We start from the raw sequence: 113,851 nt of genomic DNA, 5'->3' as shown, positions 1-113,851 counted from the left end.
CGGCGTGCTGGTGCAGTCGTTCGGCTGGGAGTCGATCTTCTGGATCAACATCCCGGTCGGCGTCGCCGCGTTCCTGCTGACCCGGCGCTTCGTCCCCGAGTCCCGCGCCGTCCACCCGCGCCGCCTCGACCCGGTCGGCCAGGTCCTGGTCTTCGTGCTGCTGGCGGCGCTCACGTACGCGATCATCGAGGGCCCCGCCGCCGGCTGGACCTCGCCGGAGATCCTCGGCGGCTTCGCGCTGAGCGGCGCCGCCCTGGCCGCCCTGCTGCGCTGGGAACCCCGCCGCACCGAGCCCCTGATCGAACTCGGCCTCTTCCGCAGCGCCCCCTTCACCGGAGCCACCCTGATCGCGATCTGCGCGTTCGCCTCCCTGGCCGGCTTCCTGTTCCTGAACACCCTCTACCTGCAGGAGGACCGCGGCCTCACTCCCCTTGAGGCCGGCCTGTTCACCCTCCCACTGGCCGCGATGAACATCCTCGCCTCGCCGATCTCGGGCCGCCTCGTCGCCACCCGCGGCACCCGCCTGCCACTCATCCTGGCCGGCGTCGCGATGACCCTGGGCCTGCTCCCGATGACCTGGGCCGGACCGGACACCGGAGTCTGGCAGCTGTTCGCCGGATACCTCGTCTTCGGCTTCGGCTTCGGCATGGTCAACACCCCGATCACCAACACCGCCGTCTCCGGCATGCCCCGCGCCCGCGCCGGCGTCGCCGCGGCCATCGCCTCCACCAGCCGCCAGGTCGGCACCGCACTCGGCGTCGCGGTCATCGGCGCGGTCATGGCCACCGCCACCGCCGGCACCGCGCACGCCGGCTGGTGGATCATGTGCGGCCTGGGCCTGGCGGTGCTCACCCTGGGCATCTTCAGCACAGGCCGTTGGGCAAGATCAACAGCAATGCATGCGTACGCGAAAAAGCCCACCGACCACCCCGCGACAACCGCCTCGCCGCCGCGCGACTAGTCCTCGACGCAGAAGATGTTGCCCTCGGGGTCCTCCATGACGGTCAGCTCGCCCGGTGTCACGACGGTGGCGCCGAGCTTCTGCAGCCTCACCACCTCGGCGGTGACGTCGCCGCCCGGGGCGCGCAGGTCGAAGTGCATCCGGTTCTTCGCCGTCCTCGGCTCGGGGACGCGCTGGAACCACAGGCTCGGGCCGCCCCAGCCGGGTGCCTCCACGAACGCCTTGGCGCTGGTCGCGTCCGGGTCGAGCTCGCCGCCCAGAGCGGCGGCCCAGAAGCGGGCGACGACCAGGGCGTCGGTGCAGTCGAAGGTGACGCTCTTGACGTACGGGATCACTGGCCGTGCACCGACCGGTACCACTTGATCTTCTCGCGGACGCGTTCCTGCTCCAGCCGCAGCTGCGCGACCTTGTCGTCGATCTCCCGGTCGTGCTCCTCGAGGAGGGCGGCGCGCTGGTCGGCGTTGTCCTCGCCGCCCTGCAGCAGCTCGGCGAAGCGGCGCAGCCGGGCGATCGGCATCCCGGAGTCGCGCAGGCAGCGCAGCAGGCCCAGCCGGCCCAGGTCGTCGTCGGAGAACACCCGCCGGCCGCCGGAGTCGCGCCGGATGCCGTGCAGCAGGCCGATCTTCTCGTAGTAGCGGATCGTGTCGATGCTGACCCCGATCCGGTCCGCCGCCTCGCCAGGTTTGTACGGCACGTGCTGCCTCCCCGAAAGTTCCACCACAGCTTGACCTGGAGCGCGCTCCAGCACCCAGGCTATCGGTCATGGCAACGGAGATTTCGATCGTCCTCGGCGCGCTGGCGTTCGGCACGCGGGTGGACGAGGCACAGTCGGCGGACCTTCTCGACCAGTTCACCGACCTGGGCGGAACGTGGATCGACACGGCGAACAACTACTCCTGGTGGATCGACGAGAGCGGCCTCGGCGGCCAGAGCGAGACGATCATCGGGCGGTGGCTGAGCAAGCGGCCCGGGATGCGCACGCGAGTGCTCCTCAGCACCAAGGCGGGTGCGGAGCCGACGGTGCCGGGCGGTTACCCGCAGCACGTGGAAGGACTGTCCGCGCCGGCGCTGCGCGGTGCGCTCGCGGCAAGCCTGGAGCGGCTGCAGACCGGGGCGGTCGACCTGTACTGGGCGCACATCGAGGACCGGTCGGTGCCCCTCGAGGAGACGGTCGAGGCGCTCGGCGGGTTCGTGGCCGACGGGCGGGTGGCGCGGCTCGGCGCGTCGAACCATCCGGCGTGGCGGGTCGAGCAGGCCCGGCAGATCGCGGCGGCGCGGGGGCTGACCGGGTACACGACCATGCAACTGCGCTGGTCCTATCTTCAGCCGCTGCCGGGTGTGGCGCTGCCGCAGAGCGGTCACGTGCACGCGACGCCGGAGACGTTCGACTACGTCGAAGCCACGGGGCAGTGGCTGTGGGCCTACAACACGCTGCTCGACGGCGGGTACACCCGCGCGGACCGGCCGCTGCCGTCGGCCTACGACCACCCGGGTACGGTGCGGCGGCTCGCCGCGCTGGACGAGGTGGCGGGCGAACTGGGCGCGACCCGCAACCAGGTGGTGCTGGCGTGGCTGGCCGGCGGCCCGGCGCGGGTGTCACCGATCGTCGGCGTGACGACAGCCGCCCAGATCAGCGAGGCGATGGGCGCCCGAGCCCTGTCCCTCACCGACAACCAGCGCTCCCGCCTCCACGCAGCCGCCTGACCCACCAGCCGCGTGTGGAGTTGTGGTGCGTGGGTGGGCCGTACTCCACACGCCGGGTGGTCGGAGTGGTCGTGTGTGGAGTTGGGGTGCGGACGGGGGCCGTACTCCACACGCCGGGTGGTCGGAGTGGTCGTGTGTGGAGTTGGGGTGCGGACGGGGGCCGTACTCCACACGCCGGGTGGTCGGTGTCGTTGCGTGTGGAGTTGGGTGCGTGGGTGGGCCGTACTCCACACGCCGGGTGGTCGGAGTGGCCGTGTGTGGAGTTGGGGTGCGTACGGGGGCCGTACTCCACACGCTGGGTGGTTGGGGTGGTTGTGTGTGGAGTTGGGGTGTGGACGGGGGCCGAACTCCACACGCGTTAGGGCTGGTACGGGGGTGCTACGCCCCAGCCCCAGTGGGGGACCGGGGCGTCCGGTGGAGGGGTGGCACCGGGCTGGGAGTTGGCGAGGGCCAGCCGGGTGCCCCACTCGATGTAGCCCATGAACGCCGCCCGGAACTCCGGGTCGTCCGGCAGCCCGACCTCGTCGGCCGCGTCCACGAGCAGGTTCACCCAGCGCCGCCGCTGCGCCTCGGTGATGCCCTTGCCCAGGTGGTGGGCGAGCATGTTCGGGTAGCCGCCGCGCTCTGTGGTGTACCGGTCGGGGCCGCCGAACACCTCGGCCAGCCACATCGCGACGTGACGTGGGTGGCCGGGATCCATGTTGGCGAACAGCGGCCCGATCACGTCGTCGGCCACCACGAGCTGGTAGAACCGCTCGGTCAGCCGTTCGAGCGCCGCGGAGCCGCCCGCCCATTCGTAGAGGGTGGGAACAGTCATACGGCCACCTTCGTAATGTTGTAATTAGACTTACGCCATTGCAGCATAGCGGCGGACGCCAGCACCAGCAGCCCGCCGGCCAGCTGTACGCCGGTCAGTGACTCGCCCAGGACAAGGCCGGCCAGGGTCATCGTCACCACCGGCTCGAAGGTGGACAGGATCGCGGCCGTGGACGGGCCGGTGCGGCGCAGCCCGGCAAAGAACGTGACGATCGCGCACACCGTCGAGACCAGCGCGATGCAGGCCACCCAGAGCCAGCCGCGCGCGGTGAACCCGAGATCCACGCCGCCGGTCACCGCGGCGCGCGTGCCCAGGGCGAGGGTCGCGCCGGTCATCACCAGCGCGGACAGCGTCAGTGGCGGCATCGTGTGCACGACCCGGTCGGCGACCATGATGTACACGGTGTAGGTGACCGCCGACCCGAGCGCCGCCAGCACGCCGGCGAGGCTGAGCGCGACGGCGCCGGTGCCGGCCAGCACCAGCAGGGTGCCGCAGGACGCGGCGACCAGGGCGGTTCCGCGCGCCCGGGTCAGCCGGTCCCGGCCGAGCAGTACAGCAGCCACCGTCACCAGGATCGGGTAGGTGTAGAAGATCAGCGACAGCAGTGCGGCGTCCATCAGCTGCAGGGCGGTGAAGTAGAGGGTCGCCTGTAGCGCGTACCCCCAGGCTCCCAGACCCACCGCGATGAGCAACGCCCGTCGCCCGGGCCGCGCACCCGGTTGCAGGGGGATCAGCGCACTGAGCGCGAAGGCCGCGAGGCCGAAGCGGACCAGCAGCAGTGCGCCGGGGGAGACGCCGGCGTCGAAGGCCAGCTTGCCGAAGATCGCCATCGCGCCGAAGCAGGCGGCCGAGACGAGGCAGAGGAGCGGTCCCATGCCTCCAGCGTCGGGCCCGGCAACCGTTCAGGTCCAGTGATGATTCGTGGAGCTGATTCGTTAGGATAAGTGGATGGTCGAGCTGGATCTGCGCCGCCTGCGCTTCCTGCGCGAGTTCGAGGAGCGCGGCACGCTCGGTGCGGTCGCGGAGGCGCTCGGCTACAGCCCGTCGGCGGTGTCGCAGCAGCTGACGCTGCTGGAGAAGGAGGCCGGGACGCCGCTGTTCGCCAAGGCCGGGCGAGGCGTGCGGCTCACCGACGCGGGCCGGCTGCTGGCCCGGCACGCGAGCATTCTGCTGGGTGCGGCGGAGGCGGCGCGCGCCGATCTTGCGGCATTGGCAGAAGAGGTACGCGGAAGCGTGCGCGCCGGCGGCGTGCAGTCCGCGGCGAGGCGCCTGCTGGTCCCGGCCGTCGCCGCCACCACGGCCGCTCACCCGCGGGTCCGGCTGGAGATCTCCGAGCTGGAGCTGGAACAGGCCCTGCCCGGCCTGCGCCTCGGCAGCGTCGACCTGGTGATCAGCGACGAGTACGACGGTCATCCCCGGCCCCGCCCGCCCGGCCTGCGCTTCGACCCGCTGCTGTCCGAGCAGCTGAAGCTCGTGCTGCCCGCCGATCACCGGCTGGCGGCGCCCGGCGGCCCGGGGCCCGGTGGCGCGGGGCCTGGCGGAGCGGTGGCCGGTGGAGCGGTGGCCGGTGGGGCGGTGCCGGTTGCGGCGCTGCGTGACGCCGTGTGGGCGACCTCGGAGGAGACGACCGGGCACCACGCCATGCTGGTCGGCACGTGCCGCTCGCTCGGCGGGTTCGAGCCCGACATCCGGCACCGCTCCGGCGACGCCGACGTCCAGCTCGAGCTGGTCCGGCTCACCGGCGCCGTGGCGCTGCTGCCGGCCATGACACTGCCCGTGGACGACCCGGCGCTGGCCGTGCGCGACGTCGCGGAGACCCGGCTCGGCCGGCGGCTGTTCCTCGTCACCCGTGACGGGCCGCGCTCACCCGCCCTCACGGCCTTTGTGGACGCGGTCGTGGCGGCCAGCCGTCGACTGTGACCACGCCCGGGTGGTCGATCAGGAACGACGCCACCCGGTCCTGCGCCACCGCGGTGAAGAACCTGCCGGTGGCGGGAGGAAGCTTCTCACCGAGGTATTTGCCCCTCTCGAACAGCGCGCTGCCGGGCAGGTCGATCGAGCGTACCTCCGTGATCCTGATGTCTTTGAGCTCGGCGGCCCAGGCGGCGGCTGTGTGGCCGCCGCCGAGGAACGTCAGGTCCTTGCCGGCGGCGCTGATGACCGAGGCCAGCTTCTCCGGGTGTTTGCGCAGCTTCTTCGCCACCGCGGTGAGGAACTGGCGCTGGTGACGCTGGCGGTCGTAGTCCGAGCGCGGCAGGCCGTAACGCTGCCGCAGGAAGTCGAGGGCCTCCCACGGTTCGAGGCGCACCGGCTTGTCGCTCTTCGGGTAAATCTTCTGCGGTCCGGTGTACGGGCGCAGGCAGTTGTGGTCGCCGCGGCACTCGGGCAGGCGGTCGCGGGCGGTGCCGTCGGGCCTGCGGTGCTCGGAGACGACGTCCTGGTCGATGGCCATGCGGATCCCGCCGAGCGCGCCGACGATCTTCGTGAAGCCGCCGAACGTGACCACGGCACCGGCGTCGAACTTCGCGATCCCGGTGACCTGCCCGACGGTGCGGGACAGCAGCTCGTAGCCCTGTTCGGCGCTGGGGTCCCGGCCCGGGGTGACGCTGCCCAGCGCCATCGCCGCGTTGATCTTCCGGCGCTCGGCGGCGGTGCCGGACGGCGCGAAGGCGGGAATCCGCACGACCAGGTCGCGGGGCAGGGAGAAGAGGTACGCGCCGTCGCGGTCGGCGGGGATGTGCGCCACGATGATCGAGTCGGCGAGCGGGATCGTGTGCGTGCCGCGCGGGTCGATGCCGACCAGCAGCAGGTTGATCGGCCCGTCGATGCCCTGCGGCACGGCGGCGTGCGCGCCGGTGGCGGTGATCAGCAGCAGACATCCGGCCGCGATTCGCAGCAGCGCTTTCCCCGGCTTGCGCACGTGTTCCCGCCCTCCCGTTTCGGTCAACGGGCGGATGATTCCACGGCTCCGGATGCTTATGGGTGGTTTTGCGCCGAGTGCCCTTCTCAGGAGGCCAGCGGGACCGTACCGAACTCCGCCTCGAACGCCTCGGCGGTCATCGGGCGGCCGAAGTGGTAGCCCTGGGCGAGGGTGTACCCGGCCCGGTGCAACCGCGCGGCCTGGTCGGCGGTCTCCACGCCCTCGGCGACCGCCTCGATGCCGAAGTCGGTGGTGAAGCCGATGATGTTCCGGACGATGATCGCGCCGGGTCCGTCGGCGGTGTCGCCGCTGACGAACGACTTGTCGACCTTCAGCACGTCGACCGGCACGGTGAGCAGCAGGCTCAGCGAGGAGTGCCCGGTGCCGAAGTCGTCCAGGGCGATGCGCAGCCCGAGTGCCCGCAACCGGTGCAACTGGTCGGCGGCGGTCTCGGCGTTGAGCACCGCGGTCTCGGTCACCTCGATCAGCAGCCGGGCGGGGTCGGCGCCGGTCTCGCGGACCGTGGCGGCGACCGCGTCGGCGAACCCGGGGTCGGCGAGCTGGCGGGCGGAGACGTTGACGCTGATCCGCCCGGGTGCGGCCGGGCCGTACCGGCGCGACCAGCCGGCACTCTGCCGGCAGGCCTGTTCGAGCACCCACGCCCCGATCTCGTTGATGACGCCGATGCGCTCGGCCACCGGGATGAACACGTCCGGTGGCACGAGCCCGCGCTCGGGGTGCCGCCAGCGCAACAGGGCCTCGGCGCCGGCCGGCACGCCGTCCGGCAGGCTCACGATCGGCTGGTAGACGAGGAAGAACTCCCCGTTGCCCAGCGCCTGGCGCAGGTCGGCGGCGAGCCGGGCGGCGTCGTCGGCCGCCCGGTCCATGCCCGGGTCGAACCACTGCCAGCGGTCGCCGCCGCCCGCCTTCGCGGCGTACATGGCCACGTCGGCGCGGCGCAGCAGCTCGGCCGGGTCGTCGCCGTCGCGGGCGGTGGTGATGCCCACGCTCGCGGCGGCGACCACGGCGGTGCCGTCCAGGTCGGCCGGCTGCCCGACCATGCCGACCAGGCGGTCCAGCAGGGCGGGCAGATCGCCGGTGCCCGGCAGGATGATCGCGAACTCGTCGCCGCCCAGGCGGGTGAGCCGGCCGCCGGCGCCGAGCACGGCGGCGAGGCGGTGGCTCGTCTCCCGGATCAGCAGGTCGCCGACACGATGTCCGAGGCGGTCGTTGACCGCCTTGAAGTCGTCCAGGTCCAGCAGGGCGACGTGGAACGTGGCGCCCTCGGCGAGCAGCTGCCCGGCGCGCTCGTCGAACAGCGCCCGGTTGCCGGCGCCGGTGAGGCTGTCGTGGTTGGCCTGATGAGCCAGCCGGTCCTGCAGCCGGTGGTTGTCGCGCAGCACGATGATCTGCCGGATCACCACGAGCGCGGTGAGCGCCACGGCGATGACCTCCATGATGCGGGTCTGCGCGGTGTCACCGGGCTGGGTGGCCAGCAGCAGGGTGTCGGTGACGGCGACGGCGAGGTACGGCACGACGCTGATACGCCGGCGCGACGGCCGCGGCCGGGGCTCCCGGGCACCGGCCCGCTGCTGGCTGACGGCCGCCAGGTGGACGCTGGCCGCGGCCAGGGGCACCGCGATCAGGCTGCTGGACAGGTACGGCCGGTCGACCAGCAGCGGCGACAAACTGCCGAAACAGCCGCTGACCGCGCTGCCGGTCGCCAGGATGTACGTGGCGCGCCGGTCGAGGCGACCGGCACCGGCGAAGGCGACCTTCACGAACGTGGCCATCGAAAGCCCGGCCACCACCGTGATCACGAGCATCGCGGCGGCGCCACCGGTCTGCGCGATCCACTGCTGGTGGTTGCGCAGCGAGAAGTGCCAGACCAGCGCGCCGACCGTGAGCAGCACGATGCCGGCGTCGAGGCCGAAGCGGATCCAGTCGGCGCGGCTGCGCTGCCAGGACGGCAGGCGCAGCAGGGCGAACAGCACCACGGCCAGGACAGACACGTACCCGGCGATGGTGACCGCGCCGATCCGCTGGGACGGCTCCGGACCGCCGACCGCGTCGGCGATGTTGGCGAGGATCGCGGCGGTGAACAGCGCGCACGCCAGCGTGAGGTGCCGCCAGAAGCGGCGGGTGCCGGCGTCGAGCCCCGGTGCCCGGCTCGCCGCCAGGCACGCCTGACCGGCCAGCACCGCTCCCACCGGGACCGGCAGCCAGCCGACGACCGGATGGGCCCAGACGTGCACGAACCCGACGGCCAGCCAGGCGCCGCAGAACAGCACGATCGCCGACGTGCAGAACAGCAGCAGAGCACCGGTACGGCCGGTCGGCTGTGCTGGCACGCCTTTCCCTCCGTCCGCTCGCTGGTCGACGGTCTGTAACGTCGGCTCTTTCGCGAGCGGGCTGAGGGAACGCGCTAGACGGCTTCGCCCATCCGCCGGCGCAGCTTGGCCAGGGCCTTCGCGAGCAGGCGCGAGACGTGCATCTGGGAGATGCCGATCTGCTCGGCGATCTCGGTCTGGGTCAGGTTGCCGTAGAACCGCAGGCTGATGATCTTCTGCTCGCGTTCGTCGAGCGCGGCGATCGCCGGGCCCAGCGCGATGCGCAGCTCGGCGAGCTCGAACGCGGAGTCCTCCTCGCCGAGCGTGTCGGCCAGGGTGCTGCTGCCGTCGGCGTTGGCCGGCGTCGACAGGCTGGTCGAGTTGTACGCGCGGGCACCCTCCAGCCCTTCGAGCACCTCCTCCTCGGAGATGCCGAGGTGGGCGGCGATGTCCGCGACCGTCGCGGAGCGGCCCAGCGTGTGCGTCAGCGAGCTGTTCGCAGCGGTGATCGCCAGGCGCAGCTCCTGCAGGCGGCGCGGCACCCGGATCGACCAGGTGCGGTCGCGGAAGTGCCGCTTGAGCTCGCCCACGATCGTCGGGATGGCGAAGCTGGCGAACTCGCTGCCGTGGCCGGCGTCGAACCGGTCGACCGCCTTGATCAGGCCCATCACGGCGACCTGGTGCAGGTCGTCGGCCGGCTCCCCGCGCCCGGCGTAGCGGTTGGCGAGGTGCCGGGCGAGCGGGAGCCACGCCTCGATCGCCTGGTCCCGCAGGCTCGGCCGGGACGGGTGCCCGGCCGGCAGGTCCGTCATGGCCGCGATCAACTCACTGGCCCGGTCGGTGGTCGCTGTGGCGGTCATGGAGGCTCCTCGCGTCTGCAAAACTTGCTGCGAGGCAACTAATGTCCGGCCCTTCGCCGATTCAAACCCCTCTCACCTCACCAGGTGAATTCCGGCCCACGGATGGTGCCGCCGGGCAGCAGCGGCCGGCCGGTGTACTCCCAGGTCTGCACCACGACGTACGTGTACCCGTGCGGCGCCTGCAGATCGCCCGGCCCGCACTCGTGCTTGATCGCGAAGTCGGTGAACATCAGTCCCCGGCACCGGTACGGGCCCGACACGATCTCGTCGGTGGCGGCGTCGTGCACCGACAGCGAGATGTCGACCTGGATCCCCGGCGCCGCCTCCATCGAGCCCATCACGCGGATCGCCGGGCCCAGCGCGTGGCACGGCTGGGCCAGCACCGGATGGCCGAGATCCCACGAGTACTTCTCGCCGCACCGCCACGGGCCGAACGCCACCTTGCCGCCGGCTCGGCCCGGTCCCACGGTGGCGCCGATCTGCCCCGGCCCGGCCGTGATCCCGATCCCGGCCGGGCCGGCCGCCGCCTCCGAGCGCCGGCCGCCGGTGCCGGCGGCGCCGCTCCCGCCGGCCGGCGGGGCCATCGAGGTGACGCCCGCGTCGCTGCCGGAGACGGCCGGCGCGGGCGGCTGCGCTGAGGCTCCGGCCACCGCGGACGGTGCCACGGCGGCGGCACCCGCTCCGCCCGGCCCGGCCGGCGGTGTGGCGACGGCCTGCGCCGGGCGGGACTGCGCGTCCCGCAGCTGCCAGGCGTGGTAGCCGCCCGCGCCGGCGGTGAGCGAGCCGGCGAGCATGGCCACCACCAGACCGTGCCTGCCCCAGAGCCAGGTGCGCGGGCCGTTGCGGCGCCGTTTGCGCGGCGGGCGGTTCAGTCCGGGCCGGGGCATGCCGGTGGAGAGCAGGCCCCGCGGCTCAGTGGGCATCGTGTCGTTGCGTACCGGCAGTGCCGGCACGCCGGCCGTGCGGCGCGCGAGCCGGCGGAACGTCTCCTGCAGTTCGGCGGCCGCCGGGCGCCGCTGCGGGTCCTTGTCGAGGCACTCCTCGATCACCTCCCACACCTCGCCGGGCATGCCGGCCGGGCGCGCGGGCGGGTCGTTGAGGTGGCCCTGCAGCACCGCGAACGGCTCTCCGGTGAACGGGGTGCGGCCGCAGACCAGCTCGTACAGGGTGATGCCGAGCGCGTACACGTCGGCCGAGGGTGCGGCTTCACCACCGCTGACCGTCTCGGGCGCCATGTAGTGCGGCGTTCCGATGATCGCGTGCGGGGTGGTGAGCCCGGCCGCGTCGAGCACCCGGGCGATGCCGAAGTCGGTCAGGCGTACCTCCGCGTCCTCGCCCGGACCGCTCAGCAGGATGTTGTCGGGTTTGACGTCGCGGTGCACCACGCCCAGCGCGTGCGCCTCGGTGAGCGCCGCCGCGACCTGCGCCAGCAGGCGCGTGGCGTCCGCTGCCGGCAGCGTGCCGGACGCGCGCAGCCGGTCCCGCAGGCTGCCGCCGGCCACGAAGTCCATCACCAGGCCGATCGACTCGCCGACGCTGAACAGGTCGCGCACGCCGACGATGTTCTCGTGCCGCACCATCATCAGGATGGTCCGCTCCTGCACGAAGCGGGTGACCAGCTTGGGCTGCCGCAGCAGGCCCTCGTGCAGCAGCTTCACGGCGACCTGCTCGCCGGTGGACCGGTCGACGCCACGCCACACCGTGCCGGTGGCGCCCTGCCCCACCGGGCAGACCAGGACGTAGGAGTTGCCGACACAGCGGTTGCTGAGATCGACGGTGCCGGGCTCCCCGGACGATGACGGGGAGCCGGAACCGGTGAGAGAGGGGGACGAGTGCACGTTGGCCTTCCGCGACGAAGGGGATCGAAGCGACGCCGATCGTCACGGTGACGGCCGCGGATGGCAACGATTTCACGCCCGAACACCCAGGAAACGGCCATCTTGTCGGCCGGTCGTCACCGGGCGGCGGACGGCTCGTTAGCCCGTTACTCGGTCACGGTCAGCAGCCGTTGCGCTGGCTCGAGACGGCCACGTCGTCGTACCAGAGAGTGTCGGTGCCCTCGCCGTAGCTCTCCCAGCCGAGGCGCAGGTCGGTCAGCGCCGGCCGCCACGTCCGGTTGAGCCACTGGCTGTCGATGTCGTGGGTGGGCACGCCGTCCTCCAGCAGCCCCGGCACCGACGTGTTGTTCAGCCAGGTCTCGATGGTGCCGTCGCGGCCGTCCACCTTGAACTCCACGCAGTTCCACGTGTTCACCGGCAGCGGGGCGGACAGCGCCACACCGGCCGGGCTCTGCTCGGGCAGCGTCGCGTCGTCCGAGGCGCGGTTGAACTGCAGGGCGCCGTTCTGGCCGCCGAAGCGCAGGTCACGGTTGCCGTCCGCGGAGTCGCGCATCGCCACGGTGGTGATGTGCGAGGTGGGGAGGGCGGTGGTGTGGCGTACCCAGTAGCGCACGTACCAGACCGGGCCCGCGGTGCCGAGGATCCGGGTGTTGGCGGCGAAGACGTGGTTGCAGTAACCGGCGGCGCCGTTCACCCGCAGCGAGGTGGATCCGGAGCGGGCGACCGTACGGTCGACGGCCACGGTGCCGGCGCCGCTGCAGTCGGGGGCGGCGATCGACCAGTCGCCGCCCGGTGCCGTGCCGGTCTGCGTCTCGAAGCCGTCGCAGATCGCGGTCGCGACGCAACCCTGCTGCGGCGGTGTCGAGGTCGAGGGCGAGACCGACGGGGACGGGGACGGGGGGTTCGAAGGGCTGGGGGACGACGGGGTGTCGCCGCTGCAGGAGACGCCGTTGAAGGAGAAGGCGGCGGGCTTGGTGTTGGTGCCGGAATACGTCCCCTGGAAGCCGAAGCGGGTGGACGCGCCGGTGGCGAGGGCGCCGTTCCAGCCCACGCTGGCGGCGGTCACGTCGCTGCCGGTCTGGGTGACCGTGGCGTTCCAGCCGTTGGTGACGCGCTGGTCGCCGGCGAACCGCCAGGACAGCGTCCAGGAGGTCACCGGCGCGCCGCCGTTGGTGACCTGCACGTCGGCGGTGAAACCGCTGGACCACTGGTTGACGGTCCAGTCGACGGTGCAGGCCGGCGCGGCGGTCACCGCGGGCGCCCGCAGCACCACGAACCCGGTGCCGGCCAGCGCGGCCGCCACCACCATCGGAATCAGTCGACGTCGCACGGCTCGTTACCTCCTCCAGGTCTGGGAGCGCTCCCAAACATTGAGGAATGTAACTATCTTCCGGTGGCCGCGTCCAGTTCCTGGAGCAGGTCGTGCGCGGCCAGCTCGACATCCTTGTGGTGCCACTCGGCGGCCCGGTAGACACAGGCGATCAGCCCGGAGCGGTGCAGGCGGCGGAAATCCCCGTAGCCGAACGCGTACCGCGCCTTGGTCTCGTCCGTGGCGCCGTCGGTGAGGGCGAGGTGCCACCGGGCGTAGTCGTCCCAGGAGTGTTTGTCCAGGTAGGTGTTCTCCGCGTCGGCCCGGGGCTGTGCCTCGCCCCAGTCGCTGTCCAGGACGTACTGCTTGGCCTTGATGAGTTCGCGGGCCTTGCGGACGGCCGCGTCGTTGACCAGATACTTCGCCATGCCCGGCTCTGTACCCGAATCCCCGCCCCTCCTAGACCTAGATCTTTCGGTTGCGGCGGATTGCCCAGGTGACCAGGGCGGTGCTGATCGCGGTCAGGGTGAGAGTGGCGGTGGTGACGGCGTTCTCGAAGGCGTGGACGGACGCGGGGCCGGCGGTGATGTCAGTGAGGGAGCCGGTCAGGGCGGCGGCGACGATCGTGCCGGTGACGGCCATGCCGATGCTGCTTGCCACCTCCTGGCCGGTGTCGTTGAGGGCGGCGCCGGTGGAGACCTGGTCCTCGGGGAAGCCGCGCATGACGGTGACGCTGGCGATGACCATGACCACGCGCATGCCGGCGGCGGTCAGGGTCAGCGCGATCGCGATCCAGATGTAGTCCTGGCGGCCCAGCAGGGCGTAGACGAGCAGGCCGGCGATGACGGCGGCGGCACCGAGCGGGCCGGCGCGGTGGGTGCCGAGGCGGTCGACCAGCTTCTCGACGAACGGGCCCACGGCGATCATCGTGATGACCTGCGGGAGGTTGCCGAGGGCGGCCTGGGCCGGCGACCAGCCCCAGACGAGCTGCAGCTGCAGCGAGACACTGTAGGCGAGCACGGCCATGCTCAGGCCGAGTGCGGCCTGATAGGCCAGGCCGGCGGAGACCTGAGGGCGCTTGAGTACGGCGAAGTCGAACATCGGGTGGGCCGTGCGGCGCTCGTGGCGGACGAAGCCGGTGGCGCTGAGCAGCGTGGCGAGCCCGGCCAGCCACGGCGTGCGGTGTGCCCACCCGTCCTCGACGGCCAGCGTCGCGGTCCACAGGGCCAGGACGATCGTCGCCGTGCCGAGCAGGGCGCCGAGCAGGTCCAGGGGTGCGCTGTTGCGGTTCGAGGCGTCGTCGGCGGGGATGCCGCGGCGGATGCAGACGATCGCGAGGACGGCGATCGGGACGTTCATGACCAGCAGGGTCTGCCACGGCAGGACCTGCAGGACGAGCCCGCCGACGGTGGGGCCCACGGCGAGGCCGGCCAGTCCGACCGTTGAGATGAACGCGGTGGCCCGCATCAGGAGGTTCTCCTGGTCGAACAGGCGGAAGCAGAGCGCCATGGTGCCCGGCGCGGTCATGGCGGCGGTGATGCCCAGGACGGCGCGGACGGCGACGAGCTGGCCCGGGGTGCGCACGGCCAGGACGGCGAGGCTGGCGAGGGCGAACAGCGAGAGGCCGATCAGCATCACGCGGCGGGTGCCGTACCGGTCGGCGATGGTGCCGAAAGCGATCATCAGGCCGCCGAACAGCAGCGAGTAGCCGGAGGTGATCCATTGCAGGTCGGAGGCGGTGGCGTTCAGCTCGCGGGCGATCGTCGGCAGGGCGACGTTGAGGACCGAGTTGTCGAGCATCTCCACGAGGAAGACGACCGAGAGGCCGAGGATCGCGGGCCAGACCGCCCGCAGTGAAGCCGGACGTTCCAGGGTGGTTGCGCTCATCCTTACCGCCTACCTTTCTGGAACGGCGTTCCACAGAACCAAGATTGGAACGACGTTCCAGGCATGTCAAGATGGGTGCATGAAAACTGGTCGTCCGTCACTTTCTCGCGAACGCATCGTCGAGGCCGCGATCGTGCTGCTCGACAGCGCGGGCGAGGGCGGGCTGACGTTCCGGGCGCTCAGCGCGCGGCTGAGGACCGGAGCCGGCGCGATCTACTGGCACGTGGCGAACAAGGACGAACTCCTCGCCGCGGCGACGTCGGCCGTCCTGGCCGGCGTGATGGACGCCGAAGCTCCCGGCGGCCCCGAGGAGGCGGTCCGGGCGGTGGCGCTCGGCCTCTTCGACGCGATCGACGAACACCCGTGGATCGGCACCCAGCTGTCCCGGCTCGCCTCACAGACGACGACGCTGCGGGTCTTCGAGCGGCTCGGGCAACAGGTGCGGGCATTGGGCGTGCTGGTCGAGGCCCAGTTCGACGCCGCCTCGGCGCTGCTGAACTACATCCTGGGCGTGGCGGGCCAGAACGCGGCCAACGCCCGCACCCAGGAACCGGGCACGAGCCGCGCGGACGTGCTGGGCGAGGAGTCGGCGGTGTGGTCGAGCCTGGACCCGGGGGAGTTCCCGTTCCTGCGCGGCGTGGCGGCCCAGCTGCGCGACCACGACGACCGGGAGCAGTTCCTGGCCGGAGTGAACCTGATCCTGGCCGGGATCAGCCGCCACACGTGACCCACGGGGGCTGGTGCGCGGGGCCCCGGGGTGTTACGCAAAGGCATGGAACCCGCACCGCGCGTCCCGGGGCTGCGGCCCCGCGTGCATTTCGCCCCGCGTACCGGCCGGGTGGGTGATGTGTTCGGGGTGCTGCCGGTGGGTGGGCAGTACCACGTCTTCTATGAGCACCGGCCGGATCCGCCGGTGGCCGACGGTGTGTCCGGGTGGGGCTACGCGGTCTCCGAGGATCTCGTGCTCTGGACCGAGCAGGGTGTGGTGCCGCCGGCGCTGGAGCCGCGCTGTGGGACCGTCGTCGCCGGGCCGAGCGGGCCGATGATCTTCTCGGCGCGGGCGGGGCAGGTGCGGCGGGCGGTGGCCGGTGCGGACCTGGCCGGCTGGCACGTCGAGCCGGTCGCGCTGCTGCCCTCGGCGGCGGAGGCGCGGGATCCGTTCGTCTGGTGGACCGGTGACGAGTGGCGGATGCTCGTGGCGGCGGGCGGTGACGTGCTGCAGTACCACTCCGCCGACCTCGTGACCTGGGAGCACGACGGGATCCTGATCTCGGTCTCCGGGGACTGGGGCTGCCCGCGGTTCTTCGCCCTGGACGGGTCGTGGGTGCTCATCGTGTCGACGGGCACCGGGTTGGCGTACGCAATCGGGGATTATGACGGCCGTGAGTTCACCGCCCGGGCCCGCGGCGTCTTCGGCCGGGGACATCTGGGCCCGGCCGCGACGTTCGCCGACGCCGCCGGGCGGCGCTGCGTGCTCGCTCGCCTGGGCGAGGAGGCGGCACCGCCGGGGTCGGCCTGGGCGGGCACGCTCAGCCTTCCATGGATTTTGACGGTACGCGGTGACCGGCTCATCGCCACGCCGCACCCGCATCTGGACCGCTACCTGATCAACGGAGCGACCGGGTTGTCCGCCTCCGGTGGCGAGGTCCGCGACAACGGTGAGGTGATCCTGCGGATGCCGGCGGGCGGGGAGACCCTCGTGCTGGCCGACGCGGACATCGTCGAGGTGATCGTCGAGGGGGTGAGCGGCCTCGGCGTGGCTCGCCGGGTGGCCACGGGGCCCGCCGGGGTCAGGGTCGCGCGTTTCGGCAGCCGCTAGCCTCAGTTTCGGCTTCGTGATGCCGATCACGTTTTTGTCCGGAGGGACCGGACGGAAACGGAGATCCGATGCCCCGCCGCGCCGTCCTGGCCGGAGCCGCCGCCGTCCTGCTGACCGCGCTGTCCCCGGCGCCGGTGGCCCGTGCGGACGTTCCCGACGACCTGCCGTACGAGCCGTGGCCCGAGTGTTCCGGTCCGCGCGTGACCTACTGCCTCGTCTCGGCGGGCATCGTTCCGGACGGTGGCGCCCCGGCGTCGCTGACGGATGCGGGGCTGACCCCGGTGCTCAACCCGTTCGAGAGCGACACCGGCACCTGGCTGCGGTGGGGCGTCGACGGCTGGGCGGGCAAGCCCGCGGAGGTCACCGGTGGCGAGGTCACGCTCGTGGTGAACACCGGCGGCTTCGTGCCGCGGTTCACCAACGCGATCGCCGCCGGGCTGCGGATCAGCCGTACCACCGATCAGTCCGGCAACTACGTGCTCACGGTGACCGGCCGGGCGGCCGCGGTCGCGTGGAATCTCAACTCGCTCGAGGACTGCAAGTTCGCGGTGGACTGCGGCGACACCGACTCGATGGCCGACGCCGACGGCACCGGCTGGTGGTTCGGCGGCCGCACCCAGGACCTGTCCGGCAGCGACGGGCAGTACGTGAGCGCCATGGACGGCGTGTTCGTCGCCTCGAACGCGCAGTCCCGCGCGGACCTGCCCGCCTACGACGCCGGTGCCGGCACGGACCGGCTCGGTCTGCCCGGCTTCGGCAACCCGCACCTGGACCTCGAAGGCGCGGCGGTGCGCAACTTCCTCACGGTGCATCTGCCCGCCGGATACTTCACCGCGATCGGCACCACAGCGTCGGCGGCCCTGGCGACCGGGTTCGACGTCCTCCTCGCCGGTGCCGGTGGCCCGGTGCCGTACCCGGTGACAGCCACGTCGTCGTCCGGCGGTGTCCGGCTTGAGGTGCCCGACCTAGGCCCCGGTTCGGACCTGTCCCGAGTGGTGATCCGTGAGGCTGCGCCGACGGCGCCGCCGGGTGCCGCCGCCCCGGGCGTCCCACGGTCCGTGACGGCGACCGGTGCGGCCGAGAGCGCCCGAGTCGGCTGGCAGGCGCCGCTCGCCAACGGTGGTTCGGCGGTGACCGGCTACCGGGCGCGGGCGTACGCGGCCTCGTCCGGCGGCCCCGTGCTGTCCTCCTGCGAGTCAGCCGTCACCACCTGCACCATCGGTGACCTGACCGACGGGGAGACGTACTACGTGGCGGTCAGCGCGGTCACCGCTCGCGGGGAGGGCCTGCCGGCCGCCCGGAGCACCGTCGTCGCCGGCGCTCCCGCTGTTCCCGCGCCAGGACCGGCGAGCAACCCGGATCCGGGGCCGGCGCCCACTCCTACTCCCACTCCTACGCCTACTCCGACGGTTGGTCCGACCCCTACGACTGACGCACCCACTCCCTCGCCGACCGAAACGACGGACCCGGCCCCCGAGGCTCCCGCAGCGCCGGGCGAGGTCCGGCTCACCCCCGGGGCGGGACGGCTCACCGTCGGCTGGGAGGAACCCGTGGACGACGGCGGCGCGGCGGTCACGGACTACACGGCGCGGGCGTACCTGAGCTCCTCCGGCGGCCCGCCGGTCGCGGTCTGCCACGCCGACGCCTCGCGGCGCTCCTGCGTGCTCACCGGTCTCAAGGCCGGCACCCGCCACTACGTGCTGGTCACCGCGACCAACGAGGCCGGAACCAGCGCCGGCGGCGCGCGTACCTCAGCGGTCACCTGGGCCGCACCCGGCCGTCCCCGCTCGGCCGACGCCACGTCGCCCAAGAAGGGCAAGGTCAAGGTCACCTGGCAGGCGCCGACCGCCACCGGCGGCACCGCGGTGACCGGTTACCGGGCCGAGCTGTCGGCCACGTACACCGGCCGGGCCGTGGCCCGCTGCACGGCGGCGGGATCCGCGCGCAGCTGCGTCGTGAGCGGTCTCAAGGCCGGCCGCACCCTTCATGTCCGCGTCGTCGCCCTCAACGCCGCCGGGACCTCGGCCGCCGTCACCGGCGGCTCGGTCCAGGTCCGCGGCTGATCATCCGCACCCGGAGGCCCGAGAAATGAGAACCGTCGCTGTGGGCACGACCGTGCTCCTCGTCCTGTTCGCCGGCACCGGCCCGGCCCGGGCGGGCGGCCCCAAGGCCAAGAACGGCAAGGCCTGCACCGTGCTGGGCACCAACGGCAACGACCACCTGATCGGTACGCACGGCTACGAGGTCATCTGCGGCCTCGGCGGCAACGACGTGATCACCGGTGGCGGCGGCAAGGACGTCCTGGACGGCGGCGCCGGCGACGACCAGATCACCGGCGGGACCGGCCGGGACACGGTGTTCGGCGAGGACGGCACCGACACCGTGAGCGGCGGTGGCGGCAACGACCAGATCCGCGGCGGCGACGGCAACGACACCCTGGACGGTGGCGGCGGCACGGACGTGGTGGACGGCGGCACCGGCGACGACACGCTCGGCGGCGGTGCGCCGGAGGTGGAGACCGACCCGGCGGACGCCGGGGACCGGGTCGTCGGCGGCGACGGCGACGACACCGTGTCCGGTGGGCCGGGCGCCGACATCGTCAGCGGCGGCAACGGCGTGGACACGCTCGACGGGGGCGACGGCAACGACGTGGCCGGCGGCGACAGCGGCGACGACACCCTCGACGGAGGCGGCGGCAACGACCGGCTCGACGGCGGCGAGGACACCGACACGCTCAGCGGCGGCGCGGGCAGCGACGGCGTCAACGGCGGTGCCGGCGACGACGAGCTGGCCGGCGGCGACGGCGACGACACGGTCAACGGCGGCGCCGGTGCCGACCACGCCGCCGGCGGTGACGGCAGCGACAAGCTCGACGGCGGCCGGGGCGACGACCGTCTCGAGGGCGGCGGCGGCAACGACGAGGTCAGCGGCGGTGCCGGCAACGACGCGGTGGCCGGCGGCGACGGCAACGACACCCTGGTCGGCGGCGACGGCAACGACGCGATGGACGGTGGCGGCGGCAACGACGCGATGGACGGCGGTGTCGGCGACGACGAGATGGACGGCGGCGCCGGTGACGACGTGGTCGAGGGCGGGCCGGGCGTCAACATCTGCGTCAACGACCCCGACGACGCGGGCGGCGACCGGTGCACCGACAAGGAGTCGCCGCTGCTCGACACCACGTCGCTGACCTGGGCGATCGAGCCGGCGGTGAACAACGCCGAGAACGTGACCGTGAAGGTCCGCGCCCGGGTGACCGACGACCGCAGCGGCCTGGTCAACACGTTCATCTACTTCCGCAGCCCGGAGCAGTGGGGGCCGTCGCTGTTCGTCAGCTCCTGGTCCGGCGGACTGGTCTCCGGCCAGCTGCACGACGGCGTCTTCGAGTACACCGGCGTGCTGCCGGCGATGTCGGTGACCGGGGAGTGGACGGTCGACTCGATCTACCTGGAGGACCGGGTGCACCGGACCTCGCAGTACTTCTTCGAGACCGACGGCACCTACCGGCTGAGCACCAGCGTGGAGACCGACGAGGAGCCGCCCGGAAGCATCTCGCTGCCGCCGCTCGTGGTCGGTGGCGACACCTACGACGCCGCGTACCCGGTGGTGTACGGCGCCGACGCCACCTGGGTGACCGCGACCGAGCAGGACAACAGCGAGATCCGCGAGGTCAAGCTGCGGGTACGCGCCACCGACGAGCTGACCGGTGTGGTCAGCCTGGCGGGGGTGATGCGCCCGGTCGACGACCCGAACGGCCCGGTCGTGTGGCTCAGCTCGCCCCAGCTCCTCGAAGGCGGCGACGACCACGACGGCGTCTGGGAGCTGATCGGGTCGCTGCCGGCGTTCCTGCCGACCGGCCAGTGGAGGGTCGAGTCCTACAACGTCGTGGACCGCAGCGGGCGCAGCCGCTGGTACACCCAGGAGGAAGGCGGGGGATGGATCGGGAACCTGACCGTGACCGGTGCGGCCTCCGACGCGCATCCTCCGACGCTGGACGTGAGCTGGGGCGAGTACTCGGGGCTCACCGAGGCCGACAACAGCGTGGACCGGGAGGTACGGCTCCGTGTGCGGGCGTCCGACGACGTCAGCGGCGTGCGGTACCTGTCCGGCGACTTCTGCACGGCCGGGGCGCGTACGGGCGTGTCGACGTACGAGAGCCCGGTCAGCGAGGGGGTCTGGGAACTGACGGGTGTCCTGCCGGCGACCACGACACCCGGTGACTGGCGGCTGTGCTCGGTGACGGTCGTGGACCGGGCGGGACGGCAGCGGTCGTACCAGCTCAACGCGGACGACACGTACAGCATGGACGGCGTGCCGATGGACGGCACGGTGTCGATCCCCAAGTTCGTGCTCAGGCCGGTCGGTGCTCCGTGACGTTTTGGGCCGCGTGCGCCGGGAACTCCACGGTCATGCCTGGACGTGACGAACTGCCGGAGACCCTGAAACGGTCCCCGAAGAAGGCGCAGGACACCTTCATCAAGACCCACGACTCGGCGGTCGACCAGTACGGGGAGGGCGAGCGGGCGCACCGTACGGCGTTCTCGGCGGTCAAGCACTCGTACGAGAAGGTCGGCGACCACTGGGAGCCGAAGAAGAAGAAGGGGCCGAGCGAGGGGAAGTCCGCCGGCACAAAGGGCGGCGTGGACGCCAACGCGAGCAAGGAACATCTGCTCGGCGTGGCGCGCCGCCTGGAGATCTCCGGCCGGTCGAAGATGACCAAGCCCGAACTGGTCGACGCGATCAACGAGGCGAACCAGCGCGAGACGCGACGCGCGCGTAGCTGACCGGAACGATTCGTGTGGAGTTCGGCCCCGCTGCGCACCTCAACTTCACACGCAAGGGGGTTGGCATGAAGTTGATCGAGGAAGAGGTTCGGGTTGCGGCGCCCGATGTGGAGATCCGGACGATCGTGGTGCGGCCGGTGGGGGACGAGGCGCTGCCGGGGGTGCTGCTCTACACCGACATCTTCCAGTTGACCGAGTCGACGTTGCGTACCGTGCGGCGGCTCGCGTCCTACGGGTTCGTGGTCGCGGTGCCGGAGATCTATCCGCGCACCGAGCTGGCCGGTGTCGTTCTGGAGTTCGACGACCCGGGGAAGCAGGCCGGACTCGCCGGGGCAGCAGCCACCACGACCGGGCACTTCGACACCGACCGGGTCGCCGTCCTGGACTACCTGGAGCAGCGAGCCGACACCACCGCTCTGTACGCCACCGGCTTCTGCATCGGCGGCCACCTCGCCTTCCGCGCCGCGCTCGACCCGCGGGTGGACGCGACCGTCTGCTTCTATCCGACCGGGCTGCACAACGGCGCCCTCGGCGCCGACGACCCCGGCTCGCTGGCCCGCGCCGCCGAGATCCGAGGCCGCCTGATGGTCGTCTTCGGCTCCCAGGACCCGCACGTTCCCCCGGCCGCGCGGCTGCAGACGATCTCCGCGCTCTACGAGGCCGGGCTGGACGAACTCGAACTGCACGTCTACCAGGGCGGCGAGCACGCCTTCATGCGCGACATCGGCCCCCGCCACGACCCGGTCCTCACCGACCTGGCCCTCACCGAGGCGGTCTCGTTCCTGACGGGTCGCTGACGCGTTGTAACATGCCGACCCACACGCTCAACGGGGGAGGCAGCATGCGAGCCAAACGACGTTTGATTTCTCTGATTTCCATGATGGTTCTCATCACCGGAACCGCGGTGGCGGTCGCCGCAGCACCGGCGGCCGCCGCGACCGGATGCACGAAGTCGTCGGTCCGGCACGGGTACCAGACGTACAACTGCTACATGTACCGATCGTCGGTACGACTGTGGATGCACACGGAGAACTACCCCAGCGAGTACCGGCTGCACGACAACACCTCGGCCGTGCTGTACCAGGGCACGAGCTGGTTCGTCTGCCAGCGGAGGTTCGTCAACGCGCAGGCGTACCTCGGCTCGGCGGCCAACGACTGGTGGGCCTACACGCTCAGCGACAACGGGCTGTGGGGTTGGGCGAGCGCCGTCCACATCTCCGGGGGAAGCAACTGGGGCGGGATTCCCGGGCTGGCCGGATGCTCCAGCGGCTTCGGGAACAACGACAGCTGGCCCACGATCCAGCGCAGGTGCAGCAATATCAACCTTCCCGGCCCCGACTTCTCGAGGGTGGACATCGGTGGCCGGGTGTCCAGGACGTACATCGGCTGCTGACCGGGGAAGCGCCCGGCCGGTCAGCCGGTGATGTGGGTCCAGGAGCCGAAGACGCCGGGGCTGAACTCCTTCAGCGTGCGCAGGTCGCCCAGGCCGTCGATCTCCTGGGTGACGCCGGCGTGGCTGTCGCGGCTGTAGTAGAGCAGCCGCCGCCGGTCCGAGACGAGATGGGTCCACACGCCGAAGGCGCCCGGCTTGAACTCCTGCAGGGTTTCCAGGTCGCCGGTGCCGCGGATCTCCTGGGTGACGCCGGTTTGATTCTCGCGGCTGTAATACAGCAGGCGGCGGCCGTCGGAGACGAGGTGCGTCCACCGGCCGAATGATCCCCGGCGGAACTCCTTCAACGTCCGCAGGCCACCCGCGTCGTCGATTTCCTGCGTCACGCCGGCCAGGTTGTCGTCGCTGTAATACAGCAGGCGGCGGCCGTCCGACACGATATGTGACCACGAGCCGAAAGAGCCAGGAGCAAATTCTTTGAGCGTACGGAGACCGCCTGCCGCGTCGATCTCCTGGGTGACGCCGGCGCGGTTCTCCCGGCTGTAGTAGAGCAGCCGCCGCCCGTCCGACGCGATATGCGTCCACGAGCCGAACGTGCCCGGCCGGAACTCACGTAACGTGCGCAGACTCCCGTCCGCCTCGATCTCCTGGGTGACGCCGGCGCGGTTGTCGCGACTGTAGTACAGCAGGCGGGAACCGACCTTGACGATGTGTGTCCAGGAACCGAACGTGTTCGGGGCGAATTCGCGCAGTGTCAGCAGATCACCGTTGGATTCGATGCGGGAGGTGACACCGGCGCGGTTCGCGGAATTGTAGAACAGTAGAACGTCCAGCCCACTCATGAAACCTGCGTAACACCGCGCCGGGAGGGGGAGCCACCGCACGGTCGTTGATTCGACTCGGCGTTCACGCGGTGGCAGGATGCCTGCACCTGATGCCGGACTGCGCCTGGGGAGGGGCTGTGCGGGCTGTCCTCGCCGACCTGACGATTCCGCGGTACGCGATGACCGCCGCCGCGCAGTTCCTGCCGGGGCGGGCCGGCAGCCGGACGGGCTGGGGGCCCGGTGGGCTGCTGTCGCTGCGCGACGATCTGCCCGAGCCGGAGATGCCGGACTCGCCGGGATGGGTGCGGCTCCGGCCGGAACTCGCCGGGATCTGTGGCAGTGACACCGCCGTGGCGCATGCGAAGTCGTCGCCGGTGCTGAGCGCGTTCTACTCGGCTCGGCGGCAGATCCTGGGGCACGAGATCGCCGGGGTGGTGGAGGCGGTCGGGCCGGGCGTGACCTCGGTGCGGGAGGGCGACCGGGTTGCCGTGGACCCGATCCTGTCGTGCACGCATCGCGGGTTCGCGCTGTGCCGGTCGTGCCGTGAGGGCCACCCGTACGTCTGTGAACGCTTTGATCAACCCGGCAGCACCGGATGTGACTCGCCCAGCCTGGGATTCGACGCCGCTCTGGGCGGCGGCTGGGGTGAGCTGGTCGTCGCGCACCAGACGCAGCTGCACCCGGCCGGCACCGTCCCCTCCCGGCGGCTCGTCCTCGCCGAACCCGCCTCGATCGCCCTGCACGCCGCGCTGCGCTGGACCCGCCGCGGCGACCGCGCCGTGGTGATCGGGCCGGGCACGATCGGGCTGCTGCTCACCGCGGCGCTGCGCCGGCTGCATCCGGACCTGGACATCACGATGGTCGGGCCGGGCGCGGCCGGTCTGCTCGCCGGCGCCACCCGGACCCTGCCGCCGGGCTCCGGTGTGGTGGAGGCGCTCGCCGCACAGCACGGCGGGCGGGTGATCCGGCCGCGGCTGACGCGGACGCCGATCCTGGAGCAGGGCGTCGACGTGGTCTTCGACTGCGTGGGGCTCAGCTCGACGATCGACCTCTCGCTGCACGTGCTGCGGCCGACCGGGATGCTGGTGCTGGTCGGCAGCGCGGGCCGGCAGACGGTGGACTGGTCGCTGGTGTGGAACCGGCAGCTCACCGTCCAGGGCACCGTCAACTCGGCGGAGATGGCACGGGTCGTGGAGTGGCTCGGTGATCCGGCGTTCCCGGTGGACGGGCTGGTCACCCACACGTTCCCGCTGGACGCGTGGCGGACGGCGCTGGCCACCGCGTCGGACGGGCCGCGCGCCGGAGCGGTGAAGGTGACGTTGCGCCCGAATCCGGAAATTCCGTTGGTCGGCTGACCGCGGCGGCCTTGGATGGCGTCATGGGACAGACGCTCGGAGAGATCCTCGACGCGGCGGCACGCGGTCATTTTCCGCCACCGGACGGCGCGACGACCGTGGTGGCGCAGGCCGGCGAGCGGGACGCCGGGGTGGTCGCGTTCACGGCGCACTCGGTGGTGTTCGTCGACGAGGACCCGGCGTGGGTGCGTGAGCTGATCGCGCGGATGCCGTGTGACGCGCTCGCGGCGACGATGAACCCGCTGTTCCTCGCCGCGCTGCTGGAGCGGACCGGGCGCGGGATGGACACGATCGACCTGCTCACGGTGGCTACCGCGCTGCCGGGCCCGCCGCCGGTGCCGCTGCGGGAGATCACCGGCGCCGAGCACCCGCGGGTGCGGTCGACGCTGCGGCGGCGTGATGCGGTGCGGGTCTGGGCGGCCGACGGCGGGGTGGTCATTCTCGGACGCGGCGTTGCGGGCCGTTGGGAGACGGCCATCGAGGTCGATGAAGACGTACGCGAAAACGGGCTCGGCCGTCTCCTGGCTGTCGCCGCCCGCCATCTCGTTCCCGCCGGCACTCCGGTCTGGTCGCAGCAGTCGCCCGGCAACGCCCGGAGCGTGCGCGTCTTCCAGGCGGCGGGATTCCGTCCGGTCGGTTCGGAGGCGCTGATGCTCCCGATCAGGTGACGGCCCGGAGGGTCGCGCCGGAGCCGATCGGTCCGCGCCGGCGGGCGTGTGACGATCTCTGCGGTGTTCATGCGCTCTGCTCGCGCCGCTGTGGCGGCGATCATCGGGACGACCCTCGCTCTTCCCGGCCCGGTGCCCGCGACGGCCGGCGACGGTGTGCCGGAGATCGAGCGGATTCTCGCGGACGAGCGGCTCGCCGGCGCGACCGTGGTGGCCGAGGTGCGCGACGAGGACACCGGGGAGCTGGTTTTCGCGCGGGATCCGGACCGGCGGGTGCTGCCCGCGTCGAACCAGAAGCTGCTGACCGCGGCCGCGGCCCTGGAGGTGCTCGGGCCCAGTTATCAGTTCCGGACATCGGTGCGGCACACCGGGCCGGTCGCGGGCGGCGTGCTGCGCGGGGATCTCTATCTGGTGGGTCAGGGAGACCCGACCATGACGTACGAGCGATACGACGCTCTCGCCGCGGCCGTTGCCGAGGCGGGCGTGACCGAGGTCGAGGGGCGGGTGCTGGCCGACGACGGCTGGTTCGACCGGGTGCCGCTGGGGCTGGACTGGTCGTGGCAGGACGAGGGTGCGGCGGACACCGCGCCGGTCTCGGCTGTCTCGTTCGCGGCCGGCGAGCGGTTCGACAACGCGGCGGTGGAGGTGCGCTACCGGCCCGGGGTGGCGGGGAAGGCGCCGGTGGTCGGTGTGCACCCGCCCACGGCGACCGTGCGATTGTTGAACCGGGCGGTGTCCGGCAGCGCGAACACCGTGACCGTGAGCCGTGACCACGGGACGAGGCGGATCGTGGTCGGCGGGGTGGTGTCCGTGGCGGGGTCGAAGCTGGTGTCGGTGCCCGATCCGGCGGCGACCTCGCTCGACCTGTTCGGCGCGGCGCTGAAACGGCACGGGATCGCGTTCGGTGCCCGTACCGGAAAGGGTTCTGCACCGGAAACGGCCGCGACGTTGACCGCTCAGGTCTCCGATCCCCTGGCCGAGATCCTCCCGGCCATGCTGAAACTCTCCAACAACGGGCTCGCGGAGATGCTGGTCAAGGCGATGAGCCGGGCGGTGGAACCGACCGTGCCGGGCAGCTGGCCGGGTGGGCTGGCGGCGATGTCGGAAGCGCTCGGGCGGCTCGGCGCGGATCCGGGTGCGCTGACGCCGGCGGACGGCTCGGGCCTGAGCCGGCGCAACGGGGTGACGGCCCGGCAGCTGACGACGGTACTGGCGGCGGCGAGGAGGAAGCCGTGGTTCGGTGCCTGGTACGCGGCGCTGCCGGTCGCGGCCGATCCGGATCCGATGACCGGCGGGACGCTGCGGGACCGGATGCGGGGAACACCGGCGGCGGGGAACGCGCGGGCCAAGACCGGGACGCTGGCCGGGGTGAACGCGCTTTCCGGGTACGTGACCGGCGCGGACGGGCGGCGGATGGTGTTCTCGCTGATCGTGAACGGTGCGGCCGCCGGAGTCAGCGACCTTCTGGACCACGTGGTGATCGCGCTGGCGCGGACCGAAACTGTCCTCAATGGGCACTACCGTTCGGTGGGTGACCGCGCGAACGCTCGACCGCCGATCCCTCAACCGCGCCACCCTCGACCGGCAGTTGCTGCTGCGGCGCGCGCCGCTGACCGTGCCCGAGGCGCTCACCCGGCTCGGCGGGCTGCAGGCACAGACGCCGCACACCTGGTACGTGGGGCTCTGGAGCCGGCTCGAGGACTACACGCCTGAGCCGACCGCCCGGCTGCTGACCGACCGCGCGATCGTCCGGATGGCACTGATGCGCTCGACGATCCACCTGGTCACCGCGGACGACTGCCGATGGCTTCGGCCGCTCGTGGAACCGGTGATCGTCCGCAGCACGATGGGCGCTTTCGGACGGCATCTGCGCGGCATCGACCGCGACCAGCTCGTCGCCGCGGCCCTCTCGGCGCTCGCGGCGCAGCCGATGATCTTCAGCGAGCTCGGGCGGGCGCTCGCGCCGTCCTTCCCCGGGCATGATCCGGCGGCGCTGGCGCAGGCGGCACGCGCCTGGACGCCGCTGGTCCAGGTCCCGCCGCGCGGCGTCTGGGGGCGCAGCGGACGGCCCGCGCACGTGCCGATGGAGCACTGGCTCGGCGTGCCGGTGGACCCGTCGCCGCGGGTGGAGACCCTGTTCCTCCGTTATCTGGCGGCGTTCGGCCCGGCGACCGTGCGCGACGCCCAGCAATGGTCGGGACTGACCAGGCTGGCCGAGGTCGCGGACCGGCTGCGGCCGTCGCTGGTGACGTTCCGCGACACCGAGGGCCGCGAGCTGTTCGACCTGCCGGACGCGCCCCGGCCGGATCCGGGCACCCCGGCTCCGGTGCGGTTCCTCTACGACTTCGACAACCTGCTGCTGTCGCACGCCGACCGGAGCCGGGTCGTCGGCGGCGTCGACTACGCGGCCCAGGGCTGGGGCGGCGGCAACATGGAGCAGCCCCGGTCGCTGCTGGTCGACGGCTTCGTGGCGGCAACCTGGAAGATCGCCGGCGGGGTCCTGACCGTGCGCCCGTTCCGCCGTCTCTCCGGGCCGGAGCGGGACGAGATCGCGCGGGAGGGCGCGGCGCTGGTGGCGTTCCACGCGCCGCGCGCCGACCCTGACAACATCGTCTTCCGGGAGGATTAGCGGCGGCTGCGCATGGCTCGCGTGACGGTGACGGTGGTGCCGTCGGGTGCGCGGCCGGCGGCGAGCGTGGCGTACTCGGGTGAGCCGAGAGCGACCAGCGCCACCCGGCCCTCGGCGTCCGCGTGGATGCCCCAGCCGTACCGTTTGCCCAGGTCGCTGGAGCGCAAGCAGGGCTGTCCCTTGGCGAAGAACGTCTCCCGGGCCGCGGTGCGGTCCGCCTCGGGCACGCCGCGCCGGCGCGCCCAGACGCCGAAGACCACATCGTCGGACGTGTGCCGGTAGGGTGCGTCGGCGATCATCCGGAAGGTCAGTTCGGCGACGCTGGGGGTCGCCCGCTCCGGGGGTACGGTCGCGGCGGCGGCTGCGGTGTCCTCGGCCACCTCGATGAACGTGTTCACGTAGTTGGTGCTGTGCATGGGCGCCATCATGGCTTTCCGGCGAGGCGAGGTTCTTGGAGATTCGCGACACCGACCGGACCGGCGTGCTGCACCCGGCGAACCTGGCACGGTACGCCGCCGCCCGGCATCCGGCCGGGCCCGCGGTCGCGCCGGTCGTCGACCACTTCTGGACGGTGGCATGGAACCTTGCCGGTGAGCGCGTCGACCAGCGCATCCTCAGCGACCCGGCGGTCACGCTCACGATCGAGGCCGGTCACGTGCCGGCCGAACTCGTGGTGACCGGGGTGCACCGTCGGGCGTGGCGACGGGAGATCGCGGGCTGGGGAACCGGCTTCGCGATCCGCCTGCGCCCGGCCGGGCTCGCCGTCGTCAGCGACCTGGCACCGGCCGCGATCGCCGACCGGACCCTGGCCGTGGACCCGGCACTGGACGCCCGGTTGCACGGCCTGCTGCGGGCGGTCGCCGACGCGCCGGGCACCGCGGCCCGGATCGACCTGGCCACCGAGCTGATCACCGGCATGCTCGCGGAACGGCCGCTCACCGGCAGGCAGCTGCTCGCCAACGCGGCGGTGGACGCGATCGGGCGGGGTGAGCCGCTGCCGGGCGGCGTCTCGGCGCGGACCGTGCAGCGCGCGCTGCGGGAGACGATCGGGCAGGGACCGGCCTGGGTGCGGCGCTGGGTCCGGCTCCAGGAGGCGGCACGGCAGTTCGCGGTCGACGGCGAGGCGGGCGCGGCCCAGATCGCCGCGCGCCTGGGGTACGTGGATCAGTCGCACCTGGTCAACGAGTTCCGGGCGGCGGTCGGGCGGACGCCGGGCGAGTATCTGAAATCGCTGCGGCGGATAACAGTTTTCTGAGGGCTCCGGGAAATTGCGTACCTCCGGTCAGTCTTTCTTTTCCTTTGCTTTAAGTGCCTGTCCGGCGCGGACCGCGCCTGCCTACCATTCCGGCGGCCGTTCGGCCGAGAGAAGCGTCTGGTGGGAGTTGGTTGTGCCGTCCTCCGTGTCCCGTGAGCCCCGTCATGCCCGGCGCCGGCGGGTGCCGGTCGTGGCGGCTGCCGGTGGGGTCGTCGTCGTTCTGCTGACCGGCGCCGCTGTCTGGGCGGGCCGTGCTCCGCAGGCGGACCTGGCCGGCGTCGCTCAGGCCGGGACCGCGACACCGGCACCGGCCGTCCCGGCTGTCCCGTCCGCGGCGGTCCCGTCGGCTGCTGTCTCGGCGGCCTCGCCCGCCGCGCGCAAGTCCTCGACGACTCCCAAGGCTCAGGTGGCCGCGAAGCCCGGGTGGATCCCGGTCGACCGGGCCGCCTGGAACGCTCAGGTGGCCGGCTACAAGGCCACGAAGGCGGACCCGCCGGGCGACGCGGGCAACCTGGCCGAGTTCCGGGCCGACTGCACGTACAGCCACCGCAAGCCGGACGACCCGATCGTCGCGCCGGGGCTGCCGGGCGCCTCGCACATGCACTCGTTCGTCGGGAACAGGGCCGTCGACGCCGGCACCACCGCCGAGGACCTGATGAGGTTCACCGCCACCACGTGCAAGCCGAAGGTGGACCACTCCGCGTACTGGGTGCCGACCCTGTACGAGGCGGCGACCCGCAAGCCGGTCGAGACCACCGGATTCCGGGTCTACTATCGCTCGATCCGCGACAATTCGGCAGGCATTCTGCCGATACCCAACGGCTTGCGCATGATCGCGGGTGACGCCAAAAGGAAGGTACCGACCCCGCGGGGTGCGCAGGGCCAGTTCTACTGCGCCTTCTACGGCCCCGGCGACATCGACGGTTACGCGCGCAGCGACAACGGCAACTGGCCCATCTGCGGTGAGCCGGCGAGCCTGCACTTCATGCTCCAGTTCCCGGACTGCTGGGACGGGAAGAACCTGGACAGTCCCAACCACAAGGACCATGTCGCGTTCGGCTCGAACGAGGGCTGCCCCGCTGCTCATCCCGTACGCATCCCGGCTCTGACCTTTGACATCGCCTACGGTGCGAAAGGCTCGAAGGCCGGCTACTACCTCTCGTCCGACCCGGCCGGGAAGAGCGCCTCCTCGATGCACGGCGACGCGTTCCTGATGTGGGACACCGGCGCGATGAACCAGCGTGTCCGTAACTGCATCGCTCAGCGGCGGACGTGCGGCAACGACGGCTACGACAAGTTCTCCTTCTGACCGATCTCCTCATGACCGGCCCGCGCGGGCCGATGGGAACCCCCGAGCTCGATCGGTGGCCGCTAGGCTCCGGTGCTGGGGGAGGTCGGCGTGACTACCGTTGATGTAGCGCAGAGCCATGCGGCGCTGACCGTCTCCGCCCTGCTCGCGCTCGCCGAGGAGAAACGGCTGGCCGGGGACTACCGGGCCGGCTGCGAGGCGGCCCGGCAGGCCGCGGACCGGGCGGCTTCGGCCGGTGACGCCGCCGGCGAGGCCGCCGCGCTGCGCTCCCTCGGTGTCCAGCTGATGCGGCTGGGCCAGCAGGAGGAGGCGGTCGCCGCCTGCCGCAAGGCGGTCGTCAGGCTGGAGACGCTCGGCGACGCCGTCGCCCTCTGCGAGGTGCTCACCGTCCAGGCCATGCCCCTGAATGACCTCGGCATGCACGAGGAGGCCCTGGACGTCCTGGCCACGGCCCGCGACATCGCCCAGCGGCTCGGCAACCGCAACCTGCTCTACTGGGTGCACAACCGCCTCGGCGTGGTGCACGGCAGCATGGGCGACCGCGAGCTGAGCACCGAGTGCCTCATGCAGGCGCTCAGCCTCGTGGACGGGATGGACGACGAGGCCCGGTTCTGCATCCTCAACAACGTCAGCGACAACGCCGTCTACGAGGTGCCCCGCCTGCGCGGCCGCGGCGACGCGGAGGCCGCCGACCGGGCGCTGGCCGACGCGCTCGGCTACGTGGCCGAGGCCCTGCGACTGGCCCGGGTGGCATGCCACCCGTACCGCGAGTCGATCAGCCTGGACAACTACGGGATGCTGCTGGCGCTGGCCGGCGACCTGGACGGCGCGGCCCTGCTGATCGAGGAGTCCCGGCAGCTCGCGGTCCGCGCCGGGTACCGGTCGCTGGAGTCCGCGGCGCTGCAGCACCAGGCACGCGTGCGCCTGATGCGCGGCGACCACGCCACCGCGATCGAGGGCCTGATCCTGGCGCTTGACCGGGCCCGCCAGGCCGGCGAGAAGCCGATGACCATGGAGATCCTGCGGGAGCTGTCCGGGGCGTACGAGAAGGTCGGCGACTTCGCCGCGGCGCTCAGCCACTACCGCGACTACCACGACCTGGAGCGCGAGCTGCACAACCAGGTCGCGGCGGCGCGGGCCCGGATGGCGGCGCACTACTTCGAGCTGGACAACGCCCGCCTCGAAGCGGAGAACGCCCGCCTCGAGGCCGCCCTGCACCGCAACCGCAGCGACGAGCTGGCCGCCGACAACCTCATCTGGCAGCGGCAGGCGACCGAGGACGCGCTGACCGGGCTGCCGAACCGCCGCTCGGTCGACGAGCGCCTCCCGAAGCTGGTCGAGGACGGCGTCCCGGTCTGCGTGGCGGTCGCCGACGTTGACCTGTTCAAACGGGTCAACGACCGGTACGGCCACTTCGTCGGCGACGAGGTGCTGCGCCGGATCGCCGCGATCCTGCTCGACCACGTCCGCGAGTCCGACCTGGTGGCCCGCCTCGGCGGCGAGGAGTTCCTGATCGCCCTGCACGGCTCCGGGATCGCCGACGCGCAGGTCAAGTGCGAGCTGCTGCGGGCGAGCGTGGCGGCGTACCCGTGGGAGCAGATCGAACCCGGCCTGGCCGTCACGATCAGCCTCGGCGTCGCGCAGATCGCCGGGCCGGCGTCGCTGCCGGACGCGCTGAGCGTCGCCGACCAGCATCTTTACGAGGCCAAACGGGCCGGCCGCAACCGGGTGCGCGCGGCCTGACCCCCATTCGGTTGGATGGAGCGGTGAGACTGTTCGACGGGGTGGCGCGGATCGGGCTGGGGCTCGCTGCGGTGGGGCGGCCCGGGTACATCAATCTCGGCCGGGAGCGGGACCTGCCCGGGGAGCGCACGGTCGACGCGATGCGCGGGCGGGCACACGCGCTTCTCGACCAGGCGTACGCGTCCGGGGTCCGCTACTTCGACGTGGCGCGTTCGTACGGACGGGCCGAGGAGTTCCTCGCGAGCTGGCTCCCGGGGCACGACGACGCGGTGGTCGGGAGCAAGTGGGGTTACACCTATACCGCGGGGTGGCGTGTCGAGGCCGGTGTCCACGAGGTCAAGGACCACAGCGTCGCGGCTTTCGAGCGGCAGCTCGCCGAGACGCGGGCGCTGCTGGGTGACCGGCTCGGGCTGTACCAGATCCACTCCGTCACGCCGGACAGCCCGGCGCTGACCGACCGGGAGCTGCACCGCCGGCTGGCCGGGCAGGGTGCCGTGGTGGGCCTGTCGACGAGCGGGCCGCGGCAGGCCGAGGCGATCCGTGCCGCGTGCGCGATCGAGGTCGGCGGGGAGCCGCTGTTCCGCAGCGTGCAGGCCACCTGGAACCTGCTGGAGCCGAGCGCCGGGCCGGCCCTGGCCGAGGCGCACGCGTCCGGCCGGGCGGTGATCGTCAAGGAGGCATTGGCGAACGGGCGCCTCGCCGCCGAGTTCCCGGAGGCCGCGCTGGCGGCGGTGCTCCGGCAACCCTGGGTGACGGTGGTCCTGTCCGGCGCGGCGACCGGCGCCCAGCTCGCCTCGAACCTGCGGGCCGCGAGCCTGGACACCGCCGACCTCGGCATCCGGCCCGAGCCGCCCGAGCAGTACTGGCGGACCCGGGCCGAGCTGGCCTGGAGCTAGATTCAGGCCCGGCTCGTGGTGGTCGCCTTCGCGGTGGCGCCGAGTTCGGCTCCGCCGCCGGCGCCCGGGGACGAGATGCTCGACTTCAGGCTGTCGACGTTGTTGCAGACCGTCTGCACCTTGAGGATGGCCGGGCCGACCTCGGCGAGCACGCCGGCCTCCTCGTTCGTGCCGGCCGCGGCCTCGGCGCGCAGCACGGCGGACTCGAGGACGTTCGCGGCGCTGGTGATCAGGACGCTCTGCGAGGTCTTGCCGGCCGCGACGATCGCCTTGCCGGTCGCCACGTTCAGGTCGTGGCCGTTCTCGCCCAGCGTCGCCTGGCGGGCCAGGTCGCAGGTGGTCTGGGTGCCCTCGTCGAGGCCGGGGGTGGTGGCCTGGGCGGTCGGTGCGGCGCCGGGTGCGGCGGGTTCGCTCGTGGAGGCGCAGCCGAAGAGCCCGAGAAGGGTGCACAGGGCGACAGCTGCGGTGGTGGTTCTGCGCATGGGCGGGAAGGCTACCTTTGCGGCCATCGCCGGTTCCGCCCGGCATTTCCGAATGTGATCTGCGTCCGGCTCGGCGGGGTCAGTTCCGTGCCGTTTCCGCCCAGATCTCCGGACTGACCGCCAGCCGGAAGGCCGGTCCCGGTGAGTCCGGGTGCCAGCCCCGCTCGCGGGCCTGGCGAATCACGGTCGCGACGATCGACGGCAGCACCGCCGCCGACCCGGTGCCCCTCCAGTTGCGCGGGTGGGCGCCCGGCATCGTGGCGATCAGGACGCAGCCGTGCCGGTCGGCGCGCTCGACCGCGAACGACAGCGGCGCCCAGGCCAGCGCCTGCGAGTGCGTGGGCCGGCGGCGCACCCGCCAGCGATAGGCGAGTCCGTCCACCGTGATCAGTCGGGAACCTTTGACCATGAACGTCTACCTTTCCCCGAGCCGCCCCGGCTACAACCCGGCATCATCATCTGCATGACGGAAGAATTCAAGATCGTCGCGGAAGGTGACGTGCCGTCGGTGGCCGCGGACCCCGGAAAGTTCGCCGGGGACGTGCGGCAGGCCGAGATCCTGAGCACCCGGCGGGAGAACGGCATGCGGGCGCACCGGTTCAGCTACGGCGCCGGGGCCCGCTCGAACTGGCACGTGCACTCCGGAGAACAGGCCCTCGTGGTGGTCTCCGGCCGGGGCCTCGTCCAGTGGGCGGGTCTCGAGGAGCCACGCGAGGTCGAACCCGGCGACTGGATCCACGTGGTGCCGGGCGTGCCGCACTGGCACGGCGCGACCGGCGACAGCGACTTCGTCCACCTGGCGATCACCGCCTCCGGCGAGACCGAGTGGGGCGAGCCGGTTGCGCCGTGAGCCGTTCCGGGTGCACGTCCCGGGCCCGGAACTGACCGACCTGCGGCGGCGCCTGGCGCGGACACGCTGGCCGGAACCGGCGCCGGCGGACGGGCAGGGCATCGGCCTGGATACGGTACGGGAGCTTTGCGCGTACTGGGCCGAGGGCTACCGGTGGCGTGCCGCCGAGGCGCGACTGAACGCGTTCCCGCAGTACATGGTGGACGTCGGCGGCCTGGACATACACGTGCTGCACGCCCGCTCGTACCGGCCCGGCGCGTTCCCGCTGATCCTGACGCACGGCTGGCCGGGCTCGGTGCTCGAACTCGCCGGCCTGGCCGGACCGCTGACCAGACGGGGTTACGACGTGGTGATCCCGTCGCTGCCGGGATACGGCTTCAGCGGCAAGCCGTCCGCGCCGGGCTGGGGGATCGGCCGGATCGCCGAGGCCTGGGCGGCGTTGATGGCCGGATTCGGGTACGAGCGTTACGGCGCCGCCGGCGGCGACTGGGGCACCAGCATCTCCAGCGAGCTCGCGGTCCGCGACCCGGACCACGTCGCGGGGATTCACCTGATCCCGCCGCTCGCCGGTCCGGGCGACTCCGGCGACCACACCGAGGCGGAGAGCCGGGCGCTGTCGGAGATGGCGGCGAGGGGGCGTACGGCGTCGGCGTACTCCGAGGTGCACCGGACGGCGCCGCAGACGGTCGGTTACGGGCTCGTCGACTCGCCGGCCGGCCTGTGCGCGTGGATGGCGGAGAAGCTGCTTGCCTGGAGCGACCGGCCGCTGACCTGGGACCAGATCCTCGATCAGGTCAGTCTCTACTGGCTGACCGGCACGGCGGCGTCCGCGGCGCGGCTGTACGCGGAGAGCATCGACGACGTGTCGGCGTGGATCACCGGAGCGGCGGCCGAGCCGGTCCGGGTGCCGGTCGGGGCGTCGATCTTCCCGGCCGAGGTGCCGCGGCCCTCCCGGCGGTGGGCCGAGCGGCGCTATCCGGACATCCGGTACTGGGCCGAGCACGGTCGGGGTGGGCACTTCCCGGCTCTTGAGGTGCCCGATCTGCTGGTCGGGGACCTGGCCGGCTTCTTCGGTTCCGTACGCTCATGATCTGCGGTGTTGCCGTGCCTCCTGCCGGAGGCACGGCAACCAGGGTGATCAGCTGCTGCAGGTGTTGAGCATGGTCTGCAGGCTGCTCTTCTCGGTGGACTGCAGCTTGAGCGCCCAGTAGTACTTCACGGCGATCCACATCTTGGCGTAGGTGCAGCGGTACGAGGAGACCGACGGCTGCCACGTCGACGGGTCCTGATCGCCCTTCGACTGGTTCACGTTGTCGGTCACCGCGATCAGCTGCGGGCGGGTCAGATCGTTGGCGAAACTCTGCCGCTTGCTGGTGGTCCAGGCGCTGGCACCGGAACGCCACGCCTCGGCCAGCGGGACGACGTGGTCGATGTCCACGTCGGCGGCGGCGGACCAGGTGGCGCCGTCGTAGGGGGAGTACCACGAGCCGGACGTGGCGGCGCAGGACGAGTTGGTGACGACGCCGGAGCCGTCCCGCTTGAGGACGGTCTCGCGGGTGTTGCAGGCACCCGAGATCGTGATCCAGTGCGGGAAGAGATCACGGTCGTAGGTGCTCGCGTTGGCCTCGGCGCCCACGGTCAGGGCGTTGAGGTAGGTCTGCGCGGTGGCCTTGGAGGGGATGCCGGACGGCGCGGCCTGCGCGGGTGTGGTGAGGGTGAGGGTGGCTACGGCGACAGTGAGCAGGCCGGCGGCGAGCCGGGGGATGCGGTGCATGGGGTGCTCCGATCTGGCGGTGGGGTCGTCAAAGATCTACGGGAGCGGAGCGTCATCCGGATGTTGATGGGCGTGAATTTCTTGTGACAGAACACAGTGGTACAAAAAGCCGCCCGGCCGAAAATGTCGGAGGGTCGCGGCATAGTGCCGGGCATGTTCAACGGGCTCCATGAGATCGACTGGTCCTCGATGCACCACGCCTACGGTTCGGCGGAGGACGTGCCGGGACTGCTGATCGCGCTGCGCTCCGACGACGAGGGCGAGCGTGAGGAGGCGCTCAGCGGGTTCTACAGCGCGGTGCACCACCAGGGCGACGTCTATCCGTGCACGACGGCGAGCCTGCCCTTCCTGTTCGCGATGGCCGCCGATCCCTCCACACCGGACCGGGCCGCGATCGTCGCGCTGATCGTCAGCATCGGGGAGATCGCGGTCGACCGGGCCGGCGAGCACCCGTGGGAGAACGCGGACCACGCCGGCGCCGCCGCGCTGGTCCGGGCGCACGCGGACACCCTCGTCGCGTGCGCCACCGGCGACGACCGGCTGGTGCGGCGGGCCGCTATCCGCGCGCTCGGCCTGTTCGTCGACGACCCGCAGCGCGCCCTGCGGCTGCTGCGCGACCGGCTCGCCGCCGAGCCGGGCACGGTTGAGCGGCTGCTGGTGATCGAGGCGGTGGCGACCCTGGCGCTGCGGCTGCCGGCGGTCGCCGACGACGCGCTGGCCTGGCTCGGCGTCCTGGCCACCGAGGCGGCGGTGGACCCGGAGACCCGGCTCGGCGCCGTGGTGCACCGGGCCCGCTGCACGCCACAACGGATCGACGACGACCTGGTCCCGGCGGTGGTCGCGCTGCTCTGGCAGATCGCGGCCGACACTGTGGTCGACGGGCCGTGGCCGGACGAGCCAGTGCCGGACATCCCGGGCGACGGCGTGCCGCCGGAGGTGGTGGCCGCGTTCGCCGACATGGACCGGGGTCAGCGCGTCCACGCGGTCACCACCGACCTGCTCACCACCCTGCACGAGCTGCTCGACGGCCGGCTGGCCGAGCGCACCGCACTCCTGCTGGAGCAGTTGCGCAGCCCCGACTCGGGCGCGCGCCTGGACGCGATCCGGATGTCCGCCCGGCTCGTCGTGGAGTGCCGCGGCGACCACTCCGAGCTGGTCACGCTCGTCGCCCGGCAACTCGCCGACGCCAACCCGGAGGTGGCGGCCGAGGCGGCGTCGTTCCTGCGCGACCACTCCCGGATCGCCGAGCCGGCCCGGGAGGCTCTGGCCGCGCGGGTGGCGGCCGACCGCGCCGCGCACGGCCCGGAGGTGTGGGCCGCGGCTCGGCCCCGGCTCCGCCGGGCACACCAGGAGGCGGTTCTCGCCCTGGCCCGGCTGGGCGACGTGCGGGCGGTGCCGAGCCTGCTCGTCGCGCTGACCAGCGATGTGGACGCCTGGCGGGCGGTGCAGCAGGCGGGCCGGATCCCGTCGGCGGCGAGCGTGCTGTCCCCGCCGATCGCCGAACGTCTCGGCCGCCACGCGCGGTTCACCGACCGGGGCGAGATGAGCACGAACGCGATGCTTGCGGCGCTTGCCGCCCTCGGGGATCCGGTCGCGGTCCCGGTGCTCGCCGACACCCTCGCGTCAGCGGTGCGGCATGAGTCGTGGGTGGTCGCGGGGCGTGCCCTGGAGGCGCTGGCGGCGTTCGGTCCCGCGGCGTCGGGCGCCCTTGAGCTCATGCGCTCGCTGACGGCCAGTGACAAGGCGACGGTGCGCCCGGCGGCGGTCGGCGCGGTGCTGGCGGTGGGCGGGGATGTCGCGGAGGCGATCGGGTTGCTGCTCGGGCTGCTCGACGACCACCCGGGGGAGGCGGCGAGGATGCTGGGCTCGCTCGGGCCGAGGGCGGTTGTCGCCCTGCCCAGGCTTCGGGAGTTCCTCGGCCCGGAGTCGGAGTGGGTGGCGGTCCGCGCGGCGGCGGCGGTCTGGGAGATCGGCGGGGTGCCGGAGGCTGGGGTGGTGCTGGGGACGCTGTTGCGGGCGTGGGAGCGGAGTCCGGCTCTGGGATACGAGGTGGTGGCCTGTTTGGAGCGGATGGGTGCGTCGGCGGAGCCGGCGGTGCCGCACCTGCTTGCGGAGTTGGCGCGGCCTGAGCGGCGGGATCTGTGGTTCCGGGACGTGGGGGAGGACGAGGATCTGCAGCGGGCGTGCCGGGATCTGGTCGCGACGTTGATCTGACCGTGATTGGTCAGAGGACCTCGCGCAGCGTTCCGGTCTCGGCCGCGTAGACGAAACCGCGGATCCGAACGGGGTTCGCGGCGGCCAGGCTCGCGGCGGCCAGGCTCGCGGCGGCCAGGCTCGCGGCGGCCAGGCTCGCGGCGGCCGGGCCCGCGACGGCCAGGCCCGCGGCCGGCCCGGCGATGGCCGGGCTTGCGATTGCGGGGCTTGCGATTGCCGGGCTCGCGGCGGCGGGCTGGGACGGGGTCGTCGTGGCGGAGGTGGGCCGGTCGGCGAGGGCGGACCGGGTGGAGGGTGTGGCCGGGGTGACGGCGGTGCCTCGGTCGGGGTGGCGGACAGGGGTGGGGAAGGTGCCGGCGCCGAGGATGACGGCGGCGGTGAGGGCGGCGCCGCGCAGGCGCCAGCGGAGGGGGAGCTCGGTGGTGGGGGTCTGGGGGTACGGCATCACCATCTGTGTCATGACCCAACGGTGATCGACGGTCTTGGCCGGCTGCCGTGAGAGGTCTGTGCGGTTGCTGTGCAGGGGTGGCTCGTCGAGGATGGGCGGGTGCCGGATTCGTACCTTGTCTGCGCCACCCCCCGGACCGGGAGTTCGCTGCTGCTCGGGCTGCTCGACTCGACCGGGGTGGGTGGGCATCCGCAGTCGTATTTCCGTTCGCCGGACGAGGAGTCGTGGGCGCGGCGCTGGGGGCTGCGGGAGGGCTATGACTACCGCGAGTTCGTGGCTGCCGCCCGCGTCGCCGGGACCACGCCCAACGGGATCTTCGGCGCCAAGGTGATGTGGGGTACGCACGCCGAGCTGCTCACGCGGCTGGGGCCCGGTGACGATCTGGCGCTGCTGCGGGAGGTGTTCGGCGACGTCCGGTTCGTTCATGTGTTCCGCGAGGACGTGCTGGCGCAGGCGGTGTCGTGGGCGCGGGCCGAGCAGACCGGCCGGTGGTATCTCGGTGGCCGAGGCGAGATCAGCGGCGGGCCGGCCGGGGATCAGGGTGAGCCGGTGTTCGACGCCGAGCGGATCAGCGAGCTGATCGCGACGATCGAGGAGCACAACGAGGGCTGGAACTCATTCTTCGCGAAAAACCGGATAAATCCGGTTTCGGTGCGCTACGAGGATCTCGACGCGGACATGACGGCCACGACGGAGAGGGTGCTGAGCTTCCTGGGAGTCGAGGCGGAAAGCCCGCTGACCGCTTTCCATCAGCGGCAGGCGGACCGCCTCAACAGCGACTGGATCCAGCGCTATCAGGCCGCTTCCATCGCCGGCTCGTAGCTTCGCCAGCAGTTCTTGCCGTGGTGTTTTGCCGCGTACATGGCCAGGTCCGCGGCCCGCAGCAGCGACTCCACGTCGTCCGCGCCGCCCGCGCCCGCCACGCCGATGCTGGCGTGCGCCCGGATCTTGTCCCCGCCGATCGCGATGGGGATCTCCAGGTTCTGCAGGATGCGCTCGGCGGTCTGTTGCGCGCGGGGTGGGTCACAGTCACGCAGGAGTACGGCGAACTCGTCCCCGCCGAGCCGGGCCACCACGTCACCGGTGCGCACCGACGCCAGCAGGTGGTCGGCCACGCCCGCCAGGAGGGTGTCGCCGGCCGCGTGCCCGAGCGTGTCGTTGACCGCCTTGAAGCCGTCGAGGTCGATCAGCAGCAGCGACACCGTGCCCGGCTCGCCGTCCTCGAGGCTCGCGGCGACCTGCTCGTGGAAGTACGTGCGGTTCGCCAGCCCGGTCAGGCCGTCGTAGTGCGCCTGATGCCGCAGCCGGATCTCGTGTTCGCGCAGCTCGGCGAGGGTGTCGTCGAGCTCGGAGATGAGGCGGGTGTTGTCGTGGAAGGCGACCAGCTGGCGGGCGGCGACCAGCGTCACGATGGCGCCGAGGCCGACGACCACGCCCCAGATGCGGATGCCCATGTCGCCCTGGAGCCCGTCGCGGAGCACAGCGATCATCGAGGTGAAGACGACCGCGATCGACCCGTACGGAAGGAGGCTGTATCGCTTGCGCTTGCGCGAGCCGAACGCGGTCTGGTCGTACCCGGTGATGATCTCCTGGATCCGGGGACCGTACGCGATCAGCAGGCTGGGGAGCAGCCGGACCGCGTAGACGTAGGCCGGCAGTGAGCCGTCCGCCTCGGGCGCCAGGAAGAAGCCGACGCCGTTGAAGATGGCCGAGCCGATCATCGGGAACGCGGCCGCCTTGTGCATCGGCGCGTTGCCGCTGAGGATCAGCTTCACCGAGGCGAAGGCCGCGGTCAGGATCACGGCGCCGGCGGCGATCCGGGGGACCATGTCCTCGGCCGGAGCGTTGTCCTTGCCGACGGTGAAGACCCAGGCGACGACGGCGCCGCCGACCAGGACCGTCGCCGAGTCGAGCCAGAACGCGAGGCGCTCGCGGCCCGAGCGGTGCGGATGCGGGTGCACCAGCATGGCGATGACGATCATGGCGAGGCCGACGGCGAAACAGGTGCTCTGCACCGTCCCGCCGTTGGTGCCCCACTGGCCCTCGCTGAGCATCGAGGTCACGGCCTGCGTGGTGTCGCCGATCACGAACAGCGAGCCGGAGATGGTCAGCACCCGCCAGAACCGGCGGATCGGGCCGGTCGCGACCCGGGTCACGCGCCAGGCGGAGTACGCGAGGAGCACGTCGAGCGGCACCTGGAACGCCCAGAACACCTGAACCTGGGCGTTGTCCGACCTGCTGAAGACGAACAGCAGCAGCACGGCGACGCCGGTCAGCCAGGCGGCGGAGTTGAGCAGCGGGTCCCGGCGGATCACCGATGTGACCTCATCACGCCGCGACACACCCATAGCCCGAGCTCCTGCCCTGTGACGACTCACCGCAGGGTGTCATCGGCGGGTTCGCGGGGAGGCTGAGGATTCCGGAGATGTGTACGTGCGTACATATGATGTGTACGATCGTACGCATGGCCACCGTCATCACCGCCCCGGCCCGCGAGGCGCGACTCGCCGTCGCCGCGGTCTTCCTCACCAACGGCGCGCTGTACGCGAACCTCGTACCCCGATTTCCCCAGCTCAAAGCGGACCTGGAGCTGACCAACACGGCGCTCGGGGCGGCCATCGCCGCGATGCCGCTGGGCGCCCTGCTGGCCGGCCTGTTCGCCGCCGCCGCGATCCAGCGCTTCCGCTCGTCCCGGGTCGCCGCGCTCGGCATCGTGCTGCTCGCCGTCGTGCTGTTCGGTGCGGCCTTCGCGCCGAACGGCCTCGCCCTGGCAGCGGTCCTGTTCACGGCCGGCGCGCTGGACGCGGTGATCGACGTCGCGCAGAACGCGCACGGGCTGCGGGTGCAGCGCCTCTACGGCCGGTCGATCGTGAACTCGTTCCACGGCCTCTGGAGCGTCGGAGCGGTGCTCGGTGGCCTGATGGGCTCGGCGGCAGCCGGTCTGGGCATGTCACTGCCACTGCATCTGGGCATCTCGGCTGTCATGTTCAGTGTCGTCGCGCTCGTCGCGTACCGTTTCATGCTTCCTGGTGAGGACGGCGCGCCCGTCGCCGCAGAGACCGCGCCCACCGGAAAGCGTGCGTGGTCCGGCGTCGCCGTCCGCATGCTCGCGGTGCTCGGAGTCCTCGCCGCCTGCGGCGCCCTCGTGGAGGACGCGGGGGCCTCGTGGGGGGCCATCTATCTGCGCGACGAACTCACCACCGGCGCTGCCGCGGCCGGATTGGCCTTCGTCGCACTCCAGGTCGCGATGACCGCGGGCCGGCTTGCCGGGGACAGAATCGTTGATCGGTACGGGCAACGCGCTGTCGTCCGCACCGGAGGCATCCTCGCCGCCGCCGGCATGGGCATGGCGCTCGCCTTCCCGTCGCTGGGCACCACCCTCGCCGGTTTCGCCCTGGCCGGCCTCGGCGTCGCCACCCTGGTCCCGGCCGCCATGCACACCGCCGACGAGCTTCCCGGTCTCCCCGCCGGCGTCGGCCTGACCGTGGTCAGCTGGCTGCTGCGGGTCGGCTTCCTGCTCTCCCCGCCGCTCGTGGGTTTCGTCGCCGACCTCTCCAGCCTGCGCGTCGGCCTGCTGACCGTGGTGGTCGCCGGGGTGGTGACGGCGGTGGCCGCCCGTGTTCTCGTGGACCGCACGCCGCACCACGAGTCCTGACCCGCGGGCGCCAGGCTGCCACAATGGAGCGATGTCCGGTGTCGAAGTGATCGCGGCGGCCCTGGCCGCCGGAGCCCTGGCGGGCGTGACCGGAGCGGCGAGCGCGGCGGTCGAGGACGCCTACCGTGATCTACGTGCTCTGCTGCGACGCCGGCTCGGCGGCAGCGCCGAGGTCCTGGAGCCGGAGGAGACGTCGGCGGAGGTCTGGGAGGCCCGCCTCGAGCCGGTGCTGACCGGCGTCGACGAGGAGCTGACGGCTGCGGCCGACCGGCTGCTGTCGCTGACCTCGGGCAACCTGAACGTGGCGAACAACTACGGCGTCGCCGCGGTCACCATGACCGGCAACGTCACGATCAACAACTCGATCCCCCCGAAGTAGGCCGGGACGGGCCCCGGCCGCCCGTTCCCGGCGTCGTCGCTCAGTCCATCGGGTCGGTCACGGTCAACTTCGACCGGCCCACCGTGGTCCGGTCGGGGTACCGGGAGCGGATCGTGGCCCGGATCGCGCCCACGCGGCTGGTGGGCCGCGACGCCGAGCTGGGCGAGCTGGCGCTGTTCTGCTCCGGGGACGACACCTACGGCTGGTGGCGGGCACCGGCGTGGGCCGGCAAGTCCGCGCTCGCCGCGACGTTCGCGATGAACCCGCCGCCCGGAGTCCGGATCGCGTCGTTCTTCATCACCGCGCGGTATGCGGGGCAGAACGACCGGGTCGCGTTCGCCGACGTGCTGATCCGGGAGTTCGCGGAGATCCTTGGCGTGCCGGTCCCGGACCTCACCGACGCGACCCGGGACGTGGTCCTGCTCGATCTGATGGACCGGGCGGCGGCCGGCTGCCGGGCGCGCGGGCAGCGCCTCGTGCTGCTCGTCGACGGCCTCGACGAGGACCGCGGCGTGACGACCGGTCCCGGCGCGTACAGCATCGCCGCCCTGCTGCCGCCGAAACCTGCGGACGGAATGCGGGTGATCGTGACCGGCCGGCCCAACCCGCCGATCCCGGACGATGTACCCGACGACCATCCGCTGCGGGACCCGGCCGTCGTGCGGGCGCTGGATCCGTCGCCGGAGGCGGCCGCGGTCGGCGAGGCGATGCGGCGCGAACTGGGCTATCTCCTCGACGGCTCGTCGATCGAGAGGGAACTGCTCGGGTTCATCACGGCGGCCGGTGGTGGTCTGAGTGCCGGTGACCTCTCGGAGCTGACCGGTGTGGAGGAACGTCTCGTCCGGCGGCACCTCAACACGGTCGCGGGGCGGTCCTTCACCCCGCGGCCCAGCACATGGCGACCGGGTTCCGAGCCGGACGTGTACGTTCTCGGTCACGAGGAACTCCAGGTCAGCGCGATGGAGGGGATCGGGGCGCCGTCGCTCGCCCGATATCGTCGCGGGTTGTCGGAGTGGGCCTCGGGGTATCGCTCGCGAGGATGGCCGACCGCGACACCTGAGTACCTTCTGCGCGGATATTTCCGGCTTTTGCAGGTCATGGGTGATGTGCCGGGCATGGTGGAGTGCGCTACCGACCCGGTGCGCCATGACCGGATGCTGGACATCACCGGCGGCGATCTGGCGGCCACCGCGGAGATCACGGCGGCCATGGACGCGGTGATGGCGTCCGACGAGCCGGATCTGCTGGCGATGATCCACCTCGCGATGCAGCGCGACCGGATCAACGAGCGGAACTCGCGGACGCCCCGGGCGCTGCCGGCCGTCTGGGAGGCGCTGGGGAGACGGGTGCGCGCGGACACGGTGGCGCACTCGATCGCGGACACGCGGCACCGATGCGCGGCGCTGATGAAGATGGCCTCGGTCGCGCGGCGGATGGGCGACGGAGAGCGGGCGCAGGCACTGGTGGACGAGGCGGCGGCGCTGGCCGAGGGGGAGACCCGCGACCATCTCCGCAAGTGGGCTCTCGAGGTGGTGGCGGGATCTTCCGTGGCCGAGTCCCCGGCGGACGGCTCCTCGACGAGCGCGGACCCTGTTGCGGAGCACCGGCAGGTCTGGGCGCGAACCCGCGCACCGGAACTCGTCGCCTCCGGGGGCGACTACGCCGACGCGGAAGCGCTGGCGCGGGCGGCCGGCGACCCGCACCGGGAGGTCGCGGCACTGATCCGGGTCGGCAGGATCGCGCTGAACGCCGGCGATGAGCACCGGGCCGCCGCGCTGGCCCGCACCGCCGCAACCGTCGCACGGGCCTCGGGCGACCATCGCGCCCTCGGTGAGGCGGCCGCGTTCCTTGGCGAGTCCGGCAGGCCGGGGCCCGCGGAGTCGCTCGTCCGGCTGATCCAGAACGCCCACCACCAGGACTGGGCGATGTTCCGGCTGATCCGTGCGGTGGCCGAGTCCGGCGACACCCGGTGCGCGGAGCGGATGACCGGTGGGCTGGGGCAGCCGTACCTTCTGGCCTGGGCGCTCATCGAGATCGCGGCCGTCGCCGACGCGGACAGGTTGCGGCTCCTCGACGCGGCCGCAGCCGCCGCGAGGCGGGTAACCCAGCCCGCTTCCCGCGAGTGGCTGCGCAAGCGGTCGGAGGCGGCACGAGCCACGCCGCCGAAGCCGGTACGGGTGCCGTTCGTCCGGGCCCACGCCATGAAACAGCTGGTCGAGTCCGTCGCGAGGACCGGCGACCGTGCACAGGTCAGCGAACTCAGCCGCCGGAGCGCCGTGCTTGCCACCGCGATGTCGAACCTGGTCGGTCAGGCGGGGCTGCTCACCGAACTCGCCGGCCTGGACGCCGACCACGGCGACCCGGACCAGGCCGCACAGCTGGCGGAGCGGGCCGGGACGGTCGCGCGGACCTACATCGACCCGTGGAAACAGGCGCGGCTGTGGATCGCGGTGCACGCGGCAGTCACGCGGACCAGGCAGTTCGGGATGTGTGCGAGGCTCGCCGACAGAGCCGAGTCGTGGATCGGCCGGCTGAGCGAGCGGGACCGGGACACGCTGCTGACGCGATTGACCACCGCAGTCGTGGACAGCGGTGACATTGCTCGTGCGACGGCGATGCTGGATCGGCTGCGCGACCAGTACTCGATCGATGAGCTGCGACGGCGGCTCGCCGATCCGTCGCTGCGAGACCACGCGGCGGCCGAAGTCGCCCGGGCGTGCGTGGACGCCGGTGAATATCGAAAGGCCCGCGCGGCGATCGACGGCTTCAAGGATCTCGATCGCCGGGACAGGTCGTTGCTGACGCTCGCCCACCTGGCGGCCGGGGCAGGGGCCTTCGAGGAGGCCAAGTCCGCATTTGCCGCAGTCTCGTCGGCGGCTCAGCGTGGCGTCGCGGAGTGGGACCTCATCAGGTGGGCCCTGGCCGACGGTGACTTCGATCGGGCGCGCACCTGGAGCGATTTCACCGGGAGGCCTGAGGTCCTCAACTCGGAGCTGCGGGACATGGCGGTCGCCGCGGCGAAATCCGGTGACCTCGGCAGCGCGAATGCCGCCATCGTTCACCTCGACAACGGCGAGCGGCGGAACGCCGCATGGTCCGCGGTCGCCATGGTCATCGCCGAACGGGGGAATCACGGGGAAGCGCTCGCGGTCGCCGACCGCATCGAGAGTGAACCACATCGGGATTTGGCGGTAGCCGCGCTCGCGAGGAGTGTCGCCAAGGAGGGCGACCAACGGGCGGCCGCCCGATACATCGAGGCCATCACGAGCGACGTCGTGCGGGACTTCACCCTGACCGACCTGGCCACGCACGCGGCCGAGGCCGGTGACGAGCGGCAGGCCGACGCATGGGCGCGCTCGCTCAGCAGCGGCTATGTCCGCGATCGTGTCGGGGCCACGCTGGCCGAGATCGCCGAGGATGCCGGGAACCGTGAGCGGGCCGATCGTCTCCTCGACGCCATCCAAAGCAGTGACGAGCGATCGAACGCGGTGACATCGGTGATCGCGGTCGCCGCATGTTCCGGCGACCACGTCCGGGCGCACGATCTGGCGCGACGTCTGGACGAGGAACCACCGGAAGTGCCCGCCCTTTTCGCCGCCATGGCCGGCGACTACGAGGTACTGGAGAGCATGCAGCGCCCGTCGAGACGCGACTGGCTCGGCGGTCAGGTCGCCCGGATCGCCGCCTGGCGTGGGGACTACCGGACGGCGAGGTCGTTCGCCCGGACCGATCCTGTCTCCCGGTCCGCGATCGAGACGGCGATCCTGCGCGTCGCCGCATCCCGCGATGACGTCCATGTCATCGACGGCAACGGCGGGTGGACAGCCATGGCGCTCGGCACCGTGTTGGAGGAATGCCTAAAACAGGGACGTCACGCCATGGCTGAGGCGCTCTGCTCGGCTGCGGGTCAGCCCGAGCCGCGAGCCACGTGGACCGGCAGGCTTGCCGTCGCACGAGCCACCGACAACGACCCGGTCCGTGCCGCCGAGCTCATCGAGACACTGCCCGCCGTCCGGCGCGACGTCGTCCGTCAGGAGGCAGCCGTGGCCGCCGCCGGTGCCGGATGCGCGGAGACCGCCGAGGACCTGGTCCGCCTGATCGAGAACAATCCGGACCGGCACGCGGCGCTGGCCCGGATCGCCGCGCTTGCGGACGACGTCGGTGACCACGCGGGCGCCGAGGACTGGATCGGGTTGATCGACTCCGAAGGCCGCGCGGCCGCACTGGTCGATCTCGCCGCCGCCGCGTTCCAACGGGGCGACCGGGACCGCGCTTGCGTGCTCGTGGCGGCCATGCCCGGCGAGAGGGACCGGCAGCGGGCCTGGAGTGTGCTATCCGGGGCCGCCGCGGGCGCCGGTGACCTGACGCAGGCGCTCGCCTTCTGTGACCGGATCGCCGACCTCGACGCGCGAGCCGGGGCTCTGCGCGGACTGGCGTACCGCTCCGACGTTGCCGATGCGGACAAGCGGCGCCTGCTGGGCTGGTCGCTGCGCTGGGGCCCGTGGGACGCCGCACTGCCGGTGGCGGCGAGCTTGGAGCCGGACGTCGTCGTGCGGTTCGCCGAGCAAGCGCTCGCCTCCGACGCGCCCCTCTGAGTTCGCTGGGACAATGCCGGCATGGCGAAACCGATGACCGACGCCGAGTGGCGCTCCTTTCTCACCTCCGGGACCCGGACCGGCAAGCTGGCCACCACGCGCGCCGACGGTTCGCCGCACGTGGTGCCGATCTGGTTCGTGCTCGACGGGGACGACGTCGTGTTCAACACCGGGGAGACGTCGGTGAAGGGGCGCAACCTCGCACGCGACCCGAGGGCCACGATCTGCGTGGACGAGGAGGTGGCGCCCTATGCGTACGTCATCGTGCGCGGCCGGGCCACGCTGAGCTCGGACCTGGGCGGCATGCGGGAGTGGTCGACGCGCATCGCCGAGCGCTACATGGGCGCGGAGCGGGCCGATGAGTACGGTGCGCGCAACGCGGTCGCCGGTGAGCTGCTCGTCCGCCTGCGCATCGAGCGGGTCAGCGGCTACACCGGCATCGCCGACTGAGGGTGCGGGCGTGGCCGGTAACCTTCGGGCATGCGCATCCCGACCGCGGTGATCACGGCAGGCTCTCTCATCGGTGGGTGGCAGCTCGCTCGCGGGACCGGCATCCGGCCGCTGGGCGGGGCGGTTCTCGCGGTCGGTGGCGTGGTGGCGGGCCGTGAGTGGGCTCGCCGGACCAGTCCCGCGGTCACCGCCGCACTTGTCACCGCGTACGTCTCGGCCTTCGGCGTCTCGCACCCGCTGGCCAAGCGAATCGGATCCTGGCCCTCCGTTTTGGTTGTCTCCGCGGTGACCGCGGCGGCCTCCTGGGCCGCCGCGGACCGCCGCGCCCCTCGCTGATCGGTTCCGGTCTCAGTCGGCGCAGATGGCCGCGTCGACGAAGGCCTCGACGGCGTCGTCCAGGTCGGCGGTGAAGTCGGGTGTGACCGCCACCGTGACCAGCCGGCTCGCATCCTCCGTCGCGAACGTCCACGTCTGATAGGCCAGGGCGTCGCCGTCGTTGCCATACACGCGCAGCCCGCACGACGTCGTCCACCAGCTCAGACCGAGGCCGTAGTCGCGGGTGGCGGTTCCGGGCGTCTTCATCTTCGCGAGCAGGCGGTCCGGCAGCAGGTGCCCGCCGAGCAGCCGGGCGAGGAAGCGCTGGAGATCGGCGGTGGTGGAGATCATCTCGCCGCCGGCACCCATCACCGAAGGATTCATTTCGGTCAGATCGACCAGGCCGGTCTCGCCGGGCACGTAGCCGTGCGGATGCGGCCCGCGCAGCCGCGGCGAGGTGCCGGGCAGCGAGGTGCCACGCAAGCGAAGCGGTCCGGTCACTCTGCGTTCGATTTCTTTCGCGTACGGGTGCCCGGTCACGTTTTCGATGATCTTCCCGAGGAGCAGATAGTTCGTGTTCGAGTAGTCGAACTTCGAACCGGGCTCCTCGAACACCGGTGGGAGCGTGGCCACCCGGCCGATCAGCTCGTCGGGAGTCCACGTCCGCCACCGGTTCGCGAAGAAGCCGGGCGACGGCGGCATCGGCAGCGTGGGCCGGTAGTCGGGCACGCCACTGGTGTGCCCGAGCAGGTGCCGCACGGTGACCGCGCGACCGGGAAAGACCGTGTCGTCGAGGCGAAGGCGTCCCTCGGCGACCAGTTGCAGCACGACCACCGCCACGAACGTCTTGGTGACGCTGCCGATGCGGAACCGGCTGTCGATCGGGACGGGTCTGGTCGTTCCGTATTCGGCCGCACCGCTTGCTCCCCGCCACAGATCGTGCTTACGCCGTACCTCCGCAATGGCACCCACCGCACCGGCCGCAACCACCCGGTCCAACCGATTCTGCAGGCCCGCGTGACCCATCGGCGGCCCGGCGGCGAACGCCGGAGCCGGCGCCGCGATCAGCGCCGAAACCGTCACCGCGGCCGCGAATGCTCGCGATCCTCGTCTCATCGCCACCTCCCGTTTCTGGCAGCCTGGCAAATCCGGAGCGCCGGGCCCATCCGGTAACGCCCCTAATCAGTGGCCGGAAATCGCGCCGATTACCCTGCGGGTGTCACGTTTCCTTCGACGGAGCAGCCGCACCCTCATGAGTTCCCGGCCCCGCCGCGTCATCGCCCTCCTCCTCGCCGCGTCGCTGTCGCTGGTGTCGGCCTGCAGTTCCGGCCCGGACGCCGTCGCACCCGCCGCCAGCAGTCCGGCGGCACGCACCGAATCGGTTTCCGCCCCGCCGATATTCGCTCCCACCATCCGGCCGAACATCGTGTTCGTACTGGTCGACGACCTGTCGATGAACCTGGTGAGATACATGCCGAACGTGCTGGCCCTGCAGCGCGCGGGCACGTCGTTCACCAATTACACGGTGACCGACTCGCTGTGCTGCCCGTCGCGGGCGTCGATGCTGACCGGGCGGTATCCGCACAACACCGGAATCATCAAGAACCACGGGTCGGACGGCGGTTTCCAGCTGTTCCACCGGCGCGGTGAGGAGCGGTCGACGTTCGCGACCGACCTGCAGAAGGCCGGCTACCGGACGGCGTTTCTCGGGAAATACCTCAACGAGTACGTGCCGCGGAAGACGATCGTCGCGGGCAAACCCTATGTGCCGCCGGGCTGGACCGAGTGGTACGCGGGTGGCAACGACTACACGAACTACAACTACACGCTGAACGAGAACGGTGTTCTGCGCTCGTACGGGTCGCGGCCGCAGGACTATCTGACCGACGTGCTCTCGGCCAAGGCGTCGCGGTTCATCACGACGTCGGCGGCGGCGCGCAAGCCGTTCTTCGTGGAGGTGTCGACGTATGCGCCGCATCATCCGTACACGCCTGCGCCGCGTGATGTGAATGCGTTCCCGGGCCTGAAAGCGCCGCGCACGCCGGCTTTCGGCAAGGTGCCGGTCAACGCGCCGCGGTGGCTGGCGAAGCACTCGCCGCTGACGGCGATCCAGATGGGGCGGTTCGACCGGGCGTTCCGGTTGCGGGTGCAGTCGATTCAGGCCGTGGACCGGATGATCGGTTCGCTGCGGGCGACGCTGACCCGGGCGGGGGTCGCGGAGGAGACGGTGGTCGTCTTCAGCTCGGACAACGGGTACCACCTGGGGGAGTACCGGCTGAACGCGGGCAAGCAGACGGCGTTCGACACCGATGTGAATGTGCCGCTGGTGGCCGCCGGTCACGGCGTTGCCGCCGGTCACGTGTCGGCTCTGCCGGTGGAGAACATCGACCTGCGGCCGACGTTCGCGGAGCTGGCGGGTGCGGTGGTGCCGGCCGAGGTGGACGGGCGCAGCATCGTGCCGTTGCTGGCGGGGTCCTCGCCGGAGTCGTGGCGGGTGGCGGCGCTGATCGAGCACGGAGATCCGGCTACCGATCCGGCTGATCCGGACTATCAGAAGTATTCGGAGAACACGCCGCCTACGTATGATGCTCTTCGGACCGCTTCGTTCACGTATGTCGAGAATGTGGATGGGACGCGGGAGTACTACGACCGGCGGTCGGATCCCTACCAGATGCTGAACCTGGCGGGGAAGCTTGATCCGGAGCGGTTGACGGAGTTGAGTGCGGCGCTGCGACGGCTGGCTCGGTGTGAGGGTGCCGCTTCGTGCTGGGCTGCCAGCGTTTTTTGAAGGGGCTTTTCAACGGCCGCTAGGATTCGCCGATGGCCGCCACGACATCGTCTCGTCTCCGCCGCCCGTTGAGCGGAGGTTGGCTGCTGGCTGCTGCTCAGTGTGCGTTCGCGCTCTGGTTCGCCGCCTCGGTCTACCTGGCGCTGAAGCGGGCCTCTCAGTTCGCCGGATACTTCTACGTTCCCTCGGCGGGCGACGCGCTCACCGCGGAAATCGATGTGGCCGGTGGCTGGGGGTGGGCGCTGCCGGTGACGTGGACGCTGACGATGGGGCCGCTGCTGGCCGGGCTGTCGTTTGTCGCCTCGGTGGTGCTCCTGGTGACCCGGCACGCCCGTGGCAACCGAGGGCTGCTGATCGTGATGATCGGTGGGGCGGCGGCTGCGGCGCTGACCGTCGCCGTGGGTGTGACGCCGGATGTCCTGTCGATCGCCGGGTGGCTGAGCGACTGAGAATTCGTCCCGGCCTCCTGTCACAAACGGCGACGGTCCGAACAGGTACTCGTTGAAGGCGGCGAATGGCCGCCGACGACGGGAGGGACGGTTGCCGCTGTGGGGACCGATGAGGAGCTCGACCGGCTGCTGCGGGTGGCCGACCCCGTGCCGGGTGGGGTGCCGGGCACGTCCCGTCTGCTGGAGCGCCTCGCCGAGGAGGTGACGCGGGGACGGCGGAGACGGCACACCCGCCGGTTCCTGGTGGGGTCGGTGGCCGCTCTGCTCTCGCTCACGGCGGGCGGGGTGGCGTTCGGTGACTCGATCTCGGCGTACACGGGGTGGTTCGGGCCGCGCACCTCGGAGAGCGACGAGAGCGAGTGGCTGCGTACCGACGCCCCCGACTATCGCCAGGCCGTCGAGCGGCTGGTGCCCTCGGGCATTCCGCTTCCGGCCGACTACTCCTGGGCGCCACGCACCGACATGTTCGTCGAGCAGGGCAGGGAGCAGCCGAGCCTGAAACAGGCGACCGGGATCCGCGGGGAGTTCGCGCTCTACGCGCAGTGCACGTGGCGGCTCGAGTGGATGTCCGCGCACCGACTCGGCGACGCCGGGCGCGCCGATCACGCGGTGCGTGCATTGCGGGAGGCACCCGGCTGGGCCGAGCTGGCGGCGATCGACGGCGGCGGTGTCCGGGACGGTATCCGGCAGGTGGCCGAGGCCGCCGCGCGGGGCGACGCGGAGTTCGTGGGCGAGGCCGGCAAGCAGTGCGCCGACGCGTTCGGCGAGGGGCGGTGACGTCCGTGGAGGATCGGTTCACCCGTCTCGCCGGCGAGGCCGGGCCACGCCTGCTGGCATATCTGGTGCGCCGCGTCGAGGCGCCGGTCGACGCCGCCGATCTGGTCTCCGAGGTGTTCACGGTCGCCTGGCGCCGGGCCGGTGAGCTGCCCGCCGACGACAGCGACGCGACCGGTTGGCTGTTCGGTGTCGCGCGCGGGGTGCTCGCCAACCACCGCCGTGCCAGCGGCCGGCGGACCGCGCTGCTGGAGCGGCTCCGTGAGCAGGTCAGGGCCACCCAGGCGCACTCGACCGACACCGGGACGACCGTCCGCGCGGCGCTCGCTCGTCTCCGTCCGGCCGACCGGGAGCTGCTCACGCTCCAGGCGTGGGAGGAGTTGAGCACCGAGCAGATCGCGGTGGCGATGGCGATCAGTCCGGCGGCCGTCCGGCAGCGGCTTCACCGGGCCCGGGAGCGGCTGAGAGCCGAGCTGGACCGCACGGGCGGTAAAGGCGTCGCGGTCCCGTCCGGGCTGTGTGAGGGTGAGGGCCATGCCTCAGCCGATCCTGCGCAGTGACCGTCTGCTGCTTCTCCCGCTCGCCGACGAGCATCTCGATCTGGAGGTGGAGCTGGACTCCGATCCCGAGGTGCTGCGGTTCCTGTTCGGGCGGGCCCGGCCGAGGGACGAGGTGGTGGAGGCGCACGCTCAGCGGATGTCCGAGGGGCGGGCGGTGGACGGGCTGGGCTACTGGGTGGCGTTCCGCGGCGAGGACTTCGTGGGGCTGATGATGCTGCCGCCGTCGCACGGCGAGCACAAGCCGGAGGAGCCGGGCGTGGCCGAGCTGGGCTATCGGATGGTCCGCCGGTTCTGGCGGCAGGGGTTCGCCAGCGAGGCGTCCCGGGTGCTGCTGGGCCACGCGTTCGAGACGGCCGGCCAGAAGCGGGTGATCGCCCAGACGATGGCGGTCAACGCGGGCTCGCGCGGTGTGATGGCCGCGGTGGGGATGCGGCATGTGCGCACGTTCCACCCCGAGTGGACCGATCCGTTGCCGGGGGCGGAGGAGGGCGAGGTGGAGTACGAGATCACCCGCGACGAATGGCTGGCCGGTGCGCGACGAACTCCCACTGCCCGGCCCAGCTGATCGCCTCGATCGACGGCGCGGCGTTCACCGGTGGCCCCGACCTGAGCGGCGCGCTGTGGCACGCGTGGGGAGCCGAGCCGCCGACTCCTCATCTGAGCGGCGGGCCGGGGCGTGGTCAGGAGAGGGCTTGGGTGACCAGTAGGAGGTCGGATGGGGATAGGCCGCCCGGGCGGCGGACGGCGTATTCGGCGTCGCAGGTCACGGTGTTGTGGGTGGTGGTCCAGTGGGCGGTGTCCTCGAGGATCTGGCGGGCGGCTTCCTCGGCGAGTTTCGGGGGGCAGTCGGTGTTGCCCACGGTGAGGAGGGCGGCTGCCACCTGGTCGATGGCGGAGTCGGGGGTCTCCGCGTCGCCTAGGGCGGGTAGCAGCAGGAGGAGGCGTTGTTCTGGGGTGGCCACCGTTGCGTGGGTGACCAGGCGCTGCACCTCCGGCCAGGACAGGCCGGGGCCGTGGCCGTGGCCCTCGACGGCGGCGATGCTGACGCAGCGGTCGGTTCCGGGTGGGAGGACCACGAAGTCGTAACCGCCCTCGAACTCGTAGCCGTGCCACAGGACCACGGCGAGGGGGCCCAGGTTCACGACCGGCCAGCGGCCCGATGACCGGATCTGGTCATCGAAGGCTTCGAGGTCGTCGTCCTCGCCGTCGAAGAGGGCGCCTACCAGATCGGGTTCGGCGGAGCCGTCGACCAGGCTCAGCCAGAAGGCTCGGCGCGTGAGCATCCAGGTGCCGTCGGCCAGGATCTCGGGTGGCACGCCGTCGTATCGGCGGACGAAATCCACGGCCTGATCATGGGTCAGCATCCGGGGAGGGTATACGGTCCTACGCCGCATGCGCTCATCCCCTGATCGCGCATCACCTGGTGAGACTTCTCCACGGCGTCGCGGGCTCCGACGGCGATCGGGTAGCCGCCGACGCGTGCGGCATACATGGTCAGCGATACGGCGTCGGCGACCGGGATGCCGGGGAGCGCGCGCCAGACCGCGGTCACGGCCGAGTCGAGGGTGTGTGCGGGGTCCGGTCCGAGGTGGAGGGCGGCCTCGGGCGTGGACGAGTCCAGGCGGAACGGCGGCGGGGCGACCGGGAACGACAGCGGCCAGAGCGACTCCACGAGGGCCGGCACGTCCACGGTGGCGCGGAAGTCGAACCCGCTCGGCCGGCGCCGCGCGGGCTCGTGAGAAGGCGCGGGGTCGTGAGAACGCGCGGGGTCATGGGAGCGGGCGGTGTCATGAGAAAAGGTGCACGGGGCGAGGTGGGCGCCCTGGCGGGTTAGTTCCTCGGGCTGTTCGGCCGCGTGGACCACGTTGGCGAACGGGCCGTCGGCGTGGCGGGCGCGGACCGCTCGTTTCGCTCGGCGGGCGGCGGCGAAGGCGTCGCGGCCGTGCAGGACGAGCACCTCGGACGGGCCGGAGCACAGGTAGTGGTCGAGGAACGCACAGGTCAGCACGTTGCCGTCGGATGTGTACTCGGACCAGAGCCGGCGTACGTCCGCGGGGGTGAGCGAGACCGGGTGGCGGCATCCGATCCGCAGGCGTTCGCGGGCGACGGCACGCTCCACGTCGTGGGTCAGGCCGAGTCGCAGGCAGTCCGGTTTGAGCAGGAGAAACGCTTCCAAGGAACCGATGATAGTCAGGCCGCCGCGGGTTGCGGCTCCAGCGATTCCTGCCAGATCGCCCAGCGGGTGTCGGGGCCGAGCGACTTGGCGCGGTACATCGCCAGGTCGGCGCGGTGCACGAGTTCGTCGTGGGTGAGTTCGCCGGGTGCCGAGACGGCCACGCCGATGCTCGCCGCGAGGGTGATCAGGCGGCCGTCCACCGCCACCGGGCCGAGTGCCGCGGCGATGCGGCCGGCTACGTCGTACGCATGCTCGGCACGCCCCACCTCGGGGAGGACCACCGCGAACTCGTCGCCGCCGAGGCGGCACGGCACACCCGGGGACGGCACGGCGCGCCGCAGCACCTCCGCGAACTCCACGAGGACGAGGTCGCCCGACTTGTGGCCGAGGGTGTCGTTGACCTCCTTGAACCCGTTCATGTCGATGACCAGGATCGCCGTGTGCTGTCCGGTGCGGGCGTTGCGGGCCAGCGACCGGTACGACGTCGTCCGGAACACCGAGCGGTTCGCCAGCCCGGTCAGGCCGTCGGTGCGGGCCTGCTCGTCGCTCTCCCGCTGCACCAGGGTCTGGCGGTACAGCACGAGCGCGCTGAGGGCGGCGCCGCCGAGCGCGAGCCCGCCCCACGGCGAGAACTCGCCGTCCTGGACCGCCGCGACCAGCATCAGCACGTGCGCCACCGCGACGGCCACGTACGGCAGGAAGCGGCCGATCCGGAAGCCGTCGCCGAGGTCGCGGACGATGCCGGAGCGGCGGATCCGGGACTGCTCCACGGCGGCGGCCGCGAGCAGGGCGTCCGCGGTGATCCAGCAGACGAACTGCCACGAGCTCTGCGCCGCCATGTCGTGGCTGCTGAGGTAGCCGTGCACCGCGTCGCCGAGGAACAGCACCAGGGTGCCGGCGGTCAGCAGGCGCAGTGGGCGCTGGGCGGAGTCGTCGGCGCCGCGCAGCAGGGCCCGGGAGACCACGAAGAGCAGGGCCAGATCGGCGATCGGATAGACGGCGCCGCTGACGACGACGCTGGGGGACAGGCCGTGCCGGTCGACGTACGGGTCGAACGCGGTGTACCACAGCACCATCGAGCCGCCGACCAGCACCGTGAGCGCGTCGAGGGCGGTCTTCCAGGTGTCGCGGCGGTTCATCGGCGCGAGCGGGAACCGCTGCAGCGCGACGAGCAGGGCCACCACGAAGATGACGTGGGTGATGTCGGCCGCTGTCGAGGAGACCTTGCGCTCGTAGAGGAAGACCAGCAGCGGTGCGCTGGTGACCAGTACGGCGAAGCAGGCGGCGACCGCACCCCAGGCCTGCCGCAGCCGGTCGGGCAGGGCCGGCAGCCGGGCCGCGCGGACCGCCGCGACCAGTCCGAACACGCCGAACGCGAAGCGGGCGACCTCGGCGACCGTGTCGTACTCGGCCATGCCGGCGAGCAGGGCGGTCGCGGAGAACACCATCATCGTCACGTACAGGACAGCGAGCAGGAGATACGCCGAGCCCAGCGGTGGCGTTCTACGATGGCGTGGCGGCGGCACACGCCGAGTCCAGGTGCTCACGGTGCCTCCTTCGCCTTCGCCGACGCGGTGTTGATCGGTCCCCGCCGGGAGCACTTGAGAAAGCGCTGGTTGCAGGGTGGTTCAGCCTGCGGAAGTTAACCGATAGGATTTGTGGATGGCAGCTCCACAGACGCATGACGAGGCCGTCGCGGCCGCCCACCGGCTCGCCGCCCACCTCAAACCCGGCGCGATCCAGCGTGACCGGGACGGCGCCACCGTGATACCTCACGACGCGCTCGCCGCCCTCGACGAATCCGGCCTGCTGGCCGTCTCCATCCCGGCCGCCGACGGTGGGCCGGGGCTCGGCCCGCGCACCCTCGCCGAGGTCGTCCGCATCATCGCGTCCGCCGACCCGGCGATCGCCCAGGTTCCCCAGGGCCACTTCCTGTTGATCGACGTCCTCGCCGTGCACGGCGGGCCGGAGGCGCGCAAGCGGCTCTACGGCGACGTGTTCGCCGGCAAGCGGCTCGGCAACGGCCTCGCGGAGCGCGGCGGCAAGCACGCCCAGGACCTCCGGACCCGGATCACCGGTGGGCTGCTCGAAGGGGTCAAGTACTACACGACCGGCGCGCTGACCAGCGCGTGGATCGCCGTCAGCGCGCTCGACGAGGACGGCCGCCTGGTGCTGGCGTTCGTGGCCCGCGACGCCGCCGGGGTGCACGTCGACACCGACTGGGACATGCTCGGCCAGCGGGCGACGATCAGCGGCACGGCGACGTTCTCACAGGTGCCGGTGGAGCCGGAACTGCGTATCGCGTACGCCGACGCGTATGCCGTCCCGCAGCAGCTCGGTGCCCGCGCGCAGCTGGTGCACGCCGCGATCGAGGTGGGCATCGCGGGGGCGGCCCTGAGCGACGCGCGCGACTACCTGCGCGAGAAGGCGCGCCCGTCCAGCGAGGCAGTGCGCTCCGGTGCCACGTCAGCCGCCGGCGACCCGCACGTGCGGCACCGTTACGGCCGGCTGGCGAGCCGGGTGCGGGCTGCCGAAGCGCTGCTGGAGTCCGCCGCGCGTACCCTTGAAGAAGTTGGTCTTGTCCCGGCTGACGCCGACGCCGCCGCACGTGGCTCGCTCGCGGTGGCGGCCGCGAAAGCCTTCGGCAGCGAGATCGCGGTGGAGGCCGGCTCCGAACTCTTCACGCTCTGCGGGACCAGTTCGGCGGCCTCGAAATACGACCTCGACCGGCACTGGCGCAACGCTCGCACCCACAGCGTCCACGACCCGCTCGACTGGAAATATCACCACATCGCCGCTTACGAACTGGCCGACGTGCTGCCGCCGAACCACGGCCAGCTCTGAGGCTCAGCGCGGGCCGACCAGGTCACCCACCTCGGTGCGGGACGAGACGCCCAGCTTGCGCAGAATGTTCGAGACGTGCACGGCCGCGGTCTTCGGCGAGATGAACAGGCGCCGGGCCAGCTCGGTGTTGGTCAGACCGTCGCTGATCAGCACCGCGACCTCTCGCTCGCGTGGCGTCAGCGCCGCCGGGCCGGAGACCGCGGGCGGCGCGTCGGCCGGAGCCATGCCCAGCCGGGCGCGGACCTGGGCGAGCTGCGCCACCCGCCAGCCGCGCCATCCGTCCAGCAGGACCGTCGCCTCGTCCGCCTGCGCGGCCGCCTCGGCGCGCCGATCGGCCGCGAGCAGGCAGCGGGCCGCGCCGACGTGCACGGTGCCCCGGACCGCCGGGCCCAGCGCGTGCGGCTCGGTGAGCAAGAGGTAGCCGGCCAGCGCCTCGGCGTGCCGCCCGTGCGCCTCCGCGAGCTGCGCCTCGACCAGGGTCCGGTACGCGTCGCGCTCGTCGTGGTCGAGCAGCGTCGCGGCCATCAGGTCGATCCGGTCCGCCGGCAGGCCGAGCTCCAGCGCGGCGGAGATCAGGTCGTGGGCCTGCTCACTGTTGCGCCACGTCTGCAGGGCGATCTCGGCGATCAGGTCGTCCAACACCCGCTCTGCACGGGGCAGGTCGCCGAGGCGGCAGGCGAGATGGAACTCGAGCCCTGGGATGGTGGTCGGCGGGTTGTTGGGCACCGCCGTCAGATCGGTGATCACCTGTTCGACCCGGTCCAGGTCGCCGGCCTCCAGGTAGAGGCCGGCCAGGAAGACGCCGTGGTAGTCGGCCCAGCGGCCACGGCGGCGGTAGCTGCGGTCCTGCGTACGCCCCTCCTCGAGGGCCGTGATCGCGGCGCTCAGGTCGCCGTTGCGCATCGCCAGCCGGGCCCGCCCCTGGAAGTAGCTGGCCTCCGCGAGCGACTCGAACCCGGCCCGCTCGGCGTTGACCCGCATCCGTTCCAGGGCCTGGGCGTGCTCGGCCGGCGACGTCGGCGGGGCACCGAGGACCACGGTGTTCAGCGCGCGGGCGGCCAGCACCCACTCGCCGGCCTTCTCGGCCTCGTCGGCGAGCGCGGACAGGATCCGGCGGCCGTCGGCGTTGCTGTGCGGGCGTTCGACAAGCGCCGAGCCCTTCTCCAGCAGGGCGGCCCGGCGCAGGTCCGGCAGGCCGAACTCGTCGGCCAGCGCCATCGCGCGCCCGGACCAGTGCAGGGCGGCCTCGAGGTCGTCCCGCAGGTACGACGACTGGGCGATCGCGGTCATCGCCCGGCCCTGGGCGGCGCCCGGCGGCAGCTGCGCGATCAGCGTCTCGATCTCGTGCGTCAGGCCGCGCATCGCGCCGGTCTCGCGGGCCTCCCAGGCGATGCGGACCAGAAGGTACAGCGACTCGGCCCGGTCGGTCGCGGCGTCCGCGAGGTCACGCCAGCGCCGTGCGTGGCGCTGGGCGTCGTCCAGCAACCCGGCCAGCCACGACGCGCGGGCGGCCGCGGCCAGCAACTCGGTGTCGTCGGGCGCCTCGTCGAGGCCCATCTCGGCCAGCTGCAGCGCCTGGTAGGCGGAACCGATCGACAGATAGAGCGCACTGCCGCGGCGGGCGGCGGCGATCATGTCGTCGTAACGCCCGGCGCCGCGGGCGTGGTGCGCCACCATGGCCGGGTCGGAGGCGCCGCCGCTGAGCAGCACGTCCAGTGCCGCCTCGTGCAGCCGGCGCCGCTGCCGGCCAAGCATCTGCTCGGCGATCGCCTCGCGCACCAGGGCGTGCCGGAACGCGAACTCGTCGTCGCCGGTCTCCACCAGCACACCCCGCGTGACCAGGTCGCGCAGCACCGTGATCAGCTCGTCCTCGCTCGCACCGGTCACCGCGGCGAGCAGGTCGAACAGGATGCGGTGGCCGAGCACGGTGGCCGCCTCGGCGATCCGGTGGCTGACCGGGTCGAGGTCGTCGACGTGGCGGCGCAGCACGTCCGCAAGGCTCCACGGCAGCGGCTGGTCGACGAGCGCCTCCAGGTCGTGCCCGGGCATCGCGCGCAGCAGCTCCTCCAGGAAGAAGGGATTGCCGCCGGTGCGCTGATGCAGCGCGGACACGGCACGCGGCGGGGCGGGGGCACCGGTCACTGCCGCGAGCAGGGCCGCGGTCTGGGCCGCGGAAAAGCGCTCCAGGCGTACGTGAGTGACGGCGTGGCGGCGCTCCAGTTGGGCCAGCAACCCGGCGACCGGCTGACGGCGGGTGACCTCGTCCGGCCGGTAGGTCCCGATGAGCAGCCGCGGCCCGTGCTGGTCGGCGATCCGCTCGAACAGCGCCGCGCTCTCCGAGTCGGCCCAGTGCAGGTCGTCGAAGACGATCACCGCGGGGGAGTCGCCGATCAGGTCGTTGATGATCGCGAGACCGGTGTGCAGGCGCTCGACCGGGCTGCGCTCGGCGTCGGACAGGGCCGCCAGCAGCTCCTCGTCGACCTCGGGGCGGCCGTCGATGGCGTCGAGCAACACCTCGTACGGCCGGGAGAGGGAACCGGGCTCGGCCTGGCCGACCAGCACGACGGTCCCGCCCGGCACCCGGGCCAGCAGCTCGTGCACGAGGCGGGTCTTGCCGATGCCCGGCTCGCCCGCGATGACCGCGACGGCCGGCCGTCGCGCCGAAGCGAGCTGCGCCAACCGGCGCAGCTCGCTCTCCCGCCCGATCATCACCGGGCCGGCACCGCCGCGGATGGTTCGCACGACGCCAGGGTACCGGCGGGACGTCCGCGCGCCGTACGGGCTTTCCTCGCCCGCCGCGCGGCGCGGGCCATCGAGAGCAGGCGCTCCCGGTCGGACTCCGCGATCAGCTCGCGGCGGCGGTCGTTGGCCAGGTTCAGCAGCATGTCGGGGTGCATCATGATGGCGTGTCTCCTTCGATCGGTATGTATCAAGTCTCGATCGGAAAGGACGTCGCCACATCGGCACCCGTGACCTATCTTCGCTGGTCAGCGAGGTTTAGACGGGGTGTCTGGGCCGCATAGGTATACCTACTCGGCGCGGTAGCCCTCGAACAGCGGACCACCGGCGGAGGCCAGGACCTCCCCGGCGAGTTCCGCCGGCTCGTCCCGGGCGGCAAGCCAGCGGCCGGCGAACTCCGGGTCGTGTTCCCGCAGCTCACGGAGCAGCCACTTGCCAACGCTGACCCAGCGCCCGGCGACCGACAGCGCCGACTTCGCGGTCTCGGTCCAGAGCCCCGCGGCTATGACGGCCCGCTCACCCGGGTCGGTGGCGTGTGCGTAGTCGTCCAGCCCGTCGGTCAGGGAGTAGCGCAGCCAGTCACGCTCGGCGTCGCTCAGCGGCGGCGGGCCCTGCCTCAGCACCCGCGCACCCCGCTCGATCCAGGGTCCCGGCTCGCCCAGCAGCCGGACGCCGTGCGCGAGCATGCGGTGGGTGCTCGGCTTGCGCTGGGCCAGCTCGCTCGCCATGAAGCCGTCCAGGCGCTCAGGCGTGTGCACGAACAGCTCCACCGGCCAGCCGCGGAACCGGAGACTCTCGCGGTATCCGGGACCGTCCTCCCGCAGGATCACGATGTCCAGGTCGGAGCCGGCGGTCCGGTGCGGCCCGATGACGCTGCCGGTGAGGATGGCCCAGGTGGCGTCGGGAAAGCGCTCGGCGACGAGGTCGGCGGCATCGATCAGCGGATCCATGGCGCCATGATCCCGCAAGCCCCCGAACCTCGTCGCCGAGGCGTCCTCTCCGCGATCAGTACCTGTTCGTGCCGGCCCTGACGATCCGGTAAGGGGTGAGGCACGAGATGCCACTGACGCCGCCGTACGAGTTGGCAAACCCGACGGTTCTCAGCTGCCCGCTCAAATACTCGCCGTCCGTGCATTCGATCCAGGCGTTATACATTGCCGTCGGATCCCATGACTTGCATTTGGTCTCGTAGTAGATGGAGCTCTTGAACGAGACGCAGTTGATGTCCACGGCGGCCGCCGGACTGGCGGTGAACATGACGACTCCGCCTGCGGCAATGGTTGCGGCCGTTACATGCGCGATTAGCCGGCGCACAGGTCTCCCTCCGACAGTGGCTGATTTCTATCGGAGTTTATGAATGGCTCCTCTCGAACCACTATCGCCGTTCTCTCGCCCGTGAGAGTTGCCGGGATCAGGCTCCGGGACGATCGTGATCTCGGCCGGTTCGACCGGATCGCGCAGGTACGCGGCGGGGTCGGCGGCGACCACGAACAGCACGGTCCTGGCCAGTTCGTGGGCCGTCGGCGGCCGGTCGAAGGTGTTCCGGTAGTCGCCGGAAGCCTCGCGGAACGCGGTGGTCAAGGCCGTGACGAGATCGCCGGGAGCGGTGACGCCGGCCGCTGTCACCTCGGTGCCGTCGGCGAGCCGTGCGCGAGCCGGCGCCGGTGTGCCCAGCGCGCGCTCGACGGCGGCGGAGATCGCGGCCAGCAGCTCGGGGAGGGCGGGCCGGCCCGTGCCCAGGGCGCTCGCCACCTTGTCGGCGGGTGCGTCGCCCAGCCAGAGCCCGTTGACGGTTTCCCACCATGACATCTGCCGGTCCTCCCGGTCACTTGGGGCAGAAGGGTGCCAGCCTCGGGTCGGCGGCGATCTTGTCGAGCGTCTCCCGCATGTGGCTCGCGCTGGTGATCTTCCTGATCCGGTTGATCAGCCGCTTGGGGCCGTGGTGCTGCCGTTCCAGATCCATGTTGAATTGTTCCAGGTAATCGGCGAGCGCCGGGTTCGGGATGCCTTTCACGAGCGGCTTCAGCTCGACATCCCTCATGAAGTCGAAGAAGCGGTGCAGCTCGAGCTCGTCGGGTGTGAGCGGGCGGGTCTTCCTGATCTCCTCCAGGGCGGCCCATTCCTTCGCGGCGTCCTCCCGGTGTTCGCCCCCGCGTGCGGTGGTGCCCCGAGCCTTACCCTTCTTGGTGTGCTCGGTTGTCTGACCGATGTAGACGACGCCCGGGAAGCGCTCGTTGGTGCCCTGGTAAATGATCCACTCACCGCCGAAGCCCATGTCGTAGACATCCTGGTTGTGCACGAGCAGGCCCTCGCCGACGAAGAAGGTCGAGGCGCCGGCGACCGTGAGGTTGTGTGACGTCGCGTCGAGGTCGTCGTCGAGGTCGACGGTGAGCACCTCGGCGGGCGCACCGCGCAGGGTGTCCAGCTTCATGCCGGGGCGCAGGTCCCGGGCGGCGACCCAGCCGTCCTCGTCCACCACGCGGAACGGATGCCGGGCGGTGGCCCGGACCACGCCCGCCGGTGTGCTGATCCGGTAGAAGTGCCGGGTGCGGTTGCGGTGCACCGCGGTGACCCGGCAGGGGAGTACCTGTCCGGTGCCGTCCCGGGCCAGCACGAGGTCCCCGGCCCGGAGGGTGTCGATGCGGACGCGTCCGCCCGGCGTGTGCACCGGCGTGTCGCCCTCGAAGCACGGGATCGGGGCCCGAGTCTTCGGATCCAGCTGGGTCCTGATGACTTTCGCCCGCTTCTCGAGCTTCGCTGTGCGCTCGTTCAGAGTCGCCGCCGCGTCGCGCGTCGCGAGCTCGTCCCTGATCTCCTTGGCCCGTTCCCGCAGAGCCTTGATCCGCTTGTTGACCTCCGGGAGGTTCTCGCGCTCCTGAGCGAGACGGGCGCGTTCTTCGCTGATTCGGCGGCCTTCCCCTTCGAGCGCGCTGACGGCCGCCAGCTCCCGCCGCACCTCCGCGAGCTCGTCCTCGATCGCGCCGAGGCGCCGGCGCTGCTGCTCCTTCGCGGGATCCCCGCCCGCCGCCGGTTTCTCCTCGGCGGGCTGCGCCGGTTTGGCGGGCGTCGCCTCCTCGTCCGCGGGTGGCTTCGTGGTGGCGGCCGGGGTCTCGGTCCCGCCCGGCTTCTTCGCCGCCGTGTTCAGCTCGAAGATCGGGTCGGCCCACGCGCCCTTCTCGTCGACCCAGCCGCGATCGTGCATCGACCGGTACTCGTCGATGTCCTCCATGCCGAGCAGGCGGCTCTGCCTCATGAGGTCCGCGTTCTCCCCGGCCACGGCTCCGGCCCGGGACGCCGCCGACGAGCCCAGGATCATCAGCCCGGTCTGCAGCAGGCCCAGCTTGAGCTGGTCGATCATCACCGTCTTCTGGTCGTCGGTCAGCTCGGTGTCCGCCTTGATCCGCTGGACGTCCTGCGCGAACGCCACCGGCAGCAGCATCAGCGTCAGCCCGCCCTCGGCCCAGCCGTAGATCTCCAGATAGCGGGCGGTGACCACCACCCGCTCGAATCCCGCGGCGGTGCGTGCGGCGAGGGCGACCTTCGTGCCGGCGATCGCCGGCACGACGCCGATGATGCCGATCACGTCCAGCGCCAATTCGGCGTCCAGGGCCAGGGTGCGGCGCCGGGAGCGTTCGGCGATGTTGTGTACGGAGGTGACCGCACCGGCCACCCCCGCCACCGTGCCCAGGACAGCCGCCGCCACCGGTGCTCCGGCGCCGCTCGCGATGAGGGCGGCGGCCCCGGCGACCGCGGCCACGACGGCGAGTACCCGCAGGGCCTCCTGGACGACGCCCATCTCGCTGTCGTAGTAGTGCATCCCGGCGCCCGGGTGGTTCGGATCGCCGCCGCCGGCCGGGCCGGGTGGGATGCGTACGGCGAGCACGCCCTCGCCGTACACCGCCTCCGCCCCGAAGTCCTCGAAGGCCCGCCGGATCGCCTCCCGGTGCCCCGCCGGGCCGCCCTGATAGCTCTCACCGCGATACTCCCGCTTCGTCGCGGTCGCGGTGACGTCGACCAGGCGGTACGCGACCGCCGGACCGGGTGCCTCGAACGACGACCTGCCCTCGCGCTCGTTTCGCGGTGCCTCGCCGAGTGCGAGGGTCAGGGGATAGGTCTGGCCGGTGAGCCGCGAGACGAAGGCCGCCTCGAGGTTGTAGCGATACGGCGAGCCGGACTGGAACACGTCGTCGAACTGGGCGAGGCGGCCGGCGAGCTGCCTGAGGTTCTTGATCTCCGCGGTGAGCTGTTCCTGGTAACCGGTCGCGGCGCGCCCGTCGGCGGCCAGGTACCAGTAGAGGTCGAGCAGGTCGGGGCGGTCGATCAGCAGGTCGGAGGGGCGCACGCCGTGGTCGGCGGCCTCCCGCTCGATCGTCGGCAGCGCGGCCAGCAGCCGGGTCACGAGGGCGAGCTGCTGCTCGGCGTACCTGATCTCGCCGGCCGTGCTCTCGGCGAGGCTCTGGCGTTCCCGGCGGCCGAGCCGCTCGAGGTAGGCGATGCGGGCCCGCTGCTTGGCCAGCAGCATCTCCCTGCGGGCCGGGTCGAGGCCGGGGTCGGCCAGCATCTTGGGGATCGCCGCCAACTCGGTCTCGGCGAACCGGGTCGCGGCGGGCCGCCGGCCGGCCACGGCCGCGCCCGCCTCCCTGATCGGGATCACCTTGACCGGGTAGAACGCCTCGCTCGACCGGCGCCGCAGACGGTGCTCGCCGATCGGCGCGTGGCCGGTGACGCACCGCACCAGGTATTCGCCGGGAGCCGGGAAGGTGACTCGCGAGACCATGTCCGAGCCGTCGGCCCGGAAGACGGGCCGGCTCACGTCGGGCCGTTGTTTCGCCGCGCTGAGCCTGTTCCAGCGGCTTGCCCAGTCGGTGGGCTCGCCCGCCTTGGCGGCAGGTGCGGGATGGACCTCCCAGAAGTAGTGGATGTACTGCTGGTGGAGCTTCGACGCGACGAAGTAGTCCTTGGCGGGCCCGCTGCCGCTGTCGTAGCGGTAGTCGAGGTCGAGCACCATCCGGAACTCGTTGCGGGCGCCGGTCACGGTGATCTGGTCCGGCCGCAGGTCGATCTGCTCCAGCCGGGCGGGGAAGGCGAGGAGGTCCACCGGGCCGTCCAGCGTGACCTCGGCGTCGCTCGGTGGTTCGGCGCGCTCGAACTGGCGCAGGACCGCCGTGACGCGCCGGACGTACGGGATCAGCTCGTCGGCCGTGGTCGCCTCGGTCAGCGGTGCGGAGCCGTCGTTGCGGCTCTCGCCGCGTTCCACCCAGACGCGCAGGAACACCCGGTCGCCGCCGTCGAGGGCGACGCCGTCGGGTAGGTCGGTCGCCCCGGGCTCGGCGCGGCGGAGGGCGGCCAGGCGCCGCTTCAGCTCGGCCAGCAGCCTGTGGGCCCAGGCGGGCGCGGTGCTCTTCCTCTCGGCCGGTGCGGGCTTCCGGGGCCGGGCCGGCCGCGGCGGAGTGCCGAGGGCGCCGCCCGCGCCGCCCTCGCCGAAGGATCCCGCCGCGATCAGTGGCCCGGTGATCAGGCCGAACCCGAAATCCTCGTTCAGGCCGGCGAGGAACGCGTCGTACGCGGCCGGTGCGACCTGCTGCCGCATCGTGCTGCTGGCGACGGTGACCCGGAAGGCCCGGTGTTCGAGCAGCTCGTAGGACTCGACGGTCGTCGCCACCTCACGGGCCAGTCCGGCGCCGCCGTCGAGCAACGTCAGCCCGGTGCCCGCGGCGAACACGGCGGCCGCCGCCTCGCCCACCTGCTGCGCGGTCAGCCTGCCCCGCAGCCGGCCGGGCACCACGACGAGGAGGTCGAAATGGGAACCGAACAGTGTGCTGGCGTGCCACTGGATGGAGTGGCCGACCAGGTATCGCAGGTGATCCTCGGTCCAGACGCCGGCCGCGGTCTTCTCGGTGATCTGTTCCGGGCGGCCGGCCAGGGTCCGCAGCCGGGCCATCGGCTGCGACCGTTGCGCAATGTCGCCGCCCGCCACAGCCGGAGCGGCCGCCGTCCCCTGAGCGGGGGCGACGGCCGGTTCCGCGGCTGTGCCGGCGACCGCCTTCGCAGAGCCCACGGCTCAAGTCTCGTCACGCCGGAGGCGCTACGGACCGGGCCATCGGATCCGGAAAGGGTTCAGTACTTGAACTGACCGACCAGGCCGTGCAGCGTCGAGCTCATCCGGGCCAGTTCGCCGACCGCCTGCTCCGACGAGGCGATCGCCGTGGACGTCTCGGTCACCGCCGTGGAGACCGTGGAGATGCTGCTGGAGACCTCCTGGCTGCTCGACGAGGCCGCGGCCACGTTGCGCGACATCTCCGAGGTGGTGGCCGTCTGCTCCTCGACCGCGGAGGCGATCGTGGTCTGGTAGTCGTTGACGCGGGCGACGATCTCGCTCATCCGGCTGATCGCCTCGCTCGTGGCGGACGCGCTGAGCTGGATGTCCGCGACGCGCTGGCTGATGTCCTCGGTGGCCCGCGCGGTCTCCTGGGCCAGTTCCTTGACCTCGCTGGCGACCACGGCGAAGCCCTTGCCGGACTCACCGGCGCGGGCCGCCTCGATGGTGGCGTTCAGCGCGAGCAGGTTGGTCTGCTCCGCGATCGCGGTGATGAACTTGACGACGTTGGTGATCTCCGCGGAGGAGTTGCCGAGCGCCGTCACGGTGCGGCTGGCCTCCTCGGCGACCCGGACGGCCTCGGCGCCGGCCTGGCTCGCGTCCGAGGTGCTGGTGGCGATCTCCCGGATCGAGGCGCCCATCTCCTCGGCGCCCGCGGCGACGGTGGTCAGGGCGGTGCTCATCTCCTCGGTGGAGCCCGCGACACTGCCCACCTCACGGGAGGTCTGCTCGGCCGAGCCGGCGATCTGGCGGGTGCCCGTGGAGAGCTCCTCGCTGGCCGCGGCGAGCGAGGTCGCCTGGTCGCCGATCTGGGCGATGATGCCGGCCAGCTTGGCGACGAAGCGGTTGAACGCCTTGCCGAGGACCCCGAACTCGTCGTGGCGGGACTCGTCGACCCGGCTGGTCAGGTCGCCCTCGCCGTCGGCGATCTCGGCGAGCCGCTCGGTCAGCCCGTTGAGCGGGCGCAGGATGCTGCGGGCCAGCAGCCAGCCGATCCCGACGACCAGCAGGACGGCGAGCAGGACACCGAAGACGATGACGGTACGAGACGTGTCGGCGGTGTCGGTGGTCGACTGGGCGCGTACCGAGAGCAGGCTGGCCTCCTCGTCGGCCATCTCGGTCAGCACGGTGCGGATCTGGTCCATCACCGCCTTGCCCTTGTCGGTCAGCACGACGGCACGCGCCGCGGCGAACCCCTCGGTGCGGCGCAGCTCGATCGTCTCGGCGAGCTCGTCGAGCTTGGCCTGGACCAGCGGCCGCAGTTTGGCGATGCGCTCCTGCTGCACGGCGTTGTCGGCGGTCAGCTTCGCGACGTTGTCGATCAGCCCGGACAGGGACTCGGTCGCCGCGGTGTACGGCGCCAGGTACGTCTCGTGACCCGTGATCAGGAAGCCGCGCTGCCCGGTCTCCGCGTCCTTCAGCGCCCCGGTGATCTGCTCCAGCGCACCGAGCACCTGATAGGTGTGCGTCACCTGGTCACTGTTGGTCTCGAGGGTGTCCGTGTTGCGGTGCGCCAGAGCGCCGACGACACAGAGCACCACCAGTGGAGCGGCGAAGGCGGCGAACATCCGCGTCGTGACACGGTGCAACCACTTCATGATCAACACCCTTTCGCAGGCCAGGAGACTTTGTCGGCCTTTGAATCGGTTCAGGGTTGATCGACTGAAGGATTCAGCCCGGGAAGATCCTGAAGTAGGCGACGGCGAGGGCCATGAGGGCCAGGCCGGCGAGCCCGAAGCCGCCGGCCATGCGCCGGCCCATGCCCATGCTCTCTCTGCGGGAGGTCAGCACCTCAGCGCGGCTCAGCGTCGTGAAGACGGTGGCACCGGAGCGACGGGGAGCCAGACCTCGCCCGTTGACCCGGGCCAGGGCGAAGACCTTGGTGCCGCGCGGGATCCGTACCTCGGTGAGGCTCAGGCGCTCGCTCTTGCGAAGGTCGGCGACCACGTCGGGCGGGACGATCGAGGGGAGCGGGACGGGCGCGGCGAGACGGTGCTCCAGGCGGGTGGTCACCGGCACCGACGGCTCTTCGAGGATCGGGTCGGTCCAGGTCCGGGGGTCGACGGGCAGGCGGCCCCCGTGGTCCGCGAGGGTCGGCCAGGCCGGTGACGCGACGTCGAGCAGCACGTCGTGATCGGGGTCGTCGCCGCGGGAGAACCGGCGGCTCGGCTCGCGCAGCAGCACGACGTGGTACCACGCGCAGTCCTCGCCGCTGACCGGGGCGAACTGGCGGCCGGCGGGGCCGTACTCGGTGACGCCCTCGAGAGCGACCCGGCCCCGCGACCGGGCGCCGATCGGGGTGGGGGTGGTCCGGCGCAGCGTGCCGAGCGCGCGCAGGTCACTGAGGCTGAGAGCCAGGAAGATGAAGGCGCCTCCGAAGAGGAGGCCGCCCAAGCAGAACGCCACGGTGGCGACGACCATCACAGCGGTCACGATAGAACCGTGCCGCCACTACTCAGCCGAGGCGCCAGCGCAGTTCCGGGTCCCAGGGGCGGGTGAGGCAGACCAGCGGCCAGCCGGCGGAGGTCTGTGCCCGGGCGCCCTCGGTGGCGCAGTCCCCGAGCAGGGTCGCCACGGCCGGAGCGGCGCTGGTGGCGACCGGTGTGGTGGGCGCGGTGGCCGGCGCGGTGGTGGGCTTGGCGGGCTTGCGCGTCGTCGAGGTGACCGAGGGTTTCGCGGGAGCCTTCGTGCTCCGCCGGGAAGCGGAGGGCGACGGCGAACGCCGCGGAGACCGCGTCAGCGAGGGCTGCGGCGAAACGTCAGCTGACGGCGAAACCGACGGCAGCGGGGACGCGGGCCCGGCCAGCGGCGACCCGGTGGCCCACGACGGCTCGGCCGGCCGGTCCATCATCCCGATGACGATCATGCCGACGCTGCAGAGCGCCAGCACCACCACGGCGAACAGGACGAAAGGACGCTTGGGGGAGGAGGGGGCCGGCTTTCCCGTGTACGGCACGATGTCCCCGCTGATCATCCGTCCAGCCTCGCCCGGCGCGGATGATCTTGGCCATCCGCCGAACCGGCGGCCGCCATGACACTTTCCGGCACGGCGCGACCGGCTATTTGTCATGATATGGCGTGAGATTAGGCCATTTCGGCCATGCCCGGCTCTGGCGCTTCTTCGCGCTACCGACAGTGGTCTGGCTCGTGCTGGTCCTCGTCGGGACGGGCGGGCTGGTCTGGCTGGAACGCAGCAACCGGAAGAACCTCGCGGCGGAGATGCGACGGGTGGCGTCGTTCGCCACCAGTTACGTCACCGACCTGACGCAACGCGAACGGGCGCAGGCGGAGGCGTTCCTGGCCGAACCGGTCGTCGACGAGAAAGACTTCGACCGCGTGGTCGCCGCCTTCAACCATGACGCGGCGGTTCTACTCGACGAGAACGGCCGAGTGTTGCACATCGCGCCGCACCGGCCGGAGATCCTGGGCCAGGATCTCGCCGCGAGGTATCCACATCTGGAGACGGCGATCGGGGAGGGGCGGGTCGCGCTGTCGCCGGTTGTCGCCTCGGCCGGCACCGGCGTGCCGACGGTCAGCTTTGCCGTGCCGTTCGAGACGGAGCGCGGACGCCGGGTGTTCTCCGGCGCGGTGGAGATCCAGAACACTCCGCTCGGCGCCTACCTGTCCACCGTGGCGCCGGCCAGCGGTGCGAAGGTGTACCTGCTGGACACGACCGGTGCGATCGTCGCTTCGGACCACGAGCTGGATCAGGACCTGGCGCGGGCGGTGGCGGGCGCGGCCGAGGGCCGGTACGACCATGGCGGCCGGACCTGGCAGTTCGCGTCGCAGCCGGTGGCGAGGACCCCGTGGCGGGTGGTCACCACCGCACCGATGGAGCTCAGCCAGGCGCAGCTCGGCGGTCGCCGGGCGGCGCTCGTGGCAGCGGCGGTGGTGGGCCTGTTCGTGGTGCTGGCCGCGGGCCGCTCCCGCCGGGACCGCCGCGAGCTGGCGGCCAGCGAGGAACGGTTCCGGAAGATGTTCGACGGCGCACGTGTCGCCATGACGCTCAGCGACACGACCGGCCGCCTGATTCTCGTCAACGGGGCGATGCGGCAGATGCTGGGCCGCACCGATGACGAGCTGGAGGGGTTCGGCTACGGCAACTTCGTCCACCCCGACGACCGGGACATCGGGGCCGGCAAGCTGCGGGACTGCCTGGCGGGTGTAATCGACGGCTTCGACATCGACAAGCGATTCGTCCACGCCGAGGGCGACGAGGTGGAAACCGAGATCACCATCGCGCTCCTGCGTGACGATCAGCGGCGCCCGCAGTATCTCGTCAGCCAGATCCTCGACGTCACCGTGCGGCGCGCCCTGGAGCGTGCGCGCCGCAAGCACGAGGACGAGCTCTCCGAACGTGCCGAGCAGCTGCAGCAGGCCACCGACTTCATCGCGATGCTCACCCACGACGTCCGGCAGCCGCTGAGCGGCGTGGTCAGCCGCGGTGAGGTGCTTCTGGACGACTGGGCGGGGATCGAGGAGGAGACCAAGCAACGGTACGTGCGCCAGATGACCGCCGCCGGGCATCGGGCGGACCACATCCTCACCGAGATCCTGACGCTGGCCCAGCTCGACGCCGGCGCGATCAAGGCCCGCCCGGCACACCTCGATGTGCGCGACGTCGTCCGCGAGGCGGTGAACGCCTCCGAGGTCGCGTTCCAGGTGACCGTCCCGGAGGAGGCGCCCGGATTCGCCGACCCGGTCCACCTGCAACTGATTCTCGGCAACCTGATGAGCAACGCGGTCAAGTACGGTGAGCCGCCGTTCGAGATCGCCGTGGAGTCCCTTCCCGGCGCCGTGGAGGTCCACGTGTGTGACCACGGCGAGGGCGTGCCGGAGGGGTTCGTGCCGCACCTGTTCGACCGGTTCGCGCGCGCGGACAGCGGTGTGGCGACGGCGAAACCCGGCACCGGCCTGGGGCTGCACTTCGTCCGGCAGCTGGCCGAGGCCGGCGGCGTCACCGTCGGCTATCGCCCACGGGAGCCGCACGGCGCCGTGTTCGTGATGAAAGTGCCCGTCGCGGGCGGGGAAGCGGGTTAGGGCTTGCGTCCCATCGCCGCGTAACCGTCGACGTCGGGGCGGTCGTCGGAGTCCGGGCGCCACAGCGGCGTCGGGACCACGCCCGGCTCGACCAGGTCGAGGCCGTCGAAGAACGAGGTGAAGTCGGCGACCTCGCGCAGGTGGTACGGCACCGCGCCGCTCTCGTTGTACTGCCGGTGGGACTCGATCACCCGCTCGCTGGTGGCGGTGCCGTCGGACATCGTCAGGTAGCTGCCCGCCGGCAGGCCGGCGACCAGCTCCTGGACGATCCGCCGCGCCTCGGCCGGATCCTCGACGTGGCCCATGACGCCGAGCATCATCAGCCCGATCGGCTGCGAGAAGTCGAGGATCTTGGCAGCCTCGGCGAGGATCGAGCCGGTGTCGCGCAGGTCGCGGTCGATGTACTGGGTGAGCCCCTCGGGCGTGCTGGTGAGCAGCGCCCGCGCGTGGGTGAGCACCAGCGGGTCGTTGTCGACGTAGACGATGCGCGCCTCCGGCGCGACCCGCTGGGCGACCTCGTGCGTGTTGTCCGCGGTCGGCAGTCCCGTGCCGACGTCGAGGAACTGGCGTATGCCGACGTCGCCGGCCAGGTACGTGACGGCGCGCCCGAGGAACGCACGGGTGTGCCGGGCCGCGTCGACGATCTCCGGGAAGACCGCCTTGACCTGGTCGCCGACGGCCCGGTCGGCCGCGAAGTTGTCCTTGCCGCCGAGCCAGTAGTTCCAGACCCGGGCCGAGTGTGGGATCTCGACGTTCAGTTTGTCCGCGATAGCGTCCGTCACGGCAGCAGTGTCCCGTTCGGCAAGGTCGTCGCGCAACCCGGCCGATCAGCCGACCCCGCGGAACCGGTACGACGCGAAGATGACGTCGCCGCTGTGCTCGAAGCCGAGCCGCTCGTAGAGCCGGATGGCGTTGTCGTTGTCGTGCACCGCGTGCAGGAACGGCAGCTCGCCACGGGCCAGGATCCCGGCGGCGACGGCCATGGTGAGCCGGGCGCCGAGGCCCTTCCCCCGATATTCCGGGTCGGTGCAGACGGCGCTCACCTCGGTCCAGCCGGGCATCCGGAACCGCTCGCCGGCCATCGCGATCAGCCGGCCGCCGGAGTCGCGGATGCCGAGGTAGCGGCCCATGTCGACGGTGCGCTTGCGGAACGGGCCGGGCTGCGCGCGGGCGACCAGCTCGAGCACCTCGGGCACGTCGTGCTCGGTGAGGCGGACCGCCTCCGGGTCCTCCACGCCGGTCATGCTCTGGCCGATCATCTGCACGCCCTGCATCACCTCCTCGGTCTCCCAGCCGGCGAGCGGCGTGATCGACGGGCCGGTGAGCAGCGCGTGGTCGGTCAGCGTCGCCAGGTCGCGCCAGCCCGACGGGTCGGCCGGGTCGCGCAACGCGCAGAACGGTGAGATCTCGGGCACGTATCGGGCGGCGTCGCCCGCGGCCTCGGCGAAACACGCCTGCGGCCCGGCGAGGCTGGCCCACACGGGGTTGTTCAGCACACCTGCGACCCTGCCCCGTCGCGCCGTCTCGCGCCAGTAGATAACCGTCTAACCACCCAGGGGTCGTAGTCGTAAATCCGTCACACGGTCACGGCTGCCGGCGGCGTCACCGCGAGCGCCGGGATGTCGGCCGGCCACATCGGCTTGGCGAACAGGTAGCCCTGCCCGTACTGGCAGCCCATCGTGTCGAGCGCGGTGTGCTGGCCGCTCTCCTCGATGCCCTCGGCGACGACGGCGAGATCGAGGTTGTGCGCGAGCGTGACGATCGCGTCGACCAGCGCGTGCTGCTGACGGCTGTGCAGGATGTCGTCGATGAACGATTTGTCCAGCTTCAGCACATCAACCGGCATCTGCCGCAAGTAGCTCAGTGACGAGTAGCCCGTACCGAAGTCGTCGATCGCGATCCGCACGCCGAGGGCGCGCAGCGCCTTGAGATCGGCCAGGACCTTGTCCGCGTCGCGCAGGACCAGGCTCTCGGTGATCTCCAGCAGCAGCCACTCCGGCCGGGCGCCGGTGTCGGCGAGGGCCTGCCGGACCACGTCGGCGAAGTCGGACCCGCGGAACTGCCGGGCCGAGACGTTGACGCTGACGTAACGCAGTGTGGTGTCCTCACCGGAAGCGCGCCACTCGGCGAACTGCCGCAGCGCCTCGCGCAGCACCCAGGTGCCGATGCCGACGATCGCGCCGCTCTCCTCGGCCGCCTCCACGAAGTGGTACGGCCCGAGCAGCCCCCGGGTCGGGTGCTGCCAGCGGACCAGCGCCTCCACCCCGGTGATCTTCTTGTCCGCCAGCTCGGTGATCGGCTGGTACTGGACCACGAACTGCTCGTCGTCGATCGCCTCGTGCAGCGCCGTGCGCATCTCCAGGCGCTGCACCATCGCGTTGTGCAGGTCGGTCTGGTACCGCTGCCAGGCGCCCTTGCCGAGCCCCTTGGCCAGGTAGAGGGCCAGGTCCGCGTGGCGCAGCAGCTCGGTGGCGTTCTCCGCGTCCCGGCTGGTCGCGACGCCCACGCTGGAGGCGCCGCTGACCTGGTGCACGGTTCCGTCGGCGCCGGTCACCTCGATCGGCTCGGCCAGCGCGGCCACCAGCACCGCCGCCAGGTCCTCGGCCGCGTCGGCGCTGTCGCTCTGCTCGACCAGCACGGCGAACTCGTCGCCGCCCATCCGGGCCGCGGTGCTGCCGGCCCCGATCACCGCGGAGATCCGCTGCGCCACGGCGAGCAGCAGCTGGTCGCCGACGGCGTGCCCGAGCGTGTCGTTGACCTCCTTGAAGTCGTCCAGGTCGACGAAGAGCACACCGAGGGTGGCACCGTCGCGGACGGCCACGCTGAACGCCTGCTCCAGCCGGTTCTTGAACAGCACGCGGTTGGCCAGGCCGGTCAGGGAGTCGTGGAACGCCTGGTGGGTCAGGTCGTCCTCGAGGCGCCGCCGCTCGGTCACGTCGCGGAGGGTGATCACGAGTCCGCGTACCGTTGGATCTTCTCGAAGATCGCGCAGATCCGCCTCGATCTCCACCCGCCGGCCGCCGCGATCCGCGGCGAGATCGATGCCGTCCAGATCGCCGGCGCACCGCTCGATCCGCGTCCACACCTCCCGCAGCGCCTCCTGCGAGTCGGCGGCGATCAGGTCGGCGAACGGGGAGCCGGCCAGGTCGCCTCGGCCGAACAGCGCGTCGGCGGAGGGGCTGGCGTAGCGGACGACACCGTCGTTCTCCAGGATCAGGATGACGTCGGCGGCGCTCTGGATCAGCGTACGGAAGTAGCCCTCGGCATCCCGGCGGCTCACCTCCGCGGTCAGCGCGATCCGCTCCAGGACCGACGCCACCTGCGTGCCCAGCGCCTCGAACGACGGGCGTACCGCCTGCAACACTGCTTCCGAGGCGCCGACGACCATGACTCCGTACCCACCGTCGGGCAGCGGCTGGGTGCCGTAGAGCGCGTACGCGAAACCACCCGCCGAGCCGTGCGGGACCTCAGCGGCCGGCATCAGCCGCATCTCGTTCGCCGCCTCACCGCGGATCACCTCGGGCACCAGGTCCAGGTGGTAGGCCTCGCCGTCCGGCATGATCCGGGCGGTCGCGTGCCGGACCGCGTCGGCCACGTCCACGTCGGTGGCGGCGGCGAACAACCGCGCGCTCGCCTCCCGCAGCGCCCGCTCCCGGCTGCCGGCCTGCCGCTGGGCGAGAGCCAGGTCGGCGACCCGTCCCAGCACCAGCAGGAACATGACGGCGGCGGCCGCGGCGATGACCGGCGCGTCGATGACGCCGCCCCGCTCGATCTCCACCTGGTGGCCGCCGAGGTACTCCAGGACCAGCACGGCCGGTGCGATCAGCGCCGCCGTGGCCATCCAGAAGATCCGGTGCCGGCCCATGTCGGTCCGGGCCGGGCCCGCGGGCCGGGTCAGCGAGCGCATCGACGGCTGCAGCGCGACGTAGCCCATCAGGCTGTAGAAGACGATCCAGCCCAGGTCGACCGGCCCGCCCAGTGCCCAGGCGCTGTTGAGCTGCGACTGGCCGTAGAAGACGTCCGAGACCAGCAGGCCGACCATGGCGACACCCAGGGTCGTGACGGCACCGCCGCGCTTGCCGGCGCCGGTCAGCATCCGCAGGATCATCGCCAGCACGAGCACGTCGCCGAGCGGGTAGCCGATCGAGACCAGCTTCTCCAGTACCGACAGGTGCTCGGAGCGGGTGAACGGCGCGATCCAGTACACCCAGGCCAGCAGGCCCAGGCCGACCGTGGGCACCAGCGCGTCGAGAAGCGCGCCGCGGTTCGTGCCGCCGCCGGCCCGGATCCGGACGAACATCAGCAGCGCCGCCGTGAGCAGCGGGTACACCAGCAGGTAGAACAGGTCGGCGAAGCCCGGGAAGCCCGGCTCGCGCCCGAGCGCCAGCACCAGGTTGTACCAGCTGTCGCCGGTCGTGAAGCACGCGATCGCGGCGCTGATCAGGTACCACGGCGCCCGGTTCTCCGGCTTGTTCAGCCGGACACCGACCAGCACCATGGCGGCGCACGAATATCCCAGCGCGGCCCACGTGTACAGGTGAGCGTCCGGGAGCGCGTAGTAGACGCCGGTTATCGCCAGGATCCAGGCGCCGAAGCCCGCGCGAACCGCTCGCGTCGACATCGCGGACTCCGATCGTCAGGTGGCGGGGTTGCCGACCCGCCGTATCGGAGTCCCCGCCGCCGACTTGAGCCCGGTCCGCGGGCCGCACCCGTTCCGCAACCGAGTCAGGCGGAGATCGCGTCCACCAGCCGGCGCGCGGACCCGGCGAGGTTCCAGCGTTCGGCGAGGGCGAGCAGGGCGTCCGGGTCGCGCGGCGCCTTCGGCAGCGCCGGGTCGAAGTCCGGCAGCGGCACGTCGTGGGCGACCTTGCAGACGGGCAGGGCCTTGGCGAGATACTCCCGGGCGGCGTCGAGCTTGGTGCGCACGCCCGGTGCGAACCCGGCGTCGGCGTCGTCGAGGGCCGCGAGGATCTGCTCGACCCCGCCGTACCGCTCGATTAGGCGGGCGGCCGTCTTCTCACCAACGCCGGCCACACCGGGCAGGCCGTCGCTGGGGTCGCCCCGCATCGCGGCGAAGTCCGCGTACCACCGGGCGGGCACGCCGTACTTCGCCTGCACGAGAGCCTCGTCGGCGTCCTCCAGCTTGGCCACGCCGCGCCCGCAGTAGAGCAGCCGGGTCCCGCGCGCGTCGTCGACCAACTGGAACAGGTCCCGGTCGCCGGAGACCACCTCGACCGGCGACGGCTGCCCGGTCGCGAGCGTGCCGAGCACGTCGTCCGCCTCGTAACCGCCGACGCCGAACGCCGGGATCCCGATCGCCGCCAGCACCTCCAGCAGCACCGGCACCTGCCGCTCGAGCGAGGCCGGCACCTCCTCGACGTCACCGTGCGCGACGCGGTGCTTCTTGTAGGACGGGACCAGCTCGACGCGCCAGGCCGGCCGCCAGCTCGCGTCCAGCGCGCACACCACCCGGTCCGGCTGCCGGGTGCGGATCAGCTGCGCGAGCATGTCCATGAAGCCGCGGATCGCGTTGACCGGCTCACCGGCTTCGGTCTGGGCTGCCTTCTCCGGGATGCCGTGGAAGGCACGGAAGTACAGACTGGGGGCGTCGACTGCCAGCAGTGGTCGCGTCACCCGCAACACCCTAACGCCCCCGGCCCTGTCACTCGTTGTGCAGCACGCTGGCGATGGTCAGCCGCGCGGCCCGGCGGGCGGGCAGCCACGCTCCGAGGACCGCGATCAGCACCCCGCTGAGGACCATCAGGAGGATGGTTCCCGGGCTCCAGACCTGCAGCACGTAGTCCGGCAGCCGCAGTTTCGCCGCCTCCGCGGCCAGCGGGACCACGAACCGGTGGGCGAGCACGCCGAGCGGCAGCCCGATCAGCCCGGCCACCACACCCAGCGCCGCCATCGAGGTCACGGTCATCGTCACGACCTGTCGCGGTGTCATCCCGATCGACTTGAGCATGCCGAGGTCACGGCGGCGATCCTGGACGTTGAGGGCGACCGTGTTGAGGACGCCGAGCGCCGCCACCGTCGCCAGCAGCAGGCCAAGGACCGTGGAGAAGCCGGTCACGACGAGGGTGAACTCGTTGTCCCCGGTGTTGTTCCAGGCATACAGACCGGGGTCGGCGGCCTGGGTGGCGGCGACGTACGCGTCGATGCTGGTCCCGTCGGTCACCTGCACCTGGTAGAAGAAGTCGCCCGGTTCGGCGTCCGGGAACGTGCGCCACTGGGCGAACAGCCCCTCCGGCCCGGGGAGGCCGCGGACGGTCTCGCCGACCACGGTGACCTCGCTGCGTACCCCGTCCAGCTCCAGGGTCAGCCGGTCGCCGAGGTGCAGGCCGCGCTCGTTGAGCAGCTGGCTGGGCGCGACCACCTCGCCCGGCCCGGTCAGCCAGCGGCCCTCCAGGAGCTGCGCCTCGTACCCCATCGCCGCCGTGTCGCCGCGGGAGAAGTTGACCAGGATCGGCTCGTTGTCGCCGAGCACCGTGACCTCGCGGCCGACGGCGACAGCGACGCGTTCGGCGCCGGGCACGCCGCGCAGCAACCGTTCCACCTCGGTGTCGGTGCGGGTGCTGGGTGCCCTGCCGAAGGGTTCGGCGCGTACCCCGATGTCGCCGCCGGAGAGGTCGTCGACCTCCGCGACCCGGATGAGCGAGCCGGACAGACCGGTCGCGAACGTCACGGTGACGACGCCGAGCAGCAGCGAGGCCATCGTGAGCGCGGTGCGGCCGGGCCGGGCGAAGGGCATGCCGAGTCCCAGGCTGATCGAGCGCGGCAGGCGCGTACCGGTGAGGTTGCGCTGGACGCGCAGAGCGCGACCGCGCCGGGGAGCGCTTCCGGCGCTGATCGCCTCGGCGGCGGAGAGGCGGTGGGCACGCTGGGCGGGCAGCATCGCGGCCAGAAGAACCAGGAGGGGTACGCCCGAAAGCGCGACGATCCAGATCCACAGCCGTACGCCCACGTCGCCGAAGCCGAGTCCCTGGAACGTGCTCGCCAGCAGCGGGCGGGCCGCCGCCGCGCCGAGCATCGTGCCGAGCGCCGCCGCCACCAGGGCCGGAACCGTGACCATGGTCAGATAGACCGCGACCACCTGCCGTGGCGTGAACCCGATCGCCTTGAGCACGCCGATGTGCCGGAACCCGGACACCACCGCACCGCTCACCACGTTCCCCACGATGATCACCGCGACGAGCAGCCCGAGCAGGCCGAATGTGGCCAGGAACGGCAGATAGGTCGCCGGCTCGGCGGCCGCCCGCTCCTTGATCACCAGGTAGGGCTGAGCCGCGATCAGCGCGCCGCCGGGGAGCCCCGTGGTCACCCCGGCCACGCGCTGGTCGACGGCGGCCCGGGTGGTGACGTCGCCGGTGAAGCGGTAGAGCATCTGCGTGCCGGTCGGTTTCAGCTCGGCCATCTGCGCCGGCGTCACCCAGGCGTCCGCCGAGCCGCTCATGCTGTACGCCCAGCCGACCACGGTGAACGTCCGGCCGCCGGCGGTCACCGTCATCCGCTCGTCGATGATCCCGAGGTCGAACGCCTCGGTCTGCGGCACGTCGTTGAGCACGATCTCGCCGGGCGCGGACGGCCAGCGCCCCCGCCACAGGTCCAGCCGGTCCACCTCGCCGCCCGGGTCGGCGCGCCCGACCACGGTCATCGGCCCGTCCGCCCACGGGCCCGGTCCGCTGCTCTTCGACTCGAGGACCACCTGCCCGAACGGCCCGGTCGACGCCGATACACCGTTCCGCGCCGCGGCGAGCTGCGCGTCCGTCACCCTCGCCGGATCGAAGGCGGCGACCGCGTGCGCACCTCGCTGCTGCGCGAACGCCCTGTCGAACGGCGCCGAGACCGCGTCCAGCAGCGCGAGCGACACCACGACCGTGGTGGTCGACAGCAGTACCACCAGGAAGATCACGAACGTCTGCAGCTTCCGCCGCCGGATGGCCGCCCGGGCAGCGGTCCACACGGCGTTCACACCCGGTCCAGGGCGGACTCGCGGGCGATCCGGCCGTCGGCCAGCTCGATCAGCCGGCTGGCGCACCGGTGGGCGAGCCGCTCGTCGTGCGTGACGATCAGCAGCGTCTGCCCGATCTGGTTGAGGTCCAGCAGCAGGTCCATCACCTGCTCACCGGCCTTGCTGTCGAGCGCGCCGGTCGGCTCGTCGGCCAGCAGCAGCGCCGGCCGGTTCATCAGTGCCCGCGCCACCGCGACGCGCTGCCGCTCGCCGCCGCTGAGCGTCGCCGGGTAGACGTTGCGCCGGTCGGCGATGCCCAGCTCGTCGAGCAGCTCCAGGGCGCGCTTACGAGCCGCGCCGGCCGGCGTGCCGGTGAGCTGGGCGGCCAGGGCCACGTTGTCCAGCGCGGGCAGGTCGTCGAGCAGGTTGAAGAACTGGAAGATCATGCCGAGGTGGTGGCGCCGGAACAGTGCCAGCCTCGTCTCGTTCATCTCGTCGAGCCGCTCGCCGTGCACGGTGACCTGCCCGGCGCTCGGCCGGTCGAGTCCGGCGATCATGTTGAGCAGCGTGGACTTGCCGCAGCCGGAGGGGCCCATCACGGCCACCGCCTCGCCCGCACGGATGTCCAGCGTGACGCCGTCCAGCGCGACCGTCTCCCCGTATTCCTTGCGCACGCCGTCGAGTCGGACGACCGGGTTGTCTGTCATGCCGAGGACGGTAGTTACTCCGTACCCTCGAATCGTCGGCCTGGAGATGCAACCAGCCGGCGGCCTCATCCCGCAGATGTAGGAGCACGGGATGATGTGCCGCGGGCGCCGGTCTGCGAAGGTTCTCGGCGTGGTGCTGTTCCTCTCGATCCTGCTCGCGGTGGCGTTCTGCGCCGCCGCGGCCCTGGGCGTCGCGCTGTCCCGCGCCCGCCGCAGGCACGTGCGCGCGATGGGGGAGCGCGGCTGGCTGCTGGAGCGGGAGCGGGAGAGCGCGGCCAGGGCGGCGGTCGACGAGGAGCGCGCCCGGATCGCCCGCGAGCTGCACGACATCGTCAGCCACAACGTCAGCGTCATGATCGTGCAGGCGGGCGCGGCACGCGAGGTGATCGACACGCTGCCGGGTGAGGCGACGAGCGCACTCGCCGAGGTCGAGCGGGCCGGGCGGACCACCATGACCGAGCTTCGCCACCTGCTGGGACTTCTGGCACCCGATCAAGGGGGTACGGATCTCGCGCCCCAGCCCACGCTGAGCCGGCTCACCCCGCTCGTGGACCGCATCGCGTTCGCCGGTCTCCCGGTCGAGGTCCGCGTCTCGGGTGAGCCTCGTCCGCTGCCGTCCGGGATCGACGTGACCGCCTACCGGATCGTGCAGGAGGCGCTGACGAACGCGCTCAAGCACGGCAGCGGCGGCAAGGCCGAGGTGACCATCCGCTATGCCGAGCGCGCCCTGCGGGTGGAGGTGCTGACCACCGGCCCCAGCGCGCTGAACGGTTCGCCGATGCCCTCGGGCTCGGGTGCCGGCCGCGGGCTGCTGGGCCTCGGCCAGCGCGTCGCTGTCTACGGCGGTGACCTGGACGCCCGGCGGCGCCTCGGCGGGGGTTACCGGGTGCGTGCCCGCATCCCGCTGGAGGAGCCGTCGTGAGCCCGCGTGTGCTGATCGTCGACGACCAGGAGCTGATCCGCACGGGGTTCCGGCTCATCCTCACGGCCCGTGGCATCGAGGTGGCCGGCGAGGCGGCGGACGGTGCCGCGGCGGTGGACGCCGAGCGGCGCCTGCAGCCCGACGTCGTGCTCATGGACATCCGCATGCCCGGGATGGACGGCCTGGAGGCGACCCGGCAGATCCTCGCCCGCAATCCGCGGTGCCGGGTCCTGATGCTGACCACCTTCGACCTGGATCGGTATGTGTATTCGGCGCTCGCCATCGGTGCCAGCGGGTTCCTCCTCAAGGACGTCACCGCTGATCACCTGGCGGCCGCCGTGCGCCTGGTCGGCACCGGCGACGCTCTCCTCGCGCCGTCGATCACCCGCCGTCTGGTGCAGCGCTTCGCGGTCGCGCCCGACGAGCCGCCGGCCGTGCACCGCGACCTGACCGCGCTCACCCCGCGCGAGCTGGAGGTCCTGGCGCTGCTGGGCCGCGGCCTGTCGAACACCGAGCTCGCCGAGACCCTCACCCTCAGCGAGGCCACGGTGAAGACACACGTCGCCCGCATCTTCGCCAAACTCGACCTGCGCGACCGCGCCCAGGCGGTCGTCCTGGCGTATGAAACAGGTCTGGTCACCCCGGGAACCGTCGACGGCGATCGATAGCCTGGTTCGGTATGGAGCCGTTTTCCGCGGGGGTCCTCGGCGCGGTCGCCAGGGCGATCGCTGGCGAGGCCGGGAAAGCGCTGGCCAGGGGCCTCAAAACGCGCGTCCTCGACGAGCGGGCGATCGGGCAGGCGCTGACACGCGCCTTCGCGGAGGTCTCGTCCTCCCACGGTGACGCCTTCGGGCGTTACGACCTGAACGCCGGCTTCCTGGAGCACGAGGGCGCGTCCGAACTCGCCAAGGTCCTGATCCCGGGCTCCCGACCGTCGGCCGACACGCTCGCGCGCCGGTGCATCGACTCGCTGGGCGGAACCCTGGACGAGGACGAGCGGTGGGAGCACATGGCCCGGTTGCGGCCGGCGTGCAAGGCCCTGATCGACGCGTTCGACGCCTCGATCCGGGTGGAGGAGAGCTTGGCGGCGCGTGTGGCGCGGGTGGATTCGGCGTCCATCGCGTCGGATTTACGTCGGCAAACCGGATATATGGGTGCGGCTCAGGCGACGGCGGACGACGAGCGGCACTATCTGCACTGGGTGGTTCAGCAGCACCGTCATCTGCGCACGGTCGGCATGGTTCGCAACCACGTCGTCCAACTCCCGCTGGACGAGGTCTACACGGGCCTCCGCGTCCGCCGCGAGACCCATCCGGGTGACCGAGCACGCGCTTGGTTCGACCAGGAGCACCAGCGCCTCCGCGAGGCCCTCGACGCCGGGGATCTGGACGCGGCGGCGTTCGAGGCGGAGATCGATCGGCTGCAGGCGCGTGCCCGCGTGCGATCCGACCTGCCGGGCCCCGAGGCACCGGCGGTCCCGGTCATGGAGGCGGCGAACGCGGCCCGGCATCTGCTGGTGCTCGGCGATCCCGGCGGCGGCAAGACCACGCTGCTGCGGCACCTCGCCCTCACCGGCGCCCGCCGCCGCCTCGACGACCCGGCCGCGCTCTTTCCTGTCTACGTGCGCATCGGCGACTTCGCCCGGTCCCCGCGCCGCGCGGACGGCCTCCGGGCGTTCCTGGCCGGGCACCTGCGCAGCCAGGAGTGCCACACACCGGGACTGGACGATCTCCTCGCGCGGCGGCTCGTCGAGGGCCGCTGCCTGATCCTGCTGGACGGCCTCGACGAGGTCGCGTCGGCGGCTGACCGCCGCTCGGTCGTCACCGCGGTCGTCAATTTCGTGAACGCCCACGACAGCACCGGCAACCGCTACGTGGTGACGAGCCGGATCTCCGGTTATCCGGCGGCGCCGCTTCCCGAGCTGTTCCAGGCTCATCGCCTGCAGGACATGGACGACGAGACCATCGAGGTATTCCTCCGCCGGTACTGCGCCGCCGCCGGCTTCGTCTCAGCCTTCGACACCGCGGCGGAGGCTGAGGCGATCGCCGAGGCGCTGCGGAGCAACCCGGGCATCCGGCGGCTGGCGGCGAACCCGCTGCTGCTCACCACCCTCGTCCTGGTCCACCGCGCCCGCGGCCGGCTCCCGCATCGGCGCGTCGAGGCATACGCGGAGGTCTGTGACGCGCTGGGGCGGACCTGGCGCAGCGTCCAGGGTGTGCCCGAGGCCGAGTTGCCCGACGAGCGGATCCTCACGCGCTGGCTGACCCGCCTCGGTGCCTGGATCCATCGCAACCGCCCGGAAGGTTCCGCCACCCGCGCCGACCTGCTCGCGGTGCTGGGTCCGTTGTGGGCACGCCAGCGAGCCGAGCCGTGGGACCCGGCGGTCCTGGGCCGGCCGGAGCCGCTGGAGACCGACGCCGGCGCCGGTGTCCTGGAGTTCGTCGAGAAGGTCGAGCGCCACACCGGCCTGCTGGTCGAGCGTGCCCCCGGCCGGTACGGGTTCGCCCACCTGACCTTCCAGGAGTACTACGCCGGCCGCGACCTGGCCTTCGGCGCGGCCACCACCGCGGAGCGGGTCGACCGCATCCGCGAGCACCTCCACGACCCGCGCTGGCAGGAGCCGATCCTGCTCTGCCTGGGCCTGATCGCCCGCGACCAGCCCGAGCAACTGGACTGGCTGGTCGCCGAGGCGATCTGGCCGGCCGAGTCCCGCCCGTCGCCCCACGAGGACCTGCTGGGCCGCGACTTCCTGTTCGTGCTGCTGGCTCTCGGCGACGACATCCCACTCGACCCCACCGTCGTCAACCGGGTCGTCGACGGCGCGGCCGACGAATATCTGTTTCGAAACCGGCAGCGGGTCGACCACTTCTATCGGGCTCTTGCCGATCGGATTCGCGGGCTTCCCGGCACTGCTGCCGGCCGTCGTGCCATTCGGTCCGTCGCGGATCGGGCGGCCTGGGCGGCCCGGACCGCTCCGGAGCAACTCTGTGCCCTGGTGTCGCCTGTCGCCGCGCTCGGCCCGTTGCCCGACGAGGTCGTGGAAGCTCTGCGCGACGGCGTCGCCAACCGTCACCTCGCCGTGCGATCAGCGCTGTACGCCGATATCCGGGACGGGTGGCTGATCGACGCGGCACTCGATCTGCTGCGACCCCGCAGTGACCGGCAGGCCGAGCAACTGTGGCTCCTCGGGCCGCTGCTCGACACCGGCTGCCGCTTGAACGACGTGACGGATGCCGCGTTCGCGCTGCTGCCCGGGCTCACCACGTCGAATCAGCTCGACATGATCGACCTGCTGGTCCGGCGCGGTGTCCGGGACAGCCGCGTGGTGCCCCTGCTGGAGAGGATCGCGCTGCATCCCCGGCACGAGCTCCAGCCGATCGACAACGACCGGGCGCAGGCGGTGGTCCTGCTGCACAGGCTCGACGCCCTCACCGATCGAACTCTGGCCGCCGCGCTCGCCATCGAGGCTCCCCGGGAGCAGGGCGGTTACTTCGACGACGCGTCGCGCTTCCTCGCGGCGCTCCACCGGGGAGGAATCCGGAGTGACCTGCTGCGGACGGCGACGATCACGGTCGCGATCTCCACGGAGCGGTGGGGTTCGCCCGAAGCGATCAAACTGCTCGGTGAGATGGGCGGGCTGACGGAGGCGGTGGTGTCGCGGATACTCGCCTCCGGTGGCGTTCCGGGCCGGGACGGGATGCGGCTCGGCAAGGCGCGGACGCTGATCGAGGCCGGCGCGATCACCGAGCCCGTCCTCGCCACCCTTCTCGACCTCGCGCGCGGCGCGGCCGACGACGAGATCCGGGTCGAGGCGCTCGCCGTTCTCGGGAGCGCCCGCCTGATGAACGCCGAGTCCTACGAGATCGCGACGGCACTGCTGACCGATGCCGACCGGACGGCGCTCATTCGTGCCCGCACGGCCCGGGTGCTGCTGGACGTCGGCGTCCGAACGCCGCAGGTCCTCGCTGTGGCCCGGACACTCGCCGGTCCCGCGATGAAGGGCGCGGCTCGTGCGGAGGCGATGGCGGGTCTGCTGAAAGCGGGACTCGGCGACGCCGCGCTCGCCGGGGCAGCCGCCGAGGTCCTGCGGCGTGCCGGGCACACCAACACCAGGATCGATTTGATCCACGCGGTGGCGCCGGCGGCCGGTTCGTCGCCCACGATCGCCGAATCGCTGCTCGGCTTCGTCGCGGACCGGACGGAGACGACCGCGTCCTCCTACGTGCTGACCGCGATCCTGGAGGCCGAGCCGTCGCCGATGCTGATCGAGGCGCTGTGGGCGATGTTCGAGCGCGCCGAGGACGGATACACCGAGCTGAAAGCCGTGGACGCGCTCACGGGACTGGCTGTGCGCAATCCGTCGGCGTCCCGGGTCGTCGCCGACCGGATGGCTGATCTTCTCCGGAGCGGCTCCCTGCGGGACAGCTCGCGGAGCCGCGTGGCCAGGGCGCTCTGGGACATCGGCACGCGCTGACTTGAGACCGGGATCACCGATCGTGCTGAACGACCGTTAAGCTTGCCGCATGACCGTGGATCGACTGCTTCCCACCCCTGAAGCGCATGACCTGCTCGACCTGACCCGGGAGATCGCCACCCGCGAGCTCGCTCCCAAGGTCGACGACTTCGAGGCGCGCGGTGAGTTCCCTCGGGACATTCTGCGCACTCTAGGCCGTTCCGGGCTGCTCGGCCTGCCCTACCCCGAGGCTGACGGTGGTGCGAATCAGCCCTACGAGGTCTACCTGCAGGTCCTCGAGACCCTCGCCGGGACCTGGCTGGGCATCGCCGAGGCGGTCAGTGTGCACACGCTCTCCTGCTTCCCGGTGGCGTTCTTCGGGAGTGAGCGGCAGCGCAAGATGCTGCCGGACATGCTCGGTGGTGAGCAGCTGGGTGCGTACTGTCTGTCCGAACCGCAGGGTGGCTCGGACGCCGCCGCCCTGACCACCAAGGCTGTCGCCGACGGCGACGACTTCGTCGTGAGCGGCACGAAGGCCTGGATCACCCACGGCGGCCGCGCCGACTTCTACAACATCTTCTGCCGCACCGGCGGACCCGGCCCGCGCGGCATCTCCTGTCTGCTGGCCGACGCCGACACGCCCGGCCTGCTGCCGCAGCAGCCGGAGCGGCTGATGGGCCTGCGGTCGTCGGCGCCGGCGCAGATCGTGCTGGACCAGGCCCGGGTGCCGCGTGACCGGCTGGTCGGCGCGGATGGCGAGGGATTCGCCATCGCCATGCAGGCTCTCGACGCGGGACGCCTGGGAATCGCGGCCTGCGCGGTCGGGCTCGCGCAGGCGGCGGTGGACTACGCGACGGCGTACGCCAAGGAGCGCGAGCAGTTCGGCAGGCCCATCGGGCGTTTCCAGGGCATCGGCTTCATGCTCGCCGACATGGCCACGCACGTCTCCGCCGCCCGCGCGCTGCTGCTCGCCGCCGCGCGGCTCAAGGACGCCGGCCGGCCCTTCTCGATCGAGGCCGCCAAGGCGAAGCTGTTCGCCACCGACGTCGCCATGCGCGTCACCACCGACGCCGTCCAGGTCCTCGGCGGCTACGGCTACGTGAGCGACCACCCGGTCGAGCGCTGGTTCCGCGAGGCCAAGGTGCTGCAGATCGTCGAGGGCACCAACCAGATCCAGCGCCTGGTGATCGCCCGCTCCCTGACCGGCTGACGTATTGATGTCGTATTCTGGCCGACTTTGCTTCTCCCGGAGGTTGAGTTGACCGAGTACCCGCAGGACGTCATGCAGCGCTTCCACGGCACCCCGGCTCAGATGGCCGGCGCCCTGGTGCGTGAACCGCCGAACGGGTGGCGAACGCTCGCCATCGAGGACTACGACCCGGCGTGGGCCGACCGGTACGCCACGGTCGCCGCATCGCTGCGCGAGGTGCTGGGTGGCCTGGTGATCGAGGTCGACCATGTCGGGTCGACCGCGGTGCCGGGCCTGCCGGCGAAACCGATCATCGACATCGACCTGAGCGTCGCCGACGCTGACGACGAGGCGAGTTACCTGCCGCGGCTGGAGGGCGCCGGCTACTGGCTCGTGCTCCGCGAACCCTGGTGGCACGGTCATCGGATGCTCGTCGACGCGGCCGAGGACGTCCACCTGCACATCTGGCCCCACGGCGCGCCCGAGACCGTACGCCACCGGCTCTTCCGCGACTGGCTGCGGACCCACCCCGAGGACCGGGACCTGTACGGGTCGACCAAACGCCGCCTGGCCGGGGAGGTCTCGCGGGCCGATTACACCCTGGCGAAGAGCGATGTCATCGACGACATATTTTCGCGTGTCTTCGCCGGGGGCAGGCGCTAGGGTTCCAGGCATGCCCGGTCGTTTCCGCACGCTCTGAGCGTGCTGCCCTGAATTTGCGCGGCACATGAGTCCTTGCTGCCGCAAATCAAGGGGTTCCCGGTGCCTGTCCTCCGGCGTGATGCCGACTTCCGCGCGCTCTGGGTCGGCCAGACCGCCTCCCAGCTCGGCGAGCACACCAGTCTCGTGATCCTCCCGCTGGTCGCCGTCCTCACGCTCGGTGTGGGCGCCGACCAGCTGGGGGCGCTGCGAGCCGTGGGGCAGGCGCCGTTGTTGCTGCTCACGCTGTTCGCGGGCGTGTGGGTGGACCGGTGGCTCACCCGTACCATCATGATGTTGGCCGACCTCGGCCGTGCCTTGACGCTTTGCGGGATCACCGCGGTGGCCCTTCTCGGTGGCCTCACCCTGCCGGTGCTGCTGGCCGCCGCCTTCGCCGTCGGCGCGATGTCGGTGCTGTTCGACGTCGCCTACCAGGCGTCGCTCGCCCGCCTGATCGCGCGTGACCAGCTGTTGCGGGGAAACAGCGCGATCGAGGGCAGCCGGTCCGCTGCCCAGATCGGCGGACCGGCACTCGGCGGCACGCTGACCTCGCTGCTGTCGGCCCCGTTCGCCGCAGCGTGCAGCGCGCTGTTCTTCGTCGTGTCGTTCGTTGCGGCCGCCCGGATCCGCCGCCGGGAGGTGGTCGCGTCGCGGCCGGGGAGCATCCGTGACGGCGTCCGGTTCGTCGCCCGGAACCCGCTGCTGCGGGCGGTGTGCATGGCGTCGGCCGCCTATCAGTTCTCGTTCGCCGCCGTGATGACCGCCTGTCTCGTGTTCCTGCCCCGCGAGCTGCACCTGTCCGGCGCCGAGGTCGGGCTGGTGCTCGCCGCGACCGGGCCGGGTGCGCTGACCGGGTCCCTGCTCGCGGCCCGGTTGCCGGGCCGTCTGGGGTACGGGCCGGTGGTCGTGGGCGCGGCCGTGATCGGGAACGGCGTGATGCTGGCCGTCCCCGCTCTGCACGGCGGCTCTGTTCCGGTCCTCATCCTGATCAACGTGGTGTTCGGGGCCTTCGGTCAGCTGGTCAATGTGACGATCATGGCCATCCGGCAGTCGGTCACCCCGCCGGCGATGCAGGGTCGCGTCGCGGCGACGGTCACGTTCGCGGGGATGGGCGTGACACCGCTGGGGTCACTGCTCGGCGGCCTGCTCGCCGCGGAGTGGGGACTGCGCACGGCGCTGCTGGTCGCGGCCGCCGGGATGATGCTGTCGCCGCTGGTGATGGTGCTGTCCCCGCTCGCGCGGCTGGGCCGGGTGCTGAATGATGATCTGCCGTGATCGTCGTGGCGACGGGGCCCAGCGCGTCCGGCAAGACCACCTGGTGCCGGCGGCGCTTCCCGGCGAACACGGTCCCCGAGGGAGCCGCCGAACTGGGGGAGTCCTGGCCCGAGTTCGCCTCCCGTCGCTGGGCACAGGCGGTGCGCATGGAGGAGGAACGCGGCCTGGCGGTCTGCGACGACGACCCGTTGAAGCTGCACTACGGCTGGTCCCTCACCCGGGTCGGGGAGATGACGCGGCGGGAGTGGCGTGACGAGGTGGAGTCCCATCGCGCCGAGGTGGTGGCGGGACGGCTCGGGTTCGCGGACGTGGTCCTGGTCTCCGCGGTCGTGGGGGAGGAGCTGCGCCGCCGTCGCAACTTCGAGCTGCACGTCCGTCTGGTCGAGCCGTTGCGGGAGTGGTACCGGGCGGTCGAACAGGCGGGCGCGTCCCGCGTCGTCTGGGAACTGCCGGACGGTGACGTGCCGATTTCACGTGGCGGCCGGAGCAGCGCGGCTCTCTTCGACGCGGTGATCAGGGAGCTGCCGTCGTGACGTTCACCCCTCGATCCCGCTGGGCCGACGCGCCGGAGTCCGTGCGTGCCGCGGTCGCGGAGGCGCTCGGCACCACGATCGCCGGCCACACGGATCTGCACGGCGGCATGTCACCCGGACCGGCCGTGAATCTGCGGCTGGCCGACGGGCGGCAGGTGTTCGTCAAGGCCGTGTCCGCCGAGGTACGCGCGCACAACCACCGGATGATCCGCCAGGAGTCCGACATCCTGGACGTCCTGCCGGAGACGGTGCCGGCACCCCGGCGCCTCGCCACTGTGGAGTCCGGTCCGTGGATCGCCCTGGCCACCACCTGGGCTCCCGGCGTGACCGAGGCGACGTGGAGCGACACGTCGATCAGCGCTGTGGTGAACGCGTGCCGGGCGGCCAGCAGGCACCGGCCGGCCGGCACTCTGCCACCGGTGGTTCAGCGCGTTTTCGACTTCGACGGGTGGGCGCGCCTGCCGGCGATCGGCCCGGCCGACGACTGGGAGGCGGCCCACGCGGAACCGGCCGCCGCCGTGGTCGCCGGCTGGGAACACTGGACGTCGGGCGGCGCACTGGTCCACCGTGACGTCCGCCTCGACAACACGACAGTCGACGCGCTGAGTGGGCGAGCGGTGCTGCTCGACTGGGCGTACGCCGCCGCCGGCGCCCCCTGGATCGACCTCGCCCAGATGGCCGCGGACGTGGTCGCCACCGGGCACGTCCTCGGGCCGCGGATCGCAACGGACCGTGCCCACCGGCTGTTGCGCGCGCTGCCGCCCGAGGCGTCGCGTTTCGTCATCGGGCTGGCCGGCATGTGGACCATCCGCGCCGCAACCATCCCGGACACGGTGATGCCGGGCATCTCCCGATGGCGCCGCGCGCGGGCGGCAGCCCTGCGCCCCCTGGTGACCCGCCTGCTCAGCGAGCTCCCGAGCGATCCGCGGCGAGACGGCCCCGGCCAAATCCTCATGTGACAAATGGTGCCTCCGATACGGCGTAGACGCACACGTGTACGACCGACCGTGAGGAGTTCGCGCGTTGAAACGGGTAGCCACCCCCGCTCTGGCCCTGTTGCTGACCGTCGCAGCCACCGGCAGCCCGGCCGAGGCCGCCACCGCCCAGGCGTCCGCCGGCGTGACGTGGTCGAAGCTGATGCAGCGCAAGCTGAACACCGAGACCGAGGCCCGCCGTCTCGTCACCGTGCTGCCCAGCCTTCGCACCGCCGTCGCCGCCCGCAACCGGGACGTAGTCACCGCGCAGAACGTCCAGGTCGCCGCGACCACAACGGTGACCACGGCCGCGACCGCCGACCAGCGGGCACGCACCGCGCACACGAACGCCAAGACCGCCGCCACCACCGCGAAGAGGGCGCTCACCACCGCGAAGAAGCAGCGCCCCCGCAGCGCCAAGCGGATCGCGAAAGCACAGCGGACCCTCGACGCCGCCAACACCACAGTCCGGACCCGGGCTGACAAACTCACCCGGACGGCCGCGGCGCTGCGGACGGCGCGTACCTCCCTCGCCGCCGCGAACAGGCAGCTCACGACCGCGACGACCGCACACCAGGCCGCCGTCTCCGCTGTCACCCGAGCCGAGTTGAAGATCAAGTCACAACCACAGCTCACCGCGGCACTGGCGGCTCAGGCCACCGCCATCAGCGCCGAGGTCGTCACCCAGACAAGGGCGAACTTCACAATCACGAACACCACAAAGGTGTACGGGATAACCGTCAACAAAATCGTCGCGTACCCGTTCCAGCGCATGATCGACGACGCCGCGAAGGCGGGCGTACCACTCTCCGGCGGCGGCTTCCGCACCAAGCAGCGCCAGATCGAGCTCCGTAAACTCAACGGCTGCCCCGACATCTGGACCGCACCGGCCTCGTCCTGCCGCGTACCGACCGCGATCCCCGGCCGCTCGCTGCACGAGATCGGCCTGGCGATCGACATGACCTCCGGCGGCAAGTCCATCACCAACCGCAAGAGCAAAGCCTTCAAGTGGCTGTCCGCGAACGCCGGCCGATACGGCCTGGTCAACCTCCCGTCCGAACCCTGGCACTGGTCGATCACGGGAAACTAGACAACGGGGCGGTGCCGTTCGTGCCCGCTCAGCCGAGCTCGTGGGCGGCCCAGCCCGGCGCGTCCAGGTCGATCGGGGACTCGCCGACGAACTGAGCGAGTTGGTTCTCCAGTGTGGCGAGCTCCGCCGGGCCGAGCCGCTTCGCCCAGCGGGCGCGCACCTCGTCGAAGATGGCCGCGCCCTCGCGCATCAGCGCCAGCCCGTGCTCGGTGAGCCGGATGTGCTTGCGGCGCGCGTCACTGGGATGGGGCTCGGTGGTGACGTATCCCCGGTCGGCGAGCGCGGCGATCGTCTTGGCGGCGGCCTGCTTGCTGACGGCGAGCCGGCGGCCCAGCTCCGAGGCGTTGTCGGCGCCCGCCTGGATGGCGCGCATCGCGTACTCGTGCGACGGGCGGGCGTCGGGGAATCCGCGTGCGGCCAGCTCCGTGACCACCTCGTCGACCAGGTTGCGGTAGCTGCCCAGGAGAAACGCCGCCACGATGGCCGAGGATCTGCATCTGCTGGTCGGGCAGCTCGGCGCAGGGCCGGTGCATGTGACCTGCCAGGACATCAGCGGCGGGCCGGTTTTCGAGTTCGCGGCCTCGCACCCCGGCGACGTCCTCAGCTTCACGGGCGTCGAGACCACCCTTCCCGGGTACGGCATGGAGATGCTCGCCGACGTGTCCAACGGCGGATCGTGGCACGTGGGCTTCCTCGCCGCCCCTGGCGTGGCGGAGTTGTTCCTGGCGGGCCGTGAGCGCGTGATGCTGGACTGGGCCGTCTCGGCGATGACCGTGGTGCCAGGCGCCGTCACCTCCGCTGATATCGACGAGTTCACCCGCACCTACGCGCGTCCCGGCGGCTGGCGGGGCCCCGAAGGGCTCTACCGTTCCGCGCTGACCGGCGGCGGCCGCATCCGGGCCCTGGCCGAGGCGCAGCCGCTCACCGTCCCCGTCCTCGCCGTCGACGGCGTCAACGCACCCTTCACCGAGCAGACGCTGCGCCAGGTCGCCCGCGACGTCACCGCGGTCCGTATTCCGGACGCCGGGCACCTCGTCGCGCAGGAGGCGCCGGCCGCCTTCGCCGCCGCGGTAGGCGATTTCATCGACCGGGTCGACCGGGACCGCTGAGGCCGGCCGCAACCGGAAGCGGGGTCACTCCTTGACGCCGAGGTGTTCCAACGGTGGCACTCGCAGCAAGCGGCTGATCGGGAGGATGGTCGTGGTCAGGGCCAGCAGGGCCGTCCCGCCCAGGACCACGGCCCAGCCCAGCGGCGGCACGTAGGGCACAAGGCTTCCGGTCAGCGCCCGCACGACCGCGACCAGCGTCAACGCCGCGATCGTTCCGCCGATCGCGACGGACACACCCAGGAGGGCGGTCTGCTCGGCGTGGATCATGCGGTGGGCCTGGTGGTGGGTGGCGCCGACGATGCGGAGCAGGGCCAGCTCGCGGCGGCGGGACAAGGCTGCCATCACCATGGTGTTCGCCGCTGCCAGGGCGGCGTAGCCGACCATGACCCCGACCAGGAGTTTGTTCAGCCAGGCGCTGAGGGCCAGGTCCTCGGCCAGGGCGCCGGTGCGCTGCCCGGCCGGAGTCAGTGTGGCGGCGGGGAACATCGAGGTGATCTCAGGCGAGTCGCCCCTGATCAGGACCTCGTCGTCGGTGGTGCGGGCGGTGTGGCCGGTCACCAGGTCGCGGGGCAGCACGATGTCGCCGAAGCCGAGTCCACGGTGGTAGAGCGCCACGACCCGCAACGTCACCGGTGTGCCGTCGCCGAGCCACAGGGGCACCTGCTCACCGAGCTTCCAGCCCTGGGCGCCGGCGCGGATCTCCGACACCGCCATGGCGTATCCGTGCAGGTCCGCCACCTGGCCGTCGCTCACGTCCAGATCGATGGTGTCCAGGTCGGAGACCGCCTGCACCGGGACGGCCTCGGCGTCGCCGCCGAAGATCTTCACGACCACAGAGGTACGGCGGACCGCCGTCGCCGCCTCGACGCCCGGCAGCGCGCGGATCCGGTCCGCGGTGTCGGGTGCCGGCCCGGCCGGTGAGGTCAGTGCGGACGAAGCGAGCATTCCGGACCGGACCTGGCTGACCGTGCTGCGCGAGAGGTTGTCCTGGAGGAACCACACCGAGCCGCCGAAGCCGACCGACAGCACGAGCGCGGTCAGCACCGTGGCGGTGCCGCGTGCGTTCGCTCGCAGGTTCGCGGCGGCGAGATGGCCGCTCGCGCCCCACACCCGGACCAGCAGTGGTGACAGGATCCGGGCGGCGGCCCGATTGATCCAGGGTGCCAGCAGCGCGACTGTCGTCACGTACAGATAAAGCATGCCTATCGCCCCGGCCAGGGCGACCTGACCGCCCGCGCCGGCCGTCACCGCGCTGGATCCTGTCGCGCCGGCCAGGGTGAGCAGGCCGAATACCAGGCGCACGACGCTGCTGCGGCCGGGTTCGACGGCGATCTCACCGAGGGCCTCGACCGGGCGGATGGCGGTGACGCGGCGGGTCGCGAGCAGGGCGGCGAGCGTGGCGGTCAGCACGGTGAGCAGCGCGACGGCGGCCGCCGACACCACGCCCGGGACCTGCGGGAAGCCCTCCGGGAGGAAGCCGCGGGTGATCAGCTCGTGGTGCACCCGGCGGGCGCCGAGCAGGCCCGCCGGCACTCCGATGACGACGGCGGCGACGCTGATCAGGCCGGCCTCGGCGGTCACCATGCGGCGCACCTGGCCGGGCGTCGCGGCGACGGCGCGGAGCAGGGCGAAGTCGCGGCGGCGGTGCCGGACGGAGAGGCCTACGGTGCCGGCGACCACGAACACCACTAGCAGCACGACGTAGCCGCCGAACGCGCTGCCGAGCTGGACGAGCAGGTTCGCGGCCGGATCGGGCGCGACGTAGGGCGAGGCCAGCCGGAGCACCCCGGCACGGTCGGCGCCCGGCGCCAGCCTGACCACGACGGCGTCGACGCGACCGGGACGCGGGGCGAGGGCGGCGGCGCGGCGTTCGGTGAACCAGACGGTGCCCGCGCCCGCCTCGGCCACGCCGCTGACCCGGTAGCGGGCCGGGACTCCGCCGATCACCAGTTGCGTGGTGTCGCCCGGCCGCAGCCCGGAGGCCAGGGACGTGTCGAGCACGACCTCGTCGTCCCGCCGGGGCGCGCCGCCGGCCACCATCCGGTGCGGAGCCCAGGAGTGGCTGTCCCAGCCGTGCCCGGTTCCCCCGAGCAGCGGGATGTTCCGTACGGCGACCGCCGCGGTCACGCCCGGCACCTCGCGTACCCGGTCCACCAGGTCGAGTGGCAGCGTGCCGCCCTCGGGCAGCGCGATCCGGCTGGTCACGGTGCTGCCGTCGAGGTCCTTGCCGGTGACGGTGAGGGTCTGGTTGCCGAGCACCACGTCGGCGGCGGGGAACGCGTGCGGCGGGCGGTGGCGCAGGCCGGACTCGACGAGGACGGCCATCGAGGTAAGGATCATGGCGCCGGCGGCGAGGGCCACGAACGTGGCGAGGGCGGAACCGGGGCGGTGGCGCAGCATGCGCAGGGCGAGCCGGATCATCGCAGGGCCGCCAGTTGCTCGGCGATGCGCAGCGAACCGGGCTGGGGTGCGTCGTGGACGATCCGGCCGTCGGCCAGGACGACGACGCGGTCGGCATAGGACGCCGCGACCGGGTCGTGGGTGACCATCACGACGGTCTGGCCGTGCTCGTCGACGACCGCGCGCAGCAGCGTCAGGACCTCGGCCGCGGTGGTGCTGTCCAGCGCGCCGGTCGGTTCGTCGCAGAAGATCACTTCCGGGCGGGTGGCCAGCGCGCGGGCGATCGCCACGCGTTGCTGCTGCCCGCCGGACAGCTGCGCGGGCCGGTGCCGCAGGCGGTCGGTGAGGCCGACCCGCTCGATGATGTGCGCGAGCCAGAGCGGGTCGGGATCGGTGCCGGCCAGGCGGAGCGGCAGCAGGATGTTCTCCTCGACGGTGAGCGCGCCGATCAGGTTGAACGCCTGGAAGACGAAGCCGATCCGGGTGCGGCGCAGTTCCGTACGCCGCCTCTCGCTCATCGCCGAGATCTCGAGATCGCCGATCCGGACCCGGCCGGAGCTCGGCCGGTCGAGGCCCGCCGCGCACTGCAGCAGCGTGCTCTTGCCGGAGCCGGACGGCCCCATCACGGCGGTGAAGGTACCCGGGCTGAACTCGGCGCTGACACCGGCCAGGGCGGTCACCGCCCGCGAGCCGCTGCCGTACGTGCGGCTGAGCTGATCGATGCGAACTGTCATGGGAGGAAACGCTAGAAAAATCGACGATCTTTCCCTATCCCGCCGGCTACCGGACCGGGAGTACAGCCTGCACTACCGCCGCTGGGTGTCCTCCAGGTAGCGCAGCACCGCGATCACCCGGCGGTCCACCCGGTCGGTCGGGATGAGGTCCAGCTTCGCGAAGATGCTGCGGATGTTCTTGTGGACGGCACCCTCGGTGACGACCATCCGCTCGGCGATGGCGGTGTTGCCGAGCCCCTCGGCCATCAGCGACAGCACCTCCCGCTCACGGGCGGTGAGCCGGGCCAGGGCGGTGTCGGGGCGGCTGCGCGCGAGCAGCTGCCCGACCACCTCGGGGTCGACGGCCGTGCCGCCCTCGGCCACCCGGTGCAGGGCGGTGAGGAACTCCTCGACCCGGCCGACCCGCTCCTTGAGCAGATAGCCGAGCCGCCCGGCGCCCTCGGCGAGCAGCTCCGTGGCGAACGCCTGCTCGACGTAGGCGGAGAGCACGAGCACGGCCAGCCCGGGACGTTTGCGGCGGGCCTCACCGGCGGCGACGATGCCCTCGTCGGTGTGGGTGGGCGGCATGCGCACGTCCACGATGGCCACGTCCGGCTCGTACTCGTCGACGGCGGCCAGGAACTCGCTCGGGGTGCCGGCCGTGGCCACCACGTCGAGCCCCTCGGCCCGCAGCAGCAGTGCCAGGCCCTCGCGCAGCAGGGCGTCGTCCTCGGCGATCACGATCCGCACGGCAGCTCCACGTCCATCGTCGTCGGCCCACCGGGTGGGCTGGTCAGGGTGAACCGTCCGTCGTACGCCTCGACCCGCCGCCGGATCCCGGCGAGCCCCGACCCGCCGGTCTCGTCCGCGCCGCCCCGCCCGTCGTCGCCGACGGTGAGCCGCAGCCGGCCCTGCTCGGCGCGCACCGAGACGGTCACGCTCGTGGCGCCGCTGTGCTTGACGGCGTTCGTGAGCGCCTCGGCGACCACGAAGTAGGCGGTCGCCTCGACCGACACGGCACACCGGGCGGGCAGGTGCACGTCCAGCCGGCACGGCAGGGCGCAGCCCGCGACCAGCCCGTCGAGCGCGCCGGCCAGCCCGCGGTCGTCGAGCACCGGCGGCAGGATCCCGCGGACCACCGTACGGAGTTCGGCGAGCGCCTGCTCGGCGGCCTGCTGGGCCCGGTCAAGCATCTCGGCGCCGGCCGCCGGGTCGCGGGCGAGAGCGCGCCTGGCCGCGCCGAGCAGCACGGTGACGGCGACCAGGCGGTTCTGCGTGCCGTCGTGCAGGGAACGTTCGATGCGGCGCAACTCGGCGGCGTGCGCGTCGAGGGCGGCGGCGCGGGTCGCGGTCAGCTGGGCGACGCGCAGGGTGAGATCGGTGCCGGGCGCCGGTGACAGCAGTCGCCGGCCGGGCCAGGCCTGCACGCGGGCGAGCCACCGCCCGCCGAGGACGAGCAGGGCCAGCCAGAGTACGCCGGTCAGCGCCACGACGATCGCGTCCGGCAGGCCGTCGATGTTCCACCAGACCAGGCCGGGCGCGCCGTCCGGTGGCACCAGCGTGTACCAGAGCGGGAACGTCATCATCTGTACGGCGGTCAGCGGCAGGCCGAGTCCGAAAAGGCCCACGGCGAAGCCGAACGTGGCGTGGATCGGCAGCCAGGCGAGCTCGCGGCGGACGGCGGGGTCGCGAAGGGCGATCATGGCCCGGTCCGGCACGGGAGCCGGTGCGAGGACGTCCGGGCCCCAGCGGGAGAGGCGGCCGCGCTCACGGTCCGCGACCGAGCGCACGATCCGCAGCGTGCCGGGCACCAGCAGCAGCCCGACGCCGCCGAGGCAGAGGACCAGCACGGCGAGCAGCCAGAACAGGGCCGCGATCGCCATCACCGCGGTGCCGAGCCCGCCGACGAGATGCTCCAGCGCATCGACCGACGCCCGCGCTCGTTCCCGCATGCGGTGACGATAGGCCACCGGCGGCGCCCGGGTCAGTACAGCAGGCTGTACTCCCGGTTGTCGCGGTGGCGGGATCGTCGCGGGCTCCGGCGCTACCTAGCGTGGAGGGCACAACCTAGGAGGAGCCATGACCGATTCCCGTATGCGGCCGCTGCTGTGGGTGGCGCTCATTCTGAGCCTCGCGGCCAACGCGGTCGCGTCGACGATCGGGGCGACAGTCGTCAGCGTCGTCTTCGGAGTGCTGACGCTGGCCTGCGGGGCGACGCTGGTGGTGGGCCACTATCGGCACCGCCGGGACTAGAACTTGATGACGCCACCCTGGGACTCGCCGTCCGGGGAGCGGACGATGCAGTGCAGCAGGGGGACGCCGCCGACGGCGATCGGCCACGCGTCGCGTACCCAATCTTGGGTTTTGTCCGCATCCTGGCTGCGCGTCCGCAAGGCCTCGGCAGAGCAGGCGGCCGCGATGTCCGGCTTGTCCATCAGCGGGCTCTCGTTGATCCGGATCGCGCCGGGCGGCAGCGTGATCGCGCCGAACGTCTCCCAGCGGTGCACGCCGGCGCAGTCCTTGCGTGCGGGCTGAGCAGGGATCTCGTTGCTGGAGTTGAGGCCGCCCCAGCACATCGGCTCGGTCGGGCAGTAGCCGCCGTCGCATTCTTCAAAGCCCGGCGTGCCTGACTTTTCGGAAATGTCGCCCGGAGTTGGGGTGGCGTTGGGGGATGACTTCTCGTCCTGGGATCCGATCCAGACGGCGGCCCCGGAGGCGACCGTGACGACGAGCACGGCCGCGATCAACGTCATCCGGCGGCGGCTCTTGCCGGGGTGATCCGCAGGGGGCTTGGAGGGGGCGCCGGGCGGAACGGGTGCGCTGGGCGGAATGAACGCGGCCTGAGCGGGGGCGGTCGCGGTGCGGGCGGCGCCGGCCAGGGCCGACGCGGAGGGCCAGCGATCTGCCGGGTCCATCGCGAGGGCCCGCTCGACCACGGCGCGGGCAGGGCTTTCGATCTTTATCGTACGGGGGGACGACTGCAATCTCAGAAGTGCCACCGCATAGGGGTTGTCGCCGGTGAACGGTTTCTCCCCGGCGAGGCACTCATAGGCGACGAGGCCCAGCGCGTACACATCGCTGCGCACGCCCGCGGGTTCACCCCGCACCTGCTCGGGTGAGAGGTAGCTCGGCGTACCCAGGATGGCCCCGGACACCGTGAGCCGGCTCGCGTCCTCGTGCCGCGCGATGCCGAAGTCCGTGATGACCACCGTGCCGTCCCGGCGGACCAGCAGGTTCGCCGGTTTGATGTCCCGGTGCACCAGCCCCTGGTCGTGCACCGCCTGCAGGCCGTCCGCGGCCTGCGCGACCAGCCGCATCGTCTCCTCCGGCGAGAGCCGCCCGACCCGGGCGAGGCGCTGCGCGAGCGACTCGCCGTCGACGAATTCCATCACCAGGAACGCGACGCCCATGCTGCGCCCGAAGTCGTGGATCGACGCGACGCCCGGATGGTTGACCCGCGCCATGGCCGTCGCCTCGGCCTCGAACCGCCGCGCGAAATCCGGATCGGCGGCGACGCCGGGCAGCATCACCTTGACCGCGACGGTACGGCGCAGCACCTCGTCGACGGCCAGCCAGACCTCGCCCATCCCGCCCGCGCCGAGGCGGGTCCGGAGCAGGTAGCGGTCGCTGAGCCGGAGCCCGGCCTGCAGCACAACATGGGACGACACGGCGGACAGCTTAGGCTGTCGTCCATGCTCCTTCGGATTGCCCGGTGGCGGCTGGCCGTGTTCGCCGTGACCGTGTCGCTCGCGCTGCTCCTGGGAGTGCTCCGGGAGACGACCGACGACCGCCTGGTCTGGAACCTCGCCACCCTCGTGCCCCTGCTCCTGGCCCTCGTCCTCGTCGTGTCCTCGTTGACCCTCAGCAACCGCCGGCAGCAGTCCTGGCTGGAGGCCCGCCCGGCGGTGCCCGAACTCTCCACCCCTGCCAACCCGGTGCTGATCCTGGTCGCGGCGGGCCAGACGCTGCTGCTCACCGGCTACGTCACGAATCTCCTCCTCGACCCCGGCCGCGACGCCGTGATGCTGATCCTCGCCGTCCTCGGCATCGCCGCGGGTGTGCTGGTGTGGACCGTCGCGATCGGCGGGTTCGGCGTGCGGTTACGCCCCAGCGGCATCGTCGACCGGCAGCCGTTCGGCAGTCTCTTCATCCCCTGGGAGGCGCTGGCCGCGGACCGCCCGATCGACGGCTGGACCACGCGCGACGTCACCCTGTCCGTGACCCACCCCGACCTGGTACGCCGGACCGGCCTCCGCCGGGGCGGCCCGATCAGGCTTCCCGCCGCCAGTGTCCGGCCGGAGCTGCTGGCCCTCGCCGTCACCGACTACGCCACCCGTCCCGACCGCCGGTCCCTGATCGGATTGGAGCCCTATCAAGCCTCGTGAAGCGGGCTGCCCGGAGCCAGCTCCGTAGCCAGGCGGTCCCACTCCTCGCGGCCGCCGGACAGGAGCCAGGCGCGGGTCTCCGCCTCGGTGCGGTCGAGGGCGTTGATCTCGTCGGCCAGACGCTGACCGAGGAAGCCGATGTCGTGGCCGTGGTACGCCATCCGCTCCTCGTAGGCGCGGACCGCCCACTCGCTGCGCGCCACCACCCACTGCGGGTGCACGGTGGGCGCCAGCACGACGACGTCCGGAACGGCGTTCTCGGCCAGGGCCGCGGTCAGGCGGTCGTGGCCGTCGAGGACCAGCAGCGCGTTGAGACCGCTCACCCACCACAGCAGGACCGGCGGCAGGACACCCTCGCGATGCTGCCGCCGAAAAGCCCTCACCCGGTCCGCGTCCGGCGCGCTCAGGCGGCGCAGCGGCAGGATGTCGCGGGCGTCCTCCTCGGGATCGCCGTAGCCGAACCACGTGATGTGGCCCAGATCCCGGTCGACGTCGTAGAGCCTCGTCCAGTACTTCGCGACGGACCACCGGGGCATTCCCCACGCGAGGGTCCAGTCGCCGTCGTGCAGCGGGCCCTCGCCGGCGTCCCGCAGCCAGGAGGCGAACTGGTGCGTCCAGCGCTCGCCCCGAATCTCGCGCGCCTGGGCGGCGGTGATGTGCGGCAGCGGAGACGTGAACCGGTTGGTGCGGAAGAAGTGGACACCGCGGTGCTGAGCCCGCTGGCGCCCGAGAAGGACGACACGGCCGGACTGCCGGATCAGCAGCCGGCGCCCGCCGGTCACCTCGACACGCAGAGCGGGCAGCTTCGGCTGGGAGGTCTCGAATCGCACCGGCGATGATGCTACACAGGGTGCCATGAAGGATCTGGACCTGCGCGGCTCGACGGGCGTGCAGGTCGGTGACAACACGCGGATGCATCTGCATGTCCGCGGTGACCGGCCGGCCTGGTGGACGCGGTCGGCGTACATCGAGCAGGTTCGCGACATCGCCCCGGTGACGCTTCAGGACCGGGAGGCCGAGCTGGCTGAGCTGGCCGCGTTCTGCGCCGGGGAGGACGGCTGCCTGTGGTTGCGGGCCGGGCCGTGGGCCGGGAAGTCGGCGCTGCTCTCGACGTTCGTGCTGAACCCGCCGGCCGGGACCGAGGTGGTGTCGTTCTTCGTCACGGCGCGGCTGGCGGCGCAGTCGGACAGCGTCGCGTTCACCGAGTCGCTGCTGGACCAGCTCGCGGCCATCGTGGGGCAGAGCGTGCCCGGCCATCTCGGGCCGGCGATGCGGGACGCGCACCGGCGAGCGCTGCTGCGGGCGGCCGCCGAGAAGCTGCGCGACGAGGGCAGGCGCCTGGTGCTCGTGGTGGACGGCCTCGACGAGGACCGCGGCGCCCGGCCCGGCTCGGGCCTGTCCAGTGTGGCGTCGCTGCTGCCCCGGTTCGACCACGGCACCGGGCTGCGGGTGGTGGTGGCGAGCCGGCCGTACCCGGAGCTGCCGGAGGACGTGCCGGACGACCATCCACTGCGGGCCGGCTGTGTGATCCGGGTGCTGGAGCCGTCCCGGCACGCGACCGAGGCGGGGGTGCTGGCGGGACGGGAACTGCAACATCTGCTCCACGGCGACCAGCTCGGCCAGGACATCCTCGGACTGATCACGGCCTGCGGTGGCGCCCTGAGTCTGGCCGACCTCGAGGAGTTGACGGGCGTTCCGCCGTACCGTCTCGAAGGTCTTCTTCATGGGATCTTCGGCCGAACGGTGATCAGTCGCGGACAGGGAGACTTCCTGTTCGCCCACGAGACGCTGCGGGTGACCGCGACGCGCAAGTTCGGCGCCGGCCTGGTTGCCCATCGGGACCGGCTGCACGCCTGGGCCGGCGGCTACCGTGCGCGCGGCTGGCCGGAGGCGACGCCGCGCTACCTGCTCGGCGCCTACCCGCGCATGCTGGCCGCGAACGGGGACGCCGAGCGACTCCGCGACCTCGCCGTCGACCGCGCCCGGCACGACCGGATGCTGACCCGTTTCGGCGGGGAGGCGGACGCCTACACCGAGATCGAGCTCAGCGAGAACCTGTTCCTCGACCGGCCGGAGATCGGTGAGCAGGCGCTGTACGAGCTGGCGGTGCTCTCCCGTTACCGCAACAGCCTCGAGGCGCGGAACCGGGATCTGCCGGAGTCGCTGCCGGCGGTCTGGGCGTTGCTGGGTGAGTATGACCGGGCTGAGGCGATCGCGCGCAGCATTCCCGAGCCGGGCACGGCGGTGCAGGCGCTGATGGGTCTGGCGGAAGTGCTGTCCGGCTCGCGGGAGGCGGCGCGTGCCGAGCGGATGGTGGCCGAGGCTCGCGTGATGGCCGACGAGTACGCCATGGATGAGACAGGACAGGCGCGGACAGCCCTCGCGCTGGGGTCCCCGGACGCCGAGTCTCTGATCCGGGGCCTTGGCAACCGAGATGTCCGCGGTTGGATGCTGGCACGGCTCGCCCTCGCCTTTGCGGCCCGCGGCGCGGCGGAACTTGCTCAGGCGCTCGCCGGGGAAGCCGAGCAGGAAGCCGTCACGGGCGCCGCCGTCAGTGTGCGGATCCGGACGCTGACCACTCTGGCCGAGGCCGCCGTCGCGCTCGGCGAACCGGACCGCGCGCGGCGGCTGGCCGTCGACGCCGGCGCGCTGATCGGCACGGCAGAGAACCTCTATCTGCAGGCTGTCGGGACGTCCCACCTGGTCGCCGCCCTGGCCGCCATCGGCGAAGTCGATCAAGCGGAACAGCGGGCCCGGAGCATCGCGCCGGCGCGTCCCCGGGCGAGCGCCCTCGCAAAGGTCGCGCGGGCGGCGGCCGACCGCGACGATCCGGTACGCGCCCGGCGCCTCGCCGCCGACGCGGAGGTGGCCGCTCGCAGCGCCACGTCCGTCCATCTCCAGGTGTTCCGGCTGACCAGCCTCGCCGAGAGCATGGCCGAGGCCGGCGAGGACGCCCTCGCCCGCCGGCTGATCGACCGCGCCGAGCAACTCGCCGGCGCCGACGACCGGCACGAACTCGTCCGGCCGCTCCTCATGATCGGGGAACTCGACCGGGCCGAACGCCTCCTCCACGCGCTCGGTGGCCGCCTGCGGAAGGTGACAGCCGCACTCGCCCTGGTGGACGCGCGGGTTGCGGCCGGCGATCCGGAACGGGCACGTCAGCTGGCGGAGGCGGCAGAGGGATTCGCCGCGGCCGTCACCGAGCCGGGACCTGATCTGCTGGCGCTGATCCACGTCGCGGAGGCCTTCGCGGCGGTCGGCGAGAACGCCCGGGCACAGCGGTTGATCGACGACGTGGTGCTCGCCCTGCCGGAACTCGCCGACGACGGCTGGGCGGCCGAGGTCTCCACCACCCTGGCCTGCACGATGGCCGAGTTCGGGGAGCCGGAGAGGGCGGAGGAGTTCGCGTACGGGCTCACCGACCCGGGCGCCCGCTCCTGGGTGCTGGCCGACCTGGCCGGCAACCGCGCCTACAGCGGGGACACGGAACGCGCGGACCGGCTCGTCGCCGACGCCCACCGGCTCGCGGCCGACGTCGAGGTCCGTTACCTCCAGGCCCTGATCCAGTCCCGCCTGGTCGTCCCGATCGCCGCCTGCGGCGACCTGCCGAGGGCCCTCGACATCGCCTTCAGCATCGCCGATCCCGCACTGCGCGCCAGCGCACTCTGTGTACTCGCGCCGCTGTGCGAACCGGCGGACGCCGCCCGGCTGATCGGAGAGGCGTTCGCCGCCGGCTCGTGGACGGGGCCGGTGTCCGCGCTGGCCACCTTCTACCCCTCGACAGCGATCCGGATCGCCGAGGAGGCACTCACCCTCCCGTGACGACAGCTCGGTCGCCCGTGCCGCTCTGTCCTTGATCTTTCAGTCACCGGGTGGTGATCGGGTTCGTTGGCGGGCCATGACGGAACTGGCTGAACTGCTCCTCAAAGTTACTAAACGACTGCGGAAAGGAAAGGCTTCGCCGGCGTTTGTGCTTGCGGCTGTGGCGGCTGCGTTCGCGCTCGCGTTCGTGACGGCGGGCGGGACGGGGTCGTCGGACGCGGGGGAGACACCGCCGAGGGAACTCGGTGGGATCGCGGTGGGGAGTCACTGCAAGCGGCTGGGGTTCGACGGTCAGGAGGTCGGCGCCGAGAAGATCTATTGTCAGTCGCCCGTTGACCTGAAGGCCGCGTGCAAGCGTGAGTGGGCGACCGCCGTCGACATCAAGATCGAGAACGGTCCCTATTCCGGGCGGTGTGTGGACGCCGCCGGGGTCGATGTCGGTGACATCAGCGACATGCTCGGGCACTGCCGGGAGACGCTCAAGGGCGTGCGGCCCGAGCAGATCCTGGCGGAGCCGGTGCCCGGTGAAAGGTGGCACTGCCGTCTGCTGCTCGATCTCAAGGCGGTCTGCGCGGGCCAGCACAACGTCGAGGCGGTGAAGGCGGCGAACGTGAACGGGACCTGGCGCTGTTACGGCACCGAGGACTAGCGACCCCCAAACCTACGTGTGTGGATTTCGGCCCCGCTCCGCACCCGAAGTCCACACGCAAGCTTTAGGCTCGTCGGCTGTGAACGGTGAGGTTGTGGCCGCGTTGGAGGGGATCCGGTCGTGGCGGGCGCGCCGGCGGCGCGAGGCGTATGACGAACTGGTTGATCTGCTGGTCATGCAGGGCACGCGGGCGCCGGAGGCGATACCGGCGGCGGGCGGTCTCATCGAGGTGGTGGCGGACACCGGTCAGGCGGACCGGTCGGCGGCGTGTCAGGTGCTGTCGATGATCGCGATCGGCGACGAGGAGTACTGGCTGACCGAGGCGGTCGACATCGGCGCGCTGCGTGCCGAGGTGGCCCGTCAGGCCGGGTTGAGCGTCGAGGATCTGGAACGCGAGCAGGAGGCGTGGGTCGAGGCCGCCGGCGACGAGGAGGAACGTGCCGCCCGGGAGCACCGGGCGTTGTTCGCCGACGTCGAGGAGGACCGGGAGCAACTCGCCGTCGACCTCGCCGCGTACGACGCCGTGCGGGCCGGTGTGCCCGTCTATCTGGAGGCGCTCACCGGCCCGGAGACCGCGGTGCGGCTCTACGCCGCGCACCTGCTGTCGTGGTTCCCGGAGGAGAGCGCCCGCATCGTGCCGGCACTGACGCGGGTGATCGCCGGGGACCCCGACCCGATCGTCGCCGCCACGGCGTGCGTGGCGGCGGCGCTGTGCGCGCCGCGGCGCGGGGAACCCGACCGTGCCCTGGTCGCCGCGCTGGCCACCCGCCTCGACAGCGAGAACCTGGCCGAGCGCTGGTCGGCGCTGATCGGTTCGGCGATCGCCGGCGCACCGGTGGACACCGAGGAACTGGCCCGCTGCCGGGACGAAGCCGCCGGGCGGGTGCCGCACTGGCCCTTCCTCGACGGTGACATCGGGGCGATGGCGGGGCTGGCCTACGACGCGGTGATCTCGCGGCAGAGCGACAGCAGCCGCTCGTCCTCGGTGACCTCGGCCGGCGACAGCCCGTAACCGCTGACGTTGTGCCGGATCGTCGCCTCCAGTTCGGCGCGCGCGAACCGGGTGCCGTACGCCGCGTTGCCGCTGCGCAGCCACACCCCGGCGATGCGGGGCCGCAGCTGCGGCTCGGCCTCCCAGACGCGGCCGAGGGTGCGGGCGGCCTCCTTGCTGCCCGCCACCCGCCACAGAGCGTCGGCCGTGGCGACCAGGACCGCGGCGCCGGCGCGGCGGTTCATGCGTTTGAGCAGGCGGCGTTCGAGGCTCGCGACGCGGATGCCGAGTTCGCCGAGGCCGTCGATGGCCGCGACCGCGTGCTCGGCCGTGGCGCGCCGGTCGTCGAAGTAGCGGTCGTAGACCTCGGCGGCAGCTGCGGCGTCACCGGCCACCGCCCAGATCGCGTGGGCCGCGGCGAGCTCCAGCGCCGGGTTTCCGATGGTCAGCGCCTCGCGGATGTCGGGGATCCGGGCGGACGCGGCTCGGCCCGAGCGGGTCAGCAGATCCAGGCCGGCCACGCTGACCGGCACGCCGGCGAGGTGGTCGCCCGCCTCGTTCGGCGCGACGGCGGTCAACGCGAACAGGAGCGCGTACCCGTACATCTGAAAATCGGAACGCAGTCGGCGCCGCAACGTCCTGCTCAGCCCCCGCCCTCCCATGCCGTATCCGGCGATCAGCCGGTGCAGATCCGTGGTCTCCGGCGCCTCGTCCAGCAGGCGCTCCAGCGCCGGGAGAACCCGGGGGTCGCGCAACTCGGCGAGCATCCGGACCGCCGGGCCCAGCGAACCGTCCTCGAGAAGCCAGGCGAGATGGCCGTTCTGCCGGGCACGCTGCCGGACTCGCATCTCGGTGCGTGACAGGGCCACCCACACCGCGTCGGCGGCCGGCCGCCCGATCTCGCCGATGTCGCCGAGCAGGCGCAACGCCGCCGCCCGCACCCGCGCGTCCCGGTCCTGCAGCAGCTCGGCGGCCCGCAGCACCAGCGGCCGATAGTGACCGCGCAGCCGCTGCATCAGCGGACGGCCCTCCAGCAGGGCGTCGTGCCAGGCCTCCGGCGTCTCCAGCGCCAGCATCCGCTGGAGGAGATCCAGCTGGGGCCGGGTGTCGTTGCGGTATCCGGCGCGCACCGCACCCACCACCCGGCGGAACCCCGGCGTCCGCGGCTCGGTCTGCCACCCCGCCAGCAGCGGCGCGACCACGTCGTCGACCGGCGGCGCGGGTTCGAGACCGGTGCCGTCGCGGTAGGCCTCCAGCAGCGTCTCCGAAGCCGTGTCCGGGTCGAACGGCGGTGGATCGCCCAGCGTCATCAGCTCGGTGAGCGCGGTGATGCGTACCCGCAGGTCGGCGTCGCTGTCGGCGACCCAGGCCAGCCAGATCTTCGTGGGTTCCAGGCCGCTGCCGACCGCTCCGACGATCACCGCGCTGCACATCAGCGTCAGCCGGACGCCCGGGTCCGGCTCGTCGACGTAGCGTTCCCAGAGCAGTTCGGCCAGCTCCGGCGTCAGCCGCGAGAGGGCGCGCACGGTGTAGGCGGCGGCGTCGCGTACGCCTGGGTCCCCGTCGGCGAGGAGTTCCGCAGCGCCGAGGTGTTCGGCGAGGAGCTGTTTGGCGCGCAGCGTCTCACCGGCGTGATACCAGGTCCGGTCGGCTCCGGCGAGGTCGCCGATCAGGCGGAGGACACCGGCGCGATCGTGCCGCGCCGGGTCGGCGACCAGGTCCAGCAGCGTGGGCAGGGCGGCGACGACCCACGGCCGCACGTCCACGCCGTCGGGCGCGATCCGGCAGAGATCACGCGAGGCGGAGGGGTCGCCGCCGGCCAGGCGATCAAGAAGACGGGGTACGGCGGACCCGTACTCAAACGACGCCCAGTCGACAAGGTGCGCGGCGGCGGTCTCCGTCATGCCGTAGATCATGGGGTGCCCCGGCGCTGATCGCCAGCAGGGGAGCCCCGGTCTACCTAAAAGGTGTTGTGCTGGATGTTGCCGTCGCCGACCTGCACACCTTTCGCGTTCTCGAGGGTCACCTGGTATTTCCCGGGCAGCGACCCCTGGTCCTTCATCGCGTCCAGCAGCGCCGTCGCCAGCTCCACGATCCGCGGGTCGGTGTCCGCCCCGGCCTGCTGCAGGTGCTTGGCCAGCGGCTTCTCATAGGTGTCCGGGTCGTCGGCGTGCTCGGCCAGCACGACCTCGGCGGCGGGTTTGCCGGAGAACTTCTTCGCCACCGCCGTCTTGAGGGCGGTGTAGGCGTCCTTGACCGCTGTCGCCGCGGTGTCCCCGGCGCCGGCGAGGGCACCTGCCGCGAGCGCGCTGACCACGAGAGTGACCGGTTCCATGGCTCCTCACTGTAGTTGGTCGCGGCGCCGTGTCAGGTATGCGATCTCGGCCGTGTTTCCCGCCAGGTCGATGGCCCGGTCGTACGCCGCCCGCGCCTGCGCGCCCCGTCCCAACCGGCGCAGCAGGTCAGCGCGGGTGGCGTGGTACGCGTGATAGCGCTCGAGCCGGTCGCCGAGCCGGTCGACGTCGGCCAGCGCCACCTCGGGCCCGTCCATCTCGGCGACGGCGACGGCCCGGTTGAGCGCCACGATCGGGGACGGGTCGACGTGGACCAGCTGGTTGTAGAGGGCGACGATCTGCGACCAGTCGGTGTCGCGTACGTCCCGGGCGTCGGTGTGCACGGCGTTGACGGCCGCGAGGATCTGGTAGCGGCCCGGCGCGACACCGGTGGCCAGGCGCTCGCGGACCAGCCGGTGGCCCTCGGCGATCAACCCGGTGTCCCAGGCGCCGCGGTCCTGCTCGCCGAGCGGTACGAGTTCGCCGGTCGACGAGACACGGGCGGTCCGGCGCGCCTCGGTGAGCAGCATCAGCGCCAGGAGCCCGGCGACCTCACCGTCCGCGGGCATCAGCGTGCGGATCAGGCGGGTGAGCCGGATCGCCTCGGCGGTGAGGTCGTGGCGTACCGGATCGGTGTCCGGCCCGGTCGCCAGGTAACCCTCGTTGAAGACCAGGAACAGCACCGCGAGCACGCCGTCCAGCCGGGCCGGCAGATCCTCGGCCGACGGCACCCGGTACGGGATCCCCGCCGTCTTGATCTTGGCTTTGGCGCGGGTGATCCGCTGTCCCATGGCCGTCTCCGGCACCAGGAATGCGCGGGCGATCTCCGGCATCGTCAGGCCGCCGACCATCCGCAACGTCAGCGCCATCCGGGTCTCCATCGCCAGCGCCGGATGACAGCAGGTGAAGATCAGCCGGAGCCGCTCGTCCTCGATGGCGCCGAGAGGCTCAGGCGGGGTGTCGTCGTGCAGCATCCGAGCCTCCTTCTGCTTGTCGTCGCGCTTGCTCTCCCGCCGGATCCGGTCGATCGCCTTGTTGTTGGCGGTGGTCGTCAGCCACGCGCCGGGGTTCGGCGGCACACCGTCGGCGGGCCAGCGCTCGACAGCGGTCGCGAACGCCTCGGCGGCGGCCTCCTCGGCGATGTCGAGGTCACCGAACCGCCGGGTGAGCACGGCGACCATCCGGGCCCACTCCGCGCGGTGGGCCCGGGTGACTTCTGTTGCCGCGTCGATGCTCATCCGGCTCATCCGGCCAGGAAGGGGCGCACCTCGACCTTGCGGTTGCACGCTCTCGATCCCTCGGAGGCGAGTCTGAGCGCCACGTCGAGGTCGGCTGCCTCGATGATCCAGAAGCCGGCCAGGAACTCCTTCGTCTCCACGAACGGCCCGTCGGTGAGAACCGGCGCCGCGCCCCGGTTGTCGACGAGAGTGGCCGTGTCCGGCCCGCCGAGCCCGCCGGCGAAGACCCAGTGGCCCTCCGCCTGGAGCCGCTCGTTGAACGCGTCGATCGTGACCGCCTCCTCCGGCGTGCCCGAGTTGGCCCGGTCGTGGATCACGGAAAACAGGTACTGCATGATCATCTCCTTCAGGTGGTCTCACCCCTGCTACGAACGGCGCGGCCCCGATCCGACACATCCTCGTCGAGGTAATGGACCCCGGTCATCTCCTGTGCCGCCGCCCAGAGCCGCGTGCCGATCGCGGGATCGGCGGCGTCCCGGCTGAGCCGTGCCTCGGCGACCCGCCCCCGCGTCTCCCACAGACCGGCCGGGCCGAAGAACTGCCCGCCCCGCACGTCCGGGTCGGTGGCGGCGCGCAACTGCGGCAGCGCGCCCTGTTCCACCGGCTGGGTGGCGACCAGTCCCGCGCGCGCGATCATCCGCCCGAGCCTGCCACGGTGCTCCCAGGCGCGCGGGGTCAGATTGGTCCGCGTCAGCCCCGGATGCGCCAGCGTGCTGACGATCGGCGATCCGGCGGCACGCAGGCGCCGGTCCAGCTCGACCCCGAACACCGTGGTGGCGAGCTTGGACCGCCCGTAGGCCGTGGTCGCCCGATAGCCGCGCTCGAACATCAGGTCGTCGAAGTCCAGGTGCGCGCTCTTGTGAGTGATCGAGCTGAGGCTGACCACCCGCGCCGCCCGCGCCGCCGCCAGCTGCGGGAGGAGTAGCCCGGTCAGCGCGAAGTGCCCCAGCATGTTCGTCGCGAACTGCAGCTCGTACCCGTCGGCGGACGTGCGGCGCGGCCCGAGCAGCACCACGCCGGCGTTGTTCACCAGCAGGTCGACCACCGGGTGATCGGCGGCCAGCCTCGCCGCGAACCGCCGCACCGAACCCAGTGACGCCAGATCCAGCTCGCGAACCTCGACCGCGCCGGCGGTCCGGCGGGCGGCCTGCTCGCGAACCTCGACCGCGCCGGCGATTTGGCGGGCGGCCTGCTCGCCGGCCTCGACGTTGCGCACGGCCAGCACCACGTGGGCCCCGTGCCGGGCGAGTTCGGTGGCGGTAACCCGGCCGAGGCCCGAGTTCGCGCCGGTCACGACTGCGATCCGGCCGCGCTGGCCGGGAATGTGGTCGGCGGTCCATCCGGTCATCTGCTGCTCCTGGAAGAGTCGGTCCGTGGACCGCTGACGCTAGGAGCGACGGGCGCGAACTCGGTCGTTCCCGGTTGCCTAGGTCCCGCGGACCTACCATCGCCGGTCCGGGCCGTCGCACACTTGCGGCATGAGCAGCCCGCATCCGTACGCTCAAGAGCTCGGCGCGTTCCTGCGCGCCCGGCGTGCCCGGTTGCGTCCGCACGACGTGGGTCTGGAGCCGGGCGGCCGCCGGAAGGTCACCGGTCTGCGGCGCGAGGAGCTGGCTCTGCTGGCCGGGCTGAGCACCGACTACTACCAGCGGATGGAGCAGGGCCGCGAGGTCCGCCCGTCCGACGACGTCCTGGACGCGCTGGCCGGCGCCCTCTGCCTCGACGACGAGGAACGCCGCCACCTGTTCACGCTCGCCCACGCCGCCCGCCGGCCAGCACCCACCCGGGCGCGTCGTGGCCCGGAGCGGGTTCCGGACAGCACACGCCGTCTGCTGCGGGTGATGGACACCCCGGCGGTCGTCCTCGGCCGGCACCTCGACCTGCTCGACTGGAACCCGATGGCGGTGGCCCTGCTGGGCGACCCGGAGGGCTACCCGGCGGACCGGCTCAACATGCTGCTGCTGCTCTTCGACGACGCCCGGACCGGCGGCCGGACCTGCCCCGACTGGGAGCAGCAGGCCCTGGACTACATCGGCATGCTGCGCACCGCGGTGGCCGCCGACCCCACCCACCCCCGCGCCACCGCGATCGTCGGCGAGCTGAGCATCCGCAGCGCCGAGTTCCGCCGGCTGTGGTCCCGGCACGACGTCCGGGAGTCGGTCAGTGGGGCCAAGACGTTCCGTGTCCCCGAGGTGGGCGACATCGTCCTGGACTGGGACACGTACCCCTTGCCGGGCAACCCCGGCCCGGTGATGCTGGTCTTCACCGCCGAGCCCGGCAGCCCGGACGCGGACCGCCTGCGGCTGCTGGCGTCGCTGCACGCGTCGCGCGTCAGGCGCTGACGGCGTCCTCGGCGGCCTGGACGAACGCGCGGATCAGGGAGGTCTCGGACGCGTTGCGCCACACCGGTGCGTACCGCATGAGCGGCGCGTCGGTGATCGGCACGAAGGCGATGTCGTGGCGCAGCCGCGTGGCGGCCGCGTCGGCGCCGATGGGGGAGATCACGTCGCCGGTGCTGATGGCGCTGAAGGCCTCGGCGAGCGTGGTGACGGTCGCGCCGGGCTTCACGGGCCGCCCGGACGGTGTGACCGCCGGGGTGTGCGCCTGCCACACGTAGTCGGGGATGGGCCCGTCCGGTTGGATGACCGGATGGTCGCCGAGGACCTCCATCGTGACCTGAGCGCGGCCGGCGAGGGGATGGCCGGGTGCGACGGCCAGGACCCGCGACTCGGTGAAGAGCTCCGGGCCCACGGCGAGGTCGGGTTCGCGGACCGGCAGCCAGAGCACCGCGACGTCGACACGGCCGGACCGCAGCCCGGCGAACGGGTCGGTGGGGAGGACCTCGCGCATGCGCAGCTCGCACCGGGGGTGCCGCTGGCGGAACAGGTCGAGGGCGGCCGCGAGGTGCTGTGCCTGGGTGTCGAACGTGCCGACGGTGAGCGTCCCCGACTGCCCGCGGGCCGCCGCGGTGGCCTCCTCGATGCCCGCCAGGATCTCGCCGTAGCCCGCGGCGAGCCGCTCCCGCAGTCGCGCGCCGAGCGGGGTGAGGCGCACGCTGCGGCTGGTCCGCTCGAACAGGGCACCGCCGATGCGGCGTTCCTGCTGCTTGACCGACTGGCTGACCCGGGCCTGGGACACGTGCAGGCGTTCGGCCGTACGCCCGAAGTGCAGTTCCTCGGCGAGCGCCAGAAAGATCTCGATGTCGCGCAGTTCCACCGACCCCACCTCTCACCCGGATCGATAACCAAGGGCTAATCGGTCGGCACAATCTTTCACATTGTTCGGCACCGATGGCCGGGCGATCGTGATCATCATGAGTGAAGCCCTGGTCGAGATCGTGGCGGCACCGGATCATTCCGGCCTGCCGCGATGGCGCGCCGTGGCGTCGTGCGGCTCGGTGACCGGGACCGCGGAGTTGGGGCCGGGCGCCGAGCTCGACCTTCATGTCGAGCCCGCCTGGCGGCGACTCGGCATCGGGTCCCGGCTGCTGGCCGCCGTCCGGGCCGGGAACCGGGGATCCGGCCTGCACACGGACATAGTCGAGGACTCGCCCGGTGAGGCGTTCTGCCTGCGCCACGGCTTCCGCCTCGCCGGACAGGGGCGGCGCGAGCTGCTGACGTACTGCGACGTCCATCAGGCCTGGCTCGGTGAGCTGGTCGACGCGGAACACCCGGGTTACCGGCTGTCCCTCTGGACCGGTGATCTGGACGGCCTCCGGGTCGAGGACCTGCTCCGCACCCCGAGCCGGCCGGGCAGCACGGTCCTGATCGCGGCGGACGCGGACGGTGACCTGGCGGCCTGGGCGATGGCGGTCGCCGGTGCGCGGCCGGTGACCCGCGCCCGTCAGTACGGCCCGGCCGTCCTCCCCGGCCACCGGGGGCGGCGGCTCGGCCTCTGGGTGAACGCGGCGCTGATCCGCCGTCTGCACGAGCTCCACCCGCACGTCACCGAGATCGAGGCCGTGGCGGGCGAGGGCGACGCCGTGCGCCGGCACCTCGGCTTCCACCCGCTCCGGCGCTACGAGCTCCTCCCGTGAGGAGCCGCAACGTGTGGCTGCTCGCCGCCGGCCCACTGTTCACCCGGCGGGCGGTATCGCGAGCGGTGCGACTTCGACCCCGTTCATCCGCTCGGCCCACCCGTATCACCTGGTCACGGCCCCGGACACAACACCACCGGCAGCGCCGAGCCCGGCGTTGCCACTAGAAAAGGGAGAATTGGAATGACAAATCCGGCAATTGCGGCGACCGGCCTGCACAAGTCCTATGGGGACAAAGTGGTACTCAATGGCGTGGATCTGTTCGTGCCGGAAGGGTCGATCTTTGCTCTGCTGGGTCCGAACGGTGCGGGTAAGACGACGGCGGTCAAGATTTTGTCGACGTTGATCTCGGCTGGTCCGGAGTCGGGCCGGGTCGAGGTGGCCGGGCACGATCTGGCCACGAGCCCGCAGAAGGTGCGGGGTGCGATCGGGGTGACCGGTCAGTTCTCGGC

At 72.0% G+C, this 113,851-nt stretch carries 102 protein-coding genes (1 of these 102 cut by a window edge); 52 read left to right on the top strand and 50 right to left on the bottom strand.

Annotated elements, in window-relative coordinates:
- Positions 1-961, top strand: partial view of an MFS transporter gene (locus tag AB0M02_RS39675; protein ID WP_364236988.1) — the 3' portion only. Its footprint begins 452 nt before the window's first position; the window shows 961 of its 1,413 coding nt (coding positions 453-1,413); the start codon falls outside the window, past its left edge; it ends in the stop codon at positions 959-961.
- Here AB0M02_RS39675 and AB0M02_RS39670 read toward each other — a convergent pair.
- Together AB0M02_RS39670 and AB0M02_RS39665 are read right to left on the bottom strand one after the other, a co-directional pair.
- The gene (locus tag AB0M02_RS39670; RefSeq protein ID WP_364236986.1) at positions 958-1,296 is read right to left on the bottom strand and encodes a VOC family protein; all 339 of its coding nucleotides are present in this window, start codon (positions 1,294-1,296) and stop codon (positions 958-960) included. The two genes, AB0M02_RS39675 and AB0M02_RS39670, sit on opposite strands and share 4 nt — an antisense overlap.
- Positions 1,293-1,655, bottom strand: a complete 363-nt coding sequence (locus tag AB0M02_RS39665) for a MerR family transcriptional regulator (RefSeq protein ID WP_364236984.1) — start codon at positions 1,653-1,655, stop codon at positions 1,293-1,295. The genes AB0M02_RS39670 and AB0M02_RS39665 overlap by 4 nt, the downstream gene beginning before the upstream one ends.
- Positions 1,656-1,723: 68 nt before the next feature.
- On the opposite strand from AB0M02_RS39665, the gene AB0M02_RS39660 reads away from it, so the two are divergent.
- Entirely contained in the window at positions 1,724-2,665 is a 942-nt protein-coding gene (locus tag AB0M02_RS39660) for an aldo/keto reductase (protein WP_364236982.1), read from the top strand.
- Between the two features lie 358 nt (positions 2,666-3,023).
- Here AB0M02_RS39660 and AB0M02_RS39655 read toward each other — a convergent pair whose 3' ends face one another.
- Together AB0M02_RS39655 and AB0M02_RS39650 are read right to left on the bottom strand one after the other, a co-directional pair.
- A complete protein-coding gene (locus AB0M02_RS39655; RefSeq protein ID WP_364236980.1) occupies positions 3,024-3,482 on the bottom strand; it encodes a group II truncated hemoglobin in 459 nt (152 codons plus the stop codon).
- Positions 3,479-4,357: a DMT family transporter gene (locus tag AB0M02_RS39650; RefSeq protein ID WP_364236978.1), complete on the bottom strand. Its 879-nt coding sequence runs from the start codon at positions 4,355-4,357 to the stop codon at positions 3,479-3,481. The genes AB0M02_RS39655 and AB0M02_RS39650 overlap by 4 nt, the downstream gene beginning before the upstream one ends.
- Positions 4,358-4,430: 73 nt before the next feature.
- Between AB0M02_RS39650 and AB0M02_RS39645 the strand changes: the two genes are divergently transcribed.
- Complete coding sequence (locus AB0M02_RS39645) at positions 4,431-5,402, top strand: LysR family transcriptional regulator (protein ID WP_364236976.1); 972 nt, start codon at positions 4,431-4,433, stop codon at positions 5,400-5,402.
- Here the strand turns inward: AB0M02_RS39645 and AB0M02_RS39640 are convergent.
- From AB0M02_RS39640 to AB0M02_RS39610, 7 genes are all read right to left on the bottom strand, one after another.
- Positions 5,356-6,429, bottom strand: coding sequence for an LCP family protein (locus tag AB0M02_RS39640; RefSeq protein WP_364236973.1), 1,074 nt, complete (start codon positions 6,427-6,429; stop codon positions 5,356-5,358). The genes AB0M02_RS39645 and AB0M02_RS39640 overlap by 47 nt on opposite strands.
- A gap of 59 nt (positions 6,430-6,488) precedes the next feature.
- Positions 6,489-8,753, bottom strand: coding sequence for a bifunctional diguanylate cyclase/phosphodiesterase (locus AB0M02_RS39635; protein ID WP_364236972.1), 2,265 nt, complete (start codon positions 8,751-8,753; stop codon positions 6,489-6,491).
- A 74-nt stretch (positions 8,754-8,827) separates the two neighbouring features.
- Entirely contained in the window at positions 8,828-9,592 is a 765-nt protein-coding gene (locus tag AB0M02_RS39630; RefSeq protein WP_364236970.1) for a SigB/SigF/SigG family RNA polymerase sigma factor, read from the bottom strand.
- Positions 9,593-9,669: 77 nt separating this feature from the next.
- Positions 9,670-11,430, bottom strand: a complete 1,761-nt coding sequence (locus tag AB0M02_RS39625) for a serine/threonine-protein kinase (protein ID WP_364236969.1) — start codon at positions 11,428-11,430, stop codon at positions 9,670-9,672.
- A gap of 160 nt (positions 11,431-11,590) precedes the next feature.
- Positions 11,591-12,760, bottom strand: a complete 1,170-nt coding sequence (locus tag AB0M02_RS39620; RefSeq protein WP_364236966.1) for a cellulose-binding domain-containing protein — start codon at positions 12,758-12,760, stop codon at positions 11,591-11,593.
- A gap of 53 nt (positions 12,761-12,813) precedes the next feature.
- Positions 12,814-13,167, bottom strand: coding sequence for a hypothetical protein (locus AB0M02_RS39615; RefSeq protein WP_364236964.1), 354 nt, complete (start codon positions 13,165-13,167; stop codon positions 12,814-12,816).
- Between the two features lie 37 nt (positions 13,168-13,204).
- Complete coding sequence (locus tag AB0M02_RS39610; protein WP_364236962.1) at positions 13,205-14,626, bottom strand: MFS transporter; 1,422 nt, start codon at positions 14,624-14,626, stop codon at positions 13,205-13,207.
- Between the two features lie 79 nt (positions 14,627-14,705).
- On the opposite strand from AB0M02_RS39610, the gene AB0M02_RS39605 reads away from it, so the two are divergent.
- From AB0M02_RS39605 to AB0M02_RS39575, 7 genes are all read left to right on the top strand, one after another.
- Positions 14,706-15,353, top strand: a complete 648-nt coding sequence (locus tag AB0M02_RS39605) for a TetR family transcriptional regulator (protein ID WP_364236959.1) — start codon at positions 14,706-14,708, stop codon at positions 15,351-15,353.
- A gap of 45 nt (positions 15,354-15,398) precedes the next feature.
- On the top strand, positions 15,399-16,445 hold the full coding sequence (locus AB0M02_RS39600) for a glycoside hydrolase family 32 protein (protein ID WP_364236956.1): 1,047 nt from the start codon (positions 15,399-15,401) through the stop codon (positions 16,443-16,445).
- A gap of 68 nt (positions 16,446-16,513) precedes the next feature.
- A complete protein-coding gene (locus AB0M02_RS39595) occupies positions 16,514-18,508 on the top strand; it encodes a fibronectin type III domain-containing protein (RefSeq protein ID WP_364236954.1) in 1,995 nt (664 codons plus the stop codon).
- A gap of 25 nt (positions 18,509-18,533) precedes the next feature.
- A complete protein-coding gene (locus AB0M02_RS39590; RefSeq protein WP_364236951.1) occupies positions 18,534-20,819 on the top strand; it encodes a calcium-binding protein in 2,286 nt (761 codons plus the stop codon).
- A gap of 35 nt (positions 20,820-20,854) precedes the next feature.
- The gene (locus AB0M02_RS39585) at positions 20,855-21,229 is read left to right on the top strand and encodes a ChaB family protein (RefSeq protein WP_364236948.1); all 375 of its coding nucleotides are present in this window, start codon (positions 20,855-20,857) and stop codon (positions 21,227-21,229) included.
- A gap of 65 nt (positions 21,230-21,294) precedes the next feature.
- Positions 21,295-22,026: a dienelactone hydrolase family protein gene (locus AB0M02_RS39580; protein ID WP_364236945.1), complete on the top strand. Its 732-nt coding sequence runs from the start codon at positions 21,295-21,297 to the stop codon at positions 22,024-22,026.
- Between the two features lie 80 nt (positions 22,027-22,106).
- Positions 22,107-22,622, top strand: a complete 516-nt coding sequence (locus tag AB0M02_RS39575; RefSeq protein WP_364236942.1) for a hypothetical protein — start codon at positions 22,107-22,109, stop codon at positions 22,620-22,622.
- Positions 22,623-22,642: 20 nt separating this feature from the next.
- On the opposite strand, the gene AB0M02_RS39570 is transcribed toward AB0M02_RS39575, so the two are convergent.
- The gene (locus AB0M02_RS39570) at positions 22,643-23,461 is read right to left on the bottom strand and encodes a hypothetical protein (RefSeq protein ID WP_364236940.1); all 819 of its coding nucleotides are present in this window, start codon (positions 23,459-23,461) and stop codon (positions 22,643-22,645) included.
- A 119-nt stretch (positions 23,462-23,580) separates the two neighbouring features.
- On the opposite strand from AB0M02_RS39570, the gene AB0M02_RS39565 reads away from it, so the two are divergent.
- From AB0M02_RS39565 to AB0M02_RS39550, 4 genes are all read left to right on the top strand, one after another.
- The gene (locus tag AB0M02_RS39565; RefSeq protein ID WP_364236937.1) at positions 23,581-24,798 is read left to right on the top strand and encodes an alcohol dehydrogenase catalytic domain-containing protein; all 1,218 of its coding nucleotides are present in this window, start codon (positions 23,581-23,583) and stop codon (positions 24,796-24,798) included.
- A gap of 23 nt (positions 24,799-24,821) precedes the next feature.
- Positions 24,822-25,466 carry a GNAT family N-acetyltransferase gene (locus AB0M02_RS39560; protein ID WP_364236935.1) on the top strand — a complete coding sequence of 215 codons (645 nt, stop codon included), beginning with the start codon at positions 24,822-24,824 and terminating at the stop codon, positions 25,464-25,466.
- Positions 25,467-25,535: 69 nt separating this feature from the next.
- On the top strand, positions 25,536-27,179 hold the full coding sequence (gene dacB, locus AB0M02_RS39555) for a D-alanyl-D-alanine carboxypeptidase/D-alanyl-D-alanine-endopeptidase (protein WP_364236933.1): 1,644 nt from the start codon (positions 25,536-25,538) through the stop codon (positions 27,177-27,179).
- The gene (locus AB0M02_RS39550) at positions 27,061-28,095 is read left to right on the top strand and encodes a winged helix DNA-binding domain-containing protein (RefSeq protein WP_364237093.1); all 1,035 of its coding nucleotides are present in this window, start codon (positions 27,061-27,063) and stop codon (positions 28,093-28,095) included. Before dacB ends, AB0M02_RS39550 begins: the two co-directional genes overlap by 119 nt.
- Here the strand turns inward: AB0M02_RS39550 and AB0M02_RS39545 are convergent.
- Entirely contained in the window at positions 28,092-28,511 is a 420-nt protein-coding gene (locus tag AB0M02_RS39545; protein WP_364236930.1) for a DUF6157 family protein, read from the bottom strand. The genes AB0M02_RS39550 and AB0M02_RS39545 overlap by 4 nt on opposite strands.
- A 35-nt stretch (positions 28,512-28,546) precedes the next feature.
- On the opposite strand from AB0M02_RS39545, the gene AB0M02_RS39540 reads away from it, so the two are divergent.
- The 4 genes from AB0M02_RS39540 to AB0M02_RS39525 all read left to right on the top strand — a co-directional run bounded on the left by AB0M02_RS39540 (position 28,547) and on the right by AB0M02_RS39525 (position 33,298).
- Positions 28,547-29,350, top strand: coding sequence for a helix-turn-helix domain-containing protein (locus tag AB0M02_RS39540; RefSeq protein WP_364236927.1), 804 nt, complete (start codon positions 28,547-28,549; stop codon positions 29,348-29,350).
- A 133-nt stretch (positions 29,351-29,483) separates the two neighbouring features.
- Positions 29,484-30,659 carry a DUF1996 domain-containing protein gene (locus tag AB0M02_RS39535; RefSeq protein ID WP_364236925.1) on the top strand — a complete coding sequence of 392 codons (1,176 nt, stop codon included), beginning with the start codon at positions 29,484-29,486 and terminating at the stop codon, positions 30,657-30,659.
- A gap of 90 nt (positions 30,660-30,749) precedes the next feature.
- The gene (locus AB0M02_RS39530; RefSeq protein ID WP_364236923.1) at positions 30,750-32,402 is read left to right on the top strand and encodes a GGDEF domain-containing protein; all 1,653 of its coding nucleotides are present in this window, start codon (positions 30,750-30,752) and stop codon (positions 32,400-32,402) included.
- A 23-nt stretch (positions 32,403-32,425) separates the two neighbouring features.
- Complete coding sequence (locus tag AB0M02_RS39525; RefSeq protein ID WP_364236920.1) at positions 32,426-33,298, top strand: aldo/keto reductase; 873 nt, start codon at positions 32,426-32,428, stop codon at positions 33,296-33,298.
- A 2-nt stretch (positions 33,299-33,300) separates the two neighbouring features.
- On the opposite strand, the gene AB0M02_RS39520 is transcribed toward AB0M02_RS39525, so the two are convergent.
- Positions 33,301-33,780 carry a hypothetical protein gene (locus tag AB0M02_RS39520; RefSeq protein WP_364236917.1) on the bottom strand — a complete coding sequence of 160 codons (480 nt, stop codon included), beginning with the start codon at positions 33,778-33,780 and terminating at the stop codon, positions 33,301-33,303.
- Between the two features lie 79 nt (positions 33,781-33,859).
- On the bottom strand, positions 33,860-34,189 hold the full coding sequence (locus AB0M02_RS39515) for a hypothetical protein (protein ID WP_364236914.1): 330 nt from the start codon (positions 34,187-34,189) through the stop codon (positions 33,860-33,862).
- A 54-nt stretch (positions 34,190-34,243) separates the two neighbouring features.
- On the opposite strand from AB0M02_RS39515, the gene AB0M02_RS39510 reads away from it, so the two are divergent.
- Together AB0M02_RS39510 and AB0M02_RS39505 are read left to right on the top strand one after the other, a co-directional pair.
- Positions 34,244-34,630 (top strand): cupin domain-containing protein, encoded by a 387-nt coding sequence (locus AB0M02_RS39510; RefSeq protein ID WP_364236911.1) that lies wholly within the window; start codon positions 34,244-34,246, stop codon positions 34,628-34,630.
- Positions 34,620-35,720, top strand: a complete 1,101-nt coding sequence (locus AB0M02_RS39505) for an epoxide hydrolase (RefSeq protein WP_364236909.1) — start codon at positions 34,620-34,622, stop codon at positions 35,718-35,720. The genes AB0M02_RS39510 and AB0M02_RS39505 overlap by 11 nt, the downstream gene beginning before the upstream one ends.
- 48 nt (positions 35,721-35,768) lie before the next feature.
- Here the strand turns inward: AB0M02_RS39505 and AB0M02_RS39500 are convergent, their stop codons facing one another.
- Positions 35,769-36,404 carry an HNH endonuclease family protein gene (locus tag AB0M02_RS39500; RefSeq protein WP_364236906.1) on the bottom strand — a complete coding sequence of 212 codons (636 nt, stop codon included), beginning with the start codon at positions 36,402-36,404 and terminating at the stop codon, positions 35,769-35,771.
- Between the two features lie 153 nt (positions 36,405-36,557).
- Between AB0M02_RS39500 and AB0M02_RS39495 the strand changes: the two genes are divergently transcribed.
- Positions 36,558-38,618 carry a hypothetical protein gene (locus AB0M02_RS39495; protein WP_364236903.1) on the top strand — a complete coding sequence of 687 codons (2,061 nt, stop codon included), beginning with the start codon at positions 36,558-36,560 and terminating at the stop codon, positions 38,616-38,618.
- A gap of 10 nt (positions 38,619-38,628) precedes the next feature.
- Here the strand turns inward: AB0M02_RS39495 and AB0M02_RS39490 are convergent, their stop codons facing one another.
- Positions 38,629-39,078: a hypothetical protein gene (locus tag AB0M02_RS39490; protein WP_364236900.1), complete on the bottom strand. Its 450-nt coding sequence runs from the start codon at positions 39,076-39,078 to the stop codon at positions 38,629-38,631.
- An 87-nt stretch (positions 39,079-39,165) separates the two neighbouring features.
- On the opposite strand from AB0M02_RS39490, the gene AB0M02_RS39485 reads away from it, so the two are divergent.
- Complete coding sequence (locus tag AB0M02_RS39485; RefSeq protein ID WP_364236897.1) at positions 39,166-39,888, top strand: Stf0 family sulfotransferase; 723 nt, start codon at positions 39,166-39,168, stop codon at positions 39,886-39,888.
- On the opposite strand, the gene AB0M02_RS39480 is transcribed toward AB0M02_RS39485, so the two are convergent.
- Complete coding sequence (locus AB0M02_RS39480; RefSeq protein ID WP_364236894.1) at positions 39,861-41,381, bottom strand: GGDEF domain-containing protein; 1,521 nt, start codon at positions 41,379-41,381, stop codon at positions 39,861-39,863. The genes AB0M02_RS39485 and AB0M02_RS39480 overlap by 28 nt on opposite strands.
- 149 nt (positions 41,382-41,530) lie before the next feature.
- Here AB0M02_RS39480 and AB0M02_RS39475 point away from each other — a divergent pair, with 149 nt between their 5' ends.
- From AB0M02_RS39475 to AB0M02_RS39455, 5 genes are all read left to right on the top strand, one after another.
- Entirely contained in the window at positions 41,531-42,721 is a 1,191-nt protein-coding gene (locus AB0M02_RS39475; protein WP_364236892.1) for an MFS transporter, read from the top strand.
- 31 nt (positions 42,722-42,752) lie between these two features.
- Positions 42,753-43,100: a hypothetical protein gene (locus AB0M02_RS39470; protein WP_364236889.1), complete on the top strand. Its 348-nt coding sequence runs from the start codon at positions 42,753-42,755 to the stop codon at positions 43,098-43,100.
- Between the two features lie 113 nt (positions 43,101-43,213).
- Entirely contained in the window at positions 43,214-47,695 is a 4,482-nt protein-coding gene (locus AB0M02_RS39465) for a hypothetical protein (protein ID WP_364236886.1), read from the top strand.
- A gap of 21 nt (positions 47,696-47,716) precedes the next feature.
- Complete coding sequence (locus AB0M02_RS39460) at positions 47,717-48,145, top strand: PPOX class F420-dependent oxidoreductase (RefSeq protein ID WP_364236883.1); 429 nt, start codon at positions 47,717-47,719, stop codon at positions 48,143-48,145.
- Between the two features lie 30 nt (positions 48,146-48,175).
- Entirely contained in the window at positions 48,176-48,481 is a 306-nt protein-coding gene (locus tag AB0M02_RS39455) for a hypothetical protein (RefSeq protein ID WP_364236880.1), read from the top strand.
- A 12-nt stretch (positions 48,482-48,493) separates the two neighbouring features.
- On the opposite strand, the gene AB0M02_RS39450 is transcribed toward AB0M02_RS39455, so the two are convergent.
- Positions 48,494-49,576 carry a serine hydrolase domain-containing protein gene (locus AB0M02_RS39450; RefSeq protein ID WP_364236877.1) on the bottom strand — a complete coding sequence of 361 codons (1,083 nt, stop codon included), beginning with the start codon at positions 49,574-49,576 and terminating at the stop codon, positions 48,494-48,496.
- A 136-nt stretch (positions 49,577-49,712) separates the two neighbouring features.
- Between AB0M02_RS39450 and AB0M02_RS39445 the strand changes: the two genes are divergently transcribed.
- The 5 genes from AB0M02_RS39445 to AB0M02_RS39425 all read left to right on the top strand — a co-directional run bounded on the left by AB0M02_RS39445 (position 49,713) and on the right by AB0M02_RS39425 (position 53,596).
- Positions 49,713-51,248, top strand: coding sequence for a sulfatase (locus AB0M02_RS39445; protein ID WP_364236875.1), 1,536 nt, complete (start codon positions 49,713-49,715; stop codon positions 51,246-51,248).
- 32 nt (positions 51,249-51,280) lie between these two features.
- Positions 51,281-51,697 (top strand): hypothetical protein, encoded by a 417-nt coding sequence (locus AB0M02_RS39440; protein WP_364236872.1) that lies wholly within the window; start codon positions 51,281-51,283, stop codon positions 51,695-51,697.
- A 99-nt stretch (positions 51,698-51,796) separates the two neighbouring features.
- The gene (locus AB0M02_RS39435; protein ID WP_364236870.1) at positions 51,797-52,474 is read left to right on the top strand and encodes a hypothetical protein; all 678 of its coding nucleotides are present in this window, start codon (positions 51,797-51,799) and stop codon (positions 52,472-52,474) included.
- Positions 52,475-52,479: 5 nt separating this feature from the next.
- The gene (locus AB0M02_RS39430; protein ID WP_364236867.1) at positions 52,480-53,031 is read left to right on the top strand and encodes a sigma-70 family RNA polymerase sigma factor; all 552 of its coding nucleotides are present in this window, start codon (positions 52,480-52,482) and stop codon (positions 53,029-53,031) included.
- Positions 53,006-53,596, top strand: a complete 591-nt coding sequence (locus AB0M02_RS39425) for a GNAT family N-acetyltransferase (protein WP_364236864.1) — start codon at positions 53,006-53,008, stop codon at positions 53,594-53,596. Before AB0M02_RS39430 ends, AB0M02_RS39425 begins: the two co-directional genes overlap by 26 nt.
- A gap of 115 nt (positions 53,597-53,711) precedes the next feature.
- Here AB0M02_RS39425 and AB0M02_RS39420 read toward each other — a convergent pair whose 3' ends face one another.
- Genes AB0M02_RS39420 through AB0M02_RS39410 form a run of 3 tightly spaced genes read right to left on the bottom strand, consistent with a single transcriptional unit; the run spans position 53,712 to position 56,754 of the window.
- Entirely contained in the window at positions 53,712-54,395 is a 684-nt protein-coding gene (locus AB0M02_RS39420) for a hypothetical protein (protein ID WP_364236861.1), read from the bottom strand.
- Positions 54,389-55,207 carry a hypothetical protein gene (locus AB0M02_RS39415; protein WP_364236858.1) on the bottom strand — a complete coding sequence of 273 codons (819 nt, stop codon included), beginning with the start codon at positions 55,205-55,207 and terminating at the stop codon, positions 54,389-54,391. Before AB0M02_RS39415 ends, AB0M02_RS39420 begins: the two co-directional genes overlap by 7 nt.
- A 14-nt stretch (positions 55,208-55,221) precedes the next feature.
- Positions 55,222-56,754 (bottom strand): GGDEF domain-containing protein, encoded by a 1,533-nt coding sequence (locus tag AB0M02_RS39410; RefSeq protein ID WP_364236855.1) that lies wholly within the window; start codon positions 56,752-56,754, stop codon positions 55,222-55,224.
- Between the two features lie 115 nt (positions 56,755-56,869).
- Between AB0M02_RS39410 and AB0M02_RS39405 the strand changes: the two genes are divergently transcribed.
- Positions 56,870-58,051, top strand: a complete 1,182-nt coding sequence (locus AB0M02_RS39405) for an acyl-CoA dehydrogenase family protein (protein WP_364236852.1) — start codon at positions 56,870-56,872, stop codon at positions 58,049-58,051.
- Positions 58,052-58,054: 3 nt separating this feature from the next.
- On the opposite strand, the gene AB0M02_RS39400 is transcribed toward AB0M02_RS39405, so the two are convergent.
- From AB0M02_RS39400 to AB0M02_RS39360, 9 genes are all read right to left on the bottom strand, one after another.
- Positions 58,055-60,793: an AAA family ATPase gene (locus AB0M02_RS39400; protein WP_364236850.1), complete on the bottom strand. Its 2,739-nt coding sequence runs from the start codon at positions 60,791-60,793 to the stop codon at positions 58,055-58,057.
- Entirely contained in the window at positions 60,760-60,951 is a 192-nt protein-coding gene (locus tag AB0M02_RS39395; RefSeq protein WP_364236848.1) for a hypothetical protein, read from the bottom strand. The genes AB0M02_RS39400 and AB0M02_RS39395 overlap by 34 nt, the downstream gene beginning before the upstream one ends.
- Positions 60,952-61,080: 129 nt before the next feature.
- Positions 61,081-61,740, bottom strand: a complete 660-nt coding sequence (locus tag AB0M02_RS39390; protein WP_364236846.1) for a nucleotidyltransferase domain-containing protein — start codon at positions 61,738-61,740, stop codon at positions 61,081-61,083.
- A gap of 55 nt (positions 61,741-61,795) precedes the next feature.
- The gene (locus AB0M02_RS39385) at positions 61,796-62,047 is read right to left on the bottom strand and encodes a hypothetical protein (protein WP_364236844.1); all 252 of its coding nucleotides are present in this window, start codon (positions 62,045-62,047) and stop codon (positions 61,796-61,798) included.
- Between the two features lie 84 nt (positions 62,048-62,131).
- Positions 62,132-62,599 (bottom strand): hypothetical protein, encoded by a 468-nt coding sequence (locus AB0M02_RS39380; RefSeq protein WP_364236842.1) that lies wholly within the window; start codon positions 62,597-62,599, stop codon positions 62,132-62,134.
- A gap of 16 nt (positions 62,600-62,615) precedes the next feature.
- On the bottom strand, positions 62,616-66,848 hold the full coding sequence (locus tag AB0M02_RS39375) for a polymorphic toxin-type HINT domain-containing protein (RefSeq protein ID WP_364236840.1): 4,233 nt from the start codon (positions 66,846-66,848) through the stop codon (positions 62,616-62,618).
- 59 nt (positions 66,849-66,907) lie between these two features.
- Positions 66,908-68,485, bottom strand: coding sequence for a CHASE3 domain-containing protein (locus AB0M02_RS39370; protein ID WP_364236838.1), 1,578 nt, complete (start codon positions 68,483-68,485; stop codon positions 66,908-66,910).
- A 73-nt stretch (positions 68,486-68,558) separates the two neighbouring features.
- On the bottom strand, positions 68,559-69,320 hold the full coding sequence (locus AB0M02_RS39365; RefSeq protein ID WP_364236836.1) for a hypothetical protein: 762 nt from the start codon (positions 69,318-69,320) through the stop codon (positions 68,559-68,561).
- A 22-nt stretch (positions 69,321-69,342) separates the two neighbouring features.
- Complete coding sequence (locus tag AB0M02_RS39360; protein WP_364236833.1) at positions 69,343-69,861, bottom strand: hypothetical protein; 519 nt, start codon at positions 69,859-69,861, stop codon at positions 69,343-69,345.
- A 104-nt stretch (positions 69,862-69,965) separates the two neighbouring features.
- On the opposite strand from AB0M02_RS39360, the gene AB0M02_RS39355 reads away from it, so the two are divergent.
- Positions 69,966-71,927, top strand: coding sequence for an ATP-binding protein (locus AB0M02_RS39355; RefSeq protein ID WP_364236831.1), 1,962 nt, complete (start codon positions 69,966-69,968; stop codon positions 71,925-71,927).
- On the opposite strand, the gene AB0M02_RS39350 is transcribed toward AB0M02_RS39355, so the two are convergent.
- From AB0M02_RS39350 to AB0M02_RS39325, 6 genes are all read right to left on the bottom strand, one after another.
- A complete protein-coding gene (locus tag AB0M02_RS39350) occupies positions 71,924-72,745 on the bottom strand; it encodes an SAM-dependent methyltransferase (RefSeq protein ID WP_364236828.1) in 822 nt (273 codons plus the stop codon). The genes AB0M02_RS39355 and AB0M02_RS39350 overlap by 4 nt on opposite strands.
- 9 nt (positions 72,746-72,754) lie before the next feature.
- Positions 72,755-73,423, bottom strand: coding sequence for a GNAT family N-acetyltransferase (locus AB0M02_RS39345; protein WP_364236826.1), 669 nt, complete (start codon positions 73,421-73,423; stop codon positions 72,755-72,757).
- Positions 73,424-73,503: 80 nt separating this feature from the next.
- On the bottom strand, positions 73,504-76,548 hold the full coding sequence (locus tag AB0M02_RS39340; RefSeq protein ID WP_364236824.1) for an EAL domain-containing protein: 3,045 nt from the start codon (positions 76,546-76,548) through the stop codon (positions 73,504-73,506).
- 104 nt (positions 76,549-76,652) lie between these two features.
- Entirely contained in the window at positions 76,653-77,561 is a 909-nt protein-coding gene (locus AB0M02_RS39335) for a 5'-3' exonuclease (RefSeq protein WP_364236821.1), read from the bottom strand.
- A gap of 28 nt (positions 77,562-77,589) precedes the next feature.
- On the bottom strand, positions 77,590-79,902 hold the full coding sequence (locus AB0M02_RS39330) for an ABC transporter permease (RefSeq protein WP_364236819.1): 2,313 nt from the start codon (positions 79,900-79,902) through the stop codon (positions 77,590-77,592).
- Positions 79,899-80,588: an ABC transporter ATP-binding protein gene (locus AB0M02_RS39325; protein ID WP_364236816.1), complete on the bottom strand. Its 690-nt coding sequence runs from the start codon at positions 80,586-80,588 to the stop codon at positions 79,899-79,901. Before AB0M02_RS39325 ends, AB0M02_RS39330 begins: the two co-directional genes overlap by 4 nt.
- Positions 80,589-80,721: 133 nt before the next feature.
- Between AB0M02_RS39325 and AB0M02_RS39320 the strand changes: the two genes are divergently transcribed.
- The 9 genes from AB0M02_RS39320 to AB0M02_RS39280 all read left to right on the top strand — a co-directional run bounded on the left by AB0M02_RS39320 (position 80,722) and on the right by AB0M02_RS39280 (position 91,723).
- Entirely contained in the window at positions 80,722-81,510 is a 789-nt protein-coding gene (locus AB0M02_RS39320) for a histidine kinase (RefSeq protein WP_364237091.1), read from the top strand.
- The gene (locus AB0M02_RS39315) at positions 81,507-82,178 is read left to right on the top strand and encodes a response regulator transcription factor (RefSeq protein ID WP_364236814.1); all 672 of its coding nucleotides are present in this window, start codon (positions 81,507-81,509) and stop codon (positions 82,176-82,178) included. Before AB0M02_RS39320 ends, AB0M02_RS39315 begins: the two co-directional genes overlap by 4 nt.
- Before the next feature lie 11 nt (positions 82,179-82,189).
- Positions 82,190-85,984: an NACHT domain-containing protein gene (locus AB0M02_RS39310; protein WP_364236812.1), complete on the top strand. Its 3,795-nt coding sequence runs from the start codon at positions 82,190-82,192 to the stop codon at positions 85,982-85,984.
- Between the two features lie 49 nt (positions 85,985-86,033).
- On the top strand, positions 86,034-87,173 hold the full coding sequence (locus AB0M02_RS39305) for an acyl-CoA dehydrogenase family protein (protein ID WP_364236809.1): 1,140 nt from the start codon (positions 86,034-86,036) through the stop codon (positions 87,171-87,173).
- Between the two features lie 48 nt (positions 87,174-87,221).
- On the top strand, positions 87,222-87,815 hold the full coding sequence (locus tag AB0M02_RS39300; RefSeq protein ID WP_364236806.1) for a GrpB family protein: 594 nt from the start codon (positions 87,222-87,224) through the stop codon (positions 87,813-87,815).
- 99 nt (positions 87,816-87,914) lie between these two features.
- Entirely contained in the window at positions 87,915-89,126 is a 1,212-nt protein-coding gene (locus AB0M02_RS39295; protein ID WP_364236803.1) for an MFS transporter, read from the top strand.
- Positions 89,123-89,659, top strand: coding sequence for a hypothetical protein (locus AB0M02_RS39290; protein ID WP_364236800.1), 537 nt, complete (start codon positions 89,123-89,125; stop codon positions 89,657-89,659). Before AB0M02_RS39295 ends, AB0M02_RS39290 begins: the two co-directional genes overlap by 4 nt.
- The gene (locus tag AB0M02_RS39285; RefSeq protein ID WP_364236797.1) at positions 89,656-90,618 is read left to right on the top strand and encodes a phosphotransferase; all 963 of its coding nucleotides are present in this window, start codon (positions 89,656-89,658) and stop codon (positions 90,616-90,618) included. The genes AB0M02_RS39290 and AB0M02_RS39285 overlap by 4 nt, the downstream gene beginning before the upstream one ends.
- A gap of 64 nt (positions 90,619-90,682) precedes the next feature.
- The gene (locus AB0M02_RS39280) at positions 90,683-91,723 is read left to right on the top strand and encodes a M15 family metallopeptidase (protein ID WP_364236795.1); all 1,041 of its coding nucleotides are present in this window, start codon (positions 90,683-90,685) and stop codon (positions 91,721-91,723) included.
- 28 nt (positions 91,724-91,751) lie between these two features.
- Here AB0M02_RS39280 and AB0M02_RS39275 read toward each other — a convergent pair whose 3' ends face one another.
- Positions 91,752-92,201, bottom strand: a complete 450-nt coding sequence (locus AB0M02_RS39275) for a MarR family winged helix-turn-helix transcriptional regulator (protein ID WP_364236793.1) — start codon at positions 92,199-92,201, stop codon at positions 91,752-91,754.
- Between the two features lies 1 nt (position 92,202).
- Here AB0M02_RS39275 and AB0M02_RS39270 point away from each other — a divergent pair, with 1 nt between their 5' ends.
- A complete protein-coding gene (locus AB0M02_RS39270; protein WP_364236791.1) occupies positions 92,203-92,832 on the top strand; it encodes an alpha/beta hydrolase in 630 nt (209 codons plus the stop codon).
- A 24-nt stretch (positions 92,833-92,856) separates the two neighbouring features.
- Here AB0M02_RS39270 and AB0M02_RS39265 read toward each other — a convergent pair whose 3' ends face one another.
- From AB0M02_RS39265 to AB0M02_RS39250, 4 genes are all read right to left on the bottom strand, one after another.
- Entirely contained in the window at positions 92,857-95,253 is a 2,397-nt protein-coding gene (locus AB0M02_RS39265; protein WP_364236789.1) for an FtsX-like permease family protein, read from the bottom strand.
- Positions 95,250-95,966 carry an ABC transporter ATP-binding protein gene (locus AB0M02_RS39260; RefSeq protein WP_364236787.1) on the bottom strand — a complete coding sequence of 239 codons (717 nt, stop codon included), beginning with the start codon at positions 95,964-95,966 and terminating at the stop codon, positions 95,250-95,252. Before AB0M02_RS39260 ends, AB0M02_RS39265 begins: the two co-directional genes overlap by 4 nt.
- 72 nt (positions 95,967-96,038) lie before the next feature.
- A complete protein-coding gene (locus AB0M02_RS39255) occupies positions 96,039-96,695 on the bottom strand; it encodes a response regulator transcription factor (protein ID WP_364236785.1) in 657 nt (218 codons plus the stop codon).
- On the bottom strand, positions 96,683-97,897 hold the full coding sequence (locus AB0M02_RS39250) for a sensor domain-containing protein (protein WP_364236782.1): 1,215 nt from the start codon (positions 97,895-97,897) through the stop codon (positions 96,683-96,685). The genes AB0M02_RS39255 and AB0M02_RS39250 overlap by 13 nt, the downstream gene beginning before the upstream one ends.
- A 127-nt stretch (positions 97,898-98,024) precedes the next feature.
- On the opposite strand from AB0M02_RS39250, the gene AB0M02_RS39245 reads away from it, so the two are divergent.
- Complete coding sequence (locus AB0M02_RS39245; protein WP_364236781.1) at positions 98,025-98,198, top strand: hypothetical protein; 174 nt, start codon at positions 98,025-98,027, stop codon at positions 98,196-98,198.
- Here the strand turns inward: AB0M02_RS39245 and AB0M02_RS39240 are convergent.
- The gene (locus tag AB0M02_RS39240; RefSeq protein WP_364236778.1) at positions 98,195-99,613 is read right to left on the bottom strand and encodes a protein kinase; all 1,419 of its coding nucleotides are present in this window, start codon (positions 99,611-99,613) and stop codon (positions 98,195-98,197) included. The genes AB0M02_RS39245 and AB0M02_RS39240 overlap by 4 nt on opposite strands.
- Before the next feature lie 24 nt (positions 99,614-99,637).
- Here AB0M02_RS39240 and AB0M02_RS39235 point away from each other — a divergent pair, with 24 nt between their 5' ends.
- A complete protein-coding gene (locus tag AB0M02_RS39235) occupies positions 99,638-100,330 on the top strand; it encodes a hypothetical protein (protein WP_364236777.1) in 693 nt (230 codons plus the stop codon).
- On the opposite strand, the gene AB0M02_RS39230 is transcribed toward AB0M02_RS39235, so the two are convergent.
- Positions 100,318-101,160: a hypothetical protein gene (locus tag AB0M02_RS39230; RefSeq protein ID WP_364236775.1), complete on the bottom strand. Its 843-nt coding sequence runs from the start codon at positions 101,158-101,160 to the stop codon at positions 100,318-100,320. The two genes, AB0M02_RS39235 and AB0M02_RS39230, sit on opposite strands and share 13 nt — an antisense overlap.
- 25 nt (positions 101,161-101,185) lie before the next feature.
- On the opposite strand from AB0M02_RS39230, the gene AB0M02_RS39225 reads away from it, so the two are divergent.
- From AB0M02_RS39225 to AB0M02_RS39215, 3 genes are all read left to right on the top strand, one after another.
- On the top strand, positions 101,186-104,152 hold the full coding sequence (locus AB0M02_RS39225; RefSeq protein WP_364236773.1) for a hypothetical protein: 2,967 nt from the start codon (positions 101,186-101,188) through the stop codon (positions 104,150-104,152).
- A 160-nt stretch (positions 104,153-104,312) separates the two neighbouring features.
- Positions 104,313-104,801 carry a hypothetical protein gene (locus AB0M02_RS39220; RefSeq protein WP_364236771.1) on the top strand — a complete coding sequence of 163 codons (489 nt, stop codon included), beginning with the start codon at positions 104,313-104,315 and terminating at the stop codon, positions 104,799-104,801.
- A 79-nt stretch (positions 104,802-104,880) separates the two neighbouring features.
- A complete protein-coding gene (locus AB0M02_RS39215) occupies positions 104,881-105,813 on the top strand; it encodes a hypothetical protein (RefSeq protein WP_364236770.1) in 933 nt (310 codons plus the stop codon).
- Here the strand turns inward: AB0M02_RS39215 and AB0M02_RS39210 are convergent.
- From AB0M02_RS39210 to AB0M02_RS39190, 5 genes are read right to left on the bottom strand one after another with little or no spacing between them, the layout of a single operon-like run.
- Positions 105,738-107,696 (bottom strand): hypothetical protein, encoded by a 1,959-nt coding sequence (locus tag AB0M02_RS39210; RefSeq protein WP_364236768.1) that lies wholly within the window; start codon positions 107,694-107,696, stop codon positions 105,738-105,740. The two genes, AB0M02_RS39215 and AB0M02_RS39210, sit on opposite strands and share 76 nt — an antisense overlap.
- A gap of 56 nt (positions 107,697-107,752) precedes the next feature.
- Positions 107,753-108,127, bottom strand: a complete 375-nt coding sequence (locus AB0M02_RS39205) for a hypothetical protein (RefSeq protein ID WP_364236765.1) — start codon at positions 108,125-108,127, stop codon at positions 107,753-107,755.
- Positions 108,128-108,133: 6 nt separating this feature from the next.
- A complete protein-coding gene (locus AB0M02_RS39200; protein WP_364236764.1) occupies positions 108,134-109,363 on the bottom strand; it encodes an RNA polymerase sigma factor in 1,230 nt (409 codons plus the stop codon).
- A 5-nt stretch (positions 109,364-109,368) separates the two neighbouring features.
- Positions 109,369-109,698: a YciI family protein gene (locus tag AB0M02_RS39195; protein WP_364236761.1), complete on the bottom strand. Its 330-nt coding sequence runs from the start codon at positions 109,696-109,698 to the stop codon at positions 109,369-109,371.
- A gap of 11 nt (positions 109,699-109,709) precedes the next feature.
- The gene (locus AB0M02_RS39190) at positions 109,710-110,711 is read right to left on the bottom strand and encodes an oxidoreductase (protein WP_364236758.1); all 1,002 of its coding nucleotides are present in this window, start codon (positions 110,709-110,711) and stop codon (positions 109,710-109,712) included.
- A 130-nt stretch (positions 110,712-110,841) separates the two neighbouring features.
- Between AB0M02_RS39190 and AB0M02_RS39185 the strand changes: the two genes are divergently transcribed.
- On the top strand, positions 110,842-111,705 hold the full coding sequence (locus AB0M02_RS39185; protein WP_364236755.1) for a helix-turn-helix transcriptional regulator: 864 nt from the start codon (positions 110,842-110,844) through the stop codon (positions 111,703-111,705).
- Here the strand turns inward: AB0M02_RS39185 and AB0M02_RS39180 are convergent.
- Positions 111,695-112,579: a LysR family transcriptional regulator gene (locus tag AB0M02_RS39180; protein ID WP_364236754.1), complete on the bottom strand. Its 885-nt coding sequence runs from the start codon at positions 112,577-112,579 to the stop codon at positions 111,695-111,697. The genes AB0M02_RS39185 and AB0M02_RS39180 overlap by 11 nt on opposite strands.
- A 97-nt stretch (positions 112,580-112,676) precedes the next feature.
- On the opposite strand from AB0M02_RS39180, the gene AB0M02_RS39175 reads away from it, so the two are divergent.
- Entirely contained in the window at positions 112,677-113,399 is a 723-nt protein-coding gene (locus AB0M02_RS39175) for a GNAT family N-acetyltransferase (protein WP_364236751.1), read from the top strand.
- A gap of 183 nt (positions 113,400-113,582) precedes the next feature.
- Positions 113,583-113,851, top strand: a 269-nt coding sequence (locus AB0M02_RS39170) for an ATP-binding cassette domain-containing protein (protein ID WP_364236748.1), incomplete at its 3' end; no start/stop codon positions are given.

Source organism: Actinoplanes sp. NPDC051861 (genome assembly GCF_040681145.1).
Taxonomy (GTDB): domain Bacteria; phylum Actinomycetota; class Actinomycetes; order Mycobacteriales; family Micromonosporaceae; genus Actinoplanes.
The sequence above is the reverse complement of the archived record's forward strand: the minus strand, read 5'-3'. Positions and strand labels throughout refer to the sequence as shown.

Excerpts from the sequence above, each read along its gene's own strand:
- AB0M02_RS39205 (WP_364236765.1), bottom strand. The coding sequence starts at position 108,127 with ATGGAACCGGTCACTCTCGTGGTCAGCGCGCTCGCGGCAGGTGCCCTC.
- AB0M02_RS39260 (WP_364236787.1), bottom strand. The coding sequence starts at position 95,966 with ATGACAGTTCGCATCGATCAGCTCAGCCGCACGTACGGCAGCGGCTCG.
- AB0M02_RS39250 (WP_364236782.1), bottom strand. The coding sequence starts at position 97,897 with ATGCGGGAACGAGCGCGGGCGTCGGTCGATGCGCTGGAGCATCTCGTC.
- AB0M02_RS39590 (WP_364236951.1), top strand. The coding sequence starts at position 18,534 with ATGAGAACCGTCGCTGTGGGCACGACCGTGCTCCTCGTCCTGTTCGCC.
- AB0M02_RS39655 (WP_364236980.1), bottom strand. The coding sequence starts at position 3,482 with ATGACTGTTCCCACCCTCTACGAATGGGCGGGCGGCTCCGCGGCGCTC.
- AB0M02_RS39450 (WP_364236877.1), bottom strand. The coding sequence starts at position 49,576 with ATGAGACGAGGATCGCGAGCATTCGCGGCCGCGGTGACGGTTTCGGCG.
- AB0M02_RS39265 (WP_364236789.1), bottom strand. The coding sequence starts at position 95,253 with ATGATCCGGCTCGCCCTGCGCATGCTGCGCCACCGCCCCGGTTCCGCC.
- AB0M02_RS39190 (WP_364236758.1), bottom strand. The coding sequence starts at position 110,711 with ATGACCGGATGGACCGCCGACCACATTCCCGGCCAGCGCGGCCGGATC.
- AB0M02_RS39610 (WP_364236962.1), bottom strand. The coding sequence starts at position 14,626 with ATGAGCGCAACCACCCTGGAACGTCCGGCTTCACTGCGGGCGGTCTGG.
- AB0M02_RS39310 (WP_364236812.1), top strand. The coding sequence starts at position 82,190 with ATGGAGCCGTTTTCCGCGGGGGTCCTCGGCGCGGTCGCCAGGGCGATC.
- AB0M02_RS39660 (WP_364236982.1), top strand. The coding sequence starts at position 1,724 with ATGGCAACGGAGATTTCGATCGTCCTCGGCGCGCTGGCGTTCGGCACG.
- AB0M02_RS39560 (WP_364236935.1), top strand. The coding sequence starts at position 24,822 with ATGGGACAGACGCTCGGAGAGATCCTCGACGCGGCGGCACGCGGTCAT.
- AB0M02_RS39470 (WP_364236889.1), top strand. The coding sequence starts at position 42,753 with ATGTCCGGTGTCGAAGTGATCGCGGCGGCCCTGGCCGCCGGAGCCCTG.
- AB0M02_RS39245 (WP_364236781.1), top strand. The coding sequence starts at position 98,025 with ATGACCGATTCCCGTATGCGGCCGCTGCTGTGGGTGGCGCTCATTCTG.
- AB0M02_RS39615 (WP_364236964.1), bottom strand. The coding sequence starts at position 13,167 with ATGGCGAAGTATCTGGTCAACGACGCGGCCGTCCGCAAGGCCCGCGAA.
- AB0M02_RS39570 (WP_364236940.1), bottom strand. The coding sequence starts at position 23,461 with ATGAGTGGGCTGGACGTTCTACTGTTCTACAATTCCGCGAACCGCGCC.
- AB0M02_RS39520 (WP_364236917.1), bottom strand. The coding sequence starts at position 33,780 with ATGCGCAGAACCACCACCGCAGCTGTCGCCCTGTGCACCCTTCTCGGG.
- AB0M02_RS39650 (WP_364236978.1), bottom strand. The coding sequence starts at position 4,357 with ATGGGACCGCTCCTCTGCCTCGTCTCGGCCGCCTGCTTCGGCGCGATG.
- AB0M02_RS39600 (WP_364236956.1), top strand. The coding sequence starts at position 15,399 with ATGGAACCCGCACCGCGCGTCCCGGGGCTGCGGCCCCGCGTGCATTTC.
- AB0M02_RS39425 (WP_364236864.1), top strand. The coding sequence starts at position 53,006 with ATGCCTCAGCCGATCCTGCGCAGTGACCGTCTGCTGCTTCTCCCGCTC.
- AB0M02_RS39440 (WP_364236872.1), top strand. The coding sequence starts at position 51,281 with ATGGCCGCCACGACATCGTCTCGTCTCCGCCGCCCGTTGAGCGGAGGT.
- AB0M02_RS39475 (WP_364236892.1), top strand. The coding sequence starts at position 41,531 with ATGGCCACCGTCATCACCGCCCCGGCCCGCGAGGCGCGACTCGCCGTC.
- AB0M02_RS39370 (WP_364236838.1), bottom strand. The coding sequence starts at position 68,485 with ATGAAGTGGTTGCACCGTGTCACGACGCGGATGTTCGCCGCCTTCGCC.
- AB0M02_RS39395 (WP_364236848.1), bottom strand. The coding sequence starts at position 60,951 with ATGATGCACCCCGACATGCTGCTGAACCTGGCCAACGACCGCCGCCGC.
- AB0M02_RS39445 (WP_364236875.1), top strand. The coding sequence starts at position 49,713 with ATGAGTTCCCGGCCCCGCCGCGTCATCGCCCTCCTCCTCGCCGCGTCG.
- AB0M02_RS39390 (WP_364236846.1), bottom strand. The coding sequence starts at position 61,740 with ATGGATCCGCTGATCGATGCCGCCGACCTCGTCGCCGAGCGCTTTCCC.
- dacB (WP_364236933.1), top strand. The coding sequence starts at position 25,536 with ATGCGCTCTGCTCGCGCCGCTGTGGCGGCGATCATCGGGACGACCCTC.
- AB0M02_RS39225 (WP_364236773.1), top strand. The coding sequence starts at position 101,186 with ATGAAGGATCTGGACCTGCGCGGCTCGACGGGCGTGCAGGTCGGTGAC.
- AB0M02_RS39605 (WP_364236959.1), top strand. The coding sequence starts at position 14,706 with ATGAAAACTGGTCGTCCGTCACTTTCTCGCGAACGCATCGTCGAGGCC.
- AB0M02_RS39360 (WP_364236833.1), bottom strand. The coding sequence starts at position 69,861 with ATGATCAGCGGGGACATCGTGCCGTACACGGGAAAGCCGGCCCCCTCC.
- AB0M02_RS39460 (WP_364236883.1), top strand. The coding sequence starts at position 47,717 with ATGGCGAAACCGATGACCGACGCCGAGTGGCGCTCCTTTCTCACCTCC.
- AB0M02_RS39305 (WP_364236809.1), top strand. The coding sequence starts at position 86,034 with ATGACCGTGGATCGACTGCTTCCCACCCCTGAAGCGCATGACCTGCTC.
- AB0M02_RS39575 (WP_364236942.1), top strand. The coding sequence starts at position 22,107 with ATGATGGTTCTCATCACCGGAACCGCGGTGGCGGTCGCCGCAGCACCG.
- AB0M02_RS39210 (WP_364236768.1), bottom strand. The coding sequence starts at position 107,696 with ATGACGGAGACCGCCGCCGCGCACCTTGTCGACTGGGCGTCGTTTGAG.
- AB0M02_RS39490 (WP_364236900.1), bottom strand. The coding sequence starts at position 39,078 with ATGACACAGATGGTGATGCCGTACCCCCAGACCCCCACCACCGAGCTC.
- AB0M02_RS39270 (WP_364236791.1), top strand. The coding sequence starts at position 92,203 with ATGGCCGAGGATCTGCATCTGCTGGTCGGGCAGCTCGGCGCAGGGCCG.
- AB0M02_RS39585 (WP_364236948.1), top strand. The coding sequence starts at position 20,855 with ATGCCTGGACGTGACGAACTGCCGGAGACCCTGAAACGGTCCCCGAAG.
- AB0M02_RS39420 (WP_364236861.1), bottom strand. The coding sequence starts at position 54,395 with ATGCTGACCCATGATCAGGCCGTGGATTTCGTCCGCCGATACGACGGC.
- AB0M02_RS39340 (WP_364236824.1), bottom strand. The coding sequence starts at position 76,548 with ATGTCGACGCGAGCGGTTCGCGCGGGCTTCGGCGCCTGGATCCTGGCG.
- AB0M02_RS39645 (WP_364236976.1), top strand. The coding sequence starts at position 4,431 with ATGGTCGAGCTGGATCTGCGCCGCCTGCGCTTCCTGCGCGAGTTCGAG.
- AB0M02_RS39515 (WP_364236914.1), bottom strand. The coding sequence starts at position 34,189 with ATGGTCAAAGGTTCCCGACTGATCACGGTGGACGGACTCGCCTATCGC.
- AB0M02_RS39510 (WP_364236911.1), top strand. The coding sequence starts at position 34,244 with ATGACGGAAGAATTCAAGATCGTCGCGGAAGGTGACGTGCCGTCGGTG.
- AB0M02_RS39200 (WP_364236764.1), bottom strand. The coding sequence starts at position 109,363 with ATGAGCATCGACGCGGCAACAGAAGTCACCCGGGCCCACCGCGCGGAG.
- AB0M02_RS39325 (WP_364236816.1), bottom strand. The coding sequence starts at position 80,588 with ATGACAGACAACCCGGTCGTCCGACTCGACGGCGTGCGCAAGGAATAC.
- AB0M02_RS39235 (WP_364236777.1), top strand. The coding sequence starts at position 99,638 with ATGCTCCTTCGGATTGCCCGGTGGCGGCTGGCCGTGTTCGCCGTGACC.
- AB0M02_RS39185 (WP_364236755.1), top strand. The coding sequence starts at position 110,842 with ATGAGCAGCCCGCATCCGTACGCTCAAGAGCTCGGCGCGTTCCTGCGC.
- AB0M02_RS39500 (WP_364236906.1), bottom strand. The coding sequence starts at position 36,404 with ATGCACCGCATCCCCCGGCTCGCCGCCGGCCTGCTCACTGTCGCCGTA.
- AB0M02_RS39545 (WP_364236930.1), bottom strand. The coding sequence starts at position 28,511 with ATGCACAGCACCAACTACGTGAACACGTTCATCGAGGTGGCCGAGGAC.
- AB0M02_RS39630 (WP_364236970.1), bottom strand. The coding sequence starts at position 9,592 with ATGACCGCCACAGCGACCACCGACCGGGCCAGTGAGTTGATCGCGGCC.
- AB0M02_RS39385 (WP_364236844.1), bottom strand. The coding sequence starts at position 62,047 with ATGTTCACCGCCAGTCCGGCGGCCGCCGTGGACATCAACTGCGTCTCG.
- AB0M02_RS39495 (WP_364236903.1), top strand. The coding sequence starts at position 36,558 with ATGTTCAACGGGCTCCATGAGATCGACTGGTCCTCGATGCACCACGCC.
- AB0M02_RS39195 (WP_364236761.1), bottom strand. The coding sequence starts at position 109,698 with ATGCAGTACCTGTTTTCCGTGATCCACGACCGGGCCAACTCGGGCACG.
- AB0M02_RS39455 (WP_364236880.1), top strand. The coding sequence starts at position 48,176 with ATGCGCATCCCGACCGCGGTGATCACGGCAGGCTCTCTCATCGGTGGG.
- AB0M02_RS39580 (WP_364236945.1), top strand. The coding sequence starts at position 21,295 with ATGAAGTTGATCGAGGAAGAGGTTCGGGTTGCGGCGCCCGATGTGGAG.
- AB0M02_RS39595 (WP_364236954.1), top strand. The coding sequence starts at position 16,514 with ATGCCCCGCCGCGCCGTCCTGGCCGGAGCCGCCGCCGTCCTGCTGACC.
- AB0M02_RS39380 (WP_364236842.1), bottom strand. The coding sequence starts at position 62,599 with ATGTCATGGTGGGAAACCGTCAACGGGCTCTGGCTGGGCGACGCACCC.
- AB0M02_RS39405 (WP_364236852.1), top strand. The coding sequence starts at position 56,870 with ATGGCAGCTCCACAGACGCATGACGAGGCCGTCGCGGCCGCCCACCGG.
- AB0M02_RS39175 (WP_364236751.1), top strand. The coding sequence starts at position 112,677 with ATGAGTGAAGCCCTGGTCGAGATCGTGGCGGCACCGGATCATTCCGGC.